This window comes from Streptomyces sp. NPDC049813 (assembly GCF_044465085.1).
Lineage (GTDB): Bacteria > Actinomycetota > Actinomycetes > Streptomycetales > Streptomycetaceae > Streptomyces.
The window spans coordinates 1-114460 of the sequence record NZ_JBITLI010000006.1 but is presented as its reverse complement, the minus strand read 5'-3'; the positions used below and the strand labels follow the sequence as shown (position 1 = coordinate 114460).

At 71.9% G+C, this 114460-nt stretch carries 102 protein-coding genes and 1 pseudogene; 60 read left to right on the top strand and 43 right to left on the bottom strand.

The annotated features are described in order from the left end of the window. The first annotated feature begins 381 nt into the window (after positions 1-381). The 3 genes from ACIBW6_RS15450 to ACIBW6_RS15440 all read left to right on the top strand — a co-directional run bounded on the left by ACIBW6_RS15450 (position 382) and on the right by ACIBW6_RS15440 (position 3135). On the top strand, positions 382-1404 hold the full coding sequence (locus ACIBW6_RS15450; protein WP_399059816.1) for an MraY family glycosyltransferase: 1023 nt from the start codon (positions 382-384) through the stop codon (positions 1402-1404). Positions 1405-1588: 184 nt separating this feature from the next. Next, complete coding sequence (locus tag ACIBW6_RS15445) at positions 1589-2005, top strand: hypothetical protein (RefSeq protein WP_399059815.1); 417 nt, start codon at positions 1589-1591, stop codon at positions 2003-2005. Then, positions 2002-3135 carry a glycosyltransferase gene (locus tag ACIBW6_RS15440; RefSeq protein WP_399059814.1) on the top strand — a complete coding sequence of 378 codons (1134 nt, stop codon included), beginning with the start codon at positions 2002-2004 and terminating at the stop codon, positions 3133-3135. The genes ACIBW6_RS15445 and ACIBW6_RS15440 overlap by 4 nt, the downstream gene beginning before the upstream one ends. Positions 3136-3411: 276 nt before the next feature. On the opposite strand, the gene ACIBW6_RS15435 is transcribed toward ACIBW6_RS15440, so the two are convergent. Next, entirely contained in the window at positions 3412-4257 is an 846-nt protein-coding gene (locus tag ACIBW6_RS15435; RefSeq protein ID WP_399060030.1) for a glycosyltransferase family 2 protein, read from the bottom strand. Positions 4258-4482: 225 nt separating this feature from the next. Between ACIBW6_RS15435 and dnaK the strand changes: the two genes are divergently transcribed. The 4 genes from dnaK to ACIBW6_RS15415 are packed head-to-tail and all read left to right on the top strand — an operon-like array spanning position 4483 to position 8725. After that, positions 4483-6345, top strand: coding sequence for a molecular chaperone DnaK (dnaK, locus tag ACIBW6_RS15430; RefSeq protein WP_399059813.1), 1863 nt, complete (start codon positions 4483-4485; stop codon positions 6343-6345). Next, a complete protein-coding gene (gene grpE / locus ACIBW6_RS15425) occupies positions 6345-7031 on the top strand; it encodes a nucleotide exchange factor GrpE (RefSeq protein ID WP_399059812.1) in 687 nt (228 codons plus the stop codon). The genes dnaK and grpE overlap by 1 nt, the downstream gene beginning before the upstream one ends. A 48-nt stretch (positions 7032-7079) precedes the next feature. Further along, complete coding sequence (dnaJ, locus tag ACIBW6_RS15420; protein WP_399059811.1) at positions 7080-8270, top strand: molecular chaperone DnaJ; 1191 nt, start codon at positions 7080-7082, stop codon at positions 8268-8270. Positions 8271-8275: 5 nt separating this feature from the next. After that, positions 8276-8725, top strand: a complete 450-nt coding sequence (locus ACIBW6_RS15415; RefSeq protein ID WP_399059810.1) for a heat shock protein transcriptional repressor HspR — start codon at positions 8276-8278, stop codon at positions 8723-8725. 65 nt (positions 8726-8790) lie between these two features. On the opposite strand, the gene ACIBW6_RS15410 is transcribed toward ACIBW6_RS15415, so the two are convergent. After that, on the bottom strand, positions 8791-9795 hold the full coding sequence (locus ACIBW6_RS15410; RefSeq protein ID WP_399059809.1) for a hypothetical protein: 1005 nt from the start codon (positions 9793-9795) through the stop codon (positions 8791-8793). A gap of 69 nt (positions 9796-9864) precedes the next feature. Between ACIBW6_RS15410 and ACIBW6_RS15405 the strand changes: the two genes are divergently transcribed. Further along, a complete protein-coding gene (locus tag ACIBW6_RS15405) occupies positions 9865-10383 on the top strand; it encodes a GNAT family N-acetyltransferase (protein ID WP_399059808.1) in 519 nt (172 codons plus the stop codon). A gap of 104 nt (positions 10384-10487) precedes the next feature. Here ACIBW6_RS15405 and tgmC read toward each other — a convergent pair whose 3' ends face one another. Genes tgmC through tgmA form a run of 3 tightly spaced genes read right to left on the bottom strand, consistent with a single transcriptional unit; the run spans position 10488 to position 12873 of the window. Then, positions 10488-11651, bottom strand: a complete 1164-nt coding sequence (gene tgmC, locus ACIBW6_RS15400) for an ATP-grasp peptide maturase system methyltransferase (RefSeq protein WP_399059806.1) — start codon at positions 11649-11651, stop codon at positions 10488-10490. Beyond that, a complete protein-coding gene (tgmB, locus tag ACIBW6_RS15395; RefSeq protein ID WP_399059805.1) occupies positions 11648-12613 on the bottom strand; it encodes an ATP-grasp ribosomal peptide maturase in 966 nt (321 codons plus the stop codon). Before tgmB ends, tgmC begins: the two co-directional genes overlap by 4 nt. Next, the gene (gene tgmA, locus ACIBW6_RS15390; RefSeq protein ID WP_399059804.1) at positions 12613-12873 is read right to left on the bottom strand and encodes a putative ATP-grasp-modified RiPP; all 261 of its coding nucleotides are present in this window, start codon (positions 12871-12873) and stop codon (positions 12613-12615) included. Before tgmA ends, tgmB begins: the two co-directional genes overlap by 1 nt. A 177-nt stretch (positions 12874-13050) precedes the next feature. On the opposite strand from tgmA, the pseudogene ACIBW6_RS15385 reads away from it, so the two are divergent. The 6 genes and pseudogenes from ACIBW6_RS15385 to ACIBW6_RS15360 form a co-directional block, all read left to right on the top strand. After that, positions 13051-13233, top strand: a pseudogene (locus ACIBW6_RS15385) (helix-turn-helix transcriptional regulator); the annotation flags it as partial. Positions 13234-13320: 87 nt separating this feature from the next. After that, positions 13321-14307: a transcriptional regulator gene (locus ACIBW6_RS15380; RefSeq protein ID WP_399060029.1), complete on the top strand. Its 987-nt coding sequence runs from the start codon at positions 13321-13323 to the stop codon at positions 14305-14307. A 16-nt stretch (positions 14308-14323) separates the two neighbouring features. Then, a complete protein-coding gene (locus tag ACIBW6_RS15375; protein ID WP_399059803.1) occupies positions 14324-14677 on the top strand; it encodes a hypothetical protein in 354 nt (117 codons plus the stop codon). 382 nt (positions 14678-15059) lie between these two features. Continuing rightward, the gene (locus ACIBW6_RS15370; protein WP_399059802.1) at positions 15060-15863 is read left to right on the top strand and encodes a helix-turn-helix domain-containing protein; all 804 of its coding nucleotides are present in this window, start codon (positions 15060-15062) and stop codon (positions 15861-15863) included. Positions 15864-15958: 95 nt separating this feature from the next. After that, entirely contained in the window at positions 15959-16588 is a 630-nt protein-coding gene (locus tag ACIBW6_RS15365; protein ID WP_399059801.1) for a Uma2 family endonuclease, read from the top strand. A gap of 263 nt (positions 16589-16851) precedes the next feature. Next, complete coding sequence (locus ACIBW6_RS15360; protein WP_399059800.1) at positions 16852-17973, top strand: sugar ABC transporter substrate-binding protein; 1122 nt, start codon at positions 16852-16854, stop codon at positions 17971-17973. A 73-nt stretch (positions 17974-18046) separates the two neighbouring features. On the opposite strand, the gene ACIBW6_RS15355 is transcribed toward ACIBW6_RS15360, so the two are convergent. Both ACIBW6_RS15355 and ACIBW6_RS15350 read right to left on the bottom strand, forming a co-directional pair. After that, complete coding sequence (locus ACIBW6_RS15355; RefSeq protein ID WP_399059799.1) at positions 18047-19024, bottom strand: LuxR C-terminal-related transcriptional regulator; 978 nt, start codon at positions 19022-19024, stop codon at positions 18047-18049. Further along, positions 19021-20031: a helix-turn-helix transcriptional regulator gene (locus ACIBW6_RS15350; protein WP_399059798.1), complete on the bottom strand. Its 1011-nt coding sequence runs from the start codon at positions 20029-20031 to the stop codon at positions 19021-19023. Before ACIBW6_RS15350 ends, ACIBW6_RS15355 begins: the two co-directional genes overlap by 4 nt. A 131-nt stretch (positions 20032-20162) precedes the next feature. On the opposite strand from ACIBW6_RS15350, the gene ACIBW6_RS15345 reads away from it, so the two are divergent. Both ACIBW6_RS15345 and ACIBW6_RS15340 read left to right on the top strand, forming a co-directional pair. After that, positions 20163-20486 (top strand): hypothetical protein, encoded by a 324-nt coding sequence (locus tag ACIBW6_RS15345; RefSeq protein WP_399059797.1) that lies wholly within the window; start codon positions 20163-20165, stop codon positions 20484-20486. Next, positions 20483-20827: a hypothetical protein gene (locus ACIBW6_RS15340; RefSeq protein ID WP_399059796.1), complete on the top strand. Its 345-nt coding sequence runs from the start codon at positions 20483-20485 to the stop codon at positions 20825-20827. Before ACIBW6_RS15345 ends, ACIBW6_RS15340 begins: the two co-directional genes overlap by 4 nt. A 202-nt stretch (positions 20828-21029) precedes the next feature. Here ACIBW6_RS15340 and ACIBW6_RS15335 read toward each other — a convergent pair whose 3' ends face one another. Then, complete coding sequence (locus ACIBW6_RS15335) at positions 21030-21455, bottom strand: TIGR03618 family F420-dependent PPOX class oxidoreductase (protein WP_399059795.1); 426 nt, start codon at positions 21453-21455, stop codon at positions 21030-21032. Between the two features lie 126 nt (positions 21456-21581). Here ACIBW6_RS15335 and clpB point away from each other — a divergent pair, with 126 nt between their 5' ends. Together clpB and ACIBW6_RS15325 are read left to right on the top strand one after the other, a co-directional pair. Next, on the top strand, positions 21582-24197 hold the full coding sequence (gene clpB, locus ACIBW6_RS15330) for an ATP-dependent chaperone ClpB (protein ID WP_399060028.1): 2616 nt from the start codon (positions 21582-21584) through the stop codon (positions 24195-24197). A gap of 104 nt (positions 24198-24301) precedes the next feature. Further along, complete coding sequence (locus ACIBW6_RS15325) at positions 24302-24838, top strand: YbjN domain-containing protein (RefSeq protein ID WP_399059794.1); 537 nt, start codon at positions 24302-24304, stop codon at positions 24836-24838. 10 nt (positions 24839-24848) lie between these two features. On the opposite strand, the gene ACIBW6_RS15320 is transcribed toward ACIBW6_RS15325, so the two are convergent. Beyond that, positions 24849-26042 (bottom strand): hypothetical protein, encoded by a 1194-nt coding sequence (locus ACIBW6_RS15320; protein WP_399059793.1) that lies wholly within the window; start codon positions 26040-26042, stop codon positions 24849-24851. 306 nt (positions 26043-26348) lie between these two features. On the opposite strand from ACIBW6_RS15320, the gene ACIBW6_RS15315 reads away from it, so the two are divergent. The 9 genes from ACIBW6_RS15315 (at position 26349) to ACIBW6_RS15275 (ending at position 33494) form a co-directional block, all read left to right on the top strand. Continuing rightward, positions 26349-26660: a chorismate mutase gene (locus tag ACIBW6_RS15315; RefSeq protein WP_399059792.1), complete on the top strand. Its 312-nt coding sequence runs from the start codon at positions 26349-26351 to the stop codon at positions 26658-26660. Next, positions 26657-27547, top strand: a complete 891-nt coding sequence (locus tag ACIBW6_RS15310) for a menaquinone biosynthetic enzyme MqnA/MqnD family protein (RefSeq protein WP_399059791.1) — start codon at positions 26657-26659, stop codon at positions 27545-27547. The genes ACIBW6_RS15315 and ACIBW6_RS15310 overlap by 4 nt, the downstream gene beginning before the upstream one ends. After that, the gene (locus ACIBW6_RS15305) at positions 27544-27837 is read left to right on the top strand and encodes a Dabb family protein (protein ID WP_399059790.1); all 294 of its coding nucleotides are present in this window, start codon (positions 27544-27546) and stop codon (positions 27835-27837) included. The genes ACIBW6_RS15310 and ACIBW6_RS15305 overlap by 4 nt, the downstream gene beginning before the upstream one ends. 61 nt (positions 27838-27898) lie before the next feature. Beyond that, entirely contained in the window at positions 27899-28333 is a 435-nt protein-coding gene (locus ACIBW6_RS15300; RefSeq protein WP_399059789.1) for a DUF2000 domain-containing protein, read from the top strand. Between the two features lie 23 nt (positions 28334-28356). Beyond that, positions 28357-29787, top strand: a complete 1431-nt coding sequence (locus tag ACIBW6_RS15295; RefSeq protein ID WP_399059788.1) for a phenylacetate--CoA ligase family protein — start codon at positions 28357-28359, stop codon at positions 29785-29787. Continuing rightward, positions 29784-30761, top strand: coding sequence for a branched-chain amino acid transaminase (locus tag ACIBW6_RS15290; protein ID WP_399059787.1), 978 nt, complete (start codon positions 29784-29786; stop codon positions 30759-30761). The genes ACIBW6_RS15295 and ACIBW6_RS15290 overlap by 4 nt, the downstream gene beginning before the upstream one ends. Before the next feature lie 26 nt (positions 30762-30787). Next, entirely contained in the window at positions 30788-31381 is a 594-nt protein-coding gene (locus ACIBW6_RS15285; RefSeq protein ID WP_399059786.1) for a prephenate dehydratase domain-containing protein, read from the top strand. 16 nt (positions 31382-31397) lie between these two features. Further along, positions 31398-32384, top strand: coding sequence for an ornithine cyclodeaminase family protein (locus tag ACIBW6_RS15280; RefSeq protein ID WP_399059785.1), 987 nt, complete (start codon positions 31398-31400; stop codon positions 32382-32384). Positions 32385-32417: 33 nt separating this feature from the next. Further along, the gene (locus ACIBW6_RS15275) at positions 32418-33494 is read left to right on the top strand and encodes a histidinol-phosphate transaminase (protein WP_399059784.1); all 1077 of its coding nucleotides are present in this window, start codon (positions 32418-32420) and stop codon (positions 33492-33494) included. On the opposite strand, the gene ACIBW6_RS15270 is transcribed toward ACIBW6_RS15275, so the two are convergent. Further along, entirely contained in the window at positions 33478-33930 is a 453-nt protein-coding gene (locus ACIBW6_RS15270; RefSeq protein ID WP_399059782.1) for an Lrp/AsnC family transcriptional regulator, read from the bottom strand. The two genes, ACIBW6_RS15275 and ACIBW6_RS15270, sit on opposite strands and share 17 nt — an antisense overlap. A gap of 156 nt (positions 33931-34086) precedes the next feature. On the opposite strand from ACIBW6_RS15270, the gene ACIBW6_RS15265 reads away from it, so the two are divergent. Continuing rightward, complete coding sequence (locus ACIBW6_RS15265) at positions 34087-35028, top strand: DMT family transporter (protein WP_399059781.1); 942 nt, start codon at positions 34087-34089, stop codon at positions 35026-35028. Positions 35029-35045: 17 nt separating this feature from the next. After that, positions 35046-36266, top strand: a complete 1221-nt coding sequence (locus ACIBW6_RS15260; protein ID WP_399059780.1) for a cytochrome P450 — start codon at positions 35046-35048, stop codon at positions 36264-36266. Between the two features lie 374 nt (positions 36267-36640). On the opposite strand, the gene ACIBW6_RS15255 is transcribed toward ACIBW6_RS15260, so the two are convergent. The 5 genes from ACIBW6_RS15255 to ACIBW6_RS15235 all read right to left on the bottom strand — a co-directional run bounded on the left by ACIBW6_RS15255 (position 36641) and on the right by ACIBW6_RS15235 (position 43122). Next, positions 36641-37405 carry a thioesterase II family protein gene (locus tag ACIBW6_RS15255; protein ID WP_399059779.1) on the bottom strand — a complete coding sequence of 255 codons (765 nt, stop codon included), beginning with the start codon at positions 37403-37405 and terminating at the stop codon, positions 36641-36643. Further along, complete coding sequence (locus tag ACIBW6_RS15250) at positions 37402-39210, bottom strand: non-ribosomal peptide synthetase (protein ID WP_399059778.1); 1809 nt, start codon at positions 39208-39210, stop codon at positions 37402-37404. The genes ACIBW6_RS15255 and ACIBW6_RS15250 overlap by 4 nt, the downstream gene beginning before the upstream one ends. Beyond that, the gene (locus ACIBW6_RS15245; RefSeq protein ID WP_399059777.1) at positions 39197-41143 is read right to left on the bottom strand and encodes a cobalamin-dependent protein; all 1947 of its coding nucleotides are present in this window, start codon (positions 41141-41143) and stop codon (positions 39197-39199) included. The genes ACIBW6_RS15250 and ACIBW6_RS15245 overlap by 14 nt, the downstream gene beginning before the upstream one ends. 202 nt (positions 41144-41345) lie before the next feature. Then, positions 41346-42515 (bottom strand): pyridoxal phosphate-dependent aminotransferase, encoded by a 1170-nt coding sequence (locus ACIBW6_RS15240; protein ID WP_399059776.1) that lies wholly within the window; start codon positions 42513-42515, stop codon positions 41346-41348. A gap of 310 nt (positions 42516-42825) precedes the next feature. After that, positions 42826-43122, bottom strand: a complete 297-nt coding sequence (locus tag ACIBW6_RS15235; protein WP_399059775.1) for a hypothetical protein — start codon at positions 43120-43122, stop codon at positions 42826-42828. A gap of 293 nt (positions 43123-43415) precedes the next feature. Between ACIBW6_RS15235 and ACIBW6_RS15230 the strand changes: the two genes are divergently transcribed. The 10 genes from ACIBW6_RS15230 to kynU all read left to right on the top strand — a co-directional run bounded on the left by ACIBW6_RS15230 (position 43416) and on the right by kynU (position 53464). Beyond that, entirely contained in the window at positions 43416-43940 is a 525-nt protein-coding gene (locus tag ACIBW6_RS15230; RefSeq protein WP_399059774.1) for a DUF2617 family protein, read from the top strand. 127 nt (positions 43941-44067) lie between these two features. Further along, entirely contained in the window at positions 44068-45603 is a 1536-nt protein-coding gene (locus ACIBW6_RS15225; RefSeq protein ID WP_399059773.1) for a polyamine aminopropyltransferase, read from the top strand. 498 nt (positions 45604-46101) lie between these two features. Further along, positions 46102-46998 (top strand): carbon monoxide dehydrogenase subunit G, encoded by an 897-nt coding sequence (locus ACIBW6_RS15220; RefSeq protein WP_399059771.1) that lies wholly within the window; start codon positions 46102-46104, stop codon positions 46996-46998. A gap of 26 nt (positions 46999-47024) precedes the next feature. Continuing rightward, the gene (locus ACIBW6_RS15215; protein WP_399059770.1) at positions 47025-47813 is read left to right on the top strand and encodes an aldose 1-epimerase; all 789 of its coding nucleotides are present in this window, start codon (positions 47025-47027) and stop codon (positions 47811-47813) included. 10 nt (positions 47814-47823) lie between these two features. Beyond that, a complete protein-coding gene (gene pyrE, locus ACIBW6_RS15210; protein WP_399059769.1) occupies positions 47824-48378 on the top strand; it encodes an orotate phosphoribosyltransferase in 555 nt (184 codons plus the stop codon). 157 nt (positions 48379-48535) lie between these two features. Next, positions 48536-49567 (top strand): class II fructose-bisphosphate aldolase, encoded by a 1032-nt coding sequence (fbaA, locus tag ACIBW6_RS15205; protein WP_399059768.1) that lies wholly within the window; start codon positions 48536-48538, stop codon positions 49565-49567. A gap of 92 nt (positions 49568-49659) precedes the next feature. Continuing rightward, entirely contained in the window at positions 49660-50820 is a 1161-nt protein-coding gene (locus ACIBW6_RS15200; RefSeq protein ID WP_399059766.1) for a MalY/PatB family protein, read from the top strand. Positions 50821-50866: 46 nt separating this feature from the next. Next, on the top strand, positions 50867-51280 hold the full coding sequence (locus tag ACIBW6_RS15195) for a DUF3151 domain-containing protein (protein WP_399059765.1): 414 nt from the start codon (positions 50867-50869) through the stop codon (positions 51278-51280). A gap of 149 nt (positions 51281-51429) precedes the next feature. Beyond that, a complete protein-coding gene (locus ACIBW6_RS15190; RefSeq protein WP_399059764.1) occupies positions 51430-52272 on the top strand; it encodes a tryptophan 2,3-dioxygenase family protein in 843 nt (280 codons plus the stop codon). Beyond that, entirely contained in the window at positions 52265-53464 is a 1200-nt protein-coding gene (gene kynU / locus ACIBW6_RS15185; protein WP_399059763.1) for a kynureninase, read from the top strand. Before ACIBW6_RS15190 ends, kynU begins: the two co-directional genes overlap by 8 nt. Here kynU and ACIBW6_RS15180 read toward each other — a convergent pair. After that, the gene (locus ACIBW6_RS15180) at positions 53457-54065 is read right to left on the bottom strand and encodes a TetR/AcrR family transcriptional regulator (RefSeq protein ID WP_399059762.1); all 609 of its coding nucleotides are present in this window, start codon (positions 54063-54065) and stop codon (positions 53457-53459) included. The two genes, kynU and ACIBW6_RS15180, sit on opposite strands and share 8 nt — an antisense overlap. A 153-nt stretch (positions 54066-54218) precedes the next feature. Between ACIBW6_RS15180 and ACIBW6_RS15175 the strand changes: the two genes are divergently transcribed. The 4 genes from ACIBW6_RS15175 (at position 54219) to ACIBW6_RS15160 (ending at position 58511) form a co-directional block, all read left to right on the top strand. Continuing rightward, positions 54219-55094, top strand: coding sequence for an alpha/beta hydrolase (locus tag ACIBW6_RS15175; RefSeq protein ID WP_399059761.1), 876 nt, complete (start codon positions 54219-54221; stop codon positions 55092-55094). 108 nt (positions 55095-55202) lie between these two features. Then, positions 55203-56606 (top strand): sensor histidine kinase, encoded by a 1404-nt coding sequence (locus ACIBW6_RS15170; RefSeq protein WP_399059760.1) that lies wholly within the window; start codon positions 55203-55205, stop codon positions 56604-56606. Next, positions 56603-57268, top strand: a complete 666-nt coding sequence (locus ACIBW6_RS15165; RefSeq protein WP_399059759.1) for a response regulator — start codon at positions 56603-56605, stop codon at positions 57266-57268. The genes ACIBW6_RS15170 and ACIBW6_RS15165 overlap by 4 nt, the downstream gene beginning before the upstream one ends. 19 nt (positions 57269-57287) lie before the next feature. Beyond that, positions 57288-58511: a cytochrome P450 gene (locus tag ACIBW6_RS15160; protein WP_399059758.1), complete on the top strand. Its 1224-nt coding sequence runs from the start codon at positions 57288-57290 to the stop codon at positions 58509-58511. Here ACIBW6_RS15160 and ACIBW6_RS15155 read toward each other — a convergent pair. The 3 genes from ACIBW6_RS15155 to ACIBW6_RS15145 form a co-directional block, all read right to left on the bottom strand. Beyond that, positions 58477-58722: a hypothetical protein gene (locus ACIBW6_RS15155; protein WP_399059757.1), complete on the bottom strand. Its 246-nt coding sequence runs from the start codon at positions 58720-58722 to the stop codon at positions 58477-58479. The two genes, ACIBW6_RS15160 and ACIBW6_RS15155, sit on opposite strands and share 35 nt — an antisense overlap. A gap of 82 nt (positions 58723-58804) precedes the next feature. Next, the gene (locus ACIBW6_RS15150) at positions 58805-60424 is read right to left on the bottom strand and encodes an ABC transporter permease (RefSeq protein ID WP_399059756.1); all 1620 of its coding nucleotides are present in this window, start codon (positions 60422-60424) and stop codon (positions 58805-58807) included. Then, positions 60421-61362: an ATP-binding cassette domain-containing protein gene (locus tag ACIBW6_RS15145; RefSeq protein WP_399059755.1), complete on the bottom strand. Its 942-nt coding sequence runs from the start codon at positions 61360-61362 to the stop codon at positions 60421-60423. Before ACIBW6_RS15145 ends, ACIBW6_RS15150 begins: the two co-directional genes overlap by 4 nt. 92 nt (positions 61363-61454) lie before the next feature. On the opposite strand from ACIBW6_RS15145, the gene ACIBW6_RS15140 reads away from it, so the two are divergent. Next, positions 61455-61958, top strand: a complete 504-nt coding sequence (locus tag ACIBW6_RS15140) for a GbsR/MarR family transcriptional regulator (RefSeq protein ID WP_399059753.1) — start codon at positions 61455-61457, stop codon at positions 61956-61958. 86 nt (positions 61959-62044) lie between these two features. Here the strand turns inward: ACIBW6_RS15140 and ACIBW6_RS15135 are convergent, their stop codons facing one another. After that, entirely contained in the window at positions 62045-62884 is an 840-nt protein-coding gene (locus ACIBW6_RS15135) for a diacylglycerol kinase (RefSeq protein WP_399059752.1), read from the bottom strand. Between the two features lie 172 nt (positions 62885-63056). Here ACIBW6_RS15135 and ACIBW6_RS15130 point away from each other — a divergent pair, with 172 nt between their 5' ends. Further along, positions 63057-64340 (top strand): adenylosuccinate synthase, encoded by a 1284-nt coding sequence (locus tag ACIBW6_RS15130; RefSeq protein WP_399059751.1) that lies wholly within the window; start codon positions 63057-63059, stop codon positions 64338-64340. Positions 64341-64429: 89 nt separating this feature from the next. Here the strand turns inward: ACIBW6_RS15130 and ACIBW6_RS15125 are convergent, their stop codons facing one another. Continuing rightward, positions 64430-66301 (bottom strand): serine/threonine-protein kinase, encoded by a 1872-nt coding sequence (locus ACIBW6_RS15125; protein ID WP_399059750.1) that lies wholly within the window; start codon positions 66299-66301, stop codon positions 64430-64432. A 224-nt stretch (positions 66302-66525) separates the two neighbouring features. Here ACIBW6_RS15125 and ACIBW6_RS15120 point away from each other — a divergent pair, with 224 nt between their 5' ends. After that, positions 66526-67881 (top strand): aspartate aminotransferase family protein, encoded by a 1356-nt coding sequence (locus tag ACIBW6_RS15120; RefSeq protein ID WP_399059749.1) that lies wholly within the window; start codon positions 66526-66528, stop codon positions 67879-67881. 59 nt (positions 67882-67940) lie between these two features. Here the strand turns inward: ACIBW6_RS15120 and ACIBW6_RS15115 are convergent, their stop codons facing one another. The 3 genes from ACIBW6_RS15115 to ACIBW6_RS15105 all read right to left on the bottom strand — a co-directional run bounded on the left by ACIBW6_RS15115 (position 67941) and on the right by ACIBW6_RS15105 (position 70216). Then, on the bottom strand, positions 67941-68591 hold the full coding sequence (locus ACIBW6_RS15115) for a hypothetical protein (protein WP_399059748.1): 651 nt from the start codon (positions 68589-68591) through the stop codon (positions 67941-67943). 110 nt (positions 68592-68701) lie between these two features. After that, positions 68702-69388, bottom strand: a complete 687-nt coding sequence (locus ACIBW6_RS15110; protein ID WP_399059747.1) for a GntR family transcriptional regulator — start codon at positions 69386-69388, stop codon at positions 68702-68704. Positions 69389-69481: 93 nt separating this feature from the next. Next, the gene (locus ACIBW6_RS15105; protein WP_399059746.1) at positions 69482-70216 is read right to left on the bottom strand and encodes an SLATT domain-containing protein; all 735 of its coding nucleotides are present in this window, start codon (positions 70214-70216) and stop codon (positions 69482-69484) included. 343 nt (positions 70217-70559) lie between these two features. On the opposite strand from ACIBW6_RS15105, the gene ACIBW6_RS15100 reads away from it, so the two are divergent. The 7 genes from ACIBW6_RS15100 (at position 70560) to ACIBW6_RS15070 (ending at position 76993) form a co-directional block, all read left to right on the top strand. After that, positions 70560-70904 carry a YbaB/EbfC family nucleoid-associated protein gene (locus tag ACIBW6_RS15100; protein ID WP_399059745.1) on the top strand — a complete coding sequence of 115 codons (345 nt, stop codon included), beginning with the start codon at positions 70560-70562 and terminating at the stop codon, positions 70902-70904. 64 nt (positions 70905-70968) lie between these two features. Continuing rightward, entirely contained in the window at positions 70969-71568 is a 600-nt protein-coding gene (gene recR / locus ACIBW6_RS15095) for a recombination mediator RecR (protein WP_018529216.1), read from the top strand. Then, on the top strand, positions 71561-72226 hold the full coding sequence (locus ACIBW6_RS15090; RefSeq protein ID WP_399059744.1) for a DUF5063 domain-containing protein: 666 nt from the start codon (positions 71561-71563) through the stop codon (positions 72224-72226). Before recR ends, ACIBW6_RS15090 begins: the two co-directional genes overlap by 8 nt. 240 nt (positions 72227-72466) lie before the next feature. Beyond that, complete coding sequence (locus tag ACIBW6_RS15085; RefSeq protein ID WP_399059743.1) at positions 72467-73753, top strand: aspartate kinase; 1287 nt, start codon at positions 72467-72469, stop codon at positions 73751-73753. Then, positions 73753-74823 (top strand): aspartate-semialdehyde dehydrogenase, encoded by a 1071-nt coding sequence (locus ACIBW6_RS15080; protein ID WP_399059742.1) that lies wholly within the window; start codon positions 73753-73755, stop codon positions 74821-74823. The genes ACIBW6_RS15085 and ACIBW6_RS15080 overlap by 1 nt, the downstream gene beginning before the upstream one ends. Before the next feature lie 392 nt (positions 74824-75215). Beyond that, positions 75216-75887 carry a SigE family RNA polymerase sigma factor gene (locus tag ACIBW6_RS15075; RefSeq protein ID WP_399059741.1) on the top strand — a complete coding sequence of 224 codons (672 nt, stop codon included), beginning with the start codon at positions 75216-75218 and terminating at the stop codon, positions 75885-75887. Beyond that, positions 75884-76993, top strand: a complete 1110-nt coding sequence (locus ACIBW6_RS15070) for a hypothetical protein (RefSeq protein ID WP_399059740.1) — start codon at positions 75884-75886, stop codon at positions 76991-76993. Before ACIBW6_RS15075 ends, ACIBW6_RS15070 begins: the two co-directional genes overlap by 4 nt. 26 nt (positions 76994-77019) lie before the next feature. On the opposite strand, the gene ACIBW6_RS15065 is transcribed toward ACIBW6_RS15070, so the two are convergent. The 3 genes from ACIBW6_RS15065 to ACIBW6_RS15055 form a co-directional block, all read right to left on the bottom strand. Continuing rightward, entirely contained in the window at positions 77020-77790 is a 771-nt protein-coding gene (locus ACIBW6_RS15065; RefSeq protein ID WP_399059739.1) for an SURF1 family protein, read from the bottom strand. Between the two features lie 58 nt (positions 77791-77848). Further along, complete coding sequence (locus ACIBW6_RS15060; protein ID WP_399059738.1) at positions 77849-79744, bottom strand: S9 family peptidase; 1896 nt, start codon at positions 79742-79744, stop codon at positions 77849-77851. A 283-nt stretch (positions 79745-80027) separates the two neighbouring features. After that, positions 80028-81374 (bottom strand): helix-turn-helix domain-containing protein, encoded by a 1347-nt coding sequence (locus tag ACIBW6_RS15055; protein WP_399059737.1) that lies wholly within the window; start codon positions 81372-81374, stop codon positions 80028-80030. A gap of 135 nt (positions 81375-81509) precedes the next feature. Between ACIBW6_RS15055 and ACIBW6_RS15050 the strand changes: the two genes are divergently transcribed. Further along, complete coding sequence (locus tag ACIBW6_RS15050) at positions 81510-82817, top strand: M64 family metallopeptidase (protein ID WP_399059736.1); 1308 nt, start codon at positions 81510-81512, stop codon at positions 82815-82817. 163 nt (positions 82818-82980) lie between these two features. Here ACIBW6_RS15050 and ACIBW6_RS15045 read toward each other — a convergent pair whose 3' ends face one another. The 8 genes from ACIBW6_RS15045 to ACIBW6_RS15010 form a co-directional block, all read right to left on the bottom strand. Beyond that, positions 82981-83886, bottom strand: a complete 906-nt coding sequence (locus ACIBW6_RS15045; RefSeq protein ID WP_399059735.1) for an SDR family NAD(P)-dependent oxidoreductase — start codon at positions 83884-83886, stop codon at positions 82981-82983. Beyond that, the gene (locus ACIBW6_RS15040) at positions 83883-85562 is read right to left on the bottom strand and encodes an FAD-binding dehydrogenase (protein ID WP_399059734.1); all 1680 of its coding nucleotides are present in this window, start codon (positions 85560-85562) and stop codon (positions 83883-83885) included. Before ACIBW6_RS15040 ends, ACIBW6_RS15045 begins: the two co-directional genes overlap by 4 nt. Next, positions 85559-86167 carry a TetR/AcrR family transcriptional regulator gene (locus tag ACIBW6_RS15035; RefSeq protein WP_399059733.1) on the bottom strand — a complete coding sequence of 203 codons (609 nt, stop codon included), beginning with the start codon at positions 86165-86167 and terminating at the stop codon, positions 85559-85561. The genes ACIBW6_RS15040 and ACIBW6_RS15035 overlap by 4 nt, the downstream gene beginning before the upstream one ends. Positions 86168-86320: 153 nt before the next feature. Next, entirely contained in the window at positions 86321-86902 is a 582-nt protein-coding gene (locus tag ACIBW6_RS15030) for a TMEM165/GDT1 family protein (protein WP_399059732.1), read from the bottom strand. Positions 86903-87185: 283 nt separating this feature from the next. Next, entirely contained in the window at positions 87186-87722 is a 537-nt protein-coding gene (locus tag ACIBW6_RS15025; protein ID WP_399059731.1) for a hypothetical protein, read from the bottom strand. 117 nt (positions 87723-87839) lie between these two features. After that, complete coding sequence (locus ACIBW6_RS15020) at positions 87840-88247, bottom strand: arsenate reductase ArsC (RefSeq protein WP_399059730.1); 408 nt, start codon at positions 88245-88247, stop codon at positions 87840-87842. Beyond that, entirely contained in the window at positions 88240-89349 is a 1110-nt protein-coding gene (gene arsB / locus ACIBW6_RS15015; RefSeq protein WP_399059729.1) for an ACR3 family arsenite efflux transporter, read from the bottom strand. The genes ACIBW6_RS15020 and arsB overlap by 8 nt, the downstream gene beginning before the upstream one ends. Continuing rightward, positions 89346-89729, bottom strand: coding sequence for an ArsR/SmtB family transcription factor (locus ACIBW6_RS15010; RefSeq protein WP_399059728.1), 384 nt, complete (start codon positions 89727-89729; stop codon positions 89346-89348). The genes arsB and ACIBW6_RS15010 overlap by 4 nt, the downstream gene beginning before the upstream one ends. Before the next feature lie 96 nt (positions 89730-89825). Between ACIBW6_RS15010 and arsM the strand changes: the two genes are divergently transcribed. Beyond that, complete coding sequence (gene arsM, locus ACIBW6_RS15005) at positions 89826-90668, top strand: arsenite methyltransferase (protein ID WP_399059727.1); 843 nt, start codon at positions 89826-89828, stop codon at positions 90666-90668. Positions 90669-91066: 398 nt separating this feature from the next. On the opposite strand, the gene ACIBW6_RS15000 is transcribed toward arsM, so the two are convergent. From ACIBW6_RS15000 to ACIBW6_RS14970, 7 genes are all read right to left on the bottom strand, one after another. After that, on the bottom strand, positions 91067-91747 hold the full coding sequence (locus ACIBW6_RS15000) for a hypothetical protein (protein WP_399059726.1): 681 nt from the start codon (positions 91745-91747) through the stop codon (positions 91067-91069). Beyond that, a complete protein-coding gene (locus tag ACIBW6_RS14995) occupies positions 91744-92304 on the bottom strand; it encodes a hypothetical protein (protein ID WP_399059725.1) in 561 nt (186 codons plus the stop codon). Before ACIBW6_RS14995 ends, ACIBW6_RS15000 begins: the two co-directional genes overlap by 4 nt. 204 nt (positions 92305-92508) lie before the next feature. Further along, on the bottom strand, positions 92509-94023 hold the full coding sequence (locus ACIBW6_RS14990) for a NaeI family type II restriction endonuclease (RefSeq protein ID WP_399059724.1): 1515 nt from the start codon (positions 94021-94023) through the stop codon (positions 92509-92511). Between the two features lie 495 nt (positions 94024-94518). Next, positions 94519-95799 (bottom strand): TIGR02679 family protein, encoded by a 1281-nt coding sequence (locus ACIBW6_RS14985; protein ID WP_399059723.1) that lies wholly within the window; start codon positions 95797-95799, stop codon positions 94519-94521. Next, entirely contained in the window at positions 95796-100037 is a 4242-nt protein-coding gene (locus ACIBW6_RS14980) for a TIGR02680 family protein (RefSeq protein ID WP_399059722.1), read from the bottom strand. The genes ACIBW6_RS14985 and ACIBW6_RS14980 overlap by 4 nt, the downstream gene beginning before the upstream one ends. Further along, the gene (locus ACIBW6_RS14975) at positions 100034-101359 is read right to left on the bottom strand and encodes a TIGR02678 family protein (protein WP_399059721.1); all 1326 of its coding nucleotides are present in this window, start codon (positions 101357-101359) and stop codon (positions 100034-100036) included. The genes ACIBW6_RS14980 and ACIBW6_RS14975 overlap by 4 nt, the downstream gene beginning before the upstream one ends. Further along, positions 101356-102984, bottom strand: coding sequence for a TIGR02677 family protein (locus ACIBW6_RS14970; RefSeq protein WP_399059720.1), 1629 nt, complete (start codon positions 102982-102984; stop codon positions 101356-101358). Before ACIBW6_RS14970 ends, ACIBW6_RS14975 begins: the two co-directional genes overlap by 4 nt. Positions 102985-103217: 233 nt before the next feature. Here ACIBW6_RS14970 and ACIBW6_RS14965 point away from each other — a divergent pair, with 233 nt between their 5' ends. Beyond that, the gene (locus ACIBW6_RS14965) at positions 103218-103862 is read left to right on the top strand and encodes a DUF433 domain-containing protein (RefSeq protein ID WP_399059719.1); all 645 of its coding nucleotides are present in this window, start codon (positions 103218-103220) and stop codon (positions 103860-103862) included. Then, entirely contained in the window at positions 103859-104329 is a 471-nt protein-coding gene (locus ACIBW6_RS14960; protein ID WP_399059718.1) for a DUF5615 family PIN-like protein, read from the top strand. The genes ACIBW6_RS14965 and ACIBW6_RS14960 overlap by 4 nt, the downstream gene beginning before the upstream one ends. 84 nt (positions 104330-104413) lie before the next feature. On the opposite strand, the gene ACIBW6_RS14955 is transcribed toward ACIBW6_RS14960, so the two are convergent. Continuing rightward, on the bottom strand, positions 104414-105169 hold the full coding sequence (locus ACIBW6_RS14955) for a hypothetical protein (RefSeq protein ID WP_399059717.1): 756 nt from the start codon (positions 105167-105169) through the stop codon (positions 104414-104416). 595 nt (positions 105170-105764) lie between these two features. Here ACIBW6_RS14955 and ACIBW6_RS14950 point away from each other — a divergent pair. The 3 genes from ACIBW6_RS14950 to ACIBW6_RS14940 all read left to right on the top strand — a co-directional run. Beyond that, complete coding sequence (locus ACIBW6_RS14950) at positions 105765-107396, top strand: protein kinase (protein ID WP_399059716.1); 1632 nt, start codon at positions 105765-105767, stop codon at positions 107394-107396. A gap of 130 nt (positions 107397-107526) precedes the next feature. After that, positions 107527-110775, top strand: coding sequence for a DISARM system SNF2-like helicase DrmD (gene drmD / locus ACIBW6_RS14945; RefSeq protein WP_399059715.1), 3249 nt, complete (start codon positions 107527-107529; stop codon positions 110773-110775). Then, positions 110775-114460, top strand: a 3686-nt coding sequence (locus tag ACIBW6_RS14940) for an Eco57I restriction-modification methylase domain-containing protein (RefSeq protein ID WP_399059714.1), incomplete at its 3' end; no start/stop codon positions are given. The genes drmD and ACIBW6_RS14940, both read left to right, overlap by 1 nt.

Sequence of the window (114460 nt, the reverse complement as noted above, 5' to 3'; positions counted from 1 at the left end):
GTACCAGTGATTACTAAGCGGTAACTTATGCAGTCCGTCTGAGACTACCCACTTACGCGATCGCAATGTAGTCGCCCGGGTCGTGATCTGTGTCGCTGAGGGCACCCTGGGTGGGCGGTGTCCGGACGGCGCGCGGGCGCGGAAGCGGATCGTGTTATTCGCACCATATGTGGACAAAACCGAATAGCTTATGGGGGGCCTCGACGGGCACGCCCCCGGGGCTACCCCGATCCACCGCCTCCACCCTGCTTCTCCTGCTTCCTTCTGCTTCCCCCGCTTCCACCCCGCTTCCACCCGGTGTCCCTGGGACGCCGCGACCGCCGAGGGGCCCACGATGACCGCAGCTGCGACGTGTCCGGCCACCCCGGCCAAGGCCTGAGCGTGCTGTACGGGACCGCCGCCGCGGCGACCGCCCTGCTGCTCTCCCTCACCCTGACCGCCGGGGTGCGCCTGCTCGCCGCCGGGGACACCCGGCGCGGCGCGCGCCGGACGCGGACCCGGGCCGTGCCGCGGCTCGGCGGGGTCGCGGTGGCCGGGACGCTGGCCGTCGTCGTCGGGGCGGGGACCGTCACCGGCCGCGTCACACCGGACCCCGACACCGGCGCCCTGCTGCTCGCCGCGGGCGCCGTGGCCCTCCTCGGCTTCCTCGACGACCTCAGGCCGCGCGGCGCGCGGGCCCGCGTCGCCGTCCAGGCGGCGGCCGCCGGCGTGGTGGTGCACGGCACGCAGCTCGGCCTGGTGGCGGGCGCGGTGGCGGCCCTGTGGATCGTCTTCGTGACGAACGCCTTCACGCTCCTGGACGCCTTCGACGGAGCCCTGGGCGTGGTCGGCGCCGTCACCGCGCTGGGCCTGTGCGTCTGCGCCGGGGCACGGGGGGCGGAGTCGCTCGCCGTCGTCCTCGGGCTGCTCGCCGCCGCGCTCACCGGTTTCTCGGCGCACAACTGGTATCCGGCCCGGGTCCGCGCAGGGTCCTGCGGCACCCTGCTCACCGGGTTCCTCCTGTCCTGCGCGGCCCTGCTCGTCACCACGGGGCCGGCGAGCGCGGCCACGCCCGCCGCGCTGTTCGCCCTGACCGTCGTGGTGACCACCGACGCGGCGCTGGTGGTGATGGCGCGGCGGCTGGCCGGACGCGGGGTGCTGCGCCGGGGCCCGGACCACATCGGGCACCGGCTGCGCCGGCTCGGGCTCACCCCGCCCGGGATCGCCGTGGCGCTGGGCGCGGCGACGGCGCTCGGCACGGCCACGGGGGTGCTGCTGCACCGGGGGACGGTCGGCGCGCCGGTCGTCTGGTGGCTGGCCGGGGCGGCGCTGGTCTCCGTGGCGCTGCTGCTGCGGGTGCCGGTCCCCGCGGGGCGCGGGCGGCTGCGGCCGGGCCGGGCCGGGGTGATGCGGGCGGAGCTTTGAGGCGGGCGTATCTGAGGGCGGCGGCGCCCGGACACGTACAGACGGACGGGTGCGCGTACGTACCGCATACGTACGCGCACCGGCACCCAGACACAGGCACACAGGCGCGCGCATACGGACAGGCACACAGGCACGCGCATACGCCCAGGCACACAGGCACACGCACACGTGAGGGAGCAGACGGATGACGGGTCTCGGCCGGATGCGGCAGCTGGCGCGGCAACTCGCCCACTTCGAGATCGACCTGGTGCTGGACTCGGGCGGCCAGGACGGTGCCTTCGGGCGGGCGCTGCGGCGGCGCGGCTACCGGGGCCGGATCGTCTCCTTCGAACCGTTCGGCGGGCCCCGGGCCGCGGTGCGCCGGGTCGCCGCCCGTGACGGGGACTGGCACGTGCTGCCTTACGCGCTCGGCGACCGGGACCGGGCGTGGGTGCGGCGCCTGGACGGGGTCTGGGAGGACGTCGTAGCCCCCGGGGAGCGGGTGCTGCTCCAGGTCGACTCGGGGTCCGAGCTGCCGCAGGTGCTGGCCGGGGCCGGGGAGTTCGGCGGTGACCTGGCGCTGGTGCGGACCGGGGTCGCGCACGAGGCGGTGTTCGCGTGAGGGTCGCGCTGGTCCACGCGTTCCGGGGATGGGCCGCGTCCGGCGACTCCGACGACTCCGACGACCCGGCCGAGGCCGTCCTCGAACAGGCCGCCGCCCTGGGCCGCGCGGGTCACGACGTCCGCGTCGTGGGTGTCGACGGTGGCGTCGGCGGCGTCGGCGGCGTCGGTGGCGGCGTCACCCGCACCGACGGCCCGCGCCCCGCGTCCTGGCAGGCGGCGCGCCGCGTCGCCGGCCTCGTCGCGGCGCACGGGCGCAGCCCGCTGCCCGCGCTGCGCGCCTTCGCGCCGGACGTCGTGCACGTCCACACCGCGGCCCCGGGGAGCGCCGGGTCCGCCGGGTCCGGCCTTTCCTGGACAGCCGAGTGGACCCGCCCGCTCGTGGCGACGCTGCACGCCCCGCACCCGGGCGCGCGCCTCACTGCGCTGCCGCGCGCGTGGGCGGCCGCGTCCCGCGGCGGGGTCCGGCGCGATCCGCTGCTGCGGCGGGCGGACCGGGTGATCGTGCTCTCCGAGCTGAGCCGGGACACGTACGAGCGGGCCGGGCTGCCCGCGGAGCGGCTCACCGTGCTCCCGCACCTCGTCCCGGTGGCGGACGGTCCGGCCGGTGCGGGCGGCGGTGACGCCTTCGTGGTCGTCGGCCGGCTCACCCCGGAGGAGCGGGTCCTCGACCTGCTGCGCCACTGGCCCGCGGGGCGGCGGCTCGACGTCGTGGGGGCGGGTCCGCTGGAGCCGGCCTGCCGGGCGGCGGCGCCCGCGTCCGTGCGGTTCCTCGGCGCCGTCGAGCGGCCCGCGCTGCGCCGCCTGCTGCCGGGCTACCGGGGGCTCGTCCATCCCGGGCCGTGGGCCGCGGGCGCGGTGCCCGCCGGTTATCCGCGGGCCCTGGCGGCCGGGCTGCCCGTGCTGGCGTTCGAGGGGTCGGCGGCGCCGCGGGCCGTGCGCTCCGACGGCACCGGCACCGTCGCCGCGTGGGACGCCCCGCTGGCCGCGGCGCTGGACGCGGCCGACCGCATCTTCCCCACCCTGCGCGAACACTGCCGGGGGGTCTGCGCGAAGCGGTACGGCGAGCGGGCGTGGGTGGAACGGACGGAACACCTGTATGCCCAGGTCGTGGGGGCGGCGGGGGGCTGAGAGGCCGCTCTACAGTGCGGCCGCTCTACAGTGCGGCCCTTCGGCGTGCGGCCCCTTCGGCGCGCGGCTGTTCGGCGTGCGGCCTCTTCGGCGTGCGGCCTCTTCGGCGTGCGGCTGTTCGGCGTGCGGCCTCTTCGGCGTGCGGCTGTTCGGCGTGCGGCCTCTTCGGCGTGCGGCTGTTCGGCGTGCGGCCTCTTCGGCGTGCGGCCTCTTCGGCGCGCGGCTGTTCGGCCTGCGGCCCCTCCGGCCTGCGGCCGTTCGCCGCGCGGCCCCGCCCTACGGAGTCGTTCGCCCCGTCGGGACCGCGCGGATCACCGTCACCACGTAGGGCGCCACCATCAGCAGTGGTGCCCGCAGGCCGGTGTGCCGCCAGCAGTAGACCCACCACTGCCGGACCGGCAGGTCGGGCGCGGGGGAGCGGCGGCGCAGCGCCGCGCGGACGCCGATGACCGGCTCGCGGGAGCCGAAGGGCGCCGACGCCGGGCCCGCGGGGCGGTGGGCGACATGGCGGTCGCCGACGTGCCGGGGGGCCACGTAGGCGGGGACACCCGCGCGCCGGGCGCGGAAGCCGTGGTCGTAGTCGCCCATGCCGTGCCGGAAGACCTTGTCGATGTCGCCTACGCGCTCCCGCACGCCCCAGGGCAACAGCACCACGTCGCCGTCGTACGTGTCGCAGGGCTCGGGGGTGCCGTCCGGTTCGACGAGGGCGAGCGCGCGGCCGTGGCGGCGGCGGCCCGAGTGGACGGTGGCGCCGCGGTGCCGGACGGCGCCCACCACGACGGCCTCCTCGTCGAGGGCGGCGGAGACCCCCAGGAGCTGGGCCAGCGCGTCCGGGGCGAGCAGGACGTCGTCGTCGAGCCACAGCTGGTGCGTGGGCTCGGCGAGACCGGCCGCCCGGCTGTTGCGGCTGGCCAGGCGCATGCCCTCGCCCCAGCGGACGTCGGCGCCGACGACCGTCACCTGGACGCCGGGGTGGGCGCGGCGCACCGTTTCGGCGGTGCCGTCCGTGGAACCCGCGTCGACCAGATGCACCCGTACGCGGGTACCGGCCGGCAGCGAGCGCTGCGCGGCGAGGGCGTCGAGGGCCGCGAGGGTGGTGTCGCGGCGGTCGTGGGTGGTCATCAGGACGGCTACGACGGCGACCCGGGGCAATTCCACGGAGACTCCTCACGATGTGCGGCCCGCTGACGACTGGTTGAACGTGCTGGTCAGGGGTGGTGTGTCAGAATCCTGCCCATAAGCGCAGGATAAAAGTTGAGTGAGTTCGACTCATGTCTGTTGACGCGGAGGGGGGTGGTGTTGCAGTCTTGAGTCAGTTCCACTCAAGTATCAGCTGGAGGAATCGAAATGGCACGTGCGGTCGGCATCGACCTGGGCACGACTAACTCCGTCGTCAGCGTTCTCGAAGGCGGCGAGCCCACCGTCATCACCAACGCCGAGGGCGCCAGGACCACGCCGTCCGTCGTCGCCTTCGCCAAGAACGGTGAGGTGCTCGTCGGCGAGGTCGCCAAGCGCCAGGCGGTCACGAACGTGGACCGGACCATCCGCTCCGTCAAGCGCCACATGGGCACTGACTGGAAGATCGACCTGGATGGCAAGGACTTCAACCCGCAGCAGATCTCCGCGTTCATCCTGCAGAAGCTGAAGCGGGACGCGGAGTCGTACCTCGGCGAGAAGGTCACGGACGCGGTCATCACCGTCCCGGCCTACTTCAACGACTCGGAGCGCCAGGCGACGAAGGAGGCCGGCGAGATCGCGGGCCTGAACGTCCTGCGCATCGTGAACGAGCCGACGGCCGCCGCTCTCGCGTACGGCCTCGACAAGGACGACCAGACGATCCTCGTCTTCGACCTCGGTGGCGGCACCTTCGACGTGTCCCTCCTGGAGATCGGCGACGGCGTCGTCGAGGTGAAGGCCACGAACGGCGACAACCACCTCGGTGGTGACGACTGGGACCAGCGCGTCGTCGACTACCTGGTCAAGCAGTTCAACAACGGCCACGGCGTGGACCTCGCCAAGGACAAGATGGCGCTCCAGCGCCTGCGCGAGGCCGCCGAGAAGGCGAAGATCGAGCTCTCGTCCTCGACCGAGACCACGATCAACCTGCCCTACATCACGGCCTCCGCCGAGGGCCCGCTGCACCTGGACGAGAAGCTCACCCGCGCCCAGTTCCAGCAGCTCACGTCCGACCTGCTGGAGCGCTGCAAGACGCCGTTCCACAACGTCATCAAGGACGCGGGCATCCAGCTCTCCGAGATCGACCACGTCGTTCTCGTCGGTGGCTCGACCCGTATGCCCGCCGTCGCCGAGCTCGTCAAGGAGCTGACGGGCGGCAACGAGGCGAACAAGGGCGTGAACCCGGACGAGGTCGTCGCCATCGGCGCCGCCCTCCAGGCCGGTGTCCTCAAGGGCGAGGTCAAGGACGTCCTGCTGCTCGACGTCACCCCGCTCTCCCTCGGCATCGAGACCAAGGGAGGGATCATGACCAAGCTCATCGAGCGCAACACCACGATCCCGACCAAGCGTTCCGAGATCTTCACGACGGCCGAGGACAACCAGCCGTCGGTGCAGATCCAGGTCTACCAGGGCGAGCGCGAGATCGCGGCGTACAACAAGAAGCTCGGGATGTTCGAGCTGACCGGTCTGCCGCCGGCCCCGCGCGGTGTCCCGCAGATCGAGGTCGCCTTCGACATCGACGCCAACGGCATCATGCACGTGACCGCCAAGGACCTCGGCACGGGCAAGGAGCAGAAGATGACCGTCACCGGTGGCTCCTCGCTGCCGAAGGACGAGGTCAACCGGATGCGCGAAGAGGCCGAGAAGTACGCGGAGGAGGACCACGCCCGCCGCGAGGCCGCCGAGTCGCGCAACCAGGGCGAGCAGCTCGTCTACCAGACGGAGAAGTTCCTCAGCGACAACGCGGACAAGGTCCCCGGTGACGTGAAGACCGAGGTCGAGGAAGCCGTCGGCGAGCTGAAGGAGAAGCTCAAGGGCGAGGACACGGCCGAGATCCGCACCGCCACCGAGAAGGTCGCCGCGGTCTCCCAGAAGCTGGGCCAGGCCATGTACGCGGACGCGCAGGCCGCCGGCGCCGAGGGCGCTGCCCCGGGCGCCGAGGGCGCCGAGGGCCCGAACATGTCCAAGGACGACGACGTCGTCGACGCCGAGATCGTCGACGACGAGAAGGACCAGAAGGGTGGCGCCGCCTGATGACGGAGGAGACCCCGGGCCTGGGCGGCGAGAGCGCCGAGCAGCCTGACGTCCCCTCCGGCGCCGCCGACGACGCTGCGCCGAAGGCCCCCGAGCCCTCCACCCAGGAGGGCCCGGAGGCCCCGGCCGGGGACGCGAGCAAGGAGACCGAGCAGGACGCGGGCCTGACGGCCCAGCTGGACCAGGCACGTGCCGCGCTCACCGAGCGCACCACGGACCTCCAGCGCCTGCAGGCCGAGTACCAGAACTACCGGCGCCGGGTGGAGCGGGACCGCGTGCAGGTCAAGGAGATCGCGGTCGCGAACCTCCTGACCGAGCTGCTGCCCATCCTCGACGACGTCGGCCGGGCCCGTGAGCACGGCGAGCTGGTCGGCGGCTTCAAGTCCGTCGCCGAGTCGCTGGAGACGGTCGCGGCCAAGCTGGGCCTCCAGCAGTTCGGCAAGGAGGGCGAGCCCTTCGACCCGATGGTCCACGAGGCCCTGATGCACAGCTACGCGCCGGACGTCACCGAGACGACGTGTGTGGCGATCCTGCAGCCGGGTTACCGGATCGGCGAGCGCACCATCCGCCCCGCGCGGGTGGCGGTGGCCGAGCCGCAGCCGGGCGCGCAGGCCGGCACGGCCGACGCGGCGGACGCCTCCGAGGCGGACGCGGAGAAGGAGAGCGGTGGCCCGGACGAGGGCTGACGTGATCCGCGGAGCAACTGATGTGAGTGAGGAGGGACGTCGAGGCCGATGAGCACCAAGGACTTCATCGAGAAGGACTACTACAAGGTCCTCGGCGTCCCCAAGGACGCCACCGACGCCGAGGTCAAGAAGGCGTACCGCAAGCTCGCCCGGGAGAACCACCCGGACGCCAACAAGGGCAACGAGAAGGCGGAGGAGCGCTTCAAGGAGATCTCCGAGGCGAACGACGTCCTGGGGGACCCCAAGAAGCGCAAGGAGTACGACGAGGCGCGCGCCCTGTTCGGCAACGGCGGGTTCCGGCCGGGACCCGGCGGGGCCGGCGGCGGCACGTTCAACTTCGACCTGGGCGACCTCTTCGGAGGCGGCGCCCAGGGCCAGGGCGGCTCCGGCGGGTTCGGCGGCGGCATCGGCGATGTCTTCGGCGGCCTGTTCAACCGGGGCGGCGCGGGCGCGGGTACGCGTACGCAGCCGCGCCGCGGCCAGGACATCGAGTCCGAGGTGTCGCTGAGCTTCACCGAGGCGGTGGACGGCGCGACGGTTCCGCTGCGCATGTCCTCCCAGGCGCCCTGCAAGGCGTGCTCCGGCACCGGCGACAAGAACGGCACGCCGCGGGTGTGCCCGACCTGCGTCGGCACCGGGCAGGTCTCGCGGGGCGGCGGTGGCGGCTTCTCCCTCACCGACCCGTGCGTGGACTGCAAGGGGCGCGGCCTCATCGCCGAGACCCCCTGCGAGGTCTGCAAGGGCTCGGGCCGTGCCAAGTCCTCGCGCACCATGCAGGTCCGCATCCCGGCCGGGGTCGCGGACGGGCAGCGCATCCGGCTGCGCGGCAAGGGCGGACCCGGTGAGCGGGGCGGCCCCGCGGGCGACCTGTACGTGGTCGTCCACGTCGCCGCGCACCCCGTCTTCGGCCGCAAGGGCGACAACCTCACGGTGACCGTGCCCGTCACGTTCACCGAGGCGACGCTCGGCGGCGAGGTCAAGGTGCCCACGCTCGGCGGTCCCGCCGTCACCCTGAAGCTGCCCCCGGGCACGCCGAACGGGCGGACGATGCGGGCCCGCGGCAAGGGAGCCGTCCGCAAGGACGGCACGCGCGGAGACCTCCTCGTCACGGTCGAGGTGGCCGTCCCCGAGGAGCAGGATCTTTCCGACGAGGCCCGTTCGGCCCTGGAGTCGTACCGCAAGGCGACTGAGGACACCGATGTGCGGGCAGAACTGTTTCAGGCCGCGAAGGGAGCTTGAGCGAGATGGACGGCCGGCGTCGCACGAACCCGTACGAACTCACCGAGGAAACCCCGGTGTACGTCATTTCGGTGGCGGCCCAGCTTTCCGGCCTGCACCCGCAGACCCTGCGGCAGTACGACCGCCTCGGCCTGGTCTCCCCGGGCCGCACGGCGGGCCGTGGCCGCCGCTACTCGGCCCGCGACATCGAACTGCTGCGCACCGTGCAGCAGTTGTCGCAGGACGAGGGGATCAATCTCGCCGGCATCAAGCGCATCATCGAGCTGGAGAACCAGGTGGCGGCGCTCCAGTCCCGGGTGGCGGAGCTCTCCGCCGCGGTGGACGGCGCCGCGGCCGCCATGCAGCAGCGTGAAGCGGCGGTGCACGCCTCGTACCGCCGTGACCTGGTCCCGTACCAGGAGGTGCAGCAGACCAGCGCACTGGTGGTCTGGCGCCCCAAGCGGCCCCAGGACTGACCTGGACGCAGTCGTACCTGTGAAGGGGCCCGGAGTTCATGAACTCCGGGCCCCTTCGCGTGCGCTCAGGCGTACGTGTACACGGGGGCCGACTCTCTGCCCTCGTCGTCGACGCTCACCACGTAGAAGGGCCCGGAGGCGGCCGTGAAGGCCACCGTCCCGCCCTGCGGGTAGGCCGTGGCGGCCAGGGTCCATGCGGCCGGGTCGGGGTAGCGGTGGGCGTAGACGCGGTAGCTCTGGCCCATGTCGCCCGACCCGGCGTCCCACGAGATCCGGACCTTGTCCCCGCGGACCTGCGCCGTCACCCCGGCCGGCCGCGGAGCCGCGCCCGGCGCGGGGCGGGCGGCGGTCACCGGCGCCGAGACACCGGAGCGCTGCCCCGAGGCGTCGACCGCCTCGACGGTGTAGGTGACGCTCACGCCCCAGGCGGCCTGCGCGTCGGTGAAGCCGGTGCCGTACACGGACTCGGGCCCGTCCGGGTCCTGCTGCCCCTCGGGCTCGGCCCACACCTCGTAGTGGTCGACGTGGTCCGAGGAGGCCTGCCAGCGCACGGTGTTGCCCGCGGTCGTGCCCAGGGCCGTGAGGTCCGCGGGGACGCTCGGCGGTGAGGCGTCCGGGGTCTCCACGTACCAGTCGTCACCGCCGCCGGGCGGCAGCTCGTTCCCCGCCCGGTCGACCGCCCGCAGGCTGTACGCGTACGTGTTCCCGGAGGCCGGGAGGTGATCGGTCGTCGTGGTCGCTGTCAGGAGCGCGGCGCCGCTGACGAGGGCCCACTCCCCGCCCTCGGCGCCCCCGCCGTCCCCGCCGTCCCCGACGTCACGCCGGTAGAGCCGGTACCCGGCGAGGTCGTCCTCGGTGTTCGCGTCCCAGCTGACGGTGGCGGTCTCGGTCCCCGCGTCGTACAACACCTGGAAGCCGGTCGGCAGGCCGGGAGCGGGATCGTCCTCGTGGGCGGCGCCCGCGCTGTGGCTGTGCGGGAGCGCGGCCGCGGTGGTGGCGGCGGGGCCGAGCAGGAGCGTGACGCCGAGGGCGGCCAGGGCGGCGGCGCCGGCGGATCTGCGTGAGGTCATGCCGCGTAAGACCCATGGCGGCCTCGCACGGTTGTGCGGCCCCGCCGGGCCATGGCGCAGGATGGGGGTATGACCGAGATCCGTACCCCCCGCCTCCTGCTGCGCCGCTGGTCGCCCGATGACGACCTCGCCCCGCTCGCCGACATCCAGGCCGACCCGGCCGTGATGCAGCACATCGGCGACGGCGCCCCGCTCTCCCTCGACGAGACCGCCGAGTCCATCGAGCGCTGGGAGGACGAGTGGGACGACGAGGGGTTCGGCGTCTTCGCCGTCGAACTCCTCGGCTCCGGCGAGCTGGCGGGCGCGGTCGGCCTCTACGTCCCCGACGCCCCGCCGCAGATCGCCGACCACATCGGCATCCAGTGGCGCCTCGGCCGCCAGTTCTGGGGCCAGGGGTACGCCTCGGAGGCCGCGCAGGCGTCCCTCGAGTTCGCCCTCCAGGACCGCGGGATCGACCGCGTCGTCGCGGCCGTCCCGGACGGCGACACGTCCTCCCCGAAGGTCCTGGCCAAGCTGGGCATGGCCCAGACCGGCCAGACGAACGGGATCCGGCTCTACGCCATCGACCTGACCGAGTTCCAGGGCTGACCGCCCAGGAACTCCGCCCAGGCGGCGCCGTTGAGTCGCAGAGGTGCGTGGTGCCGGGGGCGTGGGCGTCTTCTGCACAGTCCCCCTCACTGCCGCGCAGTAGGTCAGGTGATCCGGTGCTCCCATCGCAGGGAAGGGGCCTGGTCGATCCAGTACAGGTGGGACGCGGGCGTCACGCGAAGCCGTACGGAGTCGATCTCCGGCGCCCCGGCGTCCTGCCACGCGACGAGGGCACGTTCCACGTCGTCCCACAGGGCCACCGGGCCGCCCTGGCGGACGGTCCAGCTCTCGTCGTCGATGAGGAACTCGGCGAACGACTCCCTCTCCGGATCGAACAGGTACCGCAAGGGCGACCCGTCACTGTCCGTCGCGCGGACGAACTGAGCACTGGGCGTCGCCTCCTCCGCAAGGAAGGCGGGCATCCACTCCTCCAGGACAAGAGGAGATACCTGAGTACGTCGCTCACGGTCCGCGTACGCGGTCCGGGCTGAGAGATCGCCAGCCACCGGGACCACCGCCTGGGCCCGCGCGTGCATGAAGGAGGAGCGCCCGACGATCGAGCCCTCGGCGGTGCCGTCATCGCCGACAGTCAGTTTCGCGAGGCCGGTTCCCCACGACCACGAGCCGACCGTACCGAGGACGACGCCTCCGGGTCTCGTCTGCCTGATCCACGCGTACGGGATGCGGCGGACCGCGCAGGTGGCGATGGTTCGGTCGTACGGTGCCCGGAACGGGTGGCCCAGGAGTCCGTCGCCCGTTGCTGTCCACGTCGAGAAGCCGGCGGCTTCGAGAGCGGCATCGGCGCGTGCCGCCACTTGTGCGTCGACCTCGACCGTGGCGACGTTGTCCTCCCCGAGGTAGTGGCACATCAGGGCGGTGGAGTAGCCGGTGCCCGTGCCGATCTCCAGGACTCGGTGGCCCGTCGCGAGGTCCAGGGTCTCGATCATGCCGACGACGGTGGCCGGGTCGGTCGAGGAGGACGTGGGCACGCCTATGACGGATTCGTCGGCCTGGTCGGCGGTGAGGTGGCCGTCGAGCTGGGTGGTGAGGGTGTCGACGCCGTATGCGATCTTCAGCCACTCGTCCGGGTCCGTGTCGGCGGTGGTGACGGGCCGCCAGGTTCGCCCTTCGTCCAGGAAGACTCCCGGGCGCAGGAACCGCTCACGGGGGACGGCTTCGACGGCCGCACGCAGCCAGGGGGATTTCAGTACACCTCCGTTCGTGAGCACGGTCGCCAAGCGACGTCGCTCGGATGCCGGGTCGGTCATCGTCGGTCTCCCTGCACGAGTAGGTCGGCGAAGGCCGTGGACATCGGGAGGCCGGTCTCGGTCTCCAGCCACCCCCACTGTCCGTTGGGATTCAGTTCCAGCCACCAGTAGTCCCCCTCGCGGTCGACCGCGAGGTCGAAGCTCCCCGATACCAGATCCAGTCGGTTCAGGTAGGCATGCAGGCCCTTGGCCACCCGGTCGGGAAGGTGCTCCACGGTGTAGGCCAGGGCGCTGTAGTCCTTGCGCCAGTCCAGGAGGTCGGAGTCGATGCGTACGGCGAACGTCCGCCGACCGGCGATCAGCACGCGGATATCGGCGACCTTGTCCACACGAGCCTGGAACAAGTGGGGGACGACCCGGACGCTGTCGTCGATCTCGGCGGCGGTGACAGGGTCCGCCCAGCCGGTCACCGGCACGCTGTCCCGCGTGTAGGGGGTCCATCGCAGCGTCTTGAAGATCGCGCGCCCCTGAGCGTGGACGAACTCGCGGGCTTCGTCCGGGTCGTTGGTGACCAGAGTGGGCGGGACGGTGAAGCCGAGTTGCTGGGCGAGAACGAGCTGAGCGGGCTTGTAGTCGGCTGCGGCAGTGCGCAGGGGGTGGTTGACCCAGAGCGGACCATCCAAGGCGTAGAGGGTGCCACCGAGTCCGTAGCGGACCTGCGCCGCCGCGAAGCGTGAGTCGTCGGCGGACAAGTGGGGAAACGTAGGCCACTTCGGGCGGCGCCAGTACACGGACCGGACTTGAGCCATATCAGCGGTTCTCGACGGGGTGCGCACCTGCCCGGCCACAGGGGGCGGGCAGGTGCCGAACTGAGCCGAGATCGTGAGGTCCTCGCCGATGTCGGCGGGGTTGAACCGGAGCACCGGCACATCGCGCCGGTTGAGTTCGGCGATGACCATGTCGGCGGTGATGTCGTCCGCCTCGGTGACCACCAGAACCGGCCTCTCCTCGGTCCCGGCCATCAGTCCTGGTTGCTGTCCTGGTCGTGGCCCTGGTCGTTGTTGGAGTCCGAGTTCGTCGTCGTGGAGGTCTCGGTCCCGGAGCTGGTGCCGTGCCTGCCCATCTCGACCACCCGCCCGACACGGTCGCGGAACACCCCGAGCTGCGTCGTGGGGTCGATGGCGACCGTGGTGTGGGGTCGACGGATGACCGTCGGGTAGGGCGCGAGTCGGCTCACACCCCACGGCCGGATGGGGGAAGGGAGTGCGGCAGAGGTGGTCATGGGTCTCCTTGGGTCGAAGGGTGTGGAGGGCCCTTCGGCCTCCGAGCGGTGTGTGACCAGTGAACGACGATCCGTCACCTTCCCCCAAAGCCAAGCTCGCGCAATGCCTGGGCGTTTTCCAGGCGTTGACGTGTGGCGGGCATGAGTGCGTGAAAGGGTTCGCGTGAGGGGAGACCTATGACGTCGAGACGGAAGCTCCTTGCGGAAAGGCGTGCGGCCCGGGGCTATTCTCAGGAGGAATTCGCAGAAGCGCTCTCGGTGGCCGCGTCCACCGTGGTCCGTTGGGAAAGTGGTCGCGCCACCCCGCGCCCCCACCAACGGCCCAAGATCGCTTGCCTGTTGCGAGTGACTCTCCCCCAGCTGGAAGCTCTCTTCTCCGACGGACAGCCGGCCGGGACAGCCGGGCTCTCCGCTGCTCCACCCCTCCTCCATGGTGATGATGACGATATGAAGCGCCGCGAAGTCCTTGGTCTGCTCGCCGTCACGGGTGCGCTGGTCGCTCTTCCCGATTCCGGTGCGGCCACCCGGGGGCGGGCAGCGCCGACGCCTCTGGAGACGGGGGACGACCTCCGTCGCAGCCTCTGGCAGGTCTACGCGCTGTCGGACTCCAAGCAGGTCGTCTTCCCAGCGGTGCGCGCACAGCTCGATGTGATGGCGAAGGGACTGGCCGAGACCCGTACGGCTGCGGATCGGTCCCGGCTGTGTCGGATGACGGCCGACCTCTACCAACTCGTCGGTGAGCTGTACTTCGACGTCAACCGGTACACCGACGCCGCGCAGTGCTACACACTGGCCGCCAATGCGGCCCATGCCGGTGGGGACCACGATCTGTGGGCCTGTGCCATGACCCGCCACGCGTACGTCGAGCTGTACGCGCGCCGCGCACACGCGGCCCAGCCCCTGCTCGCGGCAGCTTTCCGTATCGCCAGGCGGGGTGACGACGCTCTTGCCACCCGCTACTGGGTCGCGGCCGTCCAGGCGCAGGCGTACGCGGCCATGGGTGATCTCGATGCGTGCAACCGGGCGTTGGATGAAGCCGGGAAAGTGCAGGCCCTCGACGGCGCTCACTCCCACAACGGCGGCTGGCTCCGCTTCGACGGCTCCCGCCTGGCCGAGGAGAAAGGGGCCTGCTACCTCCAGCTGGGCCGCCCTGATCTCGCTGAGGAAGCGCTCACCGCGGCCCTTGCCCAGCCTCTGTCCCTGCGTCGCCGCGCTGCTGTTCTGAGCGACCTCGCCGTGCTCGGGGCGCACAGGCGGGACGTCGACCAGGTCGTGCACTACGCGGAGGAAGCACTCGGACTGGCGGACCGGTCGGAATCGGGTTTCATCTGCAAGAAGCTGGAAGCGCTTCGCGGGCGTCTTGCCCCGCTCGTGTCCGATGACCGAGTCTCGACTCTTGATCACCGAATCGCGGCGCTTCCGCGCACCGCATGACGAGAGGGACACGCGCATGAACGACGGCCGGATCTTCCGCGAGGCGTGGATCGACGGTGTGAACAAGCACTACCCCGGCGACCCGAAGCCCGGCTACATCACGCCGTGGGACCAGACGCCCGATTGGGAGCGCGAAGCAGCCGCCGCCGTGTACGGGCAGGTGCGCGACTTCATCAAGGTCAGCGGCGGGCATGCGGCCCAGCTCACCCGCGAGCAGAAGGGGCGATTCGTCGCGATCTGCTGGACCGCCCAGATGTTCAAGCACTTCGAGGACCCCAAGCCCGGGTACGTCGCCGACTGGGCCGACCTGCCGACCTGGCAGCAGGAGACGGACACCGACATCTTCGAACGTGTCGAGCAGACCGTCTGACCCCAGGAGCGACGACGCCGCTCCCGAGCTGCAACTCAGCCCGGACGGCGCCGAGTCGGGCCGGCGCCTTGGCCTCGCCCGCCCACCGGCGGCCGGAAACCCGGGCGCCGGTCACGCGGGCGGCACCACCAAAGGAACAACCGAGAGGGAAAGAACCCCCGCCAAACCCCACCCCTCCTCCCGGTGCGACACGAACGGGTGAAGGTCAACAACTCGGCTTGCGCGCACGCCCTTTGCGCCCCCTACGCTCACGCACAGCAGAACAGCACGCATGGCCGTGCATGAACCCGCATGACCACAACCCCCAGACATGCGACGGCCCCCGCCGGGACTGCAATCCCAGTGCGAGGGCCTGACCGCCGAGGAAGAAGAGACCTTCCCGATGGATACCCAGCACCTTAGCGCGCCCCCGCACTCCTCGGGCGGCATCTCCCACGAGAACACCCGCCACCACGCCCGGTTCACGGTCATCGGCAACCACCTCGCCCAGCACCGCGACCTCTCCGCCCTCGCGATCGGCCTCGCCGTCCACATCCAGTCCCTCCCGGCAGGGGCCCGCGCGGACGTCCGTACCCTCGCCGCCCGTTTCCCGGAGGGCACGACGCGGATCGCCGCCGCCCTGCGCGAGCTGGAGACCCACGGCTACCTGCGCCGCGAGCGCAGGCGCACCCCCGACGGGCGGGTCCGTACGCGCACCGTCTCCTGCAACCAGCCGGGCGCGGTCCCCGAGGCCGCCGCGCCGCGCCGCCCACCGGTCCCGAAGAAACCCCGGCCCCTCGCCGTCCCCCACCCGGAGCACACCCCGCGCCCAGGCGTCCTCCAAGCCGCCACCGACCTGCTCGCAGGCCTGCACCGCACGGACGCCCGCCTGACCCTTGCCGCCCGCGACGCCGAACGCCTCGCGCCCGGGGTCGTCGCCTGGCTGGAGCGGGACCTCGCCCCGGCGGCCGTCCGCCACGCCCTCACCCGCGACCTGCCCGAGGACCGCCCGATCCAGCGCCCGGCCGCCTTCCTGGCCCACCGCCTGACCGCCCAGCTCCCGCCCCGGGGGCACGCGGTCAGGCCGACCCCCGCACCCGCGCCCGCAGCCGTCCGGCACCCGCTGCGCAACTGCGACGTCTGCGACCACGCCTACCGCGGCCCGGAGCCCGGACCCTGCCCGGGCTGCCGCCCCGCGCCGCGCTGACCGCGATCACGTTGTTGTGCCGCCCGTACACCGCGCCCACACTGGAAAGGAGGTGCGCCACGATGACCGCTCTTGCCGCTGAGAGGCCCAGGACGATGCCAGACACCAGGACCGCCCAGACCCCGTCCGACGCCGGGCTGTCCGCGCTGGACACCGTGGTGTGGCAGACCTGGAAGGCCGTGAAGCTCCCCGAGGGCTACCACGCCGAGATCATCGAAGGAACCATCGAGGTGTCGCCCACCGGGTGCTTCGCCCACGGCCAGATCGTCAATCTGCTCCGCGACGAACTCGTCCCGTTCTTGAAAGAGACCGACTTCGTCGTGCGCAACGACATGAACGTGGTGCACCGGGGCAGCGCCTGGATCCCGGACCTGTTCATCGTCCCCAGGGACATCGACCGGCACGTCACGGCCGACGGCCTGGGCATCACCGCCGCGGCTGTGCGCCTCGTCGTCGAAGTCGTCTCCCCAGGCGCGCGCAACCAGGACCGCGACCGCGTGAAGAAGCGCCGCGCGTACGCCCGCGCAGGCATCCCGGTCTACGTGATCATCGACGACCACGACGCCGAGGGCACCGTCACCGTGCTGACCGAGCCGCGCCCCGACAGGGAGGACTGGGCAGGCGTGCACCAGGTCCCGTACGGCACCGAGGTGGTCCTCCCCGAGGGGCCGGCCAAGGGGTTCGTCGTCGGCGAGGCGATCACCGGGGCACGCAGGAGCCGGTAGTGCGCCGCGCAGGAGCCGGTAGCGCGCCGCTCCTCTCCTCCCGGCGCACGCACGTAACCGTCGGCTCCTGACGCCAGTCGTCACCCAGGGTGTTACCGCCGGGTACACATGTCCGGTATTCGCCGTATCTGGCTTCATGTGGGGAAGTAACGGATGCGGTTTCGTTGCGGTGTTGCTTCACCTCTTGACGCGATGTGGGTGGCCGAGTTGGCTTCGAGCCACCTCGGCCGCACCGTTGCGGCCACGTCAGGGAGGTATCCGTAATGAACACGCGAATGCGATGTGCCGCGCTGGCCGGCGCCGCATCCGTCCTGGTGGTCTCGGTCTCGGCCTGCGGTGGTGTGCTGCCCGGTGGGGACAGTGAGAGCAGCGCGCCCGTGCGCAAGGGAAACGATGTCAGGATCGGCCTGCTGCTTCCGGAGACGGAGACCGCACGCTACGAGAAGTTCGACCACCCGCACATCAAGCAGGAGATAGCCAAACTCACCGACGGCCAGGGCGAGCTGGTCTACGCCAACGCCGAGCAGGACGCCGGTCTGCAGAACCGGCAGGTCGACCAGATGATCGCCAAGAAGGTCGACGCGCTGATCATCGACGCCGTCGACGCGAAGAAGATCACCGCCTCGGTGCAGAAGGCGAAGGACGCGGGCATCCACGTCATCGCCTACGACCGCCTCGCGCAGGGGCCGGTCGACGCCTACGTCGGTTTCGACAACGGGCTCGTCGGCCAGACCCAGGGCAAGGAGCTGGTCCAGGCCCTCGGCGACAAGGCCACCAAGAGCAGCAAGATCGTCATGATGAACGGCTCGCCGACCGACCCGAACGCCGTCGAGTTCAAGGAAGCCGCCCGTGCCGAGCTGGCGGACTCGGTGACGATCGCGAAGTCGTACGACACCGTGGCCTGGAAGCCGCAGAACGCCAAGGCCAACATGGAACAGGCCATCGCGGCGATCGGCGCCTCCCACATCGCCGGGGTGTACTCCGCCAACGACGGCATGGCGGGCGGCGTGGTCGAGGCGCTCAAGGGCGCGGGCCTCACCAAGATGCCGCCGATCACCGGCCAGGACGCCGAGCTGCCCGCGGTGCAGCGCATCCTGACGGGCGACCAGTACATGAGCGTCTACAAGCCCTACCCGGAGGAAGCCGCCACGGCCGCCGAGATGGCGGTGCGGGTCGCGCAGGGCCGGACCATCGAGTTCGAGGCCCTCGCGATGGACCGGACCGACAGCCCGACGAACAAGCAGATCCGCACGGCGAGCGTGAGCGTCGTCGCGCTGACCCGCGACAACATCAAGCAGACCGTGGTCAAGGACGGCATCCTCAAGGTGAAGGAGATCTGCACGCCGAAGTACGCGGCCGCGTGCGCGGAGGCCGGCCTGACGTAGGCCCGCTCCGCGCCCGGCGCCCGGCGCGGGCGGCAGTGTGCCCGCCCGCGCCCGCCGGGCCCCGGGAGCCCGCTCAGCGCTCCTGGTCCAGGAGGCCCGACTGGCCGATGAGGTAGCCGAGCTGCGCCCGGCTCTCGCTGCCCAGGGTGGCCGCCAGCTTGGCGATGTGGTGGCGGACCGTGCGGATGTTCACGCCGAGGCGCTCGGCGATCACCGCGTCGGTGTGCCCCTCGATGAGCAGCGCCGCGATGGTGCGCTGCCGGTCCGACGGATCGCTGGGCGGGAGCGACTCCTGCGCCGCCGCGGGATGCATCGGCGCCGCGAGCCGCCACAGCCGCTCGAAGGTGGTCACCAGGTAGCTGATCAGCGCCGGGTGGCGGATCTCCAGCGCGACGGTCCGGTCCGGGTTGGCGGGGATGAAGGCGACGGTGCGGTCGAGCAGCACGAGCCGCTCGGTCACCTCGTCCAGGGTGCGCACCTGCACGTCCCCGTCGAGCTGCTCGAAGTGCGCGCGCACGGCGGGCGAGTGGCGGGTGCTGTGCTGGTACAGCGTGCGCATCCGGCAGCCGCGGGAGAGCAGCCGCTGCTCGCGCGGCAGGACGTCGGCGAGCAGGTCCGGCGGGCGGAAGCCGCCGGGCTGGATGGTGAGCAGCTCCTGCGAGGAGGCCAGCATCGCGTCGGCGATCGCCGCGTTGATCCGCTGGAAGCCCATGAGGACGGTCAGCATCGGCGCGTTCGGCACCGCCGCGCGCTCGGCGTCGAGCGTCATGAGCGGGGCGAAGGCCCGGGCCAGCCGGGTCTCCCGGTCCCGCTGCCGGGCGATCTCGTCCTCGATGCCGTTCAGCAGGGCGGGCAGCGCCACGGCCGGGGCGACCGGCCGCAGCCACTCGGGCTCCGCCGGGTCGGGCTTGAGCAGCCCGTGTTCGAGCAGGCAGGGCGCGTCGCCGAGGTCCTCCCTGCGCACCCGTCCCCAGTGCAGCGCGTGGGCGTAGAGCTGCGATCCCGCGTCGCAGAACTCCTCGACCCCGTGGGGGTGCGCCCAGGCTCTCACTTGGTGCTCCCCGCGGTCGGCACGCCGGGCTCCTGGTCGAGGATGCCGGAGCGGGCGATGAGGAAGCCCAGCTGGGCGCGGCTGCCGCTGCCGAGGGACGCGGCGATCTTCGCGATGTGGGCGCGGCAGGTGCGTACGTTCATCCCGAGCCGGCGGGCGATCGCCTCGTCCACGTGTCCCTCGATCAGGAGCTTGGCTATGGAGCGCTGGACGCCGGTGATGCCGTCGGTGGACGGCGGGTAGGGCGGGTCCTCCAGGAGCGGCGTCGCGCGCCGCCACAGGTCCTCGAAGACCTTGGTGAGGTACTCGACGAGTCCGGGGTGGCGCAGCTCCAGGGCGGTCTGCCGGTCGTCGCCCACCGGGATGAGGGCCGCGCTCCTGTCGAAGATCATCAGCCGGTCGATCAGCTCCTCCAGGGTGCGGATCTCCACGTTGGCCCGCTCGATGCGGGCCGCGTACGCGAGCGTCCCCTGGCTGTGGCGCACGGTGTGCTGGTAGATGGTGCGCATGGCGACGCCCCGGTCCAGGATCGTCTGGCCGCGCTTGAGCGCCACGTTCAGGGTGTTCTCGCTGCGACCGCCGCCGGGCTGCACGGTGAGGACCTCGAAGCGGCACTCCGCGGTGAGGCGCTCGATGCCCGCGTTGATCCGGGCGTCGCCTTCGAGGACGGTGATGGCGTGGGTGGTCGGCTCCGCCCGCGCGGTGATGGCCAGGAAGGGCTCGAAGAGGTCGGTCAGCCGGACCGCCGCTCTGCGCCGCTCCTGGATCTCCCGCTCCAGCGGCAGCAGCCACTGCGCGAGCGCGGCCGACGGCGGAACCGGACGCAGCCAGCTCGGGTCGTCCGGATCCGGGTGCAGCAGCGCCGCTTCGAGGAGGCACGGCGCGTTCTCCGCGTTCGCGCGCGCGAGGCGGCCCTCGTTCAGAGCAGCGGTGTAGAGACGCGCACCTTCGTCACAGAGCGGAGTTGTGGGGTGGGGATGTGTCGGTTTGGTGCTTGTTGCGAACAATCTCCACCCCCCAGGGTCCTGAACGTGCAGGAACATGATGCATCGACTCTGTGGCTTTGACGTGCCGGATTGAGACATCGTCTTGTTGCAGCCGGGGGAGAGGAACTTACCAAGTGAGGACGAAGCCGACTATGTTGAAGCGCACGCTTCGCTCGGTGGTGATCGCCGCCTTTTCCGCCGGGCTGGCCGTCAGTGCGGTGAGCACTCTCGATCTCGGGTGGAACAGCGCACCCGCCGCGCAGCAGGGCACGCTCGCCGCCGCTCCGCCGGACCTTGGCTGGAACAGCGCGCCGGCCACCGTCGCCGCCGCCCCGCCGGACCTCGGCTGGAACAGCGCGCCCGTCTCGGCCGCGGCCGCCCCGCCGGACCTTGGCTGGAACATAGCGCCCGTCTCGGTCGCGGCCGCTCCGCCGGACCTCGGCTGGAACACAGCGCCGACGGGTGCGAGCGCATGATCACCCCGCCCGACGACAGATCCCTCCGCCGCGAGATGGCGATCGCCTACCGGTCCGGCTGGCACACGATCGACCTCGTGACGGCCGTCCCGAACCCGGGTGACTCGCTCATGGTCACCCTGTTCGGGGAGCCGATCATCGTGGTGCGGGACGACGACGACGATGTCCGGGCCTACCGGTGTCTGCGTCGCCCGCGCGGCGCCCCGCAGCCGGTCAGGACCGTCGTCCGGTACGGGATGATCTTCGTCAACCTCGATCAGCGGGACCACCAGCTGGTCGGGGACGCGGGAGCCGAGCTCCCGCACACCAGTACCACCTCTGCCACCCCCCGCAGTGCCTGACGCGATTCCCCCGTCGTAGTAGATCGCGCAGGTGCTTCCCCCCGCAGCGGCGTCACCGTGGACCTGAACACGGTGGCGCCGCTGCAGTTTTCTCTCCCGGCCGGTGTCGCGTCCCGGCGTCCGCGGTGCCCTTCTCCGGGGCGCGGGGTGCGCGCTCCGGCGTCTTCGTCTCCCGGGCGGGGTGTACGCCCCGCGTCGCGGGCTACTCGTCGAAGACCGCGTTGCCCGTGGCCCGGCCCACGGCGATCTCGATGACCACCCGGTGGGGGTTGACCCGCGGCGGGTGGGAGTAGCGCTCGGCGTAGCGGCGTTCGGCGTCGGCGACCGACTCCGGGTCGGTGCGGACCGTCGCGGTGCCCTCCAGGGTCGCCCAGCGCCGGCCGTCGACCTGGCAGACCGCGGCCCGCGCCGGGGCCGAGGCGGGCGCCGCGAGGACGTGGGCGACCTTCCGGCTGCCCCCGTCCGTGATGACCCGTGCCACGCGCTGCCCGGCGTCGTACGTCACCCCCACCGGGACGACGTGCGGGGTGCCGTCCGGGCGCAGGGTCGTCAGCGTGCACAGGTGCCGTTCCCGCCAGAAGCTGAGGAAGGAGGCGGCGGGGGATTCCAGATCGATCGCTTTGGCCATGGCCTGGAATCTATCCCCCGCCCAGGTCCCGCCCACCTCTCGCACCTTGAGCGGAATAGACTCAACTTTGTGTACGCTGAATAGGTCAGAGTTGCCCGTGACGTGGAGGAGAAGGAGAACAGTTACGTGGACGCCGAGCTGACGAACCGGAGCCGCGACGCGATCAACGCGGCCACCAGCCGGGCCGTGTCCGGGGGGCACCCGGATCTCACCCCGGCGCATCTGCTGCTGGCCCTGCTCGAAGGGCAGGAGAACGAGAACATCACCGACCTGCTGGCCGCCGTCGGCGCCGATCAGGCGCAGGTGCGGGCGGGCGCCGAGCGCGTCGTGGGCGCGCTGCCCAGCGTCACCGGGTCGACCGTCGCGCCGCCGCAGCCCAACCGCGACCTGCTGGCCGTCGTCGCCGACGCCGCCGAGCGGGCCAAGGAGCTGGGGGACGAGTTCCTCTCCACCGAGCACCTGCTGATCGGTACCGCCGCCAAGGGCGGTGCCGCGGGCGACGTACTGACCGACAATGGCGCGAGCGCGAAGAAGCTGGCCGAGGCATTCATGAAGAGCAGGGGAGGGCGCCGGGTGACCACACCCGACCCCGAGGGCTCGTACAAGGCCCTGGAGAAGTTCGGTACCGATTTCACCGCCGCCGCGCGCGAGGGGCGGCTCGACCCCGTCATCGGACGTGACCAGGAGATCCGCCGGGTCGTCCAGGTCCTGTCGCGGCGCACGAAGAACAACCCCGTGCTCATCGGTGAGCCCGGCGTCGGCAAGACCGCCGTCGTCGAGGGGCTCGCCCAGCGCATCGTGAAGGGGGACGTGCCGGAGAGCCTGAAGGACAAGCGGCTCGTCTCGCTCGACCTCGGGGCGATGGTCGCGGGCGCGAAGTACCGCGGCGAGTTCGAGGAGCGGCTCAAGACCGTCCTCTCCGAGATCAAGGAGAGCGACGGGCAGATCATCACGTTCATCGACGAGCTGCACACCGTCGTGGGCGCCGGCGCGGGCGGCGACTCCGCCATGGACGCGGGGAACATGCTGAAGCCGATGCTCGCCCGCGGCGAGCTGCGGATGGTCGGCGCGACCACGCTCGACGAGTACCGCGAGCGGATCGAGAAGGACCCCGCCCTGGAGCGGCGCTTCCAGCAGGTGCTGGTCGCCGAGCCGAGCGTGGAGGACTCCATCGCGATCCTGCGCGGCCTCAAGGGCCGGTACGAGGCGCACCACAAGGTGCAGATCGCGGACAGCGCGCTGGTCGCCGCCGCCACCCTCTCCGACCGGTACATCACCTCCCGCTTCCTGCCGGACAAGGCCATCGACCTCGTCGACGAGGCAGCCTCCCGGCTGCGGATGGAGATCGACTCCTCGCCCGTCGAGATCGACGAGCTCCAGCGCGCCGTCGACCGGCTGAAGATGGAGGAGCTGGCGATCGGCAAGGAGACCGACCCGGCCAGCCGCCAGCGTCTGGACAAGCTCCGCCGCGACCTCGCCGACAAGGAGGAGGAGCTGCGCGGGCTCACCGCCCGCTGGGAGAAGGAGAAGCAGTCCCTCAACCGCGTCGGTGAGCTGAAGGAGAGGCTCGACGAGGTGCGCGGGCAGGCCGAGCGGGCCCAGCGCGACGGCGACTTCGACACCGCCAGCAAGCTGCTGTACGGCGAGATCCCGTCCCTGGAGCGCGACCTGGAGGAGGCCTCGCGGGCCGAGGAGGAGGCCGCCAAGCCGGATCCCTCGCAGAGCCCCATGGTCAAGGAGGAGGTCGGCCCGGACGACATCGCCGACGTCGTCGCCTCCTGGACCGGCATCCCGGCCGGGCGGCTCCTGGAGGGCGAGACGCAGAAGCTGCTGCGCATGGAGGACGAGCTGGGCAAGCGGCTGATCGGGCAGAGCGAGGCCGTGCAGGCGGTGTCGGACGCGGTGCGCCGCACCCGTGCCGGGATCGCCGACCCCGACCGGCCCACCGGCTCCTTCCTCTTCCTCGGCCCCACCGGTGTCGGCAAGACGGAGCTGGCCAAGGCGCTCGCGGACTTCCTCTTCGACGACGAGCGGGCCATGATCCGCATCGACATGAGCGAGTACGGCGAGAAGCACAGCGTCGCCCGGCTCGTCGGCGCCCCGCCCGGCTACGTCGGCTACGAGGAGGGCGGCCAGCTCACCGAGGCCGTGCGCCGCCGCCCGTACTCGGTGGTCCTGCTCGACGAGGTGGAGAAGGCCCACCCGGAGGTCTTCGACGTCCTGCTCCAGGTGCTCGACGACGGCCGCCTCACCGACGGCCAGGGCCGCACGGTCGACTTCCGCAACACGATCCTGGTCCTCACCTCGAACCTGGGCTCGCAGTACCTCGTGGACCCGCTCAGCACGGCCGAGGAGAAAAAGCAGCAGGTCCTGGAGGTCGTCCGGGCCTCCTTCAAGCCGGAGTTCCTCAACCGGCTGGACGACCTGGTGGTCTTCTCCGCCCTGGACAAGGACGAACTGCGCCGCATCGCGCGGCTCCAGCTCGACCGGCTGGCCAAGCGCCTCGCCGACCGCCGCCTCACCCTCGACGTCAGCGAGGAGGCGCTCACGTGGCTGGCGGACGAGGGCAACGACCCGGCGTACGGCGCGCGCCCGCTGCGCCGCCTGGTCCAGTCGGCCATCGGCGACCGCCTCGCCAAGGAGATCCTGTCCGGCGAGGTCAAGGACGGCGACACGGTCCGGGTCGACACGTTCGAGGACGGCCTGATCGTGGGCCCGGCGACACCGGAGAAGAAGCTGTAGCGGCCGGCGAACCACAGAAACCCGGCAGACGAGGGCCCCAGGCTTGCCCCCCAGGGGGCCCGGTGGGGGAGGATGGGCCCCAGCCATACGAAGGGACCAAGAGCGTGAGCATCGACCCGTCCTCGATTCCCAATTTCGGGGGACAGCCCGAACCGCAGCAGGGAGCGGGACCGGCAGGCCCCGTCATCCCCGACCAGGACCTGGTGAAGCAGCTCCTGGAGCAGATGGAGCTCAAGTACGTCCTGGACGACGAGGGTGACCTCGCCGCGCCGTGGGAGGAGTTCCGTACGTACTTCATGTTCCGCGGCGAGGGCGACCAGCAGGTCTTCTCGGTGCGGACCTTCTACGACCGCCCGCACGGCATCGAGGTGAAGCCGCAGCTCCTGGAGTCCATCGACGACTGGAACCGGCGCACGCTGTGGCCCAAGGTCTACAGCCACACCCACGACGACGGCACGGTCCGCCTCATCGGCGAGGCCCAGATGCTGATCGGCACCGGTGTCTCCCTGGAGCACTTCGTGTCGTCGACCGTCAGCTGGGTGCGCGCCGCGATCGAGTTCGACCGCTGGCTCGTGGAGCACCTCGGCCTGGAGACCGCGGTCGACGCGGCCGAGGAGAAGCCCGAGGACGACGCGGAGTGAGTTCCGCCCCTCACAGGGGCATGCGGGCGTAGACCACCAGGTACGTCCCGTAGGTCACGGAGAGCCCGGCCAGGGCGCCCACCACCAGGAGGGCGTGGAGCGGCCGGGCTCTCGCCGTCCTGGCCAGCGCGCAGGCCAGGGGCAGCAGCAGCGGGAAGGCGGGGAGCAGGAAGCGCGGCTTGGACTCGAAGAAGCCGGACCCGCCGACGGTGACCAGGAGCAGGACGCCGCTGTACACGAGCAGCGGCAGCGGCGGCCGGTCGAGCAGCAGCAGCGCGTAGAGGAGCACCGCCGCCGCGACGAGCACCAGCGTCACGGGGAAGACGAAGCGCTCCCCGTGCAGCAGCATCCGCCGGGCGAACCGCACCGACCCGGCCCCGAGGTCGAACCGCGACCCCCAGCCGCGCTGCACCGCGAAGTACCCGCCGAGCAGGTCGCCCTTGCGCGCCCCGACCCACAGCACGTACGCGGTCCAGCCGGCCGGGGCGAGCAGCGCGCCCGTCCACAGCCCGGGGGAACAGCGGCCGCGCCGCCGCACGGCGACGCAGCCCGCGGTGGCGAGGACGGCCGCGGCGACGGCGAAGCCGTTGGGGCGGGCGAGGCCGGCGAGCGCCGCCAGCGCGCCCGCCCAGAGCCAGTTCTCCTTCAGCAGCGCGTACAGCGCCCACGCGCCGAGCGCGGTCAGGACCGGTTCGGTGTAGGCCAGGGTGAGGACGGCGGAGTGCGGCAGCAGGCCCCACAGGACGACCAGGAGCGTGGCCACGGCGCGGCCGTGCAGGAGTTCGCCGACGCGGTAGATGGCGAGGGCGGCGGCGAGCGCCGCGGTCCAGGCGAGCAGCAGGGCGCAGGTGGTGGCGGAGAGCGGCAGGACCGTGTGCAGGGCGCGGATCAGGAGCGGATAGAGCGGGAAGAACGCCAGGTCGCTGTGGACGACGCCGGGTTCGAAGCGCAGGGTGCGGGTGCCGTAGCCGTGGGCGGCGATGTGCAGGTACCAGAGGGAGTCCCAGGACCGGCCGAGCACTGCGAGGGGCCGCCGGCCGCCGAGCCAGGCGGCGACGGTGACGGCGAGGACGCCGGTGAGCCGGGCGGCGGCGAAGAGGCCGACGGCGCGGGCGGCGCCGGACGTCAGCAGGCGGGGCAGGTCGCGGGGGCCGGGAGTGGTGGCTGAGGGGCCGTCGAGGACGGCGGCGGAGGGCTCGGTCACATCCGAACCCTGCGACGCCGGTGCCGGGCCCGCGCGCCGGGCGCCGCCAGACGGGCGGGTGCCGGGGCCGGGCCGCGGCCTCGTTCCGGGGCCGGGCAGCGGCCCGCGACGTACCGGAATCGTGAATTCCAAATTCCACCCGGATGAAGAAAGCGCGTGCACCGGAAGAGGAACGTCGCTCTCTGTCTCGGGATGTGGGCAGGGAGTGGTGAGCATTCAACTGGTGTGCCAGGGTGAATGCGGCTGCGATCGGGGGAGAGTTGAGCCCCCGTCCATGGTTCTTCAAGCACGGGCGAAGAGGTTGATGTGAACGCGCACGAAAGCACTGCGGTCGGTCCGGCTGTCGACATCGAGAAGGCGCGCGAGACGATCGACGCGTTAGACACCGAAATACTGAAGTTAGTCCGGCGTCGCCGGGACGTTTCACACGAGATTCAAAGGCAGCGCATCAGCGAGGGCGGCACACGGACCGTCCTCTCCCGCGAGAATGTGATTCTCGCGCATTACGCCGCCGAACTGGGAGCCGGGGGAACGGCTCTCGCACTGAATGTCCTCGGCCTGTGCCGGGGAAGAACCCAGGAGTCCGAGGCAGGCGACGGAGCCCGGACCCGATCGTGAGGGCGCCGGGAAGTCAGAGGGTCCGCCTCGGTGACATCTCCTTCCTCAACTGCGCTCCGATCCGCTGGGGCCTCGCCGACAGCGGCGCCGCCCACCACCTCGACCTGACCTCCGCCCCGCCGGAGCGGCTCGCCGCACAGCTGCTCGCGGGCGAGCTGGACATCAGCCCGGTCAGCCTCGTCCGCTATCTGCGCCACGCCGGCGACCTTGCGCTGCTGCCCGGTGTCGCGATCGGCAGCGACGGCCCGGTCCGCTCCTGCCACATCGTCTCCCACGGCCCCCTGCACGACCTCGACCACGAGCCCGTCGTGGTCTCCGGGGCGAGCCGCAGCACCGCCCTGCTGGCCCGGATGGTGCTGGAGGACGCCATCGGCGTGCGCCCCCGCTACCGGACCCTGCCACCGGACGTCCTGCGGGAAGAGCTGGTCAGAGGCTTGCCGTCGGCGCGGGCCGCCGTCGTCATCGGGGACGACGCGCTGCGCGTGTGGGCCGCCCCGCCGGCCGGGCTCACCGTGCACGACACCGGCGCCCTGTGGCACGACTGGACCGGCCTGCCCATGGTCTTCGCCGTCTGGGCGGTGCGCCGCACCTTCGCGCGGGAGCACCCCGACGCGGTCCGCGCGGTGAGCGCCGCACTGACCGACGCGGTGCGCCGGGCCCGGGCGCAGCCGCTGCGGGTGGCGGCCGCCGCCGCCCGTGAGGCGCGCGGCGCGGGCGCCGGGACCTTCGACGTGCCGGTCCTGCTCGACTACTTCCGGACTCTCGACCACACCCTGGGCGAGCGCCAGCTGGCCGCCGTCCAGGAGTTCTCCGCACGTGCCGCCGCGCGCGGCGAGGTGCCCGCCCCGGTGCCCGCGCGCATACCGATCCATGGAGGCCGCAGATGATCCGCCACCTCGTCCTGTTCAAATTCAAGCCAGGAATCTCCTGGGACGACCCGCGGGCGCAGGAAGCCGAGCGGACCGCCGTGAAAGTCGGCGGCGAGGTCCCGGAACTCCACGCCTGGCAGGCCGGGCGGAACATTTCCGGCCGCCCCATCGCGTACGACTTCGCGGTGATCGGTCTCGTCGACGACGAGGAAGCGCTGGAGCGTTATCTGGTGCACCCCTTCCACCAAGAAGCCATTCAGCAGTGGCGCGAGATCAGCGACTGGGTCATCGCGGATCTCGAAGAGTGACCTGGGAAGAGAAGAAACACGAAGAGGACGCGGGCCGGAAATGCCTGCGGTGACGTGACGAGTGCGAGGTCTTGTTCCAGTGGTCGCATCATTCGAGAAATGTGCTTTCGTCGTGGAGCAGGATCTCGCTCCCGGGCTCGCCATGAATACCGTGGCGGCGCTCTCGATGTCCGTCGGACGGTTCGTCGAGGGCATCGTCGGCGACCCCGTCAAGGACGCCGAGGGCCGCACGCACACCGGGATCACGGCGATCCCGCTGCCGGTCCTGCGGGGCGCGGCGGCGGACCTGCGGGAGATCGTCCTGAAGGCCGCGGCCCTCCCCGACGTCTTCGTCGTCGACTTCACGGCCGTGGCGCAGTCCTCGCGCAGCTACGACGAGTACACCGACCGGACCGCGCAGGTGGCCACCGGCGACCTGCCCTACGTCGGCGTCGCCGTCTGCGGCAGCAAGAGCGCGGTGAACAAGCTCACCGGAAGCCTGCCCTTATACCGCTGACCACCCATCGACACGAGGGAAGCATGTTCACCGTCTTCAACGAAGAACTCGACAGGACCGCCCGCGAGATACGCGACCGCCACCAGGCCTTCGCCCGGGGCGACTGGTCCGACGCCGGGCTCGCCGAGCACCAACTGCGGGAGCTGCGCCGCACCTTGGCGTACGTGAAGGAGAAGTCGCCCTTCTACGCGCGCCACCTGGCCCGGGTGGAGCCCGGCGCCCTCACCTCCACCGCCCCCGAGCAGCTCGCCACCGTGCCGTTCACGACCAAGGACGACCTGCGGCGCGAGTTCGAGAACGTCCTGTCGCTGCCGCTGTCCAAGGCCTGGATCTTCTACGAGACCACCGGCACCACCGGCCGGAGCACGCCCTGCCCGCGGGACAACACCGACTCGCTGCACAACAACACGGCGCTGACGGTCTACTACGACACGATCTTCCGGCAGTTCGGCGACGAGCAGGTCATCGGCGTCTCCGGCCCCACCGAGCTGCACGCCTTCGGCGACACCTTCGGCGACGTCTGCCGCAACCTCGGCCACGCGGTCGCCAAGATGTGGCCGCACTCCCCGATGGTCGGCTACGACCGCGCCCTGGAGACCCTGCGGGTGCTGCCCGCCACCGGCCTGTTCAGCACCCCGGGCATGGCGCTCTCCCTGGCCAAGAAGGCGTACGCGGCCGGACTGCACCCGCGCCGTGACTTCCACCTCGACGTGGTGATGTGCACGGGCGAGCTGGCCTCCCCCAGCCTCCTGGCGAACATCGGCGAGGTGTGGGGCGCCAAGGTCTACAACGCCCTGTACGCCTCGCAGGAGGCGTCCGTGATGGGCGCGGCCGGCGCCGACGGCGCGCTGTACACCGCCCCGCTGCTCAACCTGTACGAGGTGATCGACCCGGACACCGGGCACGCGGTCGCCCCCGGCGCCGACGGCGTGCGCACCGGCGAACTCGTCGTCACCTCGCTCTACCAGGGCAGCAAGCCCCTGGTGCGCTACCGCACCGGCGACCTGGTCCGCCTCGGCCCCGCCGCCGCGGGCCGCACGCTGCCCGCCCCCACCCTGGAGGTGCTCGGCCGCACCCGCGACCTGCTGCACATCGGCGAGGGCCACATCAGCGGCTACGACCTGGAGGAGCTGCTCCTGACCCACCCCCGGGGCTACCTCGACTACCAGATCGTCATCGACGCGGTGGACGGGCAGGACGAACTGACCCTGCACCTGGAGACACCTCCGGCCGACGGCGCCGGTGACGGCGTCCGGGTCGACGAGGACGCGATCGCCCGCGCCGTGCGCGAGCGGCTCGGCGTGCCGACCCGGTTCGCCTACGGCCCCACCAGCAGCGTCACCACGACCGGCGCCATGGTCAGCTGGAAGGCCGCCCGGGTGGAGGACCGGCGCTCCGCTCCCGACCAGGAGCGCGCCGCCGCCCTCGCCGTGGCCGGCGGGAGGGCCCAGTGACCAGCGCCGTGACGACCGCCCCGGGCGGGGCGGCGCCCGCCCTGGCCGCACTCGCCTACCACGACGGCCAGTTCGTGCCCCTGGAGCAGGCCAGGGTGCCCGTCACCACCCAGGCGCTCCAGTACGGCACGGGCGTCTTCGAGGGCATCCGCGCCTACACGCAGGCGGACGGCACCCTCGCGGTCTTCCGCGGCCACGACCACTACGCGCGGCTGCTGCGCAGCGCCCGGACCCTGCGCATCGACGTGGGCCTGGACGCGGAGCGGCTCTGCGCGGTGACGGCCGAACTGCTGCGCCGCATCGGCTCCACCGACGACATGTACATCCGGCCCCTGGCGTACAAGCGGGCGCTGCTGCCCGGCACCCCGCCGGGCGTGCAGCTGACCGGGGTCTCGGACGCGCTGTCGGTCAACGCCTTCCGGATGGGCTCCTACACGGACCGCGGCGGCATCCAGGTCGCGATCAGCTCCTGGCGCAGGCCCGAGTCCGGCATGCTGCCGGTCCGCGCCAAGGTGACCGGCGGCTACGTCAACAACGCGCTCGCCGTGGACGAGGCGCGGGCCGCCGGGTACGCCGACGCCGTCCTGCTCAACAGCCGCGGCCTGGTGGCGGAGGCCAGCACCTCGAACGTGTTCGCGGTGGTGCGCGGCCGGCTGATCACCCCGCCGGCCACGGCCGACCTGCTGGAAGGCATCACCAGGGAGACCGTCGTCACCCTCGCCGCCGACCTGCTGGACACCGCGACCGGCTTCGAGGACCTCGCCCGCGACGACCTGTGCAACGCCGACGAGGTGTTCCTCACCGGGACCGGCTCGGAGATCGTGCCGGTGACCGGGATCGGCGGCCGGGCGGTCGGGGACGGCACCCCCGGGCCCCTGACCACCGCGCTGATGACCGCGTACCACGAGGTGGTCCGCGGCAAGCACGAGCGATATCACCACTGGCTCCAAGCCGTCGGCCAGGACTCGGCCTGACCGGCGTCGACCTCAGGGGGGACACCATGACGCGCACAGCAGGATGGATAGACACCGTGCTGACCGCGGGACCGGCGGTCGAGAGCATCGGCACGCTCGGCCCGGCCGGCACCAGCAGCGAGCAGGCGGCGCTGTACCTGTGGGCGGACCACGGGAGCGGCGGGCCGCCGGACATCGCCCTGTTCGACACCTACGAGGAGGCGGGCGAGGCCCTGCGCAAGGGCGCCGTCAGCCATGTCGTGCTCGCCAACGCCTACGCGGCGGTGCACAGCTTCTACATGGACCCGACGCTCCAGTTCGCGGGCGCGTTCCTGTTCGACACCCCGCTCTACGGCATCGCGGTCTCGCCGGGCCGGCGCATCCCGGACGCGGCCCGGATCAGCACGCACCCGGCGCCGGTCGCCCTGGTCGAGGAGCTGCTGCCCGAGCGGTACTCGGTGGCCGAGATCCGCTACGCCACGTCCACCAGCGCCGCGGCCGAGCAGGCCCGCCGCGGCGAGACCGACCTGGCGCTCACCACCCAGCCGGCGGCCAGGGCGAACAAGCTGGAGTTCATCTCCCGCACCCGGCCGATCCGCATGCTGTGGTCGGTCTTCACCCTCGCCGCCACGGACTCCTGAGGACGGAAGAACACCCATGCTCCTGATCGACCGCGCCACCGTGCGCGAGCTCTACCCGGTCGAGCGGGCCCTGCCGGTGATCGCCGAGGCCATGCGGCGCTACAGCGGCGGCCAGGTCGACCAGCCGCTGCGCACCATCCTGCGGCCCGAGAAGGACACCGGGCTGCTCGGGACCATGCCCGGGTTCGTCGCCGGTGAGGACCTGGCGGGCTACGGCCTGAAGGCCATGGTGCTCAAGCCGGAGAACCCGGCCCGCGGCCTCGACCTGCACATCGGCGTCGTCCTCGTCTACGACCCCGGCACCGGGGCCCCGCTGGCGATGATGGACGCGGGCGCCGTCACCGCGGTCCGCACCGCGGCCGCCTCCGCCGTCGCCACCCAGGCGCTGGCCCGGCCGGACGCGGGCGACCTCGCCATGCTCGGCTCGGGCGTCCAGGCCCGCAGCCACCTGGAGGCGATGCGGCTGGTCAGGCCGGTGCGCCGGGTGCGGGTGTGGAGCCGTACGCCGGAGCACGCCGACGCCTACCGCGACTGGGCGGCGCGCGAGCTGGACCTCGAGGTGGAGCCCGTCGCCACCCCGGCCCTCGCACTGGCCGGCGCCGACCTCGTCTGCACCACGACCGCGTCCAAGGAGCCGCTCGTCGACGCCGGGGACCTGGCGCCCGGCGTCCACGTCAACGCCGTCGGCGCCTCGTTCCTCGACCACCGCGAGCTGTCCTCGCGGGCGGTGGCGGCGGCGTCCTTCTTCGCCGACAGCCGGGCGTCGGCGCTGGCCGAGTCCGGGGACCTGCGCGGGCCACTCACCGAGGGCCTGGTCGGGCCCGAGCACATCCGGGCCGAGCTGGGCGAGGTGTTGCTCGGCAAGGAGCCGGGGCGGCGCTCGGACGAGGAGATCACCCTCTTCAAGTCCCTCGGCCTCGGCGTGCAGGACATCATGTCCGGCTTCGCCGTCGCCGAGGAGGCGGCCGCCCGGGGACGGGGGCAGACCTTCGAACTCGGCTGACCGGCCCGCGACATCCGCCAAGGAGGAACGAACGTGCGCCCCACCTCGCCCACGCCGCGCGCCGTGCTCGGTGACATCCCGGCCTACGTGCCCAAGCCGCCCAGGCCGCCCGCCACCGGCACCGCGCACCGGCTCTACCTGAACGAGAACCCCTATCCGCCGCTGCCCTCGGCCCTCGCCCGGATCTCCTGGGCCGCCGCGCAGAGCGCGCTGTACCCGGGGATCTTCCCGGACCGGCTCGCGGACGCGCTCGCCCGCAAGCTGGGGGTGCCGCTGGAGCACGTGCTGACCGGCCCCGGCTCGGTCGGCATCTACCAGCAGATCGGCCAGGCGATGCTCTCGCCGGGCGACGAGGTCGTCTACGCCTGGCCGTCGTTCGAGGCCTTCCCGATCGTCGTGCGGATGGCCGGCGCGGTCCCGGTGGAGGTGCCGCTCACCGGGCAGACGCACGACCTGGAGGCGATGGCCGCGGCCCTGACGCCGCGGACCACGATGGTGCTGCTGTGCGAGCCGAACAACCCGACCGGCACCGCCGTCGGCGCCGCCGAGCTGAAGCGGTTCCTGGACCGGGTGCCCGGCCACGTCACGGTCGTCCTCGACGAGGCGTACATCGAGTTCACCCGCTCCCCGGACGCGCCGGACGGCGTCGAACTCCACCGCGACCGGCCCAACCTGATCGTCCTGCGCACCTTCTCCAAGGCCTACGGCCTCGCCGGGCTGCGCGTCGGCTACGGGGTGGCGCACCCGGAGATCGCCGCCGCCCTGCGCAAGTGCGCGGTGCCGTGCGGGGTGAGCCGGATCGCGGAGGAGGCGGCGCTGGCCGCGCTGGAGGCGGAGGACGAGCTCCTCGCGCAGGTGGCCGCCGTCATCGGGGAGCGCGAGCGGCTCCGGACGGCCCTGGGCGGGCAGGGCTGGCAGGTGCCGGTGAGCGAGACGAACTTCGTCTGGCTGCCGCTGGGCGACCGGGCCGAGCCGGTGGCCGCGGCCCTGGAGCGGGACGGGTTGCTGGTCCGCTGCTTCCCCGGGGACGGGCTGCGGGTGACGGTCGGCAGCCCGGCGGCGAACGACGCCCTGATCGCCACCCTCGCGGGGCTCACATCGGTTCGATGACGTTCTTGCGCAGATGTCCGTAGACGACGGAGGTGCGGACGTCGGCCAGCTCCTGACGCTCGGTCAGCTTGTCCAGGACCACCGAGTGGAGATGGTCGGCGTCGCGCACCGCCACGTGGAGCAGGAAGTCGTCGGCGCCGGTCAGCACGAAGACGGAGAGCACCTCCGGCATCCGGGCCACGAAGGCCTGGAACTGCTCGATGACCGCGCGGGTCGGCGGCCGCACCCGCACGGCGATCATCGCCTGCAACCCCCGGTTCAGCGCGGTGAGATCGACCTCCGCGTGGAAGCCGAGCAGGGCGCCGCGTTCGCGCAGGGCACGGACGCGCTCCAGGCAGGTGGAGGGCGCGATCCCCAGTTTCTCCGCGAGGTCCCGGTTGGTGCGCCGACCGTCCTGCTGCAGAAGGCGGAGCAGCGCCGAATCAAGTTCGTCCATGTTCCTTCACGCTCCCCGGTGGCCGAATTATATTCGGTAATACTGCCCCAGATATGCCTATATTGCTAGCCTGGCCGAGGCGATCCGATGAAGATTCGCTTCTCTGCCGCGGGCTCCGGGCGGAGTTCGAGGTACGTGGCAGAGGGGAGCGCGAGCGTGAACGAGGGGGACACGGGCAAGGGCCGGGTCTGGGCGATCTGCGCCGTGGTGGCGGCCGCGCTGTTCTGGAGCAGTTCGTACGCGGTGACCAAGGAGGTCCTCGCGGACGTCGGGCCGCTGAGCATCGGGGCCATCCGCTTCACGCTCGCCGCCGTGCTGCTCGGCATCATGCTGCGCATGCGCCGGGGCGGCGCCGCCCGCCCGGACGCCCGCCAGCGCCGGCTCATCTACCTGAGCGGACTGCTCGGCATCACGGCCTACTTCGTCCTGGAGAACATCGGCGTCGAACTGTCGACCGCATCCGACGCCTCCCTGATCGTCGCCACCTACCCGCTGATGACCATGCTCCTGGAGCTGGTGATCTTCCGGATCCGGTTGCCGCTCTTCCGGATCGGCGGCGTCCTGCTCGCCGCCCTGGGCGCGTTCCTGGTGGTGCGCAACGGCGCGGAGGTCGGCGGCGGCGACCGCTGGCTCGGCGACGTCCTGCTGCTCCTGGGCGGCCTGGTCTGGGCCGGGTACAACGTGCTGGCCAAGACCGCCGGCCGGGGCCAGGACTCGCTGAACCTCACCTACTACCAGACCGTGGCCGGCGCCGGCGGCTTCCTGGTCGCCTCCCTGTGGGAGGCCAGGGACTGGCAGCTGCCGGGCGCGAGCGCCTCGGCGCTCCTCGCCTACCTCGCCGTGGCGTGCTCCGTCGGCGGCTTCCTGCTCTACAACTACGGGCTGAGCCGCATGACGTCGAGCGTCGCGGTCAACATCCTGAACCTGGTGCCCGTCTTCGGCGTCCTGGGCGCCGTGGTGATCAACGGGGAGTCGGTCCGGCTCCCGCAGGTCTTCGGCGGCGTCATCATCATCGCCGGGGTCGCGCTCGGGATGATCGAGCGCAGAACGCCCGTCACCCCGCCGGTCGTCGCCGACGACCGCACACCGGTCGGCTAGCCGCGGAGGGCGCAGCCATGACGCACGCAGCACAGGAGCGGGCCGCCGCGACCGAGCGGCTCGACGACTCCTTCTTCCAGGACCCCCAGGGCCTCTTCGCCCGGCTGCGCACGGCCGCGCCGGTCACCCCGGTCGTCACCACCGAGGGCATGCGGGTCTGGCTCGTCACCCGGTACGAGGACGTGCGGGCCGCGCTGGCCGACCCGCGGGTGGCCAAGGACTGGGTCACCCACATGACGCCCGAGGACTTCGACATCAACGTCGACCCCGTGCAGGCCTACTTGGACCAGCACATGCTCAACCTCGACCCGCCCGACCACACCCGGCTGCGCCGCCTGGTGGTGAAGGCGTTCACGCCCCGCCGGGTGGCGGGCCTGCGGCCCCGGATCGCGGCCGTCACCGAGTCGCTGCTCGACGCGATGGCGGCGGGGCCGCGGGAGACCGAGCTGATCGAGGCGTTCGCGTTCCCGCTCTCGGTGACCGTCATCTGCGAGCTGATCGGCATCCCGGCCGACGACCGGGCCTCGTTCCGCGCCTGGTCCGAGACGCTGCTCTCCGCCCGGGGCACCCGCACGGAGTCCCGGGCCGCCGCCGTCGCCATGTACGAGTACTTCACGCGGCTGGTCGCCGAGCGCCGCGAGCAGCCGGCCGACGACCTGCTCTCGGCGCTGATCGCGGCCCGGGACGCGGGGGACTCGCTCTCCGAGCACGAACTGCTCTCGATGATGTTCCTGCTGCTGGTCGCCGGGCACGAGACGATGCTGAACCTCATCGCCAACGGCTGCCTGGCGCTGCTCACGCATCCGGGCGAGCTGAAGCGGCTACGGGACGATCCCGCGCTGCTGCCCTCGGCGGTGGAGGAGCTGCTGCGGTACGCCAACCCGCTGAACCACGCGACGGAACGCTTCACCCTGGAGCCGGTGACCATCGGCGGTGTCACCGTCCCCGCCAAGGAGTGGGTGATGCTCGCGTCCGCGTCGGCGAACTGGGACCCGGAGCGGTTCCCCGACGCGGACCGGCTCGACGTGGGCCGGGACCGGTCCGGGCACCTGGGGTTCGGGCACGGCATCCACTACTGCCTGGGGGCTCCGCTGGCGCGGCTGGAAGGAGAGATCGCGTTCGGCGCGCTGCTCGGCCGGTTCCCCGCATTGCGGCTGGCCCGGCCGGTGTCGGCGCTGCGGTGGCGGCCGTCCAGCCTCATCCATGGCCTGGAGGAGCTTCCCGTCCGGCTGGCCTGAGTTCACGGGTCGGCCGTTCGGCTGCCCGGCCGGTGGGGCTTCTCGCGCAGTTCCCCGCGCCCCTCAAAGGCGATCGGTCGGCCGACGCGCCGTCGTGGTTGCTCGCGCAGTTCCCCGCGCCCCTGAGATGCGCACTGCGTGCGCCATCTCATCGGCCCCTGAGGCTGCGGCGAAGCCGCATGCCTTCAGGGGCGCGGGGAACTGCGCGAGAAGCCCCACCGGGCGGGCGGCCGAAAAACGGGGGCGCACGGAGTGCGCCTTTCAGGGGCGCGGGGAACTGCGCGACCAGCCCCCACCGGGGGCGCGCCCGCGTACATGCGCATCCACCTGCGGCGGGTGGGCGCCGACCCGCCCCGACCCGCCCCGGCCCGGACTCAGTCCAGCAGCGTCTTACGGATCACCGCCGCCACCTCGTCCGCCCCGTCATGGTGGAAGAAGTGCCCCCCGTCGAAGACCTCCACGGCGAACCCGACGGACGTCAACTCCCCCCACGCCCGGAGCCGATCGACCCCCACCCCGGGATCCGCCCGCCCCCCGAGCGCGGTGATCGGCACCGGCACCCGCAACGCCCCCCGCGGCCGCGGCACATACGTCTCCCACACCGTGAGATCCGCCCGGAGCAGCGGCAACAGCAACTGCACCAGCTCGGGCTGGCCCAGCACCTCCGGCGACGTGCCCTCCATCTCGGCGACCGCCGCGATCAGCTCGTCGTCCGTCTTCTCGTGCAGCACGGGCCCCGCGAACGGCAGGTGCGGCCCACCGAGCCCGGAGACGAACAGATGACGCGGGGGCCGCCCGAGCGCGGTCAGCGCGTGCGCCAGCTCGTAGCAGAGCAGGGCGCCCATGCTGTGCCCGAACAGCGCGAAGTCCGGCCCCGCGCGGCTCGCCAGGGGCCCGGTCAGCTCCTCGACGAGCTGCCCGGCCCTGCGCCGGGCGGGTTCGCGGTGGCGGCTCTCGCGGCCCGGCAGCTGCACGGGGATCGCCTCGATGCGCGGGGCCAGCGCGGCGGGCCACTCCCGGTAGGTGGCGGCCCCGGCCCCGGCGTGCGGCAGGCAGAACAACTGGACGGCGTCCGCGTCGAGCACCGGCGCCGGTGCCGAGGCGGGACGGCACGGCGGGAACCACGTCTCGTCGCTCACCCCCGCTGCCCCCGGATGTGGTCGGCGATGCCGCGCGCGGTGGGGTCCTCGAAGAAGTCCGCCAGCGTCATGGCGACGTCGAAGCGCCGGCCGACCTGGGTGAGCAGCCGGATCGCGAGCATCGACTGGCCGCCCGCGTCGAAGAAGTTCTCCGTGCGGCCGAAGCGCGGCACGTCGAGGAGCTGCCCGATCAGGACGGCGATCTCGTCGTCGAGCCCGGCGGGCGCCTCCTCGGCCGGGCTCTCCGGCACGGCAGCCGCAGCCGCAGCCGCGGCCGCGCCCGTCCCCGGCGGCGGCAGCTGCGCGCGGTCGACCTTCATGTTGGCGTTCTTGGGCAGCGCGGGCAGCGGGATCAGCCGCGCCGGGACCATGTAGGAGGGCAGCCGCTCCCGCAGGAACGCCAGCAGCCCGTCCGGTTCCACCGCCGCGCCGGCCTCCGCCACGTAGTACGTCACGAGCGCCGTGTCCCCGCTCGCGGGGTCGGCGGCGGCGACCGTCACCGTCTCCCGGATGCCGGGACGCGGCAGCAGCGTGGCGTCGACCTCGTTCGTCTCGACCCGGTACCCGCGGACCTTGACCTGGAAGTCGGTCCGGCCGAGGAAGTCGAGGGAGCCGTCGGGCAGTTCGCGTACCTGGTCCCCGGTCGCGTACATCCGCATGCCGGGCTCCGCCGCGAACGGGTCGGGCAGGAACCGCTCGTCCGTCAGGTCCGGGCGGTCGAGGTAGCCGCGGGCCACGCCGTCCCCGCCGATGTAGAGCTGGCCGGGGGTGCCGGCCGGCTGGGGCCGCAGCGCGTCGTCGAGCACGTAGCAGGTGGTGTGCGCGACGGGGCGCCCGATCGGGACGCGGAGCTGGTCCGGGGGCATCGGCGTGACGTGGTGCGCGGTGGCGAGCGTCGTGCACTCGGCCGGGCCGTACCCGTTCAGCAGGGTGCAACCCGGCTGTGCCGCCACGGCGTTGGCCGGGCCGACCGCCATGACGTCGCCGCCGACGAGGACCTGGGAGACCGTGGCGAACGTCGTGGGGTCGTCCGCGGCCAGCTGGTTGAAGAGCGGGGTCGCCACCACCATGGTGTCGATGCGCCGCTCGCGCAGGGCGGCGGCCAGCCGGCCCGGCGAGAGGATGGTGTCCCGGTCGAAGCCGATGAGCTCGGCGCCGTTCAGCAGCGCGCCCCACACCTCGACGGTCGCCGAGTCGAAGGCCGCGTTGGCTATCTGGGCGACGCGGTCCCCCGGGGCGAACCGCAGGTAGTCCACGTCCCGGGTGCGCTGGGCGACGTTGCGGTGCGTGACGCAGATGCCCTTCGGCCGGCCGGACGAGCCGGAGGTGTACACGATGTAGGCGAGGTCGTCGGGGGTGGCGCCGCCGTCGACCCGCACGTCGTGCGCGGCGTCGCGCCGCACGTCGTCGCCGAGGTACCCGGCGACGGCGAGCACCGGCAGGCCCAGGCCGCTGGGGTCCTCGCCGCCGGACTCCGCGAGCAGCGCCACCGGCTTGGACTCCTCCAGGACCGTGCGCAGCCGGGCGGGCGGCAGCTCCGGGTCCAGGGTGAGGTAGGCGCCGCCGGCCTTGACGGTGGCGAGCATGCCGACGACGAGACCGGCGCTGCGTTCGGCCCGCAGCGCGACCGGCCGGTCGCGCTGCACGCCGAGTTCGCGCAGCCGCGCGGCGAGCGCGTTCGTCACCCGGTCCAGCTCGCGGTAGGTCAGGGTGACGGGCCCGTAGGCCACGGCGGGCGCGTCGGGGCCGCGCTGGACGTGCTCGGCGAAGAGGTCGTTGAGTGAACCGATGTCAGAGCGCGGCATGGGCGTGGATTCCCTTCTCGCCGGACGGAGCGCCGGCCGGCCGGCCGGCGTCGGCGGGGAACCAGAACGGCATGACGTTCCCGACCTTCTCGATCATTCCGTGGCAGTAGGAGCCGCTGTGGTCACGGCTCTGCGTGGGCATGAACGGGTACTGGAGCCGCTTGTGCTCGACGGTGAACACGCCGTCGGCGGGCATCCCCTGGAGCTGGACGGCGTCGGCCAGCTCCGCCAGGTGCTCCGCCGGGACCCGGACGGTGTGGCTGCGGGGGCCCTCGCGCAGCAGTCGCAGCTCCTGGAGGTCCTCGGCCCGCACGTCCATGGGGGTGTTGCTGTACATGTAGGGCCGGTTGAGCAGGTCGATCTCGAAGAGGGCGCGCACCTTGCGGTCCGCCCACCACTCCTGGCCGCGCGCGAAGTCGCGCACGTGCCGGGTGAACGTCTCCCGGTGCTCGTGGAGTACGGAGTGGATGTAGTAGCCGTAGTTGTTGACGTCGTAGTAGTCGGCGTCGCGGATCGATTCCGCCGCGTACGCGAAGACCGGGTCGTCCTCGCCCTGCTCGCGCAGGTACGCGGCGAAGGCGGCGAAGATGTCCTCGTAGCGCATCCCGCGCTGTTTCACGAGGTAGCGGCTGACGGCCCGCAGGCTGCGCGTGTTGTGCAGCGCGTGGAAGGCGTAGAAGTAATACATGCCGTCGACGAATTCCGGTACGGAGACTTCCTTCGTGCCGATGACGACCTCGGCCTCCGCGGCGCCGCCGCCGGCCGCCCGGCTCACGATCCCCATTTTCTCCGCGCTGTGGAAGATGGGGGTGTTGTTGAGCAGGAGATGCGGATAGGCGATCACGGTCTGCGCCTCGTTCTCGCACAGGGTCCCGATACCGCGTTTGAAGGATTCCAGGGTCTCGCCCGGCAGTGGCCAGATCAGTTCGATGTAGGAACTTATCTGTTTCTCGCGCAGGTCCTCCTGGATCTCCGCGAACGCGCTCAGCTTGATGTTCGAGCGGGCGATCAGATCGAGGCTCTTCGGCTCCAGCGTCTGGAGCGAGACGGGCTGCGAGGCGATCAGGTTCGCGTTCTGGAAGATGCTGGTGATCTCGGTGACCGCGTGCGGCTTGTTCTTCGCCGCGGAGAAGTAGACGACGTTGGGTGCGCCGTGTTCCAGGGCGCAGTCCGTGATGTGCCGGGAGATGTCGACGTCCCGGGCGAGCATGCCCCAGTTGGCGTCGGCGATGAAGAGGAAAAGTATCTCGTTCCGGGCGGTCCACGCGATCTCCTCGCGGACCCGCTCCTCGTCGAAGCGGTGCACCCGGTCGTTGGTGGCGGCGCCCCAGAAGCAGAACCCGCAGTGGTAGGGGCAGCCGCGGTTGGTCTCCAGGATGGCGATGCTGTACGCGGAGTCGAAGACGCCGGTCAGGAAGGGCGAGGGCACCTCGTCCAGATCCTTGATCCTGGCCTGCTTCTCGGTCGTGACCAGGTCGCCGTCGCGGTAGAAGCTGAGTCCGCCGACCTCGTCGAGGCGCGGGGAGTTCTCGGTGAGCGCGCGTAAGTAATGGGTGAAGGTGATCTCGCCCTCGCCGTTGCAGATCACGGTGCGCTCGTCCGCGCTGTCCAGATAGCGCAGGCCCTGGGACATCACCTGGGGGCCGCCGAGAATGATGTGGGCGTCCGGCCGGGCTTCCCGGAGAATCTTTATCAGGGACCGCACGAGCCCCATGTTCCATACGTAGCAGCTGAATCCGTACACGTCGGCCTCGGCCCGGAGGAGATCCCGGGCCGTTTCCGCCCGGGACGCCTTGGCGACCGTCGTGTACCGCTCGAATCGATAGGCGTCACGCACCACCGGATCCGTGGTGGCGTACGCCTGGAGATAACCCGAGGCCAGGGGTGTCATGCGCTCGAACACGGACAGTTCAACGAGCAGGACCTTCTTCACTTCGCTCGCCTCTCTGGAGAATGGAAGCGGCAATTCCAGGCAGTTGGCCGGACCGCCGCGCGCCATGCTAGAGGACGGACGGAACTTTCGGTGGAGCGCCGAATTTAGTTCGTTGTCCGGGGAGCGAAGGGATTCAGGATGAACTTCGTTCGTCGTCGACGGGCCTCTGCCGGGGGGATCGTCGGCGACGCGGCGCGCCGGACTACCGCGCGAGCCGGGCGGCGGCCTCGCGCAGCACGTCCTCGCGCTTGCAGAAGGCGAAGCGCACCTGGCCCCGGCCCGCCTCGGGATCGTCGTAGAAGACCGAGGCGGGGACCGCGACCACCCCGCACCGCTCCGGCAGGGCGCGGCAGAAGGCGAGAGCGTCCTTCTCGCCGAGTCCGGCGATGTCGGTGGTGATGAAGTACGTGCCCTGCGGCCGGAAGACCTCGAAGCCCGCGGCCGTGAGCCCGTCGGCGAGGATGTCGCGCTTGACCCGCAACTCGTCCCGGAACCCGGTGAAGTAGGACTCCGGCAGCGCCAGCGCCTCCGCGACCGCGTACTGGAACGGGCCGGCGGAGACGTACGTGAGGAACTGCTTCGCCGTGCGGACGGCCCCGATCAGCGGCGCGGCGGCGGTGACCCAGCCGACCTTCCAGCCGGTGAAGGAGAACGTCTTGCCGGCGGAGGAGATGGCGACGGTGCGCTCCCGCATGCCCGGCAGGGAGATCAGCGGGATGTGCTCGGCGCCGTCGTACGTCAGGTGCTCGTACACCTCGTCCGTCACCACGATCAGGTCGCGCTCCACCGCCAGTTCGGCGATGGCCGTCAGCTCCTCGCGGGTCAGCACCATGCCCGTCGGGTTGTGCGGGGAGTTGAGGAGCAGCAGCCGGGTCCGGTCGGTCACCGCGTCGCGCAGCGCGTCCAGGTCCGGGCGGAAGCCGGGGGCGCGCAGGGTCAGCGGGACGCGGGTGGCGCCCGCCATGCTGACGCAGGCCGCGTACGAGTCGTAGTAGGGCTCGAAGGCGATGACCTCGTCGCCGGGTTCGAGCAGCGCGAGCATCGTGGCGGCGATCGCCTCGGTGGCGCCGGCCGTGACGAGGACCTCGGTGTCCGGGTCGAACTCCAGGCCGTAGAAACGGTGTTGGTGCGCGGTGACGGCCGTCCGCAGTTCGGGGACGCCGGGGCCCGGCGGGTACTGGTTGCCGCGGCCGTCGCGCAGGGCCCGCACGGCCGCCTCGCGCACCGCCTCCGGGCCGTCGGTGTCCGGGAAGCCCTGACCGAGGTTGATCGCCCCCGTCCGTGCCGCCAGGGCCGACATCTCCGCGAAGATCGTCGTCCCGAACCCGTCCAGCCTGCGGTTGAGCAGCGGCCTGCCGCGCCTGCCGTTCATGTACCACCATCTCCTCGCCAGCCGATCCCGAGCGTGCACCCCCCATCCTGTCGGACGCCGGGCAGGCGCGGGTGCGGGGCCGGGCGGCGCGTCCCGCGGGCGGCCGGGGCCGGGAAAGCTCTGGAGTTGCTCAACTCTGCTTTGGGCGGGAGGGGGCGCGGGCATCCCCCTGGCACGCCCGCACGGGGCGCCCCTCGGGGGACACGGGGGTAGAGAGAGGAGGGCCCGTGATGGGAGCAGTCGTCACGGTGGTCTTCGTGGGTCTGGTCGTCGCCGTTGTCGCCGCGACGGCCCGAGCGGGCGGCCGCGGTCAGCGGCCGTCGCCCAAGAAGGGGCGCGGCGCGCGCGGCGCGGGCAGCAGCAGCTGGTGGGCCGGGGGTGCGGGGAGCGCCGGCGGGATCGCGGACTCGTCCGGGTCCTCCGGGCACCACCACGGCCACCACTCGTCGTGCGGCGGCGGGCACTCCTGCGGTGGCGGGTCCTCCTGCGGCGGGGGCGGCTCGTCCTGCGGCGGGGGTGGCTCGTCCTGTGGTGGCGGCGGCGGGTGCGGCGGCGGGAGCTGACGGCACGGCCGGGGGTGTGCGGCCCGCGCGGAGGCGACTGACACGGGGCAGTTTTTCGACCCGCGCGGGCCGCACGCACGTTCCCCTTGACGCCCGGCAGGGGTGAGTTGGGCGCGAAAGGTGACGGCGACAGTTGAACAGTTGAACTGTGGAGCCCTCGGGGGGATGGAAACCCTCCGAAGTTGGGTAAAAACGCGGTGAGGGCGCCACCGCCCATGTTTCCCTTTAACCGTCAACTCAGCCCCCGTACTACGTTCTCCTCGCGTTCGCGTGGGCACGAGCCGGTCCCCATGACGTAGCCGGCCCCATCTCCCTTTGCGTGCTAGCGGAGCCGACCATGCTCACGACCCTGAACACCGCCTACACCGACACGAACGCCGCCGACCTGGCCTGGGCGCTGGGGCGCGAGCCGCTCCCCGCCCTCGCCACGCTCGACCTCGAACTCGGCGGAGCAAGACTGCAGTTGAGGCTGCTCGGCGCTTCCCACCAGGTCCTCCTGGAGGAGGCGCACGGCAGCTGCTCGGAGACCGTCGCCTGCATCCCGGGCAGCAGCACCCCGCTCCCGCTCGGCGTCGCCAAGCGGGTCGGCGACTGCGAGTACGAGTTCGCCGCGCGGGTGGAGAACCTGACGGAGGGCCAGTTCGCGGGCCGGGCCCAGGAGCTGCTCGCCCTGGTCGCCGACCACCCGAACGGCATCGCGGGCGTCTTCCCCGGCAGCCCGCACGCCTTCACCGCGATGCTCGCCCAGCACCACGACGGCCAGGTCCGCTGGCGCACCTGGCACGCCTATCCGCAGGACGGCCAACTGGTCGCCACCCGCAGCCGGGTGGTGGCGCGGATGCCCGCGGGGGTGGGGCGGTAGGCCGCGGGGCGCCGAGAGAAGAGGGCGTCCGGCGGAGCCGGCGGCCCGGCGGAGTATGCGTGCGATGCGCCGGATCCACACGTGTGGGTGACGAGACGCGGTCGGGCGTTCACGTAGCGTGCCAGTCGTGATCGAACCGCACGTGTCCGCCCCGCCCGCTGGACGCGGAGTGTCCCGGCCGGCGAGCGAGCCCGGCCGGGCCCCGCTCCCGGTGACGCCGGGCGTGGGCCGGTTCCTCGTGCTGGTCTGCGTCTTCGTCTGCGCGGCCTGCGGGCTCGTCTACGAGCTCGAACTGGTGGCCCTCGCCACCTACTTCATGGGCGACTCGGTCACCCAGGCCTCCGTCGTGCTCTCCGTCATGGTCTTCGCCATGGGCGTCGGTTCGCTGGCCGCCAAGCGGCTGCGGCCGCGCGCCGCCGTCGGGTTCGGCCTCGTCGAGGCCGCGCTCGCGCTGGTCGGCGGGTGCAGCGCGATGGCGCTGTACGCGGTCTTCGCCTGGACCGGCGGGCGGGACGGGGCGTGGACCGAGGGCTCGCGCTGGCTCCTCGTGGCCTTCTCGCTCGGGATCGGCGTGCTGATCGGCGCCGAGGTGCCGCTGCTGATGGTGCTCATCCAGCGGATCAGACGCCAGGACGCGGGCGGCGCCGTCGCCGACCTCTTCGCGGCGGACTACGTGGGCGCGCTGGTGGGCGGCCTCGCCTTCCCCTTCCTGCTGCTGCCCGTGTTCGGGCAGCTGACGGGCGCGCTGCTGACCGGTGTGGTCAACGCGGTGGCGGGCGGCGCGCTCGTGCTCGGCCTGCTGCGGCGGGACCTGAGCGTCCGGGGCCGCTGGCTGGTGCTCGTCGCCGAGGTCGTGGTGCTGAGCCTGCTCGGCGCGGCGTGGGTCCTCGTCGACGACTTCGAGCGGGCCGCGCGGCAGGCGATGTTCGGGGCGCACGTGCGGGTCGCCGAGCGGACCACGGTGCAGGAGGTCGTCCTCACCGGTGGCGGGTCCCGGCCCCTCGCCCTGTACCTGGACGGGCGGCTGCGGGCCGGCGCGCGGGACGAGGCGCGCCGGCACGCGGCGCTGGTCGGGCCGGTGATGCGCGGGGGGCCGCATGCGCGGGTGCTCGTGCTCGGCGGGGGCGACGGGCTCGCCGTGCGGGAGGTGCTGAGCCGGCCCGGGGTGCGGCGGGTCGACGTCATCGACACCGATCCCGGGCTCGTCCGGCTCGCCCGGACCGATCCGGGGCTGCGGGCGCTGAACCGGGGGGCGCTGGGGGACGCGCGGGTCCGGGTGAGCACGGGGGACGTCTTCGAGCGGCTCCGGGAGCTGCCCGCGTCCCGCGCCTACGACGTGGTGATCTGCGATCTGCCCGGGCCCGGGGGTGCGGGCGGTACGACGCTCTACTCGCAGGAGTTCTACGGGCTGGTGGGGCGGGTGCTCGGTGGGGGTGGGCGGGTTGCGGTGGGGGGTGGGGCGGTGTCGTCCGGGCGGTTCTGGACGGTGGTCAGTACGGTGCGGTCCGTCGGGTTGCGGGTGGTGGCCTACCGGGGTGGGGAGGGTGGGGGTGGGGTTGTCGTGGGGGGCTTTGCGGTACCCCGCGTCGACGGGGTGCGGCCGCTTCGGGCCGAGCCGGGACATCCGCCCTCCACGCTGTTGCGCCCGCGCTACGACGACTGACCCGCACGATCCGTCTTCTCTCGGGCGCGGCCCGGTGGGGGCTGGTCGCGCAGTTCCCCGCGCCCCTGAAAGGCGCACTGCGTGCGCCCCCGTTCGTCTGCCCCTCCGGTGGGGGCTGGTCGCGCCGTTCCCCGCGCCCCTGGGCAGTTCTTCGGGCGCGCCCCGGTGGGGGCTAGTCGCGCAGTTCCCCGCGCCCCTGGAAGGCGCACTGCGTGCGCCCCCGTTCGTCTGCACCTCCGGTGGGGGCTGGTCGCGCAGTTCCCCGCGCCCCTGAGATGCGCACTTCGTGCGCCATCTCATCGGGCCCCTGAGGCAGCGGCGAAGCCGCAAGCCTCCAGGGGCGCGGGGAACTGCGCGACCAGCCCCCACCGGACCCGCACCCGCGATCAGACCCGCCGCCCCCTACGGCGCGTCCGCACCCGCACCCCGCAACGAAATCCCACCCGGCCGCCCCCAAGAAGACCCCCTGAACCGACGGAGTCGCTACGCTCGGGTGCCATGGAGCATGAGGTGTTCGTTCCGGTTCCGGCGGAGTCCCTGCGGGCGGTCCTCTGCGACCCCCTTCGCGTGGCCCGGGCCCTGCCCGGGTTCCAGCGCGACGCGTCGGGCGAGGGAGGCCGCCTCAAGGTACGTATCGAGGGGCACACCATCACGTACCGCGGCAGCGTCCGCGTCACCGAGGAGCCCGACGGCTCGTACGCGATGACGGGCGAGGGCACCGAGGCCCGCGGCACCGGCGGCGTCCGGTTCGCGCTGACCGCCCGGGTCGGCGCCTCCGACGGCGGCTCCGCACTCACCTTCACCGGCACCGGCTCCGGGGACGGCCGCGTCACCGACCTCCCGCCGGAGGCCGTGGCCGCGGCCGTCCACCGGCTGCTGAACCGTTTCGCTGGGAACCTCGGCGCGGCCGGACAGGAGCCCGGCTCGGAGGAGGAGCCGGACGACGCGCTCGACCCCCTCGAAGACGGGGCCGACGAGGACGACGAGGGCGACGAGGGCGACGAGCTCCTGGACGGCGACGACCTCGACCGGCCCGCCCCCACCGCCGAGGGCGACGAGCTCGACGGCGCGGGAGACGGCACCGGCCCCGCCACGGCCCACGCCTCCCTCTTCGACACCGACGTCCCGCCCCCCTCCCTGGACCCCGCCTCGGACGAGGCCCCGCGCGAGGGCGGCGAGCTGCCGCCCGAGCCGGCCGCCGCCCACGCCCGCCGCACGATGATCGGCCGCAGCGCCGAGGAGGTCGACCACGCGCCGCCGCGCGGCCGGTACGCCCCGGTGCCCGCGCCGGAGGGCGTCACCGCGAGCGCCACACTGCGCTGGGCCGCGCCCGCCGCCGCCCTCGCGCTCGCCTCCGCGATCGTCGTCGGACGAGCGCTGCGCAGGCGCCGCTGACAGCGCGCGGCATAGGCTCGGCAACCGTGACGATTCGAGAGACGACGCTGACCGCGGGCGACGCGGAAGTGACCGTGGCGCCGGGCAACGGCTGCCGCATCAGCAGCCTGAAGATCGCCGGGGCCGAGCTGCTGCGGCAGGGGGAGCGCTACGGCTGCTTCCCGATGGTGCCGTGGTGTGGGCGGATCAGGGACGGGCAATTTCGCGACGGCGGGCAGCTCCACCAGATGCCGCTGAACTCCCCGCCGCACGCCATCCACGGCTTCGCCCGGGACGCCGAGTGGACCACGGCCCGCGTCAGCGGCACCGAGGCCGTTTTCACGTACGACCTCACCGACCCGTGGCCCTACAGCGGGCGCGTCACGCAGATCGTCGCCCTCGGCGAGGACGCGCTGACGCTGACCCTGGGCGTCGAGACGTACGGCGACTCATTCCCGGCGCAGGCAGGCTGGCACCCCTGGTTCAACCGGACGTTCGGCGGCGCCGGCGTGGAGCTCGCCTTCGAGCCGGCCTGGCAGGAGGAGCGCGGCGACGACCACCTGCCCACCGGCCACCGCACCGCCCCGAAGCCCGGCCCCTGGGACGACTGCTTCGGGATGCCCGACGGCGTGGACGTGACGCTGACCTGGCCCGGCGCCCTGGAGCTGACGGTCGCCAGTCGCGAGCAGTGGGTCGTGGTCTACGACGAGCAGGAGGCGGCCGTCTGCGTCGAGCCGCAGACCGGCCCGCCGAACGGCCTGAACACCGCTCCGCGCCTGGTCACCCCGGTGGAGCCGCTGGAGGCCACCACGACCTGGTCCTGGCGGCGCCTTTAAGCTCGTAGTCATGACGACGAACGACGTGCGCGCGGCGCTGCTGAAGCAGATCAAGGACAAGGCCGTGGTGCACGGCAAGGTGACGCTCTCCTCCGGCCTGGAGGCCGACTACTACGTGGACCTGCGTCGCGTCACCCTCGACGGCGAGGCCGCCCCGCTCGTCGGGCAGGTGCTGCTGGACCTGACGGCGGAGCTGGAGTACGACGCGGTGGGCGGGCTGACGATGGGCGCCGACCCCGTCGCCGGTGCGATGCTGCATGCCGCCTCGGCCCGCGGGCAGCGCCTCGACGCGTTCGTCGTCCGCAAGGCCGCCAAGGCGCACGGGATGCAGCGCCGGGTGGAGGGCCCCGACATCAAGGGCCGCCGGGTGCTCGTCGTCGAGGACACCTCCACCACCGGCGGCTCCCCGCTGACCGCCGTCGAGGCCGTCCGGGAGGCGGGCGCCGAGGTCGTCGGCGTCGCGACCATCGTGGACCGCGCGACCGGCGCCGCCGAGAAGATCACCGAGGGCGCCGGAGTGCCGTACCTGTTCGCGTTCTCCAAGGACGAGCTCGGCCTGGACTGAGCGCCCGGACCCGGCCCGGCCCCCGGTCCGGCGCCGCGTCTGGAAGGATGGGGGCGACGATGACGTCACCCCATGGACTTGGTGAGGGTCGGACCACCGGTCGAGACACCTGAAACAACCCAAACCCGCAATCGCGCGCTTCACGAGGAGTCGGCAGATGGCCATCGCAACCCCGGATCAGTACAACGAGATGCTCGACCGGGCCAAGGCGGGGAAGTTCGCCTACCCGGCCATCAACGTCTCCTCGACGCAGACCCTGAACGCGGCCCTCCAGGGCTTCGCGGAGGCGGAGAGCGACGGCATCATCCAGATCTCGACCGGCGGCGCCGAGTACCTCTCGGGCCAGGGTGTGAAGGACATGGTGGTCGGCGCCCAGGCGCTCGCCGAGTTCGCGCACGTCGCGGCCGCCCGGTACTCGAACAAGATCGCGCTGCACACCGACCACTGCCCCAAGGGCAAGCTGGACGGGTACGTGCGCCCGCTGCTCGACATCTCCGCCGAGCGCGTGGCCAAGGGCCAGAACCCGCTGTTCCAGTCGCACATGTGGGACGGCTCGGCCGAGACCCTCGCCGACAACCTCGCCATCGCCGAGGAGCTGCTCGCCAAGGCCAAGGCCGCGAACATCATCCTGGAGATCGAGATCACCCCGACCGGCGGTGAGGAGGACGGCGTCTCGCACGAGATCAACGACAACCTCTACACCACGGTCGACGACGCGGTGCGCACCGTCGAGGCGCTCGGCCTGGGCGAGAAGGGCCGCTACCTGCTGGCCGCCTCGTTCGGCAACGTGCACGGCGTGTACAAGCCGGGCAACGTCGTGCTCCGCCCCGACCTGCTCGCCGAGCTGAACGCGGGCGTCGCCGAGAAGTACGGCAAGCCGGCCGGCTCCCAGCCGTTCGACTTCGTCTTCCACGGCGGCTCGGGCTCCACCCTGGAGGAGATCCGCACGGCGCTGGAGAACGGCGTGGTGAAGATGAACCTCGACACCGACACCCAGTACGCCTTCACCCGGCCCATCGCCGGTCACATGTTCGAGAACTACGACGGTGTCCTGAAGGTCGACGGCGAGGTCGGCAACAAGAAGACCTACGACCCCCGCGTCTGGGGCAAGAAGGCCGAGTCGAGCATGACCGCCCGCATCGTCGAGGCCTGCGAGAGCCTGCGCTCGACGGGCACGCGCATCAAGTAGTACGCACCATGTAGTCCCTGACCAGACCGTGTGCGGGCCCGGCCGTCCTTCGGGGCGCCGGGCCCGCGCCATGCCCGGAGGTGCCCCCGAAAGTGACGTACGACTTCGACACCCCTGTCGACCGGCACGGCACCTGGTGCGTGCAGTGGGACGGCATCGCGGACCGCTTCCCCGTCCCCGACCTGCTGCCGTTCACCATCTCCGACATGGACTTCGCCTGTGCGCCCGAGGTGCTGGGCGCCCTCGGCGCGCGCCTCGCGCACGGGGTGTTCGGCTACACGGACTGGCAGAACGAGGACTTCCGCGGCGCGGTCCGCGACTGGTTCCGCACCCGGTACGCCACCGACGTCGACACCGGCCGGCTCGTCTACGCCCCGTCCGTCCTCAACCAGATATCGCAGCTGCTGCGGATGTGGACCGGGCCCGGTGACGGCGTCGTCCTGCACACCCCGACCTACGACGGCTTCCGCAAGGCGGTCACCGGGCTCGGGCGCGAGATGCGGACCGTCGGCCCCGACGACTGGGCCGGCCTGGAGCGGGAGCTGGCCCGCCCCGACAGCCGCGTGCTGATCCTGTGCTCGCCGCACAACCCGACGGGCCGCGTCTGGACCGACAGCGAGCTGCGCCGGTTCGCGGAGCTGGCCCGGGCCCACGACGTGGCGGTGATCAGCGACGAGATCCACGCCGACCTCACCCACGACGGGCACACCCACCTGCCGTGGACCCGGTACGCCGACGGGGTGCGCTGGGCGCTGGTCACCTCGGCCACGAAATCCTTCAACTTCCCCGCGCTCAGCGGCAGTTACGGGTTCGTCGGCGACCCGGACGACCACGCCGCGTTCGTCCGGCGGATGAACACCGGCGAGGGCCTCGGCTCCCCGGCCGTGCTCACGCTGACCGCCCACATCGCCGCCTACCGCGAGGGCGGCGCCTGGCTGGACGCCCTGCGCGCCTACACGTACGGCAATCTGCGGCTGCTCCAGGAGCGGCTCGACGCGGCCTTCCCCGAGCTGAAGTGGACGCCCCCGGACGCCGGTTACCTGGCCTGGGTCGACCTGCGGCCGCTCGGCGTCACCGCCGACGAGGAGTTGCAGCGCGTCCTCGTCGAGCAGGAGAAGGTCGCCGTCATGCCGGGCGGCACCTACGGGGCGCCCGGCTTCGTGCGGCTCAACCTCGGCTGCCCGCGGAGCAAGGCGGAGGCGGGCATCGACGCGCTGGTGCGGGGCGTGCGCACCGTCACCGGGCGTGACTGATCACCCACGTGGAGGACAGGCGCCCGGATGGCGCAGACTGGAAACCATGAGCCTTCACGAGAACCTGCTCGGGGGACCGCCCCCGACCCACCTGCCCGACGACCCGGAGCCGCGCGAGCTGCTCGCGGCCGGGACGCCGCCGGCCGAGGTGGCCGCCAAGTACCCGACCTCCTCGCTCGCCTGGGCGCAGCTCGCCGACGCGGCGTTCGAGCGGGGCAGCGTCGTCGAGTCGTACGCGTACGCGCGCACCGGCTACCACCGCGGCCTCGACTCCCTGCGGCGCGCCGGCTGGAAGGGCCACGGGCCCGTGCCGTGGGAGCACGAGCCGAACCGCGGCTTCCTGCGCGCCCTGCACGCCCTGGCCCGGGCGGCCGGCTCCATCGGCGAGCAGGAGGAGCACGAGCGCTGCGCGCAGTTCCTCAAGGACTCCTCGCCGGCGGCGGCGCAGACCCTCGGCTGAGCCGGTCACGGACGGTGAGGCCCGCCGGTGGCCGGGCGGGCCTTGCCGTCGTGGGGGACCATTGTGAAGGATGCGAGGCGGGGACCGGGGCCCCGTGCCGGTAACGGCAGGGCGGACCGCTACCCGGAGTACACATTCAGGAGACAGCGATGTCCCACGACGCGGATCATGGAGCGGACACCTCCGCAGCCCCGCATCTCGACTTCGCGGGCACCACGCCCTACGAGGACTACGTCCAGGCCGATGTCCTCACCCACCTCCAGCACCTGCGCTCGGACGACCCGGGCGAGATGGTCTTCCTGGTCACGACCCAGGTGATGGAGCTCTGGTTCACCGTCATCGTGCACGAGTGGCAGACGGCAGCCGCCGCCCTCGCCGCCGACGACGTGCCGGCCGCCGTGGCCGCGCTGAAGCGCTCGGTGCGCGAGCTGGACGCGCTGAACGCCTCGTGGCGGCCGCTGTCGGGGCTCACCCCGGCCCAGTTCAACTCCTACCGGTCCTCGCTCGGCGAGGGCTCCGGCTTCCAGTCGGCGATGTACCGGCGGATGGAGTTCCTGCTCGGCGACAAGTCGGCGTCGATGCTGGTGCCGCACCGGGGCGCGCCCCGCGTCCACGCCGAGCTGGAGAAGGCGCTGCACGAGCCGAGCCTCTACGACGAGGTGCTGCGGCTGCTCGCCCGGCGCGGCCACCCGGTGCCGCGCGCCGTCCTGGAGCGTGACGTGTCGCGGCGCTACGAGCCCTCGCCCGAGGTGGAGGCCGTCTGGACACAGCTGTACGCGGGCGACGAGAGCGCCGAACTGGCGCGGCTCGGCGAGGCGTTGACCGACGTGGCCGAGCTGGTGTGGCGCTGGCGCAACGACCATCTGGTGGCCACGCGCCGCGCGATGGGATCCAAGACCGGCACCGGCGGCTCCGCCGGAGTGGCGTGGCTGGAGAAGCGCGCCCAGAAGAACGTGTTCCCCGAGCTGTGGACGGCGAGGTCCCATGTCTGACCTGCGGGAGCGGGCGTACGAGCTGGACGCGGCCGATCAACTGGCCGCGGTACGCGCCGACTTCGTCCTGGACGACCTCGGCGACGGGGTCTACCTCGACGGGAACTCGCTGGGGGCGCTGCCCGCGAACGTCCCCGGGCGCCTCGACGAGGTGGTGCGCCGGGAGTGGGGGCAGCTGCGCATCCGTTCCTGGAGCGAGTCCGGCTGGTGGACCGCGCCGGAGCGGATCGGCGACCGGATCGCGCCGCTGGTCGGCGCGGCGCCCGGGCGGATCGTGGTCGGCGACTCCACCAGCGTCAACGTCTTCAAGGCCCTGGTGGGCGCGGTGCGGCTCGCGGGACAGGGGCGTGACGAGATACTCGTCGACGCCGCGACCTTCCCGACGGACGGCTACATCGCCGCCTCCGCGGCGCGGCTGACGGGGTGCACGGTGCGGGCGGTGGCGCCCGGTGAGGTGCCGGGCGCGCTCACCTCCCGTACCGCGGCGGTGCTCCTGAACCACGTCGACTACCGCACCGGGCGGCTGCACGACCTGCCGTCGCTGACGGCGGCGGTGCGCGCGGCCGGCGCGGTGAGCGTCTGGGACCTGTGCCACAGCGCGGGCGCGCTCCCGGTCGGCCTGGACGAGCACGGCGTCGACCTCGCGGTGGGCTGCACGTACAAGTTCCTGAACGGCGGCCCGGGTTCGCCCGCGTACCTGTACGTGCGCGGCGAGCACCAGGCGGCCTTCGACTCGCCGCTGCCGGGGTGGAACTCGCACGCCGAGCCGTTCGGGATGCGGGCGCAGTACACGGCCGCCGACGGCGCGGTGCGCGGCCGCGTCGGGACGCCGGACATCCTGTCGATGCTGGCCCTGGAGGCGGCCCTGGAGGTCTGGTCGCGGCCGGACGTCTCGGTCGCCGCGGTGCGCGCCAAGTCCCTCGCCCTGACGGACTTCTTCCTGGAGTGCGTCGAGGCGTACGTCCCGGCGGGGCGGGTCGAGCCGGTGACCCCGGTGGCGCACGCCGAGCGGGGCAGCCAGGTGGCGCTGCGGTGCGCGGACGCGGGCGCGGTGATGGAGCGGCTGGTCGCGGCGGGCGTCGTCGGTGACTTCCGGGCGCCCGATGTGCTGCGGTTCGGGTTCACGCCGCTGTACCTGGGCTTCGCCGAGGTGGAGCGGGCCGCGCGGGTGCTCGCCGAGACGGTCAGCTGACGTAGACGCCGGCCCCGGCCGCCGCCACGGCGGCGGCCACGGACCGGGCCGCGTCCGCCTCGGTGGGCGCGGCCCCGGTCGTCAGCAGGCGGTAGTAGAGCGGCGCGGAGACCGCGCGCACCACCTCCGCGGCGTCCGTCCCGGCCGGCAACTCGCCGCGGGCGACGGCCTCTTCGACGGCGGGCGCCCACTCGGCGACCCGGACCTCGTAGAACCGCCGCAGCGCGTCGGCCGTCCGCGGGTCGCAGGCCGCCGCCGCGATCACCGCACGGAACAGCGGCCCCTGCCGGGGGTCGGCGAGGGTGCGCCGCACCAGGCGCGCGTTGGCGGTGAGGTCGCCGCGGAGCGAGCCGGTCGCCGCGCGCGGCAGCGACTCCTGGGCCATCTGCGCGAGCAGGTCGGCGACCAGCCCGGCGGGGGAGGACCAGCGCCGGTACACCGTGGTCTTGCCGACGTCCGCGCGGCGCGCGACCTCCGCCAGGTCGAGCCGGTCGAAGCCCTGCTCGGCCAGGAGGTCGCCGGCGGCGTCGAGCACCGCCGCGCGGACCCGGGCGGTGCGGCCGCCGGGGCGGAGGGTGCCGGGTTCGGGTTCGCTGCTCATGCCCGCCAGGGTAACGGAACGGCGGGACCGTTTACCCGGAGCGGCCCGGGTCGGCGCACGTCACCGGCCTGGTAGCGTCCGCTTACCCCGCCCGAGCCGCTCCGGCCCCCCGGCGGCCCGTGCAATTGCCCCGTGACAGCGAGAGGTTGGAGCATGCCGGACGAAGCCGCCGCGCGCGACGAGGCGGAGGAGGCCTCGGCCTTCTCGCACCCCGCCGTCCCGCCGGACGTCACCGCCGCGTACGGCGATCACCCGGACCAGGTCGTCGACTTCTACGCGCCGCGCTCCGGGGCGGCCGGGGCCCCGCTGGTGGTCGTCCTGCACGGCGGCGCCTGGCGCTCCCCGTACGACCGGCGGCACGTGAGCCCGTTCGCCGACTTCCTGGCCCGGCGCGGTCTCGCCGTCGCCAGTGTCGAGTACCGCCGCGGCCGCCCGCTGCCGCACCAGGGCGCGACCGGTCCGGTGGCCGGACGCTGGCCGGAGACCTTCGACGACGTCGCCGCCGCGCTCGACGCGCTGCCCTCCCTCGCCGCGCGGCTGCTGCCCGCCGCGGACCCGCGGCGCACCGTGCTCACCGGCCACTCGGCCGGCGGCCACCTCGCGCTGTGGGCCGCCGCCCGGCACGTCCTGCCGCCGGACGCGCCCTGGTACACCCCCGCGCCGCCCGCGCTGCGCGGTGTCGTGGCGCTGGCCCCCATCGCGGACCTCGCGCTCGCCCAGGAGCTCGGCGTCTGCGGCGGGGCGAGCGCCCAGCTCCTCGGCGGCGAGGGCGAGCTGTTCGCGGCGCGGCGCCCGCTCGCCGACCCGGCCGCGCTGCTGCCCACCGGCATCGCGACCACCCTGGTCCAGGGCCGCGCGGACACCACCGTGCCGCCCGCCGTCGCCGAGGCGTACGCGGACGCGGCGGCCCGGGCGGGCGAGGTGGTCGGTGTCACGTACCTGGCGCGGACCGGGCACTTCCCGCTGATCGACCCGGCGGCGGACGCCTGCGCCGTCGTCGCCGACGAGATCGCGCAACTGGCCTGGTGAGGCGCGGGGCCCCGGCCGCGAGCCGCGCCGGGTAGTACTCACGGCGGAGGCGCGGAACCCGTCTGACTGGGGACGACCGGGGCCCGGCCGGGCCCGTACCGTCGGACCATGACCGAGACGACCACCACCTCCGCGGCCCCCCGGGGCCGCAGCCCCGAGTTCAGCCTCGCGCGCTCGGCGCTGCACGGGCTGCGCGAGGACCTGTTCCGGGACGTGACGGCTTACCGGCCGCTGCCCGAGGCGGCCGCGGACGGCCCCTGGACCGGCCTGTTCCCGGCGCGCCTGCGCCCGTACCTGCGGTACTTCCCGCACGCCGTGGTGCTCTTCCTCGCGCTGCTCACGTTCGTCGTGGCGGGGGCGAGCACCGACATGTACACCGACGCGCTCGTCGCCACCGCTACCGGCCTCCTCGCGGCGGTGCCGGTGGCGCTGACCCTGCTGCGGCCGGTGCTCGCCTGGTGGCTCTCGCTCGCGGCGGCCCCCCTCCTCGTCGTGTGGACCAGCGACGGCCTCTACCCGTGGTCGTCCGGCAGCATCGTGGGCCACACGGCCGTGATGATGGTGGTCGCCGCCCGGACCCGGCCGCGCACCGCGGCCTGGATGTGGGTCCTGAGCGCGCTGTACTCGGTCCTCCTCGGGGAGGCCATGGGCGGCCTGGACGCCGGGGTCTCCGGGCCGCTGCTCCTGCTCTCCGGCGTCGCCGTCGCCCTGGTCACCCTGGTCCAGGTGAACCGCACCACGCGGCGCCAGGTCGTCCAGGAGCGCACGGTCACCGCCGTCGAGCGCGACCGGCGCACGCTCCTGGAGGAGCGCACGAACATCGCCCGCGAGCTGCACGACGTGGTCGCGCACCACATGTCGGTCGTCGCGATCCAGGCGGAGGCGGCACCGTACCGGGTCGAGGACCCGCCGCCCGAGCTGGAGCAGGCCTTCGCCACGATCCGGGAGAACGCGGTGGCCGCGCTCACCGAACTGCGCCGCGTCCTCGGCGTCGTCCGCGCGGCGGACTTCGAGAACTCAGCGGCCCCCGAGGCGCCGCAGCCCACCCTCGCCGACCTCGACCGGCTGCTGGAGAACGTGCGGGACGCGGGCCTGACCGTCACCAGGACCGTCACCGGCGCGGTCCGCGAACTGCCGCAGGGCGTCGAGCTGTCCGCCTACCGGATCGTGCAGGAGGCGCTCAGCAACGTGCTGCGGCACGCGCCGGGCGCGGCCGCCGCGGTCGAGGTCTCCTACGTCCTCGGCGGGCTCGGCCTGCGCGTCGTCAACGACCGGCCCAGCGCTCTCGCCAAGCCCTCGCCGGGCGCCGGGCACGGCATCACCGGCATGCGCGAACGCGTCTCGATGCTCAGCGGCGAGATGACGGCCGGGCGGACCGGGGACGGCGGCTACGAGATCACGGTCTTCGTGCCGGTCGCCGCCGCCCCCGTGCCCGCGCAGCGCGAGCAGAGCGACGGTCCCGGCGACGGGACGGACACGGCCGGGGCGCGCCCCACCGGGGCGGACGCATGATCAAGGTGCTGATCGCCGACGACCAGATGATGGTGCGCGAGGGGTTCTCGGTGCTGCTCGGCGCGATGCCGGACATCGAGGTCGTCGGGGAGGCGGTCAACGGGGCCGAGGCGGTCGCCAAGGTCCGCGAACTCGGCCCCGACGTCGTCCTGATGGACATCCGCATGCCGGAGCTGAACGGCATCGAGGCGACCCGCGAGATCGTGGCGGCCGACGCGGGCGCCCGGGTCCTCGTCCTGACCACCTTCGACCTCGACGAGTACGTGTACCAGGCGCTGCGCGCGGGCGCCTCCGGCTTCCTCCTCAAGGACGCCTCGGCCCGCGAACTGGCCGACGGCGTACGGGTGGTGGCGAGCGGCGAGGCGCTGCTCGCGCCGTCGGTCACCCGCCGCCTGATCACCGAGTTCGCCAAGCTGTCGGAGATCCCGAAGCTGCCCGCCGTGCAGAACCCGCAGGCGTACGGCGAGCTGACCGACCGCGAGACGGAGGTGCTCGTCCTCATCGCGCAGGGCCTGTCGAACGCGGAGATCGCCGAGCGGCTCGTGGTCGCCGAGTCGACGATCAAGACCCACGTCAGCCGGGTCCTGGTCAAACTGGGCCTGCGCGACCGCACCCAGGCCGCCGTCTTCGCCTACGAGGCACGTCTGGTCACGCCGGGGTGAGCGGCGCTAGCGTCCGCTCATGAGTGCCGACACGGTCCCGTCCGCCTTCGACCCGTGGTCCCCGGACTTCGTCGCCGATCCGTACCCCGCGTACGCGGCGCTGCGCGCGGCCGGGCGGGTGCACCGGTTCGAGCCCACGGGCCAGTACCTGGTCCCGCACCACGCCGACGTCGCGGCGCTGCTGCGCGACCGCCGCCTCGGCCGCACCTACCGGCACCGGTTCACGCACGAGGAGTTCGGCCGGAGCGCGCCGCCGCCCGGGCACGAGCCGTTCCACACCCTGAACGACCACGGCATGCTCGACCTGGAACCGCCGGACCACCCCCGCATCCGCCGGCTCGTCTCCCAGGCGTTCACCCCGCGCACCGTCGAGCGGCTCACCCCGTACGTGGAGCGGCTCGCCGGCGAGCTGGTGGCGGCGCTGGTGGCCGAGGGCGGCGGCGACCTGCTCACGGCGGTCGCCGAACCCCTGCCCGTCGCCGTCATCGCGGAGATGCTCGGCATCCCCGGGGCGGACCGCCCGCTGCTGCGGCCCTGGTCGGCGGCGATCTGCGGCATGTACGAGCTGAACCCGTCGCCGGACACGGCCCGCGCGGCCGTCCGCGCCTCCGTCGAGTTCACCGCGTACCTGCGGGAGTTGATCGCCGAGCGGCGCCGCCGCCCCGCCGCCGATCTGGTCTCCGGGCTGATCGCCGCCCACGACGAGGACGACGGCCGCCTCACCGAACAGGAGATGATCTCGACCTGCGTGCTGCTCCTGAACGCCGGGCACGAGGCCACCGTCAACGCCACGGTGAACGGCTGGGCGGCCCTCTTCCGCCACCCGGACCAGCTGGCGGCCCTGCGCGCCGACCACACCCTGGTGCCCCGCGCCGTCGAGGAGCTGCTGCGCCACGACACCCCGCTCCAGCTCTTCGAACGCTGGGTCCTCGACGACATCGAGCTGGCCGGGGTCACCGTCCCGCGCGGCAGCGAGGTGGCCCTCCTCTTCGGCTCCGCCAACCACGACCCGGCGGCCTTCGCCGACCCGGCGCGCCTGGACCTGACCCGCGCCGACAACCCGCACGTCTCCTTCAGCGCGGGCATCCACTACTGCCTCGGCGCCCCGCTGGCCCGCCTCGAACTGGCGGCCTCCTTGCGGGCGTTGCTCACCCTGGCGCCGACCCTGCGCCCGGCCGGCGAACCGACCCGCACGCCGAACTTCGTGATCAGGGGCCTGGCGGAGCTGCCCGTCGCGCTCTGAACCTGCGGTGCAGCAGGGCCCCGGCCAGCGCCCCGGCGCCGACGCCGCCGAGCGCGCACAGCGGCAGCTCGACGACGAACACCCGCCAGTCGGGCCCCTGCTCGAACCGGTCGACCCGCCCCTGCGCCCGCACCGCCCACACCACGAGCCCGGCCCCGAGCCCCCCGAGCACGGCCAGACACCCGGCCGCCGCCTCCATGCGTTGTCCCATGACAGGTGGACGCGGGGGGCCCGGCCGGGGGTTCCGCGGCGACAGGGCGAGGGCCGTCAGCCGGCCGGTCCAACCGGTCGGTTCAGCCGGTCAGGTCCCGGCGGCGCAGCCCGGCGAGGCCCGCCGCCACCAGTACCGCGGCGATCAGGGTCAGCACCAGCACCGGCCCCCACGCCATCTCCGCACCCGGCAGCTTCGGCACATGGCCGTAGGGAGAGAGGTCGAGCACGGCCTGCGGGACCTTCAGGGCCGGTCCGATCCAGCCGAGGAGCAGCGCCGCGCCCGCCACGCCCCACGCACCGGGCGCCAGCCGCGGAGCCCACCCGTACAGCAGCACGGCGAGGCCGCCGACCGTCCAGACGGCCGGGACCTGGACGAGGCACGCGCCGAGGACGCTGCCCGGGTCCTCCCCGTGGCCGAGGGCCAGACCCGCCCCGCCGAGCAGCAGGACGAGCGCGGCGCCCGCGAAGGCGGCCACCAGGTGGCCCGCGGCCCAGCCGAGCCGCCCCACCGCGGACGCCAGGACCGGCTCCGCGCGCTGCGAGGTCTCCTCGCCGTGCAGCCGCAGCACGGCCTGTACGACGTAGAGCGCGGCGACCATGCCGAGCAGCCCGGCCACTGTGGCGAGGAAGGCGTCGGTGACACCGGTGCTGCCGCCCATCCGCTCGATGATGTCGAGGGTGTCGCGGTTGTCGCCGACGAGGTCGGCCGCGCCCTGTGTCATCGCGCCGAGGACGGCGCCCGCGGCGAGGAACCCGGCCGACCAGCCCGCCAGGCCGCCCCGCTGCAACCGCAGGGCGAGCCCGGCCGCCGAGCGCAGCCTCCCGTGCGCGGGCCCGGGGCGGCTCGGCAGGAAGCTCATGCCGACGTCGCGCCGCCCGGCCGACGCGTACGCCACCACGGCCTGCGCGGCGACCGCCGCGGCCGGCAGCGCCGGCACCCACCAGCGCTCACCGGCGAACGCCCGGACGTGCTCCGCCCAGCCGACCGGCGAGAGCCACGTCAGCGGCGAGGCACCGCCGCCGGTCCCCGCGTCGCCCGCCGCCCGCAGCACGAACGCGGCGCCGAGCAGCGCCGCCGTCACGCCCCGGGCGAGCCGCGCGCCCTGCGTGAACTGCGCGACGACCGCCGCCGTCGCGGCGAAGACCAACCCGGTGCCGCCGACGGCGAGTCCGAACGCGAACGCCCCCGCCGCGCCCTGCGCCGCGAGCCCGGCCGTCAGCAGCAGGACCAGGACGCCGTCGGCCACCGCCGCCGCGAGCAGCGCCGCGGTCAGCGGGGCGTGGCGCCCGACCACCGCCGCGCGGACCAGCTCCTGGCGGCCGCTCTCCTCCTCGTCCCGGGTGTGCCGCACCACGACGAGCAGGCTCATGACGGCGGCGAGCACCGCGGCGAACGTGCCGACGCGCCAGGCCGTCAGCGCGCCCAGGGAGTCGCCGAGGACCGGCCCGTACATGGCGCGCATCGCACCGTTGGTGTTCATGGTGCGCAGCAGTTCGGCGCGGTCGGCCGGGGTGTCGTAGACGCCGCGCAGCGAACCCGGCATGGACAGCACCAGGGCCGCGACGACGGCGACCCACACGGGGACGAGCACGCGGTCCCGGCGCAGCGCGAGCCGCAGCAGGGTTCCGGTGCCCGCGAGGTGCCGGCCGCCGCCGGTCCCGGCCGCGGCACGGGGCCGGGCGGGCGCGAGGGCGGTCATCGGGCCACCGCCCGGTCCCGCGGGTGCCGGTCGTGCCCGGCGGCGGGCGCCTCGTCCTGGTAGTGCCGCAGGAACAGCTCCTCCAGGGTCGGCGGCGTGCTGGTCAGCGCCCGCACCCCGGCTGCCGTCAGGGTGCGCAGCACGGCGTCGAGCCCGGCGGCGTCGACCTGGAGCCGGACCCGGCCGTCCCGGACGTCGGCGTCGTGCACGCCCGGCAGCCCGGCCAACTCCCCGGGCGGGGAAGCGAGTTCGGCGGTGACGGTGGTCCGCGTCAGGTGCCGCAGCTCGGCGAGGGAGCCGCTCTCCACGGTCCGGCCCCTGCGGATGATGCTGACGCGGTCGCACAGCTCCTCCACCTCGCTGAGGATGTGGGAGGAGAGCAGCACGGTCTGGCCGCGCTCGCGCACCGCCTCCCGGACGCACGACCGGAAGACCTCCTCCATCAGCGGGTCGAGCCCGGAGGTCGGCTCGTCCAGGACGAGCAGGTCGACGCCGGACGCGGCGAAGGCAGCGACCAGCGCGACCTTCTGCCGGTTGCCCTTGGAGTACGTCCGGCCCTTCTTGGTCGGGTCCAGCTCGAACCGTTCGAGCAGCCGCGCCCGCCGCTGCGCGTCGAGGCCACCGCGCAGCCGCCCGTACAGGTCGATGACCTCGCCGCCGCTGAGGTTGCGCCACAGGGTGACGTCGCCGGGGACGTACGCGACCTTGCGGTGCAGTTCGACGGCGTCGGTCCAGGGGTCGCGGCCCAGGAGCTGGGCGGCACCGGAGTCGGCGCGCAGCAGACCGAGCAGGACCCGGACGGTGGTGGACTTCCCCGAGCCGTTCGGCCCGAGGAAGCCGTGCACCTCGCCGGCCGTGACATCCAGGTCGAGACCGTCAAGGGCGCGCGTCCCGCCGAACGACTTGTGCAGTCCGGAGACCGTGATTGCCTTCGTCATGTTTTTGAACGTACGGTGATTTCACAAATTTGTGAAGTTAAGGAAACGTATAAACTTCCGTGCATGGTCGACGCAGGGGAGAGGATCGGGGCATGAGCGAGGGAGCCGGGCCCGTGGGGGAGAGCGCCGAGGAGGCCGCGGCCGCCCGTTTCGTCGAGCGGTTCGCGGGCCAGCTGGTCGCGGCGGGGCTGCCCCGGATGCCCGCGCGGGTCTTCGCGGCGCTGATCTCCTCCGACGCGGGCGCGCTGACCGCGGCGCAGCTGGGGGAGCGGCTGCGGGTCAGCCCGGCGGCCGTCTCGGGCGCGGTCCGCTACCTCACGCAGGTGCACATGGTCACCCGCGAGCGGGAGCCCGGGACGCGGCGCGACCTGTTCCGGGTGCACGCGAACCAGTGGTACGAGGCGCTGGCCAGCCGCGACAGCGTCCTGAAGGGCTGGATCGACGCGCTGGCGGACGGCGTCGACAGCTTCGGCGCCGACACCGGTACCGGTCGTCGCCTCACCGAGACGCTCGCCTTCTTCGAGTTCGTCCAGAGCGAGCTGGGCGGCCTGATGGACCGCTGGCGGGACCACCGCAAGACACTCGGCCTGGACTGACCGGCCTGGGCCCGGGGGGCCGGGGGCGGCGCGGGCCCGGACCCCATCTGGACCTGCCTGCGTCTCGCCCGGAGGCCGGACAGACCTCAGGGCAGGGCCAGGCCCCACGCCGAGGCCTGGACCGTCCAGGTCCGCCGCCGGACCGGGCCGCCGACCGCCAGGTCGTCCGCCCGGTAGCGGAAGTCCGCGCCGGAGACGCTGACCGTGCGGGCCGCCGTGCGCAGCGGCGGCGCCCCCGCCGTGCGGCGGATCTCGACCCGGGCCAGGCCCGTGCCCGTGGCGGGCCCCACCGCGACGCCCTCCACCGGTTCGTCGAGGTCGACCAGGGTCACCCCGTCCGCCTCGACCCGCAGCCGGGCCGCCGCGCCGGGCTCCGGCGCCGGCGCGCGCCCGGCGCCCAGGGTGCGTACCAGCGACCGGCACGTGCGCAGCCACGGAGGTCCCACCGCGCGCGCCCCGGCGGCCGGCGCCGCCACCGGCGGGATGCGCAGGCCGCCGAGGACCACCCCGTCGCTGTCGTCGACCAGCAGGTCGAGCCGGCGCTCCGCGCCGTCCAGCGCGGCGCGCGCCGCCGCCACCGTCTGCGCGGGAATTCCGAGCGCGTGCGCGAGCGAGACCGCACCGCCCACGGGAACCATCGAGAGCACCGCCGCGGACAGCTCCCGCTCCCGGTGCAGCAGCGTCACCGCCCGCAGCAGCGCCCGGTCGTCACCGATCACCACGGGACGCCTCGCACCCCGTCTGGCCAGCGCCTTCGCGAATTCCTCCGGCCCCTCCGGCAGGCACACCTTGACCGCCGCGCCCGCACACAGCACGTCCTTGGCGATCCGCACGGACTCCCCGTCCGCACGCCGGGCGAGGGGGTCCACGAGCACCAGGACCTGCCGCGACAACCCCGCGTCCGTCCGGTCAATGGGATGGTCCAAAGCCGCCACCTCGGCCGCCCCTCGCTTCCTCGGGTAGCATCTTTGTGCAAGAGCCCCTTGCGCTATTGCGCCAGGGGCTTCGTCTATTCCGGGGCACCCCAAGGCTTACGCATACATCAGTGGCTACCGCCCCTGACCTTGGACATGCCCCGCCCGGAAGGGGTGTACGCCTGTGCCCGCACTTGTGCTGCTCGGTGCTCAGTGGGGTGACGAAGGCAAGGGAAAGGCCACCGACCTGCTCGGTGGATCCGTGGACTACGTAGTGCGCTACCAAGGCGGCAACAACGCCGGCCACACGGTCGTCGTGGGCGACCAGAAGTACGCGCTGCACCTCCTCCCTTCCGGAATCCTCTCGCCGGAGTGCACACCGGTCATCGGAAACGGTGTCGTCGTCGACCCGTCGGTCCTGCTCTCCGAGCTGAGCGGTCTGAACGAGCGCGGCGTCGACACGTCCAAGCTCCTGCTCAGCGGCAACGCGCACATCATCACGCCGTACAACGTGACCGTCGACAAGGTGACGGAACGGTTCCTCGGCAAGCGCAAGATCGGTACCACCGGGCGCGGCATCGGCCCGACCTACGCGGACAAGATCAACCGCGTCGGCATCCGCGTCCAGGACCTCTACGACGAGTCGATCCTCACCCAGAAGGTCGAAGCGGCCCTGGAGGTCAAGAACCAGCTCCTGACCAAGCTCTACAACCGGCGTGCCATCGAGGCCCAGCAGGTCGTCGAGGAGCTGCTCGGCTACGCGGAGCAGATCAAGGGCTACGTCGCCGACACCACCCTGATCCTCAACAAGGCGCTCGACGACGACAAGGTCGTGCTCTTCGAGGGCGGCCAGGGCACGCTCCTGGACATCGACCACGGCACGTACCCGTTCGTCACGTCGTCCAACCCGACCGCGGGCGGCGCCTGCACGGGCGCGGGCGTCGGGCCGACGAAGATCAGCCGCGTCATCGGCATCCTCAAGGCCTACACGACGCGTGTCGGGGCGGGCCCGTTCCCGACCGAGCTGTTCGACGACGACGGTGAGGCGCTGCGCCGCATCGGCGGCGAGCGCGGTGTCACCACCGGCCGCGACCGCCGCTGCGGCTGGTTCGACGCGGTGATCGCCCGCTACGCGACCCGCGTCAACGGCCTCACCGACTTCTTCCTCACCAAGCTCGACGTCCTCACCGGCTGGGAGCAGATCCCGGTCTGCGTCGCCTACGAGATCGACGGCGAGCGCGTCGAGGAGCTGCCGTACTCGCAGTCCGACTTCCACCACGCGAAGCCGGTCTACGAGTACCTGCCGGGCTGGTCCGAGGACATCACGCAGGCCAAGACCTTCGGCGACCTGCCGAAGAACGCGCAGGCGTACGTCAAGGCGCTGGAGGAGATGTCCGGCGCCCCGATCTCGGCCATCGGCGTCGGCCCCGGCCGCGACGAGACGATCGAGATCAACTCCTTCCTGTAGGCCACCGGCCCGCGGGCGGCCCCGTCCGCCCCACGCCTGCCGCGCCTGCCGCGCCCCGGTCCGCTCTCGCGGGCCGGGGCGCGGCGCGTTCACTCCGACTTGTCGTAGGTCAGGACCTGCTCCTTGCCGGCCGAGTCGGTCATGACGCGGCGCAGCTGCCCCGAGGACAGGTAGGTGATCGTGCTCGGCTTGCCGGGGGTGCAGGCGGACGGCGGCTGGGCGACCACCGGGTCGGTGCCGCCGATCCGCAGCGTGGAGTCGGTCGCCGAGCTGAGCGTGCCCTGGAAGACGCAGTGGTAGGACTCGCCGTTGTTCTGCGTGCCGTCGGCCGTCATCGAGAGCACCGTGTCCCCGGTGGCGCCCTGCTGGAGGACGATGCGGCGCGGGTGGTGCCCCCGCGCGTTGTCGATCGCGCTCGTCCACGTGCCCAGGAACTTCGTGGGGACCTCGCCCGCCGTGGTCTGCGGGGAGCTCTCCGGCGGGGTGGAGGGCGGCTGCGAGGGCCCCGGTGAGTCGGGTCCCGGCCCGACCGGCGCCGTGGTCGACGGCGCCGGGGACGGCGAGCCGCTCTGGGACGTCGAGCCGGACGTGCCGTCGTCCTTCATCAGGGCGTAGACCGAACCGCCCGCGCCGAGCGCCACTATCACCGCGACGACGATCAGCGCCGCCGAGGAGCGCCCCTGGCGCCGCGGCTCCGGCTGCGGCGCGACGAGCGGCACCACCCCGGGGCCGTACGGCGGGGTGTGGCCCCAGCCGCCCTGCGGATAGCCGTACCCGGGCGGTGGAGCCTGGTGCGGGTAGCCGTACCCGGACGGGTCGGGGGCGGGGCGGGCGGGCGGCAGCGCGGGCCGGGCGAGCGGGCCCGGGGCCGGCGGCGCCTGCGCCTCCTGGCCGACGACCATCGTGGGCAGGTGGTTGAGCTGGGCGCCGCCGGGCGCGCCGGGCGGGGGCGGCGCCGAGCCGGACTCCACCGCCGCCGCGGCCGCGGCGGCCGCCGCCGGCTCGGCCCGGGGCTCCGGCGGCGCGGCCGGGGCGGGCCCGGGCGCCGGCGCGGGGTCCTCGCGGTCCAGCAGCTGCACCGCGTGCCGGCCCAGCTGGGCCACGAGCGCGCCCGGCAGCCACGGGTCGCGGGTGCGGCCGCCGTCGCCCAGGGTGTCCTCGGCGCCGGTGCGCTCCAGGATCTCCGCCAGCGACGGCCGCGCCGTCGGGTCCTTGCGCAGGCAGTCCCGGACCAGCTCCTGGAGCCCCTCCGGCAGCGCGGCGAGGTCCGGCTCCTCCTGGGCGATGCGGAACATCAGGGCGTGCACCCCGCTGTTCGACGTGCCGAAGGGCAGCGCGCCCGTCGCCGCGTACGCCAGCACCGAGCCCAGGCAGAACACGTCGCAGGCCGGGGTGATCCGGTCGCCGCGCACCTGCTCGGGCGCCATGAAGCCGGGCGAGCCGACGAGCGCGCCCGTGCGGGTCAGACCGCCGTCGGTGACGGTCTCCAGGGCGCGCGCGATGCCGAAGTCGATGACGCGCGGGCCGTCGATCGTGACCAGCACGTTCGACGGCTTCAGATCGCGGTGGATCAGCCCCGCCGCGTGGATGTCCTGGAGCGCCTGCGTGAGCCCCGCCGCGAGGATGCGCACGGACCGCTCCGGCAGCGCGCCGTAGTCGTGCGAGACGACCTGCTGGAGGGCCGGGCCCGCCACGTACCCCGTCGCCACCCAGGGGATCTCCGCGTCCGTGTCCGCGTCGAGCACCGGCGCCGTCCAGGCACCGCCGACCCGCCGCGCGGCCTGCACCTCCTGCCGGAAGCGGGACCGGAACTCCTCCTGCTCGGCCAGCTCCTGCCGGACCACCTTCACCGCGACGGTGCGCCCGCGCTCGGAACGCGCCAGATACACCTCACCCATCCCGCCCGCGCCGAGCCGTCCCAGCAGCCGGTACGCGCCGATGCTTCCCTCGGGCCTCTCCATGTCGCGTCACCCTCCCCCGTAAGTGCCCAACAGCCTGAGAATAGTGCGGACTTACGACAGAGAGGACATGACTGGCTTCTACGGTTCCGTAACGGGTGCGCGGGGCCGCGGCGCGCCGCGTGGTGCGGACTCCCGGCCGGGGCGACAGGGTGTCGCGTTCGGCGCCGTCCCACAGACAGGACGCCGATGGTGCCGCGGGAGCCGCCGCCTTTACCCTCGGGCCCATGACCCCTCAGCCGAATCCCCAGGTCGGCGCCGCCGTGAAGGCCGCGGACCGCGCACATGTGTTCCACTCCTGGTCCGCACAGGAGCTCATCGACCCGCTCGCCGTCGCCGGCGCCGAAGGCTCGTACTTCTGGGACTACGACGGCAACCGCTACCTCGACTTCTCCTCCGGGCTCGTCTACACGAACATCGGGTACCAGCACCCGAAGGTCGTCGCCGCGATCCAGGAGCAGGCCGCGACGATGACGACGTTCGCGCCCGCCTTCGCCGTCGAGGCGCGCTCCGAGGCCGCACGCCTCATCGCCGCGCGCACCCCCGGCGACCTCGACAAGATCTTCTTCACCAACGGCGGCGCGGACGCCGTCGAGCACGCCCTGCGGATGGCCCGCCTGCACACGGGCCGCCCGAAGGTCCTCTCCGCCTACCGCTCGTACCACGGCGGCACCCAGCAGGCCGTGAACGTCACGGGCGACCCGCGCCGCTGGGCCAACGACACCGGGACCGCGGGCGTCGTCCGCTTCTGGGCCCCCTTCCTGTACCGCTCCCGCTTCTACGCGCGGACGCAGGAGGAGGAGTGCGCCCGCGCCCTGGAGCACCTGGAAGCCACCATCCAGTTCGAGGGCCCCGCGACGATCGCCGCGATCATCCTGGAGACGGTCCCGGGCACGGCCGGCATCATGCTGCCGCCCGAGGGCTACCTCGCCGGGGTCCGCGAGCTGTGCGACCGGTACGGCATCGTCTTCGTCCTCGACGAGGTCATGGCGGGCTTCGGCCGCACCGGCAGCTGGTTCGCGGCCGACCTGTACGGCGTCACGCCCGACCTGCTGACCTTCGCCAAGGGCGTGAACTCCGGGTACGTGCCGCTGGGCGGCGTCGCGATCTCCGGCGCGATCGCCGAGACGTTCGCGAGGCGCCCCTACCCCGGCGGCCTCACCTACTCCGGGCACCCGCTGGCCTGCGCCGCCGCCGTCGCCACCCTCACCGTGATGGAGGAGGAGGGCATCGTCGCGCACGCCGCGAAGCTGGGCGCCGAGGTCATCGAGCCCGCGCTGCGCGAGCTGGCCGAGCGGCACCCGTCCGTGGGCGAGGTGCGCGGCACCGGCATGTTCTGGGCGCTCGACCTCGTCCGGGACCGGCAGACGCGGGAGCCGCTGGTGCCCTACAACGCGGCGGGGGAGGCGAACGCGCCGATGGCCGCGTTCGCCGCCGCCGCGAAGAAGCAGGGCCTGTGGCCCTTCGTGAACATGAACCGCACGCACGTCGTGCCCCCGCTGAACATCACGGAGGCCGAGGCCAAGGAGGGCCTGGCCGCGCTGGACGTGGCGCTGGGCGTCGCGGACGAGCACGTGGCGTAACCGGAGGACGGGGCGGCGTGCGCCGGGGCCGGAAGGCGCCCGCGCACGCCGCTGCCGGCTCAGCTGAAGATGATCATCGAGCCCTGGGCCAGGCTGCGGGTCGCGGCCTGGTGCAGCCCCAGCCAGACGTGCCGCTCCCGGGCGAAGGGGCCCGCGTCCGCCGGGACCGACGCGGCCGGTTCCTCCAGGGAGGTCGGCGCGGCGGGCGGCGACGGGGGCCGGGGCGGGTTGGCCGGGTCTATCCCGATGGCGGGCGCCACGTACTCCAGCTCGCGCAGCAGCGCGTGGGAGGAGCCCAACGGGCCGCCGCCCTCCAGGAGTTCGTCGTTGGACAGCGGCGCGGGGAAGTCCACGGGGACGTAGGCGCCCGCGTGGTCGTAGTGCCACACCAGATGCGAGCTCTGCGCCGTCGGCTCGAACATCTCCAGCAACTGCTCGTAGTCTCCGCCCAGTTCGTCCACCGGCGTGACGGCGAGCCCGCACATCTGCAGCAGGTACGCCCGGCGCAGGAAGTGCAGCGCGTCGTAGTCGAACCCCGCGACCGGCGCCACGTCGCCGGAGAGCCCCGGCATGTACGCGTAGACCGGTACCGGGGGCAGGCCTGCCGCGTGCAACGCCTTGTCGTAGAGCGCGAGTTCCTCGGCGAAGGGGTTGTCGGGGCTGTGGCACAGCACGTCGACGAGGGGGACGAGCCACAGGTCACAGGCCAAGGGGGCTCCTTAGGGCTCCGAGTGTGCGGCGGGCTTTTGGCGTACGCCAGCGTAATGCGCACGGGCGCCGCGCAGCCCTGTCTTGCCGGGCCCGGCCGGGGCCGCGGCCGTCAGGCCGGCCGCTCGCCCGCGAGGCGCTCGATCAGCCGCAGCGAGTCGCTGTTGTACGCGGCGACGATCGCGTGCGCGGCGTGCGCGTCCTGGCGGGCCAGCGCGTCCACCAGGTCGCAGTGGCCCGACCAGAGGGTGCCGCGCAGGTCGCCGCAGCGGCGCAGGTAGGGGACCGCGCACATCCAGGACTGGACGCGCAGCCGGTGGAAGAAGTCGGAGAGGTAGGCGTTGCCGAAGAGCACCGAGAGTTCGCGCCAGAACCGCAGGTCGTAGCCGATCAGCACGGTCAGGTCGCCGGCCGCGGCGGCGCGGGCCGCCTCCTCGCCGCGGCGCCGCACCCCGGCGAGGGCCACCGGCAGCCGCGGGTCCGCCGCCTCGGACAGGCCCCGGAAGATGCCGTCGGCGACGAGGCTGCGGGCCTCGATCATCGCGCGGTAGTCCGCGAGGGAGTACTCGTGCACCCGGAAGCCGCGGTGCTCGGCGGAGTCCAGCAGCCCCTTCGCGGTGAGGTCGACCAGCGCCTCGCGGACCGGCGTCGCCGACACCCCGTACCCCTCGGCGATCTCCTTGACGGTGAACTCCTGGCCGGGGCAGAGCCGGCCGGCCAGGATCTCGTCGCGCAGCGCGTCCGCGATCTGCCGGCGCAGGGTGTTGCGGGTGACGGCGGGTCCGTCGAAGGCGGGCACGATCGGGTCCCCCGGGTCGGCTGGCGGTCTCTCCTGCCCGCACCCTATGCCTCCGACGCCCCGGCGCGGTCGGACGTCCCTGGGCCCGGAGGGCTACCGCGGCTCCGGTGGGCGTTGGCGGGGCATGTTCGGGCGGGTCGGCGGGGGAAGGGGGAAGCGGCCCTGCGGGGGCTCCGGGGGGCGGGCCGGGGAGGGGACGGCGGCCTGCATGGTCAGCGGCGCCGGGCCGGAGCGGAACTCCACCATCCAGTCCGCGGTCTCGGCCCGCACCAGCTCCGTGACGTCCTCCGAGAAGCGGCGCAGCACCGACAGGCACCGCTCGGCGGCCTCGCTCGCCGTGCCGTCCGTCGGCCCGAGGACCTCGCGGACGCACTCCGACGCCCAGTCGAACTGCAGCACCTGGAGCCGTCGTTGCACCGCCTGCGCGGTGGCCACGTCCCGCATCCAGCCGGAGGTCAGACCGAAGTGGCGGTCGCAGCCCACGCAGGCCACCGCCACGAGTAAGGCGAGGTACCCCCAGGGGGCCGCGCCGCCCACCACCCCCGCCAGGTCGAGCAGCGGCAGCACCGCCCCGGCGGCCGCCCCGGCCACGGTCCCGGCGCGCAGCGCCCGCGCGCCGTGCCGCTTCCACCGCCGGTCGGCGAGGTACCAGCCGGCGGTCCGCAGGGCCCCGCCCTCCACCCACCGGTACAGCTCGTCGAGCCGCTCGGCGGGCTCGGCCCAGTCGCCGAGCGGGAACGCGCGCCCCGTGAGGTCGTCCGAGGAGCTGTGGCCCTCGCCCTGCCCCTCCTGGGGCGGTCCTTCGGGCTGCATCTCCGGCTGACTCACCCGGCACTCCCTCGACTGGTCACGGACGGTTACGGACGGTTACGGATGGGGCTGAACGTGCAGCATCTTCCTACCGCCCAATGGGTGGCCAAGCTCCCGTTTTCACGGCTTTTCCGCCCAGACGTGGGCCCTCATCAGGTATAGGAAAGCGGCGCATCTCACTCGAAAGAGTGCAGTGCGAGGTGCCGGGGCGGGCGCCCCCCGGACCACGTAGGCTCGTTTCATGGGCGCGGCCCCGCGAACGACCTCGCGGCCGGGCCCGCGCGGGCCCGCGTCACGGCGCGGACCGATACCCGACAGACGTCGTACGACGTACGCGACGAATCCGGAACAGGAGCTGATCGTGATCCCCGGTGGTGGCCAGCCCAACATGCAGCAGCTGCTCCAGCAGGCCCAGAAGATGCAGCAGGACCTCGCGGCGGCCCAGGAGGAGCTCGCGCGCACCGAGGTCGAGGGCCAGGCGGGCGGCGGACTCGTCAAGGCGACGGTGACCGGCTCCGGCGAGCTGCGCGGCCTGGTCATCGACCCGAAGGCGGTCGACCCGGAGGACACCGAGACCCTCGCCGACCTGGTGGTCGCGGCGGTCCAGGCGGCCAACGAGAACGCGCAGGAACTCCAGCAGCACAAGCTCGGCCCGCTCACCCAGGGCCTGGGCGGCGGCAGCGGCATCCCGGGCCTCCCCTTCTAGGCCCGGCCCCGACTACCGTACGTACCAGGCACCCGGAGCAGCACTTACGGAAGGCGTTCGACCCGTGTACGAAGGCGTGGTCCAGGACCTCATCGACGAGCTGGGCAGACTGCCCGGCGTCGGTCCCAAGAGCGCGCAGCGGATCGCCTTCCACATCCTGCAGGCGGAGCCCACCGACGTACGGCGGCTCGCGCAGGCGCTGATGGAGGTCAAGGCGAAGGTCCGCTTCTGCGCGACGTGCGGGAACGTGGCGCAGGAGGAGCTGTGCAACATCTGCCGCGACCCGCGCCGCGACCTCAGCGTCATCTGTGTCGTCGAGGAACCCAAGGACGTCGTCGCCATCGAGCGCACGCGTGAGTTCCGCGGCAAGTACCACGTGCTCGGCGGCGCCATCAGCCCGATCGAGGGCGTGGGCCCGGACGACCTGCGTATACGAGAACTTCTCGCGCGGTTGGCCGACGGGACGGTCACGGAGCTCATCCTGGCCACCGACCCGAACCTGGAGGGCGAGGCCACGGCGACGTACCTCGCCCGCATGATCAAGCCCATGGGCCTCAAGGTCACCCGCCTGGCCAGCGGCCTCCCCGTCGGGGGCGACCTGGAGTACGCGGACGAGGTGACCCTCGGCCGGGCCTTCGAGGGGAGACGACTCCTAGATGTCTGACGCCAAGCTGCACGCCACCGCTCAGGACCCGGACGACTTCGCGGTCCAGATCTCGGACCAGATCGAGTCCTTCATCGTCGCGGTCACGGAGATCGCCAAGGGCGACGAGCCGGACTCGGCGATCCCGTTCCTGCTCCTGGAGGTCTCCCAGCTGATGCTCGCGGGCGGCCGGCTCGGCGCGCACGAGGACATCGTCCCGGACGAGCGCTACGAGCCGGACCTCGGCCCGGAGCTGGACGTGGACGAGCTGCGCGAGCGGCTCGCGCGGATGCTCGCGCCGGTCGACGTGTACTCCGAGGTCTTCGACCCCTACGAGCCCCGCAAGCCCCGGGTCGCGGCCCGGATCTCCGACGACCTGACCGACGTCGTCGCCGACCTGCGCCACGGCATGGCCCACTACCGCGCGGGCCGGGTCACCGAGGCGCTGTGGTGGTGGCAGTTCTCGTACTTCTCGAACTGGGGCTCCACCGCCTCCGCGACGCTGCGCGCCCTGCAGTCCCTGGTGGCGCACGTGCGGCTGAACCAGCCCCTGGACGACCTGGACGGCCTGGACACGGACGAGGACCTCGCCCGCACCGAGGACACCCTGGCCGAGGAGGCGGGCCAGGTCATGGTGGAGGAGATCGCGGGCCCGCTGGGGCTGCGCCCCGTCAAATGACCCCGGGCAGGGCGGAGCGCGGGCGCACGTGACCTGCCCCACTTTCCGGTTGCCCCGGTCCGCGTCGGGCATGTGCTTGATCGGGCGGCCGGACCTTCCGACGCACCTCGGTGATCACTTCGTGAGCGGGACATCTCATGATGCGGTACGGCCGGGGCGGAATTCGGCCGCTCGTTAAACTGAGCCGACCGCAGTACGCGTACGTAGTGCGGTGACAGACGGACTGAGCGAGGAGCGCACGTGGGCCTTGTCGTGCAGAAGTACGGAGGCTCCTCCGTAGCCGATGCCGAGGGCATCAAGCGGGTCGCCAAGCGCGTGGTGGACGCCAAGAAGAACGGCAACCAGGTGGTTGTCGTGGTGTCCGCGATGGGCGACACGACGGATGAGTTGATCGATCTCGCCGAGCAGGTATCCCCGATCCCTGCCGGGCGCGAATTCGACATGCTGCTGACCGCCGGGGAGCGGATCTCCATGGCCCTGCTGGCCATGGCGATCAAAGCCCTGGGCCACGAGGCCCAGTCGTTCACGGGCAGCCAGGCCGGCGTCATCACCGACTCGGTCCACAACAAGGCCCGGATCATCGACGTCACGCCGGGGCGCATCCGGACCTCCATCGAAGAGGGCAACATCGCCATCGTCGCGGGGTTCCAGGGCGTCAGCCAGGAGGGCAAGAACATCACGACCCTCGGTCGTGGCGGGTCCGACACGACCGCCGTCGCGCTGGCCGCCGCGCTCGACGCCGAGGTCTGCGAGATCTACACCGACGTCGACGGCGTGTTCACCGCCGACCCGCGCGTCGTGAAGAAGGCGCGGAAGATCGACTGGATCTCCTTCGAGGACATGCTGGAGCTCGCCAGCTCCGGGTCGAAGGTGCTGCTCCACCGCTGTGTGGAGTACGCCCGCCGGTACAACATCCCGATCCACGTGCGCTCCAGCTTCAGCGGCTTGCAGGGCACCTGGGTCAGCAACGAGCCGATCGAGAAGAAGCAGCAAGGGGACAGGGCCGTGGAGCAGGCGATCATCTCCGGTGTCGCGCACGACACCTCCGAGGCCAAGATCACCGTGGTGGGCGTGCCGGACAAGCCGGGCGAGGCCGCGAAGATCTTCCGCGCCGTCGCGGACGCCGCGATCAACCTCGACATGATCGTCCAGAACGTGTCGGCGGCGTCGACCGGGCTGACCGACATCTCCTTCACGCTGCCCAAGACCGAGGGCCGCAAGGCGATCGACGCCCTGGAGCGGATCAAGCCCAGCGTCGGCTTCGATTCGCTGCGCTACGACGACCAGATCGCCAAGATCTCGCTGGTCGGCGCCGGTATGAAGACGAACCCCGGGGTCACGGCCGGGTTCTTCGAGGCGCTCACCGACGCGGGCGTCAACATCGAGCTGATCTCCACCTCCGAGATCCGCATCTCCGTGGTGACGCGGGCCGACGACGTGAACGAGGCCGTGCGCGCCGTGCACTCCGCCTTCGGGCTCGACTCGGACTCCGACGAGGCCGTGGTCTACGGAGGCACCGGCCGCTGATGGCCCCGAACTCCGCAGGGCGTCCGACGCTCGCGGTCGTGGGAGCGACCGGGAGCGTCGGCGCGGTGCTGCTGCAGATCCTGTCGCAGCACGCCGACATCTGGGGCGAGATCCGGCTCGTCGCCTCCCCGCGCTCGGCGGGGCGCAAGCTCACCCTGCGCGGCGCCGAGGTCGAGGTGGTGGCCCTGGAGGAGTCCGTCTTCGACGGGGTCGACGTCGCCATGTTCGACGTGCCCGACGAGGTCGCGGCCGCGTGGGCGCCGGTCGCCGCGGCCAAGGGCGTCGTGGTCGTGGACAACTCGGCCGCCTTCCGGATGGACCCGGAGGTGCCGCTGGTCGTCCCCGAGGTCAATCCGCACGCCGCGCGTGTGCGCCCGCGCGGCATCATCTCCAGCGCCAACTGCACGACCCTGTCGATGATCGTGGCCGTGGGCGCGCTGCACGCCGAGTTCGGCCTGAGCGAGCTGGTCGTCTCCAGCTACCAGGCGGTGAGCGGCGCGGGCCGCGCCGGCGTGGAGACCCTGCGCGCCCAGCTCTCCCTGGTCGCCGGCACGGAGCTGGGGACCAGCCCCGGTGACGTGCGCCGGGCCGTCGGCGACCGGACCGGGCCCTTCCCCGAGCCCGTCGCGCTGAACGTCGTGCCGTGGGCCGGCTCGCTGCGCGCGGACGGCTGGTCCTCGGAGGAGATGAAGGTGCGGGACGAGACCCGCAAGATCCTCGGTCTGCCGCATCTGCCGGTGGCCGTCACCTGTGTGCGGGTCCCGGTCGTCACGACGCACTCCGCCACCGTCCACGCCCGCTTCCAGAGCGAGGTCACCGTGGACAAGGCCCGCGAGATCCTCGCGACCGCGCCCGGCGTCGTCCTCTTCGACAATCCGGCCGCGGGCGAGTTCCCCACGCCCGCCGACGCGGTCGGCACCGACCCGACGTGGGTCGGCCGGGTGCGGCGCTCACTCGACGACCCGGCGGGGCTCGAACTCTTCGTCTGCGGGGACAATCTCCGCAAAGGCGCCGCCCTGAACACGGCGCAGATCGCGGAGCTGGTCGCCGCCGAACTCACCGGCTCCTGACACCTGTAAGTGATCTACGCCTCTCCGGACGTCCGTCTGCCGGGCACCCCCTTCCCATATTCGGATTGACTCGTAGGATCTGTGAGAGTTCTGTGAGGGCAGTGGTCCACACCACTGCCCCGACTGCTGGAACCGAACCGCTGATCGTTCGAGGATTCGCTCCCCGTCCTGCAACCGCACGCAGGGCGGGGAGCGTCTCTGCGGTCGTCTTCGGGGGGCGCGCGGTCGCCGCCGGGCGGTGAACCGGACGCAGAGGGCAATTGGGGCTTAGGGGAAGAGCAGGTACGCATGTCGGCATTTGACGGGTCGTCATCGGTGGGGATGGCGAGAACTGTCGCAAATGGTTCGTCCGACGCGTACAACCCTGACGGGGGGAAGCGTGTCCAACAGGCGTGGCAGAGGTACTCGACTTCACAGCGGTACAGGCGAGAGGCGCGGCGTTGCGGCCCCCCCTCTCGCCCCTCGGGGCGCGTCGTCCCCGCGGGGGCGCGGCCGGCGGCATGCCGGTGATCGCCCCCATGCCCGCGGCGCTTCCGGCGCAGGCACAGGGCGTTGAGGACGTGACGGCGGCCGGCACGACAGTCGATCACCTCACCGAGACGTACCGCGCCCACTACCGCTCCCTGCTGGGGCTCGCGGCGCTCCTCCTCGACGACACCGCCTCCTGCGAGGACGTCGTCCAGGAGGCGTTCATCCGCGTGCACTCGGCGCGCAAGCGCGTCCGCGACCCCGAGAAGACGCTGGCGTACCTGCGCCAGACCGTCGTCAACCTCTCGCGGTCCACGCTGCGCCGCCGCATCCTCGGGCTGAAGCTCCTCACCAAGCCGATGCCCGACATGGCGAGCGCGGAGGAGGGCGCGTACGACCTGCTGGAGCGGGACGCCCTGAAGGCGGCCCTGCGCGGCCTTCAGCGGCGCCAGCGCGAGGTCCTCGTGATGCGGTACTTCGCCGACATGACCGAGGCGCAGGTCGCCGACGCGCTCGGGATATCCCTGGGCTCCGTGAAGGCGTACGGTTCCCGCGGGATCGCGGCGCTGCGCATCGCCATGGAGGCACCGGTATGAGCGCCGGGAGCCACGGGCCGCACGAGCGGTCCGGCAAGCACGAGCAGGACGAGCACGCTGGGAACGAAACTGTGAACGACGGACCCCGTCGTCCGGCCGATGCGGCGGCCGACGACGAGCTGGAACTGCGGCGCCTGATGCGCCAGGCCGTCGCCGAGATCGCCCCCTCGGACGAGGCCCTGGACCATCTGCGCCGGGCGGTGCCCGCCCGCCGGGCCCGGAAGCGGCAGGCCGTCGTCGGCGCCGTCGCCGCCGGGGTGTTCGTGGCGATGGCGGTCCCCGCGGTGCTGCACGTGGCGAACAACGACTCCTCCGACCGGCCCTCCATCGCCGGCCACAGTGAGGCGACGCACGGCGGTACCGGCGCCGATGAGCCGGACGGCGGTGGCGGCAAGCACTCCGGAGGCACTCCGTCCCACGCCGAGGACAAGGGCGAGGACGGCAAGAAGGACAAGGACGCGGACGGCAAGGAGAAGGGCGCGGGCGGCGGCGCCACCGGCGGCCCCGGCCCCGCGTCCACGGCCGCCGCTAGCTCCCCGAGCTGCGACGCGAGCGATCTGAGCCGGGCGGTGGCGAGCGTCGGCCAGCCCGACGCCAGCGGCACGGTCTACGGCTCGTTCCGCGTGTCGAACGGCTCGGCGGGCAACTGCACGGTCGACAACCCCGGCAGCGTGGTCACCATCGCCGAGGGCGCGGCCGACCCGACCCGGGTCACCGTCGTCGACCACACGGCGGGCGACCGGGCGACCGGCCTGCCCGACCCCTCGACCGAGCCGGGCCAGCTGATCCTGGAGCCCGGCATGGCCTACGAGGTGCGGTTCGCCTGGGTGCCGTCGGCGACCTGCCCGGCGGCGGGCGGCACCACCGGGGGCACCGGCGGCCCGGAGACCCCCGTACCGACACCCTCCGACTCCACGGGCACCTCGGACGAGACCGCCACGGCCGACTCCGGCCTGTCGGCGCAGCTCGGCACCGAGGACCCGACGGAGGACGGCAGCGTGGTCGTGTCGCACACCGCGGAGCCCGGGGCGCCGAGCGCCGCCGCGACCATCCCGGACGCGTGCGCGGGGACCGTGTACCGCACGGGCGTCCTGCCGGCCTCCTGAGGGCGTGTGCCGAAAGTCCCGCCCGGTCAGGCCGTCTCTTCGGTGAGCCCCAGCTCCGCGTCGCGCAGGGCCTCGGCCTCCCGGCGCACGAGGCGGAACCACATGAAGAGCACGAAGCCCGCGAAGACGAACCACTCACCGGTGTAGCCGAGGTTCTGGAACGCCTTCAGATCGAGACCGCTGCCCTGCGGCGTGCCGGCCGGGACCGGTGTCATCGGCGCGTCCGCCCGGTCGAGCGTGACCCACGCGTCGTACACGTCGTACGGCACCTTGTTCACCAGGGACGCCGCGCTGATCATGCCGAGCTGGCCCGTGGGCAGGCCGCCCGCCGTGCTCACCCCGTCGGACCCGGCCGACTCCGAGGCCTGGAGCGCGCCGACCACCGTGACCTCGCCCTTCGGCGGGGCGGGCGCCTTCGCGGCGGAGGCCGCGCCGGGCAGCCAGCCGCGCAGCACCGGCAGCGCCTTGCCGGTGCCGTCGACCTTCAGGAGCGTCACGACGTAGAAGCCGGTGCGCCGGTCGAGGTCACGGTCGGGCACCAGGAACTGCTTGTCGTAGCGGCCGGTGGCCTGCGTGCGCTTGCCGGAGGTGTTCTGGTCCACGGGCAGGACCGAGGCGAGCGGCTCGGCGTCCGCCTTCTCGTTCGCCGCCGTCCGCTCGCTCACCTCGTGGTGGTCCTGCACCCGGTCCTCGAAGCGGCTGAGCTGCCACGAGCCCATGAAGACGCAGACGGGGACCGCCAGCAGGACGAAGATGTTGATCCCCCACCAGCGGGGAGTCAGCAGGAACCGGTACACACCCCCACGGTACGGGTCCGGCGTGCGGACCGGCCCCGCGGCCCCCGCCGGGCGGCCCTCAGCCGCGCCGGGCGGGCAAGTGACGGCTCGCGAAGTCCAGTTCGAGCGCGACCTGCTTGATGCGCTCCTCCACGACCAGCGAGCCGTGTCCCGCGTCGTACCGGTACACCTCGTGCGGGGCGTCCCGGGCGGCGAGCCGGTCCACGTAGTTGTCGATCTGGCGGATCGGGCAGCGCGGGTCGTTCACCCCCGCCGAGATGAAGACCGGGGCCGTCACGTCGTCCACGTACGTCAGCGGCGAGGAGGCCGTGAAGCGGTCGGGCACCTCCTCGGGGGAGCCGCCGAAGAGGGTGCGGTCCAGGGCCTTGAGGGCCTCCATCTCGTCCTCGTACGCCGCGACGTAGTCCGCGACCGGCACCGCCGCCAGGCCCACCGCCCACGCGCCGGGCTGGGTGCCGAGGCCCAGGAGCGTGAGGTAGCCGCCCCACGAGCCGCCGGCCAGGACAAGGCGATCGGGGTCGGCGAGCCCGGAGTCCACGGCCCAGGCGCGGACCGCCGCGATGTCCTCCAGCTCGATCAGGCCGACCCGGTGCTTGAGGGCGTCGGTCCACTCCCGGCCGTACCCGGTCGAGCCGCGGTAGTTCACCCGGACCACCGCGTACCCGTGGTCGACCCAGGCGGCCGGGCCCGCGGCGAACGCGTCCGAGTCGTGCCAGGTCGGCCCGCCGTGGATCTCGAAGACCGTGGGCAGCGGGCCGTGCGCGCCGGCCGGCTTCTGCACGAGGGCGTGGATGCGGCCGCCGGGACCCTCCACCCAGGCGTCCTCGACCGGGACGGAGCCGGGGGCCTTCGCGCCGGGCGGGTCCAGGACGACGCCGCCCGTGGTGGAGCGGACGGCCGGCGGCTCCGCGGCCGACGACCACAGGAACTCGACGCTGCCGTCCGGCCGGGCCGAGGCGCCCGAGACCGAGCCGGCCGGGGTCGCCACCCGGGTCAGGGCGCCCGAGGCGATGTCGTAGCGCCACAGCTCCGAGCGGGCCTCGAACTCGTGCACGACCAGCAGCGCCGAGCCGTCCGGGTACCACTCGGCCGACACGTCGCCCGGCAGGTCGAGCGCGAGATCGGTCTGCTCGCCGGTGGTCACGTCCCACACCAGCGGCTCCCAGCGGCCGCGCCGCTGGTGCCCGATCAGCAGCCGGGGATCGCCCGCGACCGGGGCGAAGCCGAGGACCTCCAGGCCGAGCTCGCGCCGTCCGCCCTCGGTGTCGTCCAGCTCGGCGACGGCCGACCCGTCGAGGCGGACCACGCGCAGCGCCGAGTGCATCGCGTCGCCGTGCTCGGTGTGCTCGATCGCGATCAGCGCGCCGTCGTGGTCGAGGTCGCCGACGCCGGCCGACTCGCGGTGCCGGTAGATCTCGGCGGGGGCGCCGCCCCCGGGCCCCACGACGTGGATCGTGGTGCCGTCCTCGTCGGTGGAGCGGCCGATCACCGCGGTGCGCCCGTCGCGGCCGAGCGCCAGGCCCGCCGGATAGGACGGGGCGAGTCCCGGGACGGCCTCGGTGTCGGGGCCGCCGGTGAAGGGCTGGCGCAGCCAGACGCCGAACTCGTCGCCGTCGGTGTCGCTGAACCACCAGATCCAGGCGCCGTCGGGGGAGAGCACGCCGTCCGTCGTCCCGTTCGCCCGGTCCGTCGCCTGGCGCTGCTCGCCCGTGGCCCGGTCCCACGCGTACAGCTCGTACGTCCCCGTCGCGTTCGACACGAACAGGGAGCGGTCCGGGGCGTCCTCCGCCCAGTCGGGCAGCGAGACCCGCGGCGCCCGGAAGCGCTGCTCCCAGTCCGGTACGGACGGCGTCGACGGTACGGACGGTGACGGCGGTACGGACGGTGTCGACGCCGCGTCCGGTGTCGACGGGACGGCCGGCGTCGAAGGGGCGGTCGGCTTGCTCTCAGTCATGGTCCCATAGTGCCCGCCCGCGCCCCGGCCCCGCCGGGAGGGGAGCGGCGTGACCCGGCCGGGGGCCGTGCCTCCGGGGGGAGTGGCCGGGTCCGCCATGCAGGTGCTCCCGCTGAGCGTGCCTGCCGTCCGTCGGCGGGCCGGGACGAGGAGGGGGAGGATGAACCGCGCCGACGCGGTTCATCCGTACGCCCCGGAGCGGCGACGGTGTGAGGAATGTACGCCCGCCGGACCCGGCCCGGAATACCTGCCGCATATATCTACGCCGATCGTCGGGGGCGCGTCACAGCGGCGGCCGCGCCGGTGCCGGACCGAGGGTCGTCGTGCCCGGCGCCGCCCGGTGACCCAGGCCCGTGCGGTAGGTGTCGAGCGCCGCCTCGATGCGGCCGGAGCGCCGGTACAGGTCGCCGAGCAGGCGGCACAGGTCCGCCAGGTCGCCTGCCGCACCGGCCCGCTCCAGCAGGCTCAGGGCGTTGACGTAGTGCTCCTCGGCCTCCTCGACCGCCTCCGACTCCTGAGCGATCAGACCCAGCAGCCGGTGCGCGCCCGCCGCGTGCACCGCGCCCCGCTCCGGGCCGATCTCACCGAGCAGCGAGCGCAGCAGCTCCGCCGCCTCCCGCGGCCGGCCGAGCCCGCGCAGCACGTCGGCCAGCTCGACCTCGACCTGCTGCGTGTACAGCGCGGCCCGCTTGGCGCGGAGCATGTCGCGCGCCGTGCGCAGCTCGCTCTCGGCGGCGGTGAGACGGCCCGCCTGGGCGTGGACGTAGCCGCGCATCCAGTGGCAGTGCGCCAGCTCCGTACGGATCTGCAGCTGCTGGTACAGCTCGGCGGCCTTGGCCAGGGACGCGTCGGCCTCCGCGACCTTGCCCTCGGCGAGCAGGGTGCGGGCCACCGAGCGGTGCATCTGGGCGACGAGCGCGGGGTCGCCCACCCGCGGGGCGAGCGCGAGCGCCAGTTCGGCGGCCTGCGCGGCCCGCGCGTGGGCGCCCATGTCCATGTACGGGGCGATGGAGGCGGTGTAGAGCAGCACCAGCGCGTCCGGGTCGTGCAGGCCGCCGGTGTTCAGCTCGTCGAGGGCGGACTCCAGCAGGTAGCAGGCGTAGCGCAGGGAGCCGGAGAGGTAGTGGGCGACGGCCCGGGCCCGGATCACCGGAGCGCGCTGCGGCAGCGGCGCCCCGGCCTCGGTGAGCAGCGCGTCGGCGGTGTCGAAGTGGGCGCGGGCCAGGGCGAGTTCGCCGGTCTCCAGGGCGCATTCGCCCCGTCCCAGCTCGGCCGCCGCGTGCTCCGCGCCGAGGCCGTGCGCCGCCGCCTCCGCGCTCAGCGTCCGGTAGAGCCCGGCGGCCTCGCTCGCGGCGCCGGTGGCGAGCGCGCGCTGGGCCTCGGTCAGCCGCAGCCGCATGTCCGTGGCCAGGTGGGCCGGTTGCCCGGTGGCCAGTTCCTCGTACGTGACGCCGAGCCGCTCCGCGATGTGCCGCAGCGCCGCCTCGGAGGGGCGGACCCGGCCCGCTTCGAGCGTGGAGATGTAGGCGGGCGTGTAGGCGGGCTCGGCGACCTGGCGCTGGGTGAGGCCGCGCGCGGCGCGCAGCCGCAGGACGCGACGGCCCACGGATTCCGGCGGTTCTTCGGGCATGGCGCGGGCGTGCCGCCTTTCGCATGGGGTCCCAGGAGTGTCACCTCTTGCCCCCGCTCGCGCCAACCCCCTAGGTTGAGCGACCAGTTAAGGCAAGTTAAGTCTGCTTAACCTTCAACTTACTGCGAGGTTCCCGTGCCCGTCCGCACCCCTCTGGTCACCGCGATCGCGGCGGGCGTCCTCGCGGTCGCCGCGCTCGGCGCCGCGGGCACGACGAGCCACGCCGCCACCGGCGACGGCGGTGCGCCCGACCGTGGCGGCAGAACCGTCGAGTACTTCCCGGACTCGCACGGCCCGGGCCGCCACGTGCCGGCCCCCGCCTCCGTACCGGCCGAGATCGGCCGCGTGCAGCAGGCCCCGGCGCTTGCCCCCGGGGCCACCGGCGTCACCGCCCTGCAACGCACCGGCCCCGCCGACGGCCGCCTGGACCTCGTGATCGTCGGCGACGGCTACACCGCGGACCAGCAGGGCGACTTCGCGCAGGACGCCCAGGCCAAGCTGGACGCGATCTTCGCCATCGAGCCCTACAAGAGCTACCGGGGCCTGTTCAACTTCTGGCTGGTGAACGCGGTCTCGAACCAGTCGGGAGTCTCCGGCGACCCGACCGCGGACGTCGTCAAGTCCACCGCCGTCAGCAGCTACTTCTTCTGCTCCGACACCGAACGGCTGCTCTGCGTCGACGAGAAGAAGGTCGACGCCTACGCCCAGCAGGCGCCCGCCTCCGACATCGTCTTCGTCATCGCCAACTCCACCAAGTACGGCGGCGCCGGCTACAGCGGACTCTCCTCCACCGCCGGACACACCGGCATCGCGACCATGTCGTCCGACAACGACCGCTCGTACCTCATCGGCGCCCACGAACTCGGCCACTCCATCGGCCTGTTGGCCGACGAGTACCAGTACGACGGCTACGGCACCTACCCCGGCGCCGAACCCGCCGAGCCCAACACCAGCAAGCAGACCGCGGCGGAGATGGGGAGCACGCGCAGCAAGTGGTACCGCTGGCTCGGCCAGAGCGACCCCGCGGGCGGCACCGTCGGCACGTACGAGGGGGCCGGGTACTACGAGTACGGCATCTACCGTCCCACCCAGAACTCGATCATGCGGGCGCTCGACACCGACGTCTTCAACCTGCCCGGCCGCGAGGCGATGATCGCCGGCTTCTACCGCGCGGCGGACCTCGTCACGGCCGCGGGTCCGCTCCGCGTCGACGTGGCGCCCCTCGCGAAGGGGCTCGCCGACGTGCGGATCCGGTGGTACGTGGACGGGGTCGAGGTCCCCGGTGCGGCGGGCCGGCACTCCCTCCAGCCGGCCTCCCTGCGGCTGCGCGCGGGCCCGCACCGGGTCACGGCGACCGCCGTCGACCACACGCGGGCGCTCCGCGACCCGTCAGCGCGCCGCACCACGAAGACCACGCTCACGTGGACCCTGAGCCGCCCCTGAGAACGCGGTCAGGCTGACGTCCCGTCCGCGCCGGGGGCTGCGGCGAAGCCGCACGCCTCCAGGGGCGCGGGGAACGGCGCGCCCAGCCCCCACCGAACGGTCAGCCGAACGGGTTCTTCTGGGGGCGCTGCGAGGACGACCGGGGCCGCACGCAGCGCACCTTTCAGGGGCGCGGGGAACGGCGCGAGAAGCCCCACCGCCCGGCACCCGCCCCGAACCCGGCGAGGAAACCCCCGCCCGCCGGAGGCAACCCGTGCCGCCGCGCGACGAGCCCCTCACTGACCCCCCGCGACACCACCCGCCGCACGGCGAAGACCACCGGCGCCCCACTCCCCACCGCGTAGAACCCCCGGGGCCGCCCCGCCTCGACCACCCCCACGACCTTCGCGGCGACCTTCTCGGCAGAGACCCCCCGTGCCTCGTTCCGGTTCAGAGCCGCAAGCATCGTGTCGTAGGCCCCCCGGAAGGGTGACCCTTCCGCCACGTACTGGGTGCGCCGCGCGCTGATCCCGGTGGCGACCGATCCGGGCTCGACCGTCGCCACCCAGACCCCGTAGGGCGCGTACTCCCGCCGGGCCGCACTCGCGAACCCCTTGATCGCCGCCTTCGAGGCGACGTACGACGACCGGTAGGTCAGCGGGAAACTGGCCAGCATCGAGCCCACCATGACCACCCGCCCGCGCCCCCGCTCCCGCATGCCGGGCAGCACCAGCTGGCTGAGCCGCACCGCCCCGAAGACGTTGAGCTGGAACAGCCGCCGGACCGCGTCCATCGGCAGCTCCTCGAAGGGTCCGCTCTGCGATTCCCCCGCGTTGTTGATCAGCACGTCCACGTCCCCCGCGGCGGCCGCGCACGCCTCGATGCTCGCGTCGTCGGCGAGGTCCAGCGGGAGGTACGTCACCCCGGCGACGGGGGAGCCGACCTTCCGCGGGTCGCGGCTCGTGCCGTACACCCGGTACCCGCGCCGCACCAGCGCCGCCGCGACGGCCGCCCCGATCCCGGACGATGCCCCGGTCACCAGCGCGGTCCCCCGCACCCCGCCCCGGCCGCCGCCGTCCCCCGCGCTCACCCCAGGCTCCTGGCGAGCGCGCGCCCGGCCGCCCGCCCGGAGAAGATGCAGCCGCCGAGGAACGTCCCTTCGAGCGCGTTGTACCCGTGGACACCGCCACCGCCGAACCCGGCGACCTCCCCGGCCGCGTACAGCCCCTCGAAGAGCGAACCGTCGGGCCGCACCACCTGCGAGTCGAGCGTGGTCTCCAGGCCGCCCAGCGTCTTGCGGGTCAGCACGTGCAGCCGTACGGCGATGAGCGGGCCCTGCGCCGGGTCGAGCAGCCGGTGCGGCCTGGCGACGCGGGTGATCCGGTCGGGCCAGTAGGCGCGGGCGTTGCGCACCGCCATCATCTGGAGGTCCTTGCCGTAGCCGTGCTCCGCCTCCCGGTCCCGCGCGGTGATCTCCCGCTCCACCAGGTCGTGGTCGACCGGCGTCCCGGGCGTCAGCGCGTTCATCCCGGCGACCAGGTCCTTCAGGGTGCGCCGGACGACGAAGTCCTCCCCGTGGTCCAGGAAGGCCTGCACCGGACCGGGTGCACCCTTCTTCACCCGCTGGAGGACCAGCCTCAGGTCCTTGCCGGTGATGTCGGGGTTCTGCTCGGAGCCGGAGAGCGCGAACTCCTTCTCCACGATGGCCCGGGTCAGCACGAACCACGTGTGGTCGTACCCGGTCGCGGTGATGTGCTTGAGCGTGGCGAGCGTGTCGTGCCCGGGGAAGAGCGGCGCGGGCAGCCGCCGGCCCGTGGCGTCCAGCCACAGCGAGGAGGGGCCCGGGATGATGCGGATGCCGTGGCCGGGCCAGACCGGGTCCCAGTTCTTCAGGCCCTCCGTGTAGTGCCACATCCGGTCCCGGTTCACCAGGGACGCGCCCGCGCCCTCGGCGATGCCCAGCATGCGCCCGTCGACGTAGGCCGGGACACCGGTGACCATCGACGCGGGCGGCCGCCCCATCCGCTCGGCCGGCCAGTTCTCGCGGACCAGGTCGTGGTTGCCGCCGATGCCGCCCGAGGTGACGACGACGGCCTGCGCGCGCAGCTCGAAGTCGCCGGCGCTCTCCCGGGAGGAGGCGACGCCGCGCGCCGCGTCCGAGGGCTGGAGCAGCGCCCCGCGCACCCCGACCGCGGCCCCGCCCTCCACGATCAACTCATCGACGCGGTGCCGGTACTTGAAGGTCACGAGCCCCCGGGCGGCCGCGTCGAGGACGGGCTCCCGGAAGACCCGGACGACCTCGGGCCCCGTCCCCCAGGTGAGGTGGAAGCGCGGGACGGAGTTGCCGTGCCCGGTCGCGGTCCCGGTGCCGCGCTCGGCCCACCCGACGTTCGGCGTGACCCGCAACCCGAGCCCGTACAGGTAGTCGCGCTTCTCCCCGGCGGCGAACCCCACGTACGCCTCGGCCCACGCGCGCGGCCAGCGGTCCTCCCGCTCGCGGTCGAAGCCGGCGGAGCCGAGCCAGTCGGCGAGGGCCAGCTCGTAGCTGTCCTTGATGCCCATGCGGCGCTGTTCGGGGCTGTCGACGAGGAAGAGCCCGCCGAGCGACCAGAAGGCCTGCCCGCCGAGGTTGGCCTCGTTCTCCTGGTCGACGACGACGACGCGCTTGCCCGCGCGGGTCAGTTCGTAGGTGGCGACGAGCCCGGCGAGCCCGCCTCCCACGACGATCACATCGGCACGGTCCGCAGTGCCACCGCTGTCGCTCATGCGCTCTCCATGGGTGTGCTGTAGGCGTCGAGTACGTTCCTGAACAGGGCCTCGCGACGGGCCGTGGCGCCCGCGTCGTCCGGCCGGAGCAGTACCTGCACGAGGGTCCCGTCGTGCACGGCGACGAGCGCGTCACCGAGGGCGTCCTCGTCGTCGACGCGCCGCCCGAGGCGGGCAAGCGCGGCGACGAGGACCGGCAGGATCGCGTCCCGGATCGCCTGCTCCCGGGCCGCCATCACCCGCCGCAGCCCCGGATTGCGCAGCGCGTGCGCGGTGAACTCGGCGGTGATCCGGTACCAGGCGTCGTCCACCGGCGCCGCGGCGATGGCGGCCCGCACGGCACGGTCGGGGTCGGCCGGGTCGATGCCGGCCAGCGCGCGCCGCACATCGCCGAGCAGCCGCGCCGACCGCTCCTCCCACAGGGCGAGGAACAGCTCGTCGAGGGAGGAGAAGTTCGAGTAGAAGGCGCCGCGCGTGAACCCGGCCCGCTCACAGACCTGCTCGACGGTGGACCGCCCGAACCCCACCTCGGCGAAGACGTCGAGCGCGGCGTCGAGCAGCCGCTGCCGCGTGCGGGCGCGGCGCTTGGTCACGGTGCCCGGCATCGTCGCCCCTTCCGTCGGATACAGGAACGTATTCGATACGTTCCTGTATCGACAAGGCCTGCGCCGAGCCGGGTCGGGACGGGATGGGGCCGGGCGGGGACGGGACGGGACGGCGGGGGGCCGACACCGCGCCATGCCAATCCGCCCGGTCGCTCAGACGAAGATCTCGACCAACGTCCACACGGCGAGCAGCAGCATGCACACGCCACCCACCCGCTGGACGGTCTTCAGCGGCACGCGCTTGGCGATGAACCGCCCGGCGACGAGCGCGAGCGCGGAGACGGACATCAGGGCGGCGGCGGAGCCGATGGCGGTGGACCAGGTGCCGTTGGTGGCGGCGAGGTTCGCGGTGGTGATCTGGGTGAGGTCGCCCCACTCGCTGATGAAGACGGCCATGAAGGCGGTGCCGAAGACGGGCCAGAACCCGGTCACCGTGCGGGCGCCCGCCTCGTCGTCCTCGTCGTCGTCACCGCCGCGCAGCAGCATGAAGGCGCCGAACGCGAACAGCAGGGCGGAGACGACCTTGACGATCCAGTCCGGCAGCAGCCCGAGCAGCGAACCGGCGCCGACGGCGATGGCGACGTGCACGATGAAGGCGGCGGAAGTCCCGAACCACACATACAGCGGCTTCATCCGGGTGCCCATGGCCAGCGAGGCGAACATGGTCTTGTCCGGCAGCTCGGCGAGGAAGATCAGCCCGAAGGCGGTGACGATCGCCAGGGGGTCGAGGTGCATCAGCGGTACTTTCTGTACGGGCCGGGCCGGTGCGACCCGCCCGCCACGCGGAGAGGACCACTCGACCCGGCAGCCACGACACGTATGCCCTACGCGTCAGTCGTTCTGCCTGGTCGAAGGTCTCGCCCACCCGAACCGATCCGGCCCGAGCCCGGCCACCGGGAACCCAAGGGCTCCAGTGTGTCGACGACCGGTTCGCGGGGCTACTCCCCTTCGCTTGCGTGTCCAGGGTACCTGGTGGCGGGCGGGTCCGCCCTGACGGACCGCGGAACGGTGCTGGTGCTCACGGGCGCTGCTGCCGGGTTCCGGTGCGGGTGCGGGTGTCGTGGCTGGGCGCCAGGGGCTCGAAGGGCAGCTCCGGAATGCCGAGTTCTCGGCGCATGGCGGACGCGGTGGCCTGAACGGCCTTGTAATAGGTGTGCTGAGCGGTCTGAAAGGTGCCGTCCGTCACGTGGGCACCGTCCGCGAGCAGATCACGCAGAGCCCGGACGGTGCGGAACGCTTCGACGCCCAGAGCGACGACGCGGGGCGGGGCAAGCATCGTCAGACCGAACCGTTGCTCGAACAGACCAGACTCCGAAAAGGCGACCCGGACCGCCCGCCGGCGGTCTTCAGGCGTGTCATGAGCGGCTTCGGCAGCAAACCGCATGCCCTCCGCCGAGCGGGCCAAATGAGCGAGATAGCTCACGAAGGCCTCACGCAGAACGGCCTGCGCATCCGCCCGCTGGGCCCGCTTCCAGCGATCCCGATCCACGACGAACGTGGCAATGATCCCGGCGAACGCGCCCGCTATGGCGCTTAGAGGTGCAGTCCAGTCCATACACGGTATTGAGCACGGGGTGCGGCGCGCTGTGAAGAAGGCGGGACGGTCATCTCCCAGCCCTTGCGTCACTCCGAAACGCGAGCGTCCCCACCCCATGGACCGTCGGCGCCCGCCTCACCGAGCGATCTCGGCGATCAGGGCCTCGACGCGTTGCTTGATCTCGTCGCGAATGGGGCGGACGGCCTCAACGCCTCGGCCGGCGGGGTCGTCGAGCTTCCAGTCGAGATACGTCTTGCCGGGGAAGACCGGGCAGGCGTCGCCGCAGCCCATGGTGATCACGTAGTCGGACGCTTGGACGGCTTCGGTGGTGAGCACCTTGGGGGTAGCGCTGGTGAGGTCGATGCCGACTTCCTGCATGGCTTCGATGGCGGCCGGGTTGATCTGCTCGGCGGGCAGGGAGCCGGCGGAGCGGACCTCGATGTGGCCGCCTGCGAGGTGGGTGAGGAAGGCGGCGGCCATCTGGGAGCGTCCCGCGTTGTGGACGCAGACGAACAGGACCGAGAACTTGGCGCGGTCAGACACGGGCGGAGCCTCCCGAGGCGGCGGCCGGTGAGGCAGCAGGTGCATGGGGGGCGGGGAAGTAGCGGCGGGCGGCGAGTGCCACGTACACCAGGCCGATCAGGACGGGGACCTCGATGAGGGGACCGACGACGCCGGCGAGGGCCTGGCCGCTGGTGGCGCCGAAGGTCGCGACGGCGACCGCGATGGCCAGCTCGAAGTTGTTGCCTGCGGCGGTGAACGCCAGCGTTGTCGCCTTCGGGTAGTCGAGGCCGACTGCCTTGCCCAGGGCCATGGATCCGGCCCACATGAGCGCGAAGTAGACGAGCAGCGGCAGCGCGATCCGGGCGACGTCGAGGGGCTGGGAGGTGATGGCGTCGCCCTGGAGGGCGAAGAGGACGACGATGGTGAAGAGCAGCCCGTACAGGGCGAAGGGTCCAATGCGCGGGATCAGCTTGGTCTCGTACCAGGTGCGGCCCTTGGTCTTCTCGCCGAGGCGGCGGGTCAGGAATCCGGCGAGCAGCGGGATGCCGAGGAAGATCAGGACGCTGCGGGCGATCTCCCACACCGAGATGTCGAGAGTGGTCTGCTCCAGACCGAGCCAGCCGGGCAGCACCGACAGGTAGAACCAGCCGAGCAGGCTGAACGCCAGTACCTGGAAGACGGAGTTGAGGGCGACCAGGACGGCGGCGGCTTCGCGGTCGCCGCAGGCGAGGTCGTTCCAGATGATGACCATGGCGATGCAGCGGGCCAGGCCGACGATGATCAGGCCGGTGCGGTACTCGGGCAGGTCCGGCAGGAAGATCCAGGCGAGCGCGAACATCAGCGCCGGTCCGACCACCCAGTTCAGTACCAGCGAGGGGATCAGCAGCCGTCGGTCGCGTGTGACGGTGTCGAGCCGGTCGTAGCGGACCTTGGCGAGCACCGGGTACATCATCACGAGCAGGCCGAGGGCGATCGGCAGGGAGACCCCGGTGACGGTGACCTCGGCCAGCGCGTCACCGAGACCGGGCACGAGACGGCCCAACCCGAGACCGGCGGCCATCGCGACGAGGATCCACACCGCCAGGTAGCGGTCCACGAATGACAGGCGGGCCGCGACCGGCGCGGTGGCGGTGTCGCTCATGAGGACGCCTCTGCCGTGGCGGGCTGTCCAGGGCGGGTCAGGATGCCGGCGAGCTTGTCGGTCATCTCCGGCTGCAGCCAGTAGAAGACCCAGGTGCCGCGCCGCTCGCAGTCGATGAGCCCGGCCTGGCGCAGCAGTTTCAGGTGGTGGGAGATGGTCGGCTGCGACAGGTCGAACGCGGGGGTGAGGTCGCAGACGCAGATCTCGCCGCCCTCGCGCGAGGCGATCATCGACAGCAGGCGGAGCCGGACGGGATCGCCAAGGGCCTTGAAGACCCTGGCCAACTCGACCGCCCGGCCCTCGTCCAGCGGGGCTGCCAGCAGCGTGGGGCAGCAGCCGCTTTCGTCCTGGCCGAGCACGACCAGCTCTTGTTTCGACATGGCTCTATGTTGACGAACTTCGATCCAGGGCGCAAGGTTGCATCGAAAACCTTCGAAGCAGCGCGTCCGATGTCCGTCTCCTCCCGGAGGAATGCCATGAGCGATCAGTCCGCTGACCTGCGCGAGACCGTCCGCGAGCGCTATGCCGCCGCAGCCGTACAGGTCACCGAGGGCGGCACCGCCTGTTGCGGCCCGCAGGCCGTCAAGATCGACGACAACTTCGGCTCCACGCTCTACGCGGCCGACGAACGCGACGCCTTGCCCGCCGAGGCGGTCGCCGCCTCCCTCGGCTGCGGCAACCCCACCGCCGTAGCCGACCTCCACGAGGGCGAGCGGGTCCTCGACCTCGGCTCCGGCGGCGGCATCGACGTACTGCTCTCCGCCCGTCGCGTCGGGGCGACCGGCGAGGCGTACGGGCTGGACATGACCGAGGAGATGCTCGCCCTCGCCCTGGCCAACCAGAAGAAGGCCGGCGCCACCAACGTCGAGTTCCTCAAGGGAACGATCGAGGCCATCCCGCTCCCCTCGAACACGATCGATGTCGTCATCTCGAACTGCGTCATCAACCTGTCCACCGACAAGCCCGCGGTCTTCGCGGAGATGTTCCGCGTCCTGGCACCCGGCGGCCGGATCGGCATCTCCGACGTCGTCGCCGACGACGAACTCACTCCGGCCCAGCGGGCGCAGCGCGGCGACTATGTCGGCTGCATCGCGGGCGCCCTCTCGTTCGCCGAGTACCGCGCAGGCCTGACGGCGGCAGGCTTCAGCTCCATCGAACTCACCCCGACCCACGCAGTCGCCGACGGCATGCACTCCGCCACTGTCCGAGCGGTCAAGCCCGCCCATGTGCCGCGTGCGGCCCTCCTCCATACGCCCTCCGGGGAGAGCGGGGCCGGCTCCTGCTGTGGTGGGAGCGACCACGGAACCGAGGGACTGTGACGGTCACAATCCCCTGGTGGCCCTGTGGTTCGGCGACGAACACCCGGGCGCCCGAGCAGTGGCACATCCCTTGAGGGTGATCACCCGGCTCGTCCGCCACTCCGGCGCCGCCTGACCGGGGAGACTCACCAGTTGTTTCGGCTGTCGGGGTGGCGGGATTTGAACCCACGACCTCTTCGTCCCGAATGAGGTTCGGGTGGTGATCTTGCCAGCGTGGACGGCGTTTGCGCTGTTCAGGGCGTCGGGATGTCGAGGTCTCAGGTGGCCTCGAAGGGGCTCGGGGAGCGGGTCGGCTCCCAGATGGCTCCCAAGGGGACCGTAGCCAACGGTCGCTGGGGCGACCTGTCCCGCCACATCGGCACGCGCTGAATACGTGTGCGCGACGCTCGTGCGACGGCTCAGATTACGGTTGAGGGAGCGTGCTTGCTCAGGTAGCTCTTGAAGGTCTTCCTGATCTCGGCCTGGAGATAGCCTGCCTGTGGTGAGTTGGGTACCACGTCGGGCTCGAAGCCTCTCTTTCGGGCATCGAGGTACCGCACGATGCTCGACGATCTGGTGTTGGCGACGAAGAGTTCGTTCTGGGTACGGATGTCGGCGCGCAGCCCCTCGAAGTTCCGTGCGAGGCCGATGCCGAGGTTGGAGACGTAGTACTTGCACTCGACGATGAGGACACTCTGACTGCCTCGTGGTGCGATGCCCTGCACTCGGCTCAGGGCGGCTTCCTCGGCTGGCAGCACCAACACGTCGCACTCGTGCAGGACGCCCGACGAGCCGGTCACATAGACGCCGAGGTGGACTTCAAGGGCGGGGGCACCGTCGAACTCGATCACGGCGTGGGTGAAGGGCTGGCTGTTGCCGTACAGGTGACCGGGCCCTGTCCGGAAAACAAGATTGCTGGCCCTCGCCCCGTAGACGTCTTCGTAGGTGACAGTGGCACCATGCCGACTCGCGGTGGCGACGATCAGGGAGAAGATGAAGCCCTCGTAGATGTCGGACGGCTTCGAAGCGGAGTCGTACGACACCGCCCCCGCAGCCAGAAGGCTCTTGATCTCGTTGACTAGGTCATCGACCGTGCTCAACTGACTACCTCCCTCGTCACTTCGGCCAGCAGCTGGCTGACGCGTGTACGTCGCTCAGCCGGCACCCGATCTCCCCGGAACTCAGTTCGGCTACGGCGTGTTCGAGCGCTTTCGTCTGGCTCGAACACGACCCCCTCAGCCATGCTCCGGCTGCCAGCGTCGCCTTCGGGCTCAGACCGGAGCGTCTTCAGCACCTCCAGTTCCATTTCAGGCAGGTCGACGAGCACGCGCTTTACCGCATCAAGGAGGAGCTGCACACGTTCTTCCTCTGTCATGGCTCGCGTGGCGATGACCAGGGTCCCTCCCTTGTGTGAAGACTCGTACTCTCCGAGGCCAAGCATGCTGCGGTCCACCACCTCGTATCGAGCCGCTGCTGCAGCCGGACTCGTGGCGGGGAGGTTATCGCCGCGGCGCTGCTGGCGTCGGCGGAGGATCTTCTCCTCCGGCACTCCCGCGGCGATTGCCGCGTCGACATCGTCGAGCACCCAACTTAGGGCGGTGTCTTGCAGCGCTTCGCGGAGCTGCCCTTCCACACGGCGTAGTTCGAACTGGTTCATGTCCCCCTCGTATCAGTCGCTTTCGTCTGACGTAGCCAGTCGGTTCACGGTTCTTCCCCGGGATGTGTTCGAAGGAACCGCAGTTAGCCGTCGATCAGATTTCGGAGTGCCTCCAGCGACAGGCGGGCTTCCGGAGCGCTAGCTCCACCGGATAATCGGACACCCTCGCCTTCCAGGACGGGTTCGCCGACGTTTCCTTCAGCGCTACCAGAGTTTCGCGAGCGACGGAGCCTCCTCGATGGGGTCGTCTGGTCCAGCCAGTGTCCACACCTCATCGGAGAGGGCGATGCTCGGTGCATCGCCATGTTCGGGGCGTCGGCGGGTGACCCGTTGACTGACCCATTCACCGTCGCGCGGCACGGGCAGGCCGAGGCTACGGGCGATCGTCGCCTGTCGACTGGTGCCGCCGAGCACGAGGATGCCATCGCCGCGCAATGTCTCCCGGGCAGTTCGAACTCGCTTCGGGCCATCTGCGGTCACGGCGACGGTGGAGATCGTGGTTCGGTTGAGTAGCCGTCCTTGCGCGAGCCTGAAGAGGTTGTTCACCCGGGCCTGGCTGCCGCGCCGGCTCACTTCGGTGGCGAAAATCTTCTCTCGAAGCGGCGCCGGAAGGTGGAGAAGGGTGTTCTCCGGCAGATGCGCGTTGTGGAAGAGCCAGGTGACGGCCTGTCGGCCTGCGGCCGAGAGCGTGCGCTTGAAGTCGCGGTTGGCTGCTCCGCTGAGGTGGCCGGGTTCGATCCGGATCAGTCCGAGGCTCCAGCAGGACCGCTCATCGTTGGCTGACACGAGCAGACACACCCTCCCGACCTCCCCGGGCGTAATCGTCCATGTCGCACCAGTGGTGAACTTCAGTACTACCTGCTGGCGTCCTATCGGGAGGTCGGTGGTCTCCTGGCCAGGCGGGAATCCCCAGGCCGCCGTGAGCTCGTGAGTGACCTTGGCGCCGAGGTAGACCTTCTCGGACTTCCCGAGCGTAGCCGGGTCGAATCGCCCCGTTCGCCGTCCGTCGAGCACGCTGTCGAATGCGTGGCGCAGGGCGTTCGCCGTTGTTGCCTCGAAGTCCGGCATGCCGCGGAGGGCATCCGCGACGGTAGCCACGTCAGAGGAGCCAGAGCTGCTTTCAGTTCCTGCGGCGGCGGCAGAAGGGCTGCTGATCGCGGCTGCGATGTCGGAGTCTGCCAAGCGGGTCGCTGCGACACCCTCGTCCGGAAAGGACGGGATCACGGTGGCCGGTTCATCCCGTGCCGGGCCGACGGACGGAGCCGGAGCTCGGCGCTCGGCGGCGGCCAGCTCGTCGCGCAGTGCTTGGAGGCGCTTCTCCTTGCGCGCCAGGCGGCGCTCGATCCGTTCCACCTTGCTGCGAAGGTCGCGGTTCTCTCGTAGCACGTCCAGGAGTTCCGGATCCGGGCTATCGGGCGTCGGCTCTTGCGATGGTTGTGTACTGTCGGCTGCCAGCGTGGCCCGCGCGTTCACCAGGTGCTGCCTGACCTCCTCGGTCATGCCTTCCTTACGCTCTGGTGGAGCGAGTACCGCGATGATCGCGTAGATCAACGAGGCGTTGTTCTGGAGCCCTCTGCCTCGAAGTCGGTCCGAGAGCACCTGATACGACGGAGGGCGCGGGCCTTCCCGGTGCTGCGCCAGCAGTAGCTGTTGCAGCCCTTTCAGCTGGACTCCGCTGTTGTCGACCAGATCACGCAGCAGCCCCACGATCTCCCGCATGGGCATGCATAGTTCCGTGTCCACCTCTGACCACTGACCGCCCCGTCTTCGGCGCGCCATGTCCTCGCCCCCGCCCCTTCGATCTCCTCAAAAGAGTATTCAATCTATCTGATCGGAAGATCGAACTTCCGGGCGTCGTGGACATCCGGCACCGTGGTCACCCCAGCCGTAAATCGCTACGTGAGAAAGGACGTCGATGCGTCAGCGCACGGCCGATATCTGCGCCTTCGCCATCATCGTCGGCACGCCCGCAGCTCTGATCGCCTTGAATCTGCCTTCCGATCAGGTCATCACGAGCACCTCCGCCGCGGCCGTTCTCTACTCGGCCTGGCGCCAGGGTGGAGGTACGCCGCCGTCACAGGGCTCCGGGGGACGGCATGGCGTTGACTCTGCTGCCGCTTCCGACTCCGGAGCGGTGTCCGAGTCGGAAACCCGCCCAGGCCGGGGGCCCTCGGAACAGGTCGGCTCCCGGGACCCGGCATAGTGCCGATGTCCCTACGCCCGGCGTGACAGGTCGTCCACCAGGAGGTCGAGGGTCGCCTCCTCATGGAGCGCGACGCCGAGGGCGGTCATGGCAGGGGCGAGATCCGCGTCCCAGTCCGCGTCGACCGGCTGGCCGTCGAGCGCCAGTTGAGGGATGCCCTCAGCCTGACTGCGAGCGGCCAGATGCTCGTAATCCGCAGTGCCCATGCGCCACGGCCGGGCTTCGTAGCGGCGGATGACCCGGTTGGCCAGAGCGATCCCCGGCCAGTCGAAGTCGCCGTGGTACGCGAAGCGGCAACCCGTGGCGGCGAGGGCGTCGAGAAGTGTGAAGACCACGGTGGCCGCGCTGCCGGAGGTGCACACCAGGGGCTGGACGCAGGCCGCGTCCGCCGCGGCTTCCACCACGCGCGGGTTCTCACAGATGTGGATGAGAGTTCCGGCGGGGAGCTGCAGCCGGAGGCCATGCAGGTCGCGTGGCGTGACGTGCACTTCGGCGTGATGGTCGGCCCGCTCCCGCAGAGCACGCTCCCGCCAGCCCTCGCCGTCGGGTCGCAGCCCGTACGTCAGCACCGTGCTGGAGACCTCGTCCGGCGTGACGGACACCAGCCGCCACAGAGCGCGTCGGCCGGCCGCGTCGTCGGGGAACTCGGTGCCGTGGGCGAGGGCGACCCCGCGTTGGACGAGGCGTGCGAGCCAGGTGCCGTCGTCCAGGCCGTGCGCGGAGCCGGTTGTCATGGCAGCGAGTTCTCCTCGACCACGTGTGCCGTTGCGTTCAGGTCCTTCGAGCCCGAGGAGAGCTGTGAGGACTTGGACCGCCTGCTGGAGCGTCCAGATCGCCGTTTCAGGCGTCACTCCTCTCGGAACACCGGCACGGCGCAGCAGGTCGTACCACTGCCAGGGCCATTCCTGGTCGGCGAGTGGGGAGGCGTCCAGTGACGAAGCGAGGAATGACCACACCTGCTCCCGCCGTGCCGCCACGTCCGCGCGGGCGGCACGGCGGTCGGTTAGTGGCGGACCGAGTTCCTCCAGGGTCTGTCTGAGGCCGAGTCCGGCGGCCGAAGCGCGTAGCCGTGCGTCGAGCACGTCGAGCCGTATGGTCACGGCGGCACCTGTGAGGGGTTTGCCCAGTAGGAGAGACAGGGCGTTGCGTTCCTGGGCGTTCATCGCGGTCAGCCGGAGCGAACCCGTGGCCTGTACGCCGTTGCTCTCCAGGCGTTTACGTGCCCCCTGCCAGAGCCGGGTGAGTCCAGGTCCGTTCAGCCAGTCACGCGTTGCGGCGGGCAGCCCGCTCATACGGACACCAGACGTCGGTGCCGACCGTTCCAGGTGTAGTGCAGGGTGGCCACCCCGCGTACATGGGGATCACGGAGGCACTCGTAGATGTGCAGGGACGGAACCTCGGGCCAGTTGCCCATGAGCCGCTCGCTGGTGAGGACGAAGTCGAGATCGAGGTCGACGAGGATACGGCCTAGCCGCCCATGGGTGGGTTCGTCGACCTTGGCGAAGGCGTCGTCCAGGAGAATCAGGCGTGGCGCGTGCGGTGCCGACTCGGCGAGGCTGGTGAAATGGGCGGCTGCCGCGGCGAAGAGCACGAGGTAGGAGAGAACCCGTTGTTCGCCCTGGCTGAGACCGGTCCGGCCGGTCAGTTTCCTACGGCGGCCCGGAGCCGCGTCCTCGACCACAAAAGTGTGGAAGCGGAACCAGTCGCGGTAGTCCAGCGCGGTCCGCAGATGGGCGGCGTAACCGGCTGACGGGTCGGCACGGCGGGCGTCCTCGATTCGGCGTTGCAGCACCTCGCGCAGCTGCTCGGTCTGGTCGCGCGTCCTGAGGCTCGACGGACTGCGCAGCAGCTCGACGGCCGCGCGCACATCCGCGTCCACGTCCTCGTCCAGCTTCCACAGCAGCTCGACACCGAGGCCGTGGGAGGTGCGCACGGTCCGCAGGGTGTCGTTGAGAGCGGCGACCAGATTCGCCGCGGTGATGACCTGTGCCGAGAGGTGGTCGCCGAGCTCACCGGTCAGGAACCGCTGGAAGACCTCGCGTTCGCGCTCGGTGAGCCGTCCCCGGGCCTCCGCCGCCCGCACGGCGATCCGCTCGCCCACGGCCGCGACGTCATGGGACCCGTGGTCGTCGACCAAGCGGCACACCTTGATCCCGTCGCGCTCCTCCAGCTGCGCGTCGAACCCGCCGGCCAGTTGGTCGCGCAGATCGGTGTGACGGTTGAGCAGGGTGCTGTCCGACACCTCGCCCTTCGGGCGGCCGAGGGCTTGCTCCACGGCGTCGGCGAGGGCCCGCAGAGCTCGCAGACGGCTGCGCACGTCCGCGGCGGGATCGTCCGACACGTACTCGGGCAGCGAGGACCGGTCGAGGCCGGCGCCGAGCACCACCTCCGGTCGGCCGAGAGCCCCGCGCAGAGCGCTGCCGGTGTCGATGACCGCCGTCTCCTGGTCCGCCAGGGTCCCGCGCAGGCGTTTCTCGTCCTCTTCCGCGCGCACGCGCAGGTCGTGGAAATCGTCGCGAGCTCGTTGTGCCGCGGGGAGCGCTTGGACGGCGTGCGTGATGCGCTCCTTGGCGTCCTGCTCGCGGGAGAGGATCTCCTCCTCGGACGACCCGATGGCCTCCTCGCGGGTACGTAGGTCCTGCTCAGCGGTGCGCAGTCCAGCGAGGTGGAGCCGGTAGCTCTCGTCTGCGGCCAGGCGATCCTCTCGGGCGCGTCCGTACCGGTCGGCATCGGCGTGGTTCGCGCCGAGCCGCTCCCCTGTGCCGCCGACGGCCCTGCGCAGATGCCCGACACCGCTGAGCAGGGCGGCCAGTGCGGTGCGCACACGGTCCAGGGCGGCGGGGTCGCCGGGCAGGTCGTGGGCGGTGGCGGTGGCCTCTGCCTCGGTCCGCGCTGATACCGCGAGAGCGCGTGCCTCCTCGGCCAGCCGCGCCGCCCGGGTCGCCTTGGCGGTCAGGTCGCGCAGCGTCCGCTCGGCTGATTCGGTCCTGCTCCAGGCGTCCGCGAGACTCCGCGCCCTGGGGAAGTCCCGTTCCGCGAGCATGAGAGCCCGACGCACGGCATCGGCTACGGCAAGCTCTTCGCGGACATCGGCCAGCCGCTGTTCCGTATGCGCGATCCGCTCCTCCAACTCGGCGAGAATGCGTCGTCGAGTCTCGGCGCGTACTGCGGCCCCCACGTACTCGGTGTCGCGCTTGTCATGACGACCGCTGAGTACGCCCAGACGCCAACTGCCGTCGTAGAAGACCGCGTTGTGCGCGGAGGTCTCCTGTGTCGATGTGAGTGCGATGGTGGCCAGGAGACCCCCCACCTGCTCGGAGGTGACGCCGCAACCCGGCCCAGGGGCTGGGCGCAGGGCCGAGGCGAGAGTCGGCCCGTCGGACAGCGTGGGACCCGGCTGGAGAAGGGTGTCCCGGGTGCGCGGATCGAGAAGGACGCCGTCCGCACTCACCCACGCGTCCAGGATTCCACTCGCCTCCAGCGCCCCTTCCAGACCGGCTCGGTCGGCCGGAGCCAGGTCTTCCACGAAGTCCACGAGCCGATAGAAAGGGGCTCCACTGCCCGGCATCCTCGCGGCGGCGCGGTGGTGCGGGGCCGGCGGCTCGGGGTCGGTACGTTGCTCCCAGTCCCGCTTCTGCTCCGCCAGATGGTCGAGTTCCTCGCCGAGCCGGTTGACGCCGAGTGCCAGGGCGTCCCGGCGTCCGGTGAGTTCCTCGCCGTACGGCTCCAACGTGGCCTGAGCTGTCCGCCACGCCTGGCTGTCGATATCGGGTGGCAGCGTGCGGTCCGCGAACGGCGCGTCAGTAGAGGTCTCGTGGCCGACGGTGGCGTGGACGGCGTTCAGCGACGGGCAGTCGGGACCGAGCGCTTTCCGCGTGCGGGCAGCCCACTCGGCGACTCGAAGGGAGTAGGCGCTGCTCTCCTCGGCGACCTTCTGACGGCTGCTGTCGAGATGGCCGGCGGCCTCTTCTGCCTCGCCTTCCAACCGTTCCCGCTCGGCATCGGATTGAGCCGCTGCGGCCCGGGCCTCGTCCGCCCGTAAGATGAGGCGGGTCACCTCCTGAACCATCCGGGCCCGGTTTCTCACGACCGACTCGGCGTCCTCCAGCTGGTTCTGCCAGGACCGCAGCCCTTCCTGCGCCGTGACGGTGTCCACACGGGCCACCGATCGGTGCCGTACGGTACGCATCTCCCCGTCCGGAGTCGTCAGTTCGGTCTCGGCGGCCTGGGCCAGAACCGTGCGCGGCAGGGCTACCACCTCGCCGAGATGGCCGGTGGGAAGCCCCGCCTTCTCCGCCTGCGTCAGCAGCTCCCGGTGTTCGGTTCCCAGCTCGGCCAGCCGACTTCCGAGGTGTTCGACACCTTCGGCCAGCCGCTCCGCCGAGCCCTCCTCCGCATCGTGTGCGTTCCGCAGGGTGGTGAACGCGGCCGCGGCGGCGGTGTGCAGCGCCTCCACCGTGCCGCGGCGTTCCGACAGTTCGCGCAGACTGCGGTAGGCCTGGCTGGCGTGCAGGGCGGCCAGATCGGTCCGGGCGGCCTGTTCCTCGTCACGCAGGGTCTCCAGCCGGCCCTCCGACTCCTCCTCCTGCGTCCTCAGGTCGCTCGTCCGCTGTGCGGCGTCTCCGGCTGCCCGGCGCCGCTGTGCGAGGACGCCCAGCTCGTGGCTCACTCTCTGGGCTGAGGTGCGCAGGACCCCGGCCAGGTAGCCGCGGTAACTGGTGAGGAACGTGCGCAAGGCCGCGTCGGTGCGTTCCAGGCGGCCGAGTTCGTCCCGTACGGCGTCAAGGTCATGGAGGTTGCGCGCCACCTTCTCGACGACGTCCTCGTCGAGCCCCGGCAGGGTCTCGCTCAGCAGGGAGACCAGGCCCCCGTGTTCGATCCGGTCGCCGACCGTCGGGCGCCGCAGCCGGTGGAGGAGCTGGGTGAGGTTGCGATAGCGCGTCGCGTCGGTGATGCCGAACAGTTCCCGGGCCACGCGTGAGCGGTGCTGGACCGCACGGTCGGTCGTGTTGTCGGAGCCGACGATCTCCTTTAGCCGGTCGACCGGCAGCGGCTTGCCGGCCTCGACCAGGTGCAGGTCCTCACCGATTCGCAGCGGGGTGACGAAGAACGTCGGCAGCGCCTTCTGTGTCGACTTCGAGGCGCGGATGGCGGCACCGAGCGTCAGGTGGCGCTGACCGCCGTCGTCGTCGGCCATGCCCCGGAACTCCACCCACAGGTAGCCGAGACGGTTGGTCTGCTCGAACCCGTCCAGCATCAGCCAGGCGAGCGTGGTGCGGCCGGTGCCGGTCGCGTCCAGTGCCCGGGAGTCGCCATCCAGAAGATACGGGAGCAGCATCTCCAGGGCCTTGGACTTGCCCGCGCCGTTCTTGCCGCGCAGCAGCAGCCGTCCGTCGCCGAAGGAGAACTCCTGCTCGTCGTACTGCCAGACGTTCTGGATGCCCGCCCGGTGCAGCCGAAAGCGCGCGCCGGTGGTCGTCGCGGGGCCGGAACGCGGCAGCGGAACGAGGCCACGCGCGTCGGTGGTCATAGCGGCAACTCCTCTTGAACGTCCGTGCCTTTGCCGACTGCGGTGGCCGGGCGCACCATGACTTGGGTGGCGTAGCGAGCCGCTGCGGCCAGCAGCACCCAGCCGTCACCGCCGGGCCGTGCGCCATGGACATCGGTCACCGTGCGTCCTTCCGATGCCTCTTCGACGTACCCCTTCGGCAGTCCTTCGCCCTCGGCGCGCAGCCGGCCCGCGCGGGCCATCAGCCGCATGCGGACCAGCAGGTCCAGTACGGCCTCTCGCAGGGAGGGAAGGTCCTCCAAATAGCCGCGTTGCCAGTTGCTGCGCTGCCCGTACTCGGCGATGAGCTCGGCGAGCACCTCATCCACCAGGCCGTCCGGTACGGCCACCCCGATGACGAGCGTCCCGCCGGTCGCCGGATGCCCCGGTTCCTGCGGCCGAAGCCGTTCCACGAGCCGTTCCGTCAGCAGCAGCGCGGCCTGTGCGACGGTCCCGGTGCCCGGCAGGTGCAGATCCGTGAGCTCCTCCTCGGGGTCCACCAGCGCCACGCCCTCGGCACGGATCTCCATCTCCAGACCAAGGAGTTCGGAGAAAGCCTGGGCCTCCCGGCGCTGCCGGGTGCGCAGCCAGTCACGCTCGGCGTCCGTCAGCTCGTCGAGGTGGACGACGGGTGTCTCGACGAGCATCCGGCGCACGTAGGTGCGTGGTCCGCCGAAGCCCGGGTCCGCAGCCCGCCGGACCAGGTCGGCGCCGTCCCGTGCTTGGGAGAGCGGGCCGGCGACAACCACGCGTGCCAGCTCCCGATCTATCGTGATCAGGGCTTCTCCGCCCGCCTCCTGCGCAAGCGCGGCCACATGGCCCTCGGTCTCGATGAGCACGCCCCAGTCGACGAGCTGGCGCAGAGCCGCTACCAGGGTCCGCTTCCCGGCCGCCCGGCCCGTTTCCTCCAGCTCAATCCCGGCGTCGGCTGCGGCCGCCCTGATATCGGCGACCAGGTGTGACAGCAGCATCTGCTCGGGCGCCGTCACCAGCACGGACAGGGCCAGCGCGAGGCAGGCGTACGTGTGTGGGGTGAACGGGGTGCCGGTGGAGCGCTCCAGCCGATGACCCGAACCCGCCCCCAGCCCCGCCTTGAACAGCCGGGCGTAGGAGCTGTCGACCAGCAGGCGGTAGCCGAGCACCTGCTGGAACCGTTTGCCCAGCCAGTCGGCGTGCCTGCGGATCAGCGGGAAGAGGTCGGCATGAGGGCCGTCCGACGCGACCAGCGGGTGGCCGAGCAGCAGCCGGGCGGCGGTGCGGCGCTCGGCGGCCAGGGCTACGTCGTGAGTCGAGGGGAGGGTCATGACACGCTCGCCTCCGTTTCGCCGTCGACCGCGGCGGAGGTGCGACCGATGTCCAGCTCCAGGTCGTCCAGCAGCAGATCGCCGTCGGCCGAGTACAGCACCGTTCGCGTGCCCGCCGTCCGACGCACGGTGAGGCGGATACGCAGTTCGGCGTCTTCACTACTGGCCGAGTCGAGGTCGAACACCGCCGTCCTCTCCCCATCCGTGCTGACGGGCCTGCTGAGCTGTGCGTTTCCGAGCGCTGTGGCCAGTAGCTCCAAGAGCAGGCCGAGCGCCGCTGACGTGAGGCGTACCTCGGCGAACCGGCCGGACGCGCTGCGCAGTTCGTCCGCCGCCGCTGCTCTGGCCGCTGCCCGCTGCCGTGCGGCCTCCCTCAGCAGCTGCTTCTGCGCGGAGTGGTCCTCCACCGCCGAGGCCCGGCCCCGCTGGGCGCGGCTGCCTCTTTCACGCAGGGCCACCGGTACCTCGACCACCGGACCGGTCCACCAGCTCGTGTAGGCGGGCACCACCTCGTCGGTGGCCGGAGGTATGCCCAGATGGCGGGCGCCGTACAGCCCGAAGGCGGCGACGGCGATGTCGTGCGCGTCCCGCGGCGCCGCTTCGTCGAACCAGCGGGCCAGCCGCAGCAGATCCTTGCGCCGGGACATCTCCCCGGTGGCCGATCGCAGCATTCGCTTGGCGTTGGCGAGCAGCGACTGCAACGCGCGGAGAGTGGCATCGCGTAGCTGGTCGACCTGGCTGCCCTGGCCGTCGGTGTTGCTGAACCAGCCGCGCAGGCCCTCCCAGTCCGCGACTTCGCGGCCCCGGCTGCGCTGGATGCGTACGTCCGGGCGGCTTTCGTCCTGTGCCTGCGCCGAGAGCCCGGTGAGCCCCTGGGCGTGGGAGTCCAGCCGGTCCAGCAGAGCCGGGATGTGCGGCCACAGAGTGTCCAACGCCGCTGAGATCCGGGGCGCACGGAACGCCACGTCCTCCGTGATCGCCTCGACGTAGTCCAGGAGCAGCTCCTTGAAGCCCTGGTACTCGGCGCTGTCCAGGTCGTAGCGGGACAGCACCTGGCCGAGGTAGGCGTAGAAGTCGCGTATGGAGTCCGCGAACTCGCTGAACTGCACGAACAGAGTGCTGATCCGCTCAAGTCCGTCCTGCGGCTCGACGCCGCCCGGCGCGGTCACGAGGTCGGCCAGCTCCCGTAGTCCGCGCTCGACCAGGGCCAGCAGTTCGTTGCTCACCTCGCGGGCGGCGTCGGCCTCGGCCAGGACCCCGTCGGCGTCCCGCTGGATACGTTCGCCCAGTTTCGACAGCTGGTAGCGCGAGCGGGAACGCTGGTACTCGCTGATGCTGGACGCGTTCACCGTGTGGCTGCTGCGGAGCAGGTTTCCCCACTGGACCAGCTGTTCCAGTCGGACTGTGAGGGTGTCGGCGTCGAGTCCTGCGGCGGAAGCACCGGTCTGGCGCAGTTTCGCCATGATGTCCGGGACGGCGAGATCCGCCAGCAGCGTTCCGCAGAAGACCCGCATGATCGCGACGTGCTCCAGCCGCTCGGGCGCGCTGAGGTACGTGTACGCGTTCAGCCGCCGCCGCGCCTCCTCGTCGGCGTCCTGACCTGCACCGGATGCTGATGCCCCCATGCCCGTGAGGTTACGCGGCGCGTGCGGGCGCCACCGGTGAGTGGCCGAAAATGCCACGGACGTGTGCCGGCCTCTGGCGATTCCCGTGGCAGCGGCCTGTGCGGCATGCGGGCGTTCGGCGTCCCCGGCTCACCCTGAATGGGCCCTTCGGTTTCTGTGCTGGGTGGCCTCCAGGAGAATGGGGTACGTTCAGGCCGATATCGATGGGGGCGGAAGACGGAAGGAGGCACGCGGTGTCATACGAACCCAAACTCGCCGCGGCTCTTTCCGGCGCGACTCTGCGCCAGCTGTCCCACTGGCGCCGAGCCTCCGGGCCCAAAGGCGCCGTGCTCGTCCCCGAGATCTCCAACGAGAGGCCGATCCTCTACTCGTTCCGCGACGTTGTCGCACTCCGCATCTGCGTGCAGCTGCGCGAAGAGGCTTCGTTGCAGAAGATCCGCCGTGCGCTGAACACGCTCCGGGAAGACCTCGGCGAGTGGGAGCACCTCTCCTCGTACAAACTCGTCGCGGGCCCGGACACTATCTATCTGGCTGAACCCGACCACGCCGTAGACCTGATCAAGGGGGGCAACGTGGTCATCCACCAGATGGTGGATGTTCTCGCGCCCTTCTATAAGGACGGCCGTAGCATTCCCGCTCTGCTCACCCCCCGTGAGCACGTCGCGGTCGACGAGTCGGTCCGCGGCGGAGAACCGGTCATCCAAGGCACCAGGATCCCAGCCTCAGACGTCGCTGCCCTCGTAAGAGACGGCATCCCGCCGGACCAGATCGGTGAGTTCTACCCAGGCGTGACGGCCGAGGCCGCCCGGGACGCCGCCGACTTCAGCGAGTACGTCGACAGCTATGGCAGCAGCGAGCCGCGGCAGGTTGTCGCTTGAAACTGCTGCTCGACGAGAACGTGCCCCGTCCCATGGCCGAGATCGTGCGCATCCTGCTGAAGGCACATGATGTCGTCCACGTCCACGAGCGCAAGGGTTGGACGGGCACGAAGGACATTGAGCTGTACGCCAAGGCCAAGGCCGACGGCTTCGAAGTCGTCATCACCAACGACACCAAGCAGCTCAGCCGGCCACTCGAAGTGGCAGCCATCGCACAGTCGGGCCTGCATCGCATCGAGTACCGCCAGAACAACAAGCATGGTGGCCTAGTGGGCCTGGGAACGGCGATCGCCACCGTCTGCGCGGCCCTTCCTCATGCCCTGTCCGAACTCGAAGCAGCTGACGGCCAACGTCTCGTCTCTCTGACGTCGATCGACCCGACCCGGCAGAAGCGCCTGCAGATCACGGACCCGGCCGTCGCTCCGCCAAAGCACTGGCCTGGCCGCGATTCGACCGCCAAGTCCTGACGCCTCGATACACGAGGGTTCCCGGCCGGTACCCAGGGGAAGCGTTGCCGGGAAATGATCTGGCATCGCCGCCTGCGCTTCGTATCACCAAGACTCACTGCCGAGCTCTTCCTGGAGTTCGGCGATGCGGCGTTGGGTTGCCGCCGCGTTCTTCTGCTGACGGGTCAACTTCGTCTCGGCGGCTGCCAGTTCCCGGGCGAGCCGCTCTCGATCAGCTGCCGCCCGCTCACGGATGGTCCCGTCATCGCGATATGCCGGCCCTACCCGCTCACTGCTCACTACGCCGCGACGCTCCCCGCACTCCGGGCAGTCGACGACGCTGGTAGAAACGTAGCTGTGCTCGCGATGCTGAATGTGTGGCACCACATGGTCGCAACGGAGAGTGAGGTCCCAAGTATCGAGATCCTTCTTGCATTCCTCTCGTGAGGGCCAGGAAGCGAACAGCCTGGCGAGCTTCTCCACCTGCTTCGGCCCCATCGGTGGTGGCGGGCAGCAGAAACAGCAGTGCGTTACCCGAGAACCGCTGACGGTCCACCGGGCGTCCCGGCAGTCGACGTGCCGCTCCCGGAACTTTTGGTTGGCCTCCTCGTATTCGAGCTTCTCCGCGTCGGACAACTTCAGGAGGGGTGGCCAGCTCCCCAGCTCATCCGTCATGGGCAGTCCGCAGCCGCGGCAGGGCTCACCAGCCACGTATTCCGCCCAGCTGAGACGTGTACCTTCGCGCTCCCACTGCTCATCCCGCTCGCGGCGCCGCCGGTCATCCGCTTCGGCCTCGAGGGCCGAGCGCAGAGCACGCTTGGCGGCTCGTTGCCGCTTCTGCTCCTCAGTGAGCTTGGCCATGCGTTTCACCCCTCGCTGCACCGTGTTCTCATGCACGACCGTGCAATCCATGCTGGCGTGGCCACCCCGTGCGCCGACTGCCCGTGTGCCGGATGACGACTTGTGACCGTACCTGGATCGCAAGCGGCCTTCAGGCGACTGGTGTCGTCTGGAGCGGACAGCCGGAGGTTCCTGATTTGATACGTGGTCAGGAGCCGCACTGTAGAGAGCGCGGACAACAGGGCACACGACGCAAGGGCCAATCTCGCCAGCCCGCGACCTGCTCCGAACCCGTACATGCGGCACGTCTCTGAAAGTCCCCAGCACTCTGTCACGTCCCCTTGTGGCGTAGCACCGTGATTCGTACACCGCTCCTGAGTGCAGGGAACTCTCGTGGAGCGGGGCGCCGGTGAAGGATTTTGACAGTTTCGAGACCCTCGGTTTATTCGTCCGCTCCCCGGTCCGCTCGTGCTGACCTAGGATCGTTAGCGACCATGCACCCACCGTGATGGTTCGGGGTGGACCGGGTGCGTACACACCTTGGGGAGGCCCCGTAGGGCTCGGCCTCTCCGCGACCACTGGCACCCCGGGGCGACAAAAGGGCACGGGGAAGACGATGAGGGACCATCACCTGACGAGGGGCGAACTGATCGACGGCCGCTACGAGCTGGCGGAGCTGCTCGGTAGAGGTGGCATGGGCGAGGTGTGGGCGGCGTACGATCAGCGGCTGGACCGGTCTGTGGCGGTGAAACTGCTGACACCACGGACGTCTGTCTCCAAGATGCCGCGCAGGCTCGATCCGCAGGACCCCGCCGTCGTCCGCTTCACCAGAGAAGCACGACTGATGGCCAAGCTGGAGCACCCGTACGTACCGGTCATCCATGATGCGGGCACCCATCGAGCGAGTCGGCTCTATCTGGTCATGCAGCGGGTGTACGGACACACGCTGGACCGGCTGGTGGCCCAGCGCGGACCCTTTCCCGTGGAGTGGGCCGCCGCGGTGGGCGCCCAGGTGTGCTCCGTGCTGGCCCAGGCTCACGGACGCGGCTTCGTTCACCGGGATCTGACGCCCCGCAACGTAATGCTCACGACAGACGGCACGGTACGCGTCCTCGACTTCGGTATCGCCACCGCTCTGCAACCACCGGACGGGCCACGGTTGACCGACGCCGGCATGGTGGCCGGAACTCCGGGCTTCATCTCTCCAGAACAAGGCAAGGGGCAGGCGGCCACTCCCCTCAGTGATCTGTACGCGCTGGGCTGCGTGCTGTACGAGATCCTGGGAGGCCGACCGCCGTTCACGGCCGACGAGCCGCTGGCTCTGGTGGTCCAGCACATCGCCGATACTCCGGTACCACTGGATCGGCTGCGCGACGACGCACCAGTCGAACTGTGCAACCTGGTCTCCCGCTTACTCGCGAAGCGCCCGGAGGACCGACCGGCGGACGCAGCCGAAGTCCGGGAGGCCCTCGCGCCCTGGGCCGAGCAGGCGGTGCCGAAGGCCACCCGCGCCGGAACTCCGAGGCCGCACGATGGCACCGGCCTTTCGAACGATCCGCCCCCGGACAAAGCACACGCACCCGTTCCGGAGCGCGCCCCGGCCCCGCTTGCGACGGCAAAATCTTCCGTTCAACCAGCGCAACCGCCGTCCACTTCCGGGGACGGGCCGCCTGCAGAGTCTGCGGACCTGCGCGAGCGCGCGCAACGCCTTGCGGCAGAGGGGCGGTTGTCACAGGCACTGGAGTTGCTGGGCAAGGACCTCAACGAGGTGCTGCCCCGTTTCGACTCCTCCCATCCGGAGGTCGTCTCCCGCCGACTGGCCATCCTCCGGTTGCAGTTCGAAGGGCAGGAACTGCAAGCGGCGCGCGAGGGCTGTCTGGAGCTCGCGGAAACCCTCGTGTCGACCCGTTCCGCGCCGGACGCGGGACTCGCGGCTTGCCGGGTGATGGCGGCCCGCTGCCTTGGCCGGCTCGGGCACAACTCCGCCGCCCTCCTGGAGCTTCGCGAGGCGCTCGATCTTCAGAAGAAGGTGCTTCCCCCGCTGGATCCGGAGGTGTTGGAGACCCGCCGGGACATCGCCACCCTCCTGGCCGGCTCGGGCTCGGCCGGTGAAGCCCTAGAGGTTCTGCGCCACCTCACCGACGACCAACGGACCGCGCTACCTCCCGACCATCCCGCCCATGCCGAGGTGGAGCGTCTGATCAGCCGCCTTGGCAGACTGACGCGCGCGCTCCGCCTCCCGCAGTGATCCGCCGACGACCCATCCACAACCAGGAGAGAAAGTATGTGAACTAGGTCAACGAACGAAGCGCTCGTCAATATGAGGCACTCCGGTAGGCACCGCCGTCTCGCCGAGAGTGATAGTGGAGGATGTCCGCATGCCCGGAACCACCCGTACTTCCGAAGCCTCCGCAATCGTCGCGCCGCCCAAGGAGAACGCTCTCGTCCAGGTACGCGGCCAGAACTGGGTGGTGTCCGGAGTCGAAGCTGCCCCGGCCGGCGATGTCACCGTGGTGCATCTACAGTCCGTCGCCGATGGCCGCTACGGCGACACCCTCTCCGTTATATGGGAGGTCGAGCCGGGGCGTCGCGTCCTCCCCGCCGGCTCCCTCCCCGATGTCTCCACCGGAGCGTTCGACCCGCCGGAGCAGCTCGCGGCCTTCCTCGACGCCGTCCGCTGGTCCGCCGTCGCTTCCGCCGACGTGAAAACGCTCCAGGCCCCCTTCCGGTCAGGGGTGGCCATCGAGCCGTACCAACTGGAACCGGTCGCCCGCGCCGTCGGTGCCCCCCGCGTCAATCTGCTACTCGCTGACGACGTCGGTCTCGGCAAGACCGTGGAGGCCGGGCTGGTCGCCGAGGAGCTACGGCTGCGGGGCCGGGCGCACCGCGTCATGGTCGTTTGCCCGGCGGGGCTCACCCTCAAGTGGCGCGACGAGATGGCCGACAAGTTCGGCCTCGACTTCACCGTGGTCGACTCAGCCTGCTGCGCCGAGCTGCGCCGCACGCACAGCAGCGCCGCGAACCCGTTCCGCGTGTTCCCGCTGACCATCGTCAGCCTTCCCTGGCTGCGCACGCCCAAGGCGCAGCGGCTCATTGACGAGGTACTGCCCCCGGGAGGGTCGACGGAACTGCCGGGCCGCCCTGGGCGCCGTACCTTCGATCTGCTGATCCTGGACGAGGCGCACCATGTCGCCCCGAGTGCGCCCAAGCAGATCTACGCCGTCGACTCCCAGCAAACCAAGCTAATCCGGCGGCTCGCCCCCCACTTCGAGCACCGGCTCTTCCTCTCCGCCACCCCGCACAACGGCTACCAGGAGTCGTACACCGCCCTGCTGGAACTCATCGACAACCAGCGCTTCTTCCGCGGCGTCGAGCCGGACAAGGCCGCCCTCGACGACACCGTCGTACGACGTCTGAAGACCTCCGTCACCGACGAGGAGGGCAACCCCCGCTTCCACATCCGCGAATCGAGGGCGCTTCCTGTCGAGTACCCCGACACCGAGCGCGAGATCCACGCCCTCCTCACCCGCTACGCAGAACTGCGCAAGAAGCGGGTCACGCCCGACCGGCGCGGCGGCCGGAAAGCCGTCGACCTGGTCACCCTGCTACTGAAGAAGCGGCTGTTCTCCTCTCCCGCCGCCTTCGCGCACACCGTCGGCGTCCACCTAGACTCGGTACGCGCCAAGGCGAAGTCAGGCGGAAAAAAGGAGGTTCCGGCCCCGGTCGAGACCCCGCTGTGGATCACGCAGTACGAGGACTACGCCGCCGAGCTCGACGACGAGGAGCTGGCCGAGGCCGAGCACGACGCGATCACGCGCGCCGCCACGGTCACTCCGGGATCTTCCGAGGAAGAGGTCGAGCTGCTGGAGCGGATGGCCCGCTGGGGCCAGGCCCACCAGGCGTCCCCTGACGCCAAGGCCAAGGAGCTCGTCAAGACCCTCAAGGCCATCTGCCTGACCGACGGGAGGTGGGGGAACGAGCGGGTCGTCGTGTTCACCGAGTACCGCGACACCCAGGACTGGCTGCTGAACCTGCTCCAGCAGGAGGGCCTGGCCCAGGAGGGCCGCGTCCTCACCCTCCACGGCGGGAAGAACGCTGAAGAGCGCGAGCAGATCCGGCTCGCATTCCAGGAGCAGCCCACCAGTCCTGAGGGCACGGTACGCATCCTCATCGCCACTGATGCCGCAAGCGAAGGAATCGACCTCCAAGATCATTGTCGACATTTGATCAACTACGACATCCCGTTCAACCCCAACAAGCTCGAACAGCGCATCGGCCGCATCGACCGGTACGGCCAGCGATACAACCCGCAGATCATGCACTTCGTAGGCGCGGCCTGGGACAAGGCCAGGACGGACGTGTACGAGGCCGACCTGGAGTTCCTGGCCCGTATCGCGCGGAAGGTCGCGCAGATGGAGGAGGACCTCGGCGAGGTCAACGCCGTGCTCGCCGAGAAGGTCCAGTTGCGGATGACGGGTCAGCTCAACGACTTCGACATCGAGCACGCCCGCGCGAAGAAGATCAAGGGCCGTCCCACGGGCGGCAAGGTGGACGCCGAACAGAACGTCACCGAGCAGGTGCGACGGCTCAGCGCCCAGCTGAAGCAGACGACCGTGGAACTCGGCATCACCCCGGACCGGGTCGCCCGCGTGGTGAACACCGCGCTGAATCTGGCCCGCCAGCAGCCCCTCGTACCGTGCCTCGACGAGAACGCGCCGTCCGAAGACGACTTCCGGCAGGGCCTGTACACCGTGCCGCCGCTTACCGGCTCCTGGGAGCGCGCAACGCGTGGCCTGCCCGACAAGCTGCGCCCCGACGTCCTGCGCCCGGTCACCTTCGATGCGCAGGCAGCCTCGGGACGCCCCGACATCGTGCTGGCTCATCTGAACCATCCGCTCGTCGCCATGTCGACGCGGCTCCTGCGCGCGGCCGTATGGAACGCGGACAACGTCGACCTGCGCCGGATCACGGCCGTCGTCAGCGACGACCCGGCCCTGGAGACCACGTTCGTCGGAGCGTACGCCCGCTTCGTGCTGGTCGGCACGGACGGGCAGCGCCTCCACGAGGAGATCCTGCACGCGGGCGGCTGGCTCGGCGACAACGGCTGGCAGCGTCGGCTGCGCGGCGTGGAGGCGGTCGCCTCGATCCTGGACCGCGCCCTCACCGAAGGCCGCCCCGCCAAGGAGCGCCTGCTCCACCGCCTCCAGCAGAGCTGGCCGAAGACGTACGAGGGCCTCACCCAGTCCGTCGACGCGCGTGGCAAGGAGCGCAAGGCGTCCCTGATGGACCGGCTGGCCGAGCGCCAGGCCGACGAGGAGCAGCGCATCAATGCCACCCTCGACCGTCTCCAGCGCACCCTGCGGAACCGGCTCGGCGAGACCTCCTCCGCCATGGCGGCCTCCCCGACGGGCGGGATGGACACGCTCTTCGGCCTGGACGAGCTGAAGGATCCCGACGAACGCCGCCAGCTCGCCGACGACCGCAAACGCTGGCGGGCTCGGCTCGACGGCGTGGAGGACGAACGCGAGCGCGAACTCGCCGCGATCGCTGCCCGCTACCGCGACCCGCAGGACCATCTCTTCCCCGTCGCCGTCGTCTTCGTCATCCCCGCCAAGGAGGCATACTGATGAGCTCCGCGCCGCGTTCCGGAAGCCGCCGCCCCTCCGCCGCCGCGATCCGTGCCGCGAAGGCGTCCGACGGCAAGCAGCAACACTTGGACTGGCTGAACCTCGTCGAGGTGTCCGGCCCGTTCCTCACCCTGCCGGTCCTGCTGCGCAGCTGGCCACAGCTGGAAGGCGTGCCCAGCGGGCTCCGCGCCGACATCCGCCTCCACCACGGCATCTGGCAGGACGACCGCAAGGGTGCCGGCCGCCTCGACTGGATCGGCTTCCAGCTGCGCACCCTGCTGGAATGGGACGACGCCCTGCATCTGCGGGAGGACGCCGGACAGTTCGGTGACAGCGGCGAAAGCCTGGCCGAGAACGACACGCTGCTGGACCGGTTCGCCGTCAGCCCGCCCGGGGCCGACACCACCGTCCGCCCCGACTTCGCGCTCGTCCGCCCCGGAACCGACCCCACCGCCGAACCGGATACTGCTGGCACCGCCCAGCACGTACCGATCCTCGGCCTGGTCCTCCCGCCCGACACCGTGCCGACCCGCCGTATCAGGGACGACTCCTGGGCGGCGAGCGGAGTCGACCGGCTCGCCCACGTCCTGCGCCACCATGGCGTCGAGCTGGGGCTGGTCACCGACGGCCGTTGGTGGTCCCTGGTCTGGGCACCGCCCGGCGGCGTCACGACGAGCGCCACCTTCGACACCATCGCCTGGAACGAGGCGGCCGACCTGGTGGCGGTCCGCGCCTGGGTGTCCCTCCTACGCCGTGGCCGGTTCTTCGGACGCCCGGTGGACGAGCTCCTCCCTGCGCTGCTGCGCGAGAGCCTGGACGGCCAGGAAGACGTCACCGAGGCGCTCGGCATCCAGATCCGTCAGGCCGTCGAACTCCTGGTGGACTCCATCGGCCGCGCCGAGGCTCGGATGGTCAAACGCGGCGGCAAGGGATTGTCAGGCGTACCGGCGAGCGAGGTCTACCGGGGCGCCGTCGCGGTCATGATGCGCGTCGTCTTCCTCCTCTTCGCCGAGGAACGGGGCCTGCTGCCCGCGGACAACGAGCTGTACGCGGAGGCGTACTCGGCCGGGCGACTGTACGAGACGCTGGACAAACGCCGCCGCGCGGACGGCGAGGACTCCCTGGACCACACCACCGCTGCCTGGCACCGGCTGATCGCCCTCTTCCACGCCGTCCACGGCGGAGTGGACCACCCCCTGCTCACATTGCCCGCGTACGACGGCTCGATCTTCGACCCGAAGCGCTTCCCCTGGCTGGAGGCGGTGCCGGAGGGCGCAGACGCCACGGACGACGACGCCACGCGGGCCGCAGACGGCCACACCTCCCTCCTCCCGATCGACGACCGCACCGTCCTGCACGTCCTCGACTCGGTGCAGTTCGTCGTCGTTAACAGGGAGCGGCGCCGGCTGACCTTCCGCGCCCTCGACGTCGAGCAAATCGGCTACGTGTACGAGGGCCTCCTCTCGTACGACGGCAAGCGCGCCCTGGACACCGTGCTCGGGCTCATGGGCAAGCCTGGCCTGGAACACGAGGTGAGCCTGACCGAACTGGAGGAATTGGCCGCCCCGTTCGGAGTGGGCGCACGCGCCGTCTCCGGCCAGAAGCCCGATCTCCCTGGCCTGTCGAAGAAACTGTACGAGCACTTGAAGGACCCCAGGCCGCCGGCCGCGGCGTCGAAGATGGAGAAGCTGCTCGCCCCCGGAGACGACCAGGCGCGGGGCAAGGCGACCCACCGCCTGCTCGCGGTCACTGAGAACGACCGCGACCTGGCCGAGCGCATCCTCCCCTTCCACGGCCTCCTCCGCGACGACCTTCGCGGTCTGCCGGTGGTGATCCCGGAGGACGGCTTGTACGTCACGGAGTCCCGCCTCCGCAAGAACACCGGCACCCACTACACGCCGCGTGTCCTGGCCCAGCAGGTCGCCGTGGGAGCACTGGAGCCACTCGTCTACCGTCCGGGCCCGCTCCAGACGGCGGACGACAAGCAGTGGAAGCTCATCGGCGCAGACGACATCCTGAAGCTCAAGATCGCCGACATCGCCATGGGTTCGGCCGCCTTCCTGGTTGCCGCCTGCCGCTACCTCGCGGACCGACTGGTCGACGCCTGGGTCGAGGCAGAGGACGAGGAGGCCCTAGCCTTCCGCGGCAGCCACCGCGACCAGACGGGCGCGATGACGGCGGCGGACGCGGAGAGCGACCCGGTGATGGTCCGCGCCCGGCGCCTGATCATCGAGCACTGCCTGTACGGGGTGGACATCAACCCCATGGCGGTGGAGATGGCCAAGCTGTCGCTGTGGCTGATCTCCATGGACCCGGAACGCCCGTTCACGTTTCTGGACGACCGGTTGGTGGCGGGGGACTCGCTGCTGGGGATCGCCAACCTGGAGCAGATCGAGAGTGTGCATCTCGATCCGGTAGCGGGCCGCAAGCTCCATCGGGGAGCCTTCGAAGAGGGGTGGACCGAGTGGGCGCGTGCTCGTGTCCACGGCGCGGCAGACAACCGGCAGGCCATCGCCGGAATCCACAGCGACACCATCGCCGACCTGGATGAGAAGCGGCGCCTGCTCGCGGCCACCAACGAGCACCTGCAACGCCTGCGGCTGATCGGCGACCTCACGACCGGGGCTGGCCTGGCTTCTGCCAGCGGCGGGGACTCGCTGCAAAACGCTACCTACCTCCAGGCTGCGGAACTGGCCGGAATGGTTGCCTCGGAGGCGGTCCGCGACTCCGATCCCGTGATTCACGATGCGCGAAGGCGCGCCCTGGACTGGCTGAGCAAGGATCTCCCCACAGACGGCTTCGTTCGCCTCCCTGTGCACTGGCCCCTCGTCTTCCCCGAAGTCTTCGAGCCGGACCAGAGCGGCTTCGATGCGATCATCGGCAACCCTCCTTTCCTCGGTGGCCAGAAACTGACGGGGGCGCTCGGGCAGGCATACCGCGAGTACCTCGTGCTCGGGCTGGGGCGAGGACAGCGAGGTAGCGCGGACCTCGTCGCATACTTCGAGCTCCGGGCCCACCAGTTGCTCAGCGAGCGCGGCCAGACGGGCCTGATCGCTACCAACACCCTTGCCCAAGGCGACACTCGGGAGGTCGGGCTGGACCAGCTACTTGACGACGGCATTGAGGTACGCCGAGCAGTAAAGAGCGCTCGCTGGCCTTCGCGGTCTGCGGCGCTGGAGTACTGCGCTGTGTGGACCACCAAGCCGAGTTTGGGTGCGGAAGCCACTCGGGTACTGGACGACGTCGCGGTCCGGGGTATCACTTCGTCGCTTGATCCGCGGTCCCGGGTTTCGGGGCGGCCGTACCGTCTGGTAGCGAACAGGGGCCAGTCGTTCCAGGGGGCCAACGTGCTGGGGAAGGGGTTCATCCTCACCCCCGAACAGGCAGACGACCTGATCCAGCGCGACCCTCGCAACAAGGACGTCCTCTTCCCCTACCTCAACGGCGAGGACCTCAACTCCCGCCCAGACTGCTCAGCCAGCCGCTGGGTGATCAACTTCCATGACTGGAGCGAGGAACGGGCCCGGGGATACCCCGAAGTATTCGCCATCGTCGAAAGAGACGTGAAACCCGAACGACTCAAGAACACCAACCGTCAACGTCGCGAGATCTGGTGGCGGTTCACCCGTCCCGCAATGGACCTTTACCGTGCCATCTCCGACTTGGACCGTGTTCTGGTGGTAGC

Coding starts and splice junctions, on each gene's coding strand:
- ACIBW6_RS15070 (WP_399059740.1), top strand. CDS start 75,884: ATGAGCGCCGGGAGCCACGGGCCGCACGAGCGGTCCGGCAAGCACGAG.
- ACIBW6_RS15165 (WP_399059759.1), top strand. CDS start 56,603: ATGATCAAGGTGCTGATCGCCGACGACCAGATGATGGTGCGCGAGGGG.
- drmD (WP_399059715.1), top strand. CDS start 107,527: ATGCCCGGAACCACCCGTACTTCCGAAGCCTCCGCAATCGTCGCGCCG.
- ACIBW6_RS15445 (WP_399059815.1), top strand. CDS start 1,589: ATGACGGGTCTCGGCCGGATGCGGCAGCTGGCGCGGCAACTCGCCCAC.
- ACIBW6_RS15375 (WP_399059803.1), top strand. CDS start 14,324: ATGAACGACGGCCGGATCTTCCGCGAGGCGTGGATCGACGGTGTGAAC.
- ACIBW6_RS15285 (WP_399059786.1), top strand. CDS start 30,788: ATGACGCGCACAGCAGGATGGATAGACACCGTGCTGACCGCGGGACCG.
- arsM (WP_399059727.1), top strand. CDS start 89,826: ATGAGCGATCAGTCCGCTGACCTGCGCGAGACCGTCCGCGAGCGCTAT.
- ACIBW6_RS15030 (WP_399059732.1), bottom strand. CDS start 86,902: ATGCACCTCGACCCCCTGGCGATCGTCACCGCCTTCGGGCTGATCTTC.
- ACIBW6_RS15035 (WP_399059733.1), bottom strand. CDS start 86,167: ATGCCGGGCACCGTGACCAAGCGCCGCGCCCGCACGCGGCAGCGGCTG.
- ACIBW6_RS15230 (WP_399059774.1), top strand. CDS start 43,416: ATGCTCACGACCCTGAACACCGCCTACACCGACACGAACGCCGCCGAC.
- ACIBW6_RS15160 (WP_399059758.1), top strand. CDS start 57,288: ATGAGTGCCGACACGGTCCCGTCCGCCTTCGACCCGTGGTCCCCGGAC.
- ACIBW6_RS15360 (WP_399059800.1), top strand. CDS start 16,852: ATGAACACGCGAATGCGATGTGCCGCGCTGGCCGGCGCCGCATCCGTC.
- ACIBW6_RS15025 (WP_399059731.1), bottom strand. CDS start 87,722: ATGGACTGGACTGCACCTCTAAGCGCCATAGCGGGCGCGTTCGCCGGG.
- arsB (WP_399059729.1), bottom strand. CDS start 89,349: ATGAGCGACACCGCCACCGCGCCGGTCGCGGCCCGCCTGTCATTCGTG.
- ACIBW6_RS14995 (WP_399059725.1), bottom strand. CDS start 92,304: ATGAACCAGTTCGAACTACGCCGTGTGGAAGGGCAGCTCCGCGAAGCG.
- ACIBW6_RS15170 (WP_399059760.1), top strand. CDS start 55,203: ATGACCGAGACGACCACCACCTCCGCGGCCCCCCGGGGCCGCAGCCCC.
- ACIBW6_RS14955 (WP_399059717.1), bottom strand. CDS start 105,169: ATGGCCAAGCTCACTGAGGAGCAGAAGCGGCAACGAGCCGCCAAGCGT.
- tgmC (WP_399059806.1), bottom strand. CDS start 11,651: ATGACCGACCCGGCATCCGAGCGACGTCGCTTGGCGACCGTGCTCACG.
- ACIBW6_RS15140 (WP_399059753.1), top strand. CDS start 61,455: ATGAGCGAGGGAGCCGGGCCCGTGGGGGAGAGCGCCGAGGAGGCCGCG.
- ACIBW6_RS15080 (WP_399059742.1), top strand. CDS start 73,753: ATGGCCCCGAACTCCGCAGGGCGTCCGACGCTCGCGGTCGTGGGAGCG.
- ACIBW6_RS15060 (WP_399059738.1), bottom strand. CDS start 79,744: ATGACTGAGAGCAAGCCGACCGCCCCTTCGACGCCGGCCGTCCCGTCG.
- ACIBW6_RS15335 (WP_399059795.1), bottom strand. CDS start 21,455: ATGGCCAAAGCGATCGATCTGGAATCCCCCGCCGCCTCCTTCCTCAGC.
- ACIBW6_RS14985 (WP_399059723.1), bottom strand. CDS start 95,799: ATGAGCGGGCTGCCCGCCGCAACGCGTGACTGGCTGAACGGACCTGGA.
- ACIBW6_RS14975 (WP_399059721.1), bottom strand. CDS start 101,359: ATGACCCTCCCCTCGACTCACGACGTAGCCCTGGCCGCCGAGCGCCGC.
- ACIBW6_RS14980 (WP_399059722.1), bottom strand. CDS start 100,037: ATGACCACCGACGCGCGTGGCCTCGTTCCGCTGCCGCGTTCCGGCCCC.
- ACIBW6_RS15145 (WP_399059755.1), bottom strand. CDS start 61,362: ATGACGAAGGCAATCACGGTCTCCGGACTGCACAAGTCGTTCGGCGGG.
- ACIBW6_RS15345 (WP_399059797.1), top strand. CDS start 20,163: ATGTTGAAGCGCACGCTTCGCTCGGTGGTGATCGCCGCCTTTTCCGCC.
- ACIBW6_RS15250 (WP_399059778.1), bottom strand. CDS start 39,210: ATGCCGCGCTCTGACATCGGTTCACTCAACGACCTCTTCGCCGAGCAC.
- fbaA (WP_399059768.1), top strand. CDS start 48,536: ATGGCCATCGCAACCCCGGATCAGTACAACGAGATGCTCGACCGGGCC.
- tgmA (WP_399059804.1), bottom strand. CDS start 12,873: ATGACCACCTCTGCCGCACTCCCTTCCCCCATCCGGCCGTGGGGTGTG.
- dnaJ (WP_399059811.1), top strand. CDS start 7,080: ATGAGCACCAAGGACTTCATCGAGAAGGACTACTACAAGGTCCTCGGC.
- ACIBW6_RS15010 (WP_399059728.1), bottom strand. CDS start 89,729: ATGTCGAAACAAGAGCTGGTCGTGCTCGGCCAGGACGAAAGCGGCTGC.
- ACIBW6_RS15220 (WP_399059771.1), top strand. CDS start 46,102: ATGGAGCATGAGGTGTTCGTTCCGGTTCCGGCGGAGTCCCTGCGGGCG.
- ACIBW6_RS15150 (WP_399059756.1), bottom strand. CDS start 60,424: ATGACCGCCCTCGCGCCCGCCCGGCCCCGTGCCGCGGCCGGGACCGGC.
- ACIBW6_RS15370 (WP_399059802.1), top strand. CDS start 15,060: ATGGATACCCAGCACCTTAGCGCGCCCCCGCACTCCTCGGGCGGCATC.
- ACIBW6_RS15405 (WP_399059808.1), top strand. CDS start 9,865: ATGACCGAGATCCGTACCCCCCGCCTCCTGCTGCGCCGCTGGTCGCCC.
- dnaK (WP_399059813.1), top strand. CDS start 4,483: ATGGCACGTGCGGTCGGCATCGACCTGGGCACGACTAACTCCGTCGTC.
- ACIBW6_RS15195 (WP_399059765.1), top strand. CDS start 50,867: ATGAGCCTTCACGAGAACCTGCTCGGGGGACCGCCCCCGACCCACCTG.
- tgmB (WP_399059805.1), bottom strand. CDS start 12,613: ATGGCCGGGACCGAGGAGAGGCCGGTTCTGGTGGTCACCGAGGCGGAC.
- ACIBW6_RS14990 (WP_399059724.1), bottom strand. CDS start 94,023: ATGCGGGAGATCGTGGGGCTGCTGCGTGATCTGGTCGACAACAGCGGA.
- ACIBW6_RS15295 (WP_399059788.1), top strand. CDS start 28,357: ATGTTCACCGTCTTCAACGAAGAACTCGACAGGACCGCCCGCGAGATA.
- ACIBW6_RS15175 (WP_399059761.1), top strand. CDS start 54,219: ATGCCGGACGAAGCCGCCGCGCGCGACGAGGCGGAGGAGGCCTCGGCC.
- ACIBW6_RS15190 (WP_399059764.1), top strand. CDS start 51,430: ATGTCCCACGACGCGGATCATGGAGCGGACACCTCCGCAGCCCCGCAT.
- ACIBW6_RS15120 (WP_399059749.1), top strand. CDS start 66,526: ATGACCCCTCAGCCGAATCCCCAGGTCGGCGCCGCCGTGAAGGCCGCG.
- ACIBW6_RS15305 (WP_399059790.1), top strand. CDS start 27,544: ATGATCCGCCACCTCGTCCTGTTCAAATTCAAGCCAGGAATCTCCTGG.
- ACIBW6_RS15270 (WP_399059782.1), bottom strand. CDS start 33,930: ATGGACGAACTTGATTCGGCGCTGCTCCGCCTTCTGCAGCAGGACGGT.
- ACIBW6_RS15240 (WP_399059776.1), bottom strand. CDS start 42,515: ATGAACGGCAGGCGCGGCAGGCCGCTGCTCAACCGCAGGCTGGACGGG.
- ACIBW6_RS15155 (WP_399059757.1), bottom strand. CDS start 58,722: ATGGGACAACGCATGGAGGCGGCGGCCGGGTGTCTGGCCGTGCTCGGG.
- ACIBW6_RS15090 (WP_399059744.1), top strand. CDS start 71,561: ATGTCTGACGCCAAGCTGCACGCCACCGCTCAGGACCCGGACGACTTC.
- ACIBW6_RS15040 (WP_399059734.1), bottom strand. CDS start 85,562: ATGAGCGACAGCGGTGGCACTGCGGACCGTGCCGATGTGATCGTCGTG.
- ACIBW6_RS15365 (WP_399059801.1), top strand. CDS start 15,959: ATGCCAGACACCAGGACCGCCCAGACCCCGTCCGACGCCGGGCTGTCC.
- ACIBW6_RS15435 (WP_399060030.1), bottom strand. CDS start 4,257: ATGACCACCCACGACCGCCGCGACACCACCCTCGCGGCCCTCGACGCC.
- ACIBW6_RS15410 (WP_399059809.1), bottom strand. CDS start 9,795: ATGACCTCACGCAGATCCGCCGGCGCCGCCGCCCTGGCCGCCCTCGGC.
- ACIBW6_RS15180 (WP_399059762.1), bottom strand. CDS start 54,065: ATGAGCAGCGAACCCGAACCCGGCACCCTCCGCCCCGGCGGCCGCACC.
- grpE (WP_399059812.1), top strand. CDS start 6,345: ATGACGGAGGAGACCCCGGGCCTGGGCGGCGAGAGCGCCGAGCAGCCT.
- ACIBW6_RS15340 (WP_399059796.1), top strand. CDS start 20,483: ATGATCACCCCGCCCGACGACAGATCCCTCCGCCGCGAGATGGCGATC.
- kynU (WP_399059763.1), top strand. CDS start 52,265: ATGTCTGACCTGCGGGAGCGGGCGTACGAGCTGGACGCGGCCGATCAA.
- ACIBW6_RS15055 (WP_399059737.1), bottom strand. CDS start 81,374: ATGCCCGAAGAACCGCCGGAATCCGTGGGCCGTCGCGTCCTGCGGCTG.
- ACIBW6_RS14950 (WP_399059716.1), top strand. CDS start 105,765: ATGAGGGACCATCACCTGACGAGGGGCGAACTGATCGACGGCCGCTAC.
- ACIBW6_RS15280 (WP_399059785.1), top strand. CDS start 31,398: ATGCTCCTGATCGACCGCGCCACCGTGCGCGAGCTCTACCCGGTCGAG.
- ACIBW6_RS15380 (WP_399060029.1), top strand. CDS start 13,321: ATGAAGCGCCGCGAAGTCCTTGGTCTGCTCGCCGTCACGGGTGCGCTG.
- ACIBW6_RS14970 (WP_399059720.1), bottom strand. CDS start 102,984: ATGGGGGCATCAGCATCCGGTGCAGGTCAGGACGCCGACGAGGAGGCG.
- ACIBW6_RS15125 (WP_399059750.1), bottom strand. CDS start 66,301: ATGGAGAGGCCCGAGGGAAGCATCGGCGCGTACCGGCTGCTGGGACGG.
- ACIBW6_RS15260 (WP_399059780.1), top strand. CDS start 35,046: ATGACGCACGCAGCACAGGAGCGGGCCGCCGCGACCGAGCGGCTCGAC.
- ACIBW6_RS15415 (WP_399059810.1), top strand. CDS start 8,276: ATGGACGGCCGGCGTCGCACGAACCCGTACGAACTCACCGAGGAAACC.
- pyrE (WP_399059769.1), top strand. CDS start 47,824: ATGACGACGAACGACGTGCGCGCGGCGCTGCTGAAGCAGATCAAGGAC.